Origin of the sequence: Trinickia violacea (assembly GCF_005280735.1) — a bacterium.
GTDB classification, from domain to species: Bacteria; Pseudomonadota; Gammaproteobacteria; order Burkholderiales; family Burkholderiaceae; genus Trinickia_A; species Trinickia_A violacea.
On record NZ_CP040077.1, the window covers coordinates 2002738 to 2115604 of the forward strand.

Genomic DNA, 112867 nt, shown 5'->3' on the forward strand with positions numbered 1-112867 from the left:
GCTGCGATGCTCGCAGCTTGGTAGACGGTCGACAAGGCCGCGCCGTGGTATGTCCGGTATAGCAGGAACCGCTTCAGAATCGCGGCGTCGCCCGCGACGAAGCCCGAGCGCATGCCCGGCACGTTCGAGCGCTTCGACAGGCTCGATAGCATGACGAGCCGTTCGTAGCCGCGTCCGAGCTTGTGCGCTGCTTCGAGGCCGCCGAGCGGCGGCTTCGCTTCGTCAAAATAGATCTCCGAATAGCATTCGTCGGATGCAATCACGAAGCCGTAGCGGTCCGACAAGGCGAAGAGCTCGCGCCAGTCGTCGAGCGTGAGCACGGCCCCCGTCGGGTTGCCCGGCGAGCAGACGTAGAGCAGTTGCGTGCGCGCCCAGATCTCCTCTGGAATGGCGCTGTAGTCGCACGCGAAATTGCGCGCCGGATCGCTGTTCGCGAAGTAGGGCTGCGCGCCCGCCAGGAGCGCGGCGCCTTCGTAGATTTGGTAGAACGGGTTCGGGCAGAGTACGATCGCGCTCTTGCCGTCGGTTCTCGGCGTGCCGTCGACGACCGTCTGCGCGAGCGCGAACAGCGCCTCGCGCGAGCCCGAAACCGGTAGCACTTCCGTGGCCGGATCGACAGGCGGCAGCCCGTAGCGCTTCGTGACCCACTGCGCGATCGCCTGACGCAGCGCTTCCGAGCCGATCGTCGCCGGATACGCCGACAGGCCGTTCAGCGAAGCGACCACCGCGTCGCGGATCAGCGCCGGGGTCGGATGCTTCGGCTCACCGATGCCGAAGCTGATGTGCGGCAGGCCGGCGGGCGGCGTCGCGTCCTTCAGGAGCACGCGGAGCTTTTCGAACGGATAGGGCTGGAGGCTGTCGAGTAGCGGGTTCACTTGGCTTGGCGAGAAACGCGGGTAGATACGCGGGTAGATACGTTGAGGCGCCTTTCACACGGCGCCCTGGCGCTAGGCGGATGAACGGCAGATTATAGCGTGGCCGGACAGGCTTCGCGCTTGCCGCCAAAGGCTTTTCGGCGTGGTTCGGGCGTCATTGGAGGCGGGTCGGCATGCGATGCGCCCCTCGGTACGTCGAACGTCGAGTCAGGCGCGAGCACGCGCCACGAACATAGGAAATGGATGGAATGAATGATCGGATTCGCAACGGCTGGCCGACGCTTGCGATCATGCTGGGCGCCTCGGTATGGGGCTTCGTCTGGTACCCGTTGCGCTTGCTGGCCGCGCTCGGCGTCACCGGCACCGCGGCGAGCGCGTTGACGAGCGCCGCGGCCTGCGGCTTCGTGCTGATCGTGCGGCGCCGCGCGATTGCGACGATCCGCTGGCATTGGGTGCTGCCCGCGCTGGCGTTCGCCGCCGGCGTGACGAATCTCGGCTTCGTCTGGGGCACGATCCACGGCGAGGTCATGCGGGTGCTGCTGCTCTTCTATCTGACCCCCGCCTGGACCGCGCTTTTCGCCCATTTCATTCTGCATGAAAGGCTGACTTGGACGGGCGCCGCGCTCGCGGCTCTGTCGCTGATGGGCGCGATGCTGATGCTGTGGTCGCCGCAGCTCGGTCTGCCGCTGCCGGGCAATCTCGCCGAATGGGCGGGGCTCGCCGCGGGCATGAGCTTCGCGATGAGCAATGTGCTGATCCTCAAGGCGAGCCGCGTGCTGCCCGGCATGAAGCCGGAAATGCGCACGGCGACGATCTTCGGCGGCGCGGCGATCTTCAGCTCGGTCGCGTCGCTATTCGAGGCGATGCCGGCGCCGCCCGCCGGCGCGCATTTGGGCGTCGCCGCGCTGCTCGTGCTCGGACTTGGGTTCGCGCTCGCATCGAACAACATGCTCGTTCAATACGGGCTTGCCCGGGTACCCGCCAATCGCGCGTCGATCATCATGCTGTTCGAGATTGTCGTGACGGCGCTGTCCGCGTGGCTGCTCGCGGGTGAAGTCCCGGGCGCGCGCGAATGGGCGGGCGGCGGGTGCATCGTGCTCGCATCGGTGCTCTCGAGCTGGCTTCATCGCGGCAAACCGGCGGCCGGGAGCGACGCCGAACCGGGGCTCGGCGACGATTCCAAGCGTCAGGATGGGCAACGCGCGATGGTATGATTGCCACTGCTCGCGGGCCGCGCTTCGATTTCGATTGAACGCGGCCCCAAATTTTAAGCGTCGCGGCCCGGTCCCGAGTTCTCGCCACTTTTCGCGACTACAACGGGTCAAGCGCCGCGATCTGTTTTCATTTTCCCTTTTCAATCAGCGATATCGCCGTGCGTCTGACCTCGATCAAACTCGCTGGCTTCAAGTCTTTCGTCGATCCCACGCATTTCCAGGTACCGGGCCAGCTTGTCGGCGTGGTCGGTCCCAATGGGTGCGGCAAGTCCAACATCATCGACGCGGTGCGCTGGGTGCTCGGCGAATCGCGCGCCTCCGAGCTGCGCGGCGAATCGATGCAGGACGTGATCTTCAACGGCTCGACCGCACGCAAACCGGGTAGCCGCGCGAGCGTCGAACTCGTGTTCGACAACGCCGACGGCCGCGCCGCGGGCCAGTGGGGCCAATATGCGGAAATCGCCGTCAAGCGCGTGCTGACGCGCGACGGCACGTCGAGCTACTACATCAACAACCTGCCGGCGCGCCGCCGCGACATCCAGGACATCTTCCTCGGCACCGGCTTGGGTCCTCGCGCCTACGCGATCATCGGGCAGGGCATGATCGCGCGGATCATCGAGGCGAAGCCGGAAGAGTTGCGCGTGTTTCTCGAGGAGGCTGCAGGCGTCTCGAAGTACAAGGAGCGCCGCCGCGAGACCGAGAACCGCCTGCACGATACGCGCGAGAACCTGACGCGCGTCGAGGACATCGTTCGCGAGCTCGGCACGAATCTCGAGAAGCTCGAAGCGCAGGCGATCGTCGCGACCAAGTTCAAGGAGCTGCAAGCCGACGGCGAGGAAAAGCAGCGCCTCTTGTGGCTGTTGCGCAAAAACGAAGCGGCGGGCGAGCAGGAGAAGCAGCAGCGCGCGATCAGCGCCGCGCAGATCGACCTCGAAGCGCAGACCGCCAAGCTGCGCGAAGTCGAGGCGCAACTGGAAACGCTGCGGGTGGCGCACTACTCGGCGAGCGACGCCATGCAGGGCGCGCAAGGCGCGCTTTACGAGGCGAATTCCGAAGTGAGCCGCCTCGAAGCCGAGATCAAGTTCATCGTCGAATCGCGCAACCGCGTGCAGGCGCAGATCGCCGCGCTGGCCGCGCAGCGCGAGCAATGGCAGATGCAGGCCGAGAAGGCGCGCGGCGACATCGAGGACGCCGAGGAACAGCTCGCGATCGCCGAAGAAAAGGCGGTGCAGGCCGAAGAGGAAGCGGCGGCCAAGCACGACGCGATGCCGGCGCTCGAATCGCGTTGGCGCGACGCGCAGAACCAGCTCAATGACGAGCGCGGCGGGATCGCCCAGACCGAGCAGTCGCTCAAGCTCGAAGCGGCGCATCAACGCAATGCCGACCAGCAACTGCAGCAATTGCAACAGCGTCATGAACGGCTGAAAGCGGAAGCGGGCGGGCTCGACGCGCCGGACGAAGCGCAGCTCGAAGAGCTGCGCATGCAGCTTGCCGAGCACGAAGAAATCCTGAACGACGCGCAAGCGCGCCTCGCCGATGCGCAGGAAACGCTGCCGCGGCTCGACGGCGAGCGCCGCGCGGCACAGGAGCGCGTGCAGGCCGAAAGCGCACAGATTCACCAGCTCGAAGCGCGTCTTGCCGCACTCAAGCAACTGCAGGAAAACGTGCAGACCGAAGGCAAGATCCAGCCGTGGCTCGACAAGCACGAGCTCGGTGCGTTGCCGCGTCTGTGGAAGAAATTGCACGTCGAAGCCGGCTGGGAAACGGCGCTCGAATCCGTGCTGCGCGAGCGGCTTGCCGCGCTCGAAGTCTCCAACCTCGATTGGGTGAAGGCATTCGCGAGCGATGCGCCACCCGCCAAGCTCGCCTTCTACGCGCCGCCCGCGGCCGGCGTGCCGCGCGAAGCGCCCGCGACGCTGCGTCCGTTGCTGTCGCTCGCGCGCATCGACGATGCCGGCATTCGCGCCGTTCTGAACGAATGGCTCGGTCAGGCGTTCATCGCCGACGATCTCGCGCAGGCGCTCGCGATGCGCTCGCAACTGCCCGACGGCGCCATGTTCGTCGTGAAGGCGGGGCATCTCGTGACGCGCGTCGGCGTGCAGCTTTACGCGGCCGATTCCGAGCAGGCCGGCATGCTGGCACGCCAGCAGGAAATCGAAAACTTGACGCGCCAAGTGCGCGCGCAGGGCTTGCTCGCCGATGAGGCGAGGGCCGCCGCGATCCGCGCGGAAGCGGCGCATACGCAGGCGTCGCAAGCGCTTGCCGATGTGCGTGGCGAAGCCGAGCGCGCCACGCAGCGCGTGCACGCGCTGCAGATGGACGTGCTCAAGCTCACGCAGGCGCATGAGCGTTACACGCAGCGCAGCACGCAGATTCGCGAGGAGCTCGAGGAGATCGGCGCACAGATCGAAGAGCAGCGCGCTCAGCGGGCCGAATCGGAAGCGAATTTCGAACGCTTCGACGGCCAGCTCGCCGAATTGCAAGCGCGCTTCGAAGACAATCAACTGGCGTTCGAGGCGCTGGACGAAGCGCTGACGATCGCACGCGGCCAGTCGCGCGATTTCGACCGCAACGCCACCGACGCGCGTTTCGCCGTGCGCAACATGGCGAATCGCATCGACGAATTGAAGCGCAGCATCCAGGTCGCGCACGAGCAGAGCGAGCGCGTGGCCGCCTCGCTCGAAGACGCGCGCGCGGAACTCGAAACCATCAACGAGCAAACCGCGCACACGGGTCTGCAGGACGCGCTGGAAATCCGCGCTGTGAAGGAAGAAGCGCTGCACGCAGCCCGCCTCGAACTCGACGATTTGACGGCGAAGCTGCGCCAGGCGGACGAAATGCGCCTGACCGCGGAGCGCTCGCTTCAGCCGCTGCGCGACCGGATCAACGAGCTGCAGCTGAAGGAGCAGGCCGCACGCATCAACGGCGAGCAGTTCATCGAACAGCTGACGGCAGCCGGCGTCGACGAGGCCGAATTGCAGGCGAAGCTCACGCCGGACATGAAGCCGTCATACCTGCAAGGCGAAGTCACGCGCATCAACAACGCGATCGCCGCGCTCGGGCCGGTGAACATGGCGGCGCTCGATGAGCTGGCTGCCGCGAGCGAGCGCAAGACCTTCCTCGATGCGCAATCGGCCGACCTGACGAGCGCGATCGAAACCCTCGAAGACGCGATCCGCAAGATCGACCAGGAAACGCGCACGCTCTTGCAAGGCACGTTCGACGAAGTGAACCGCCATTTCGGCGAGCTGTTCCCGCGCCTTTTCGGCGGCGGGCAGGCGAAGCTCATCATGACCGGCGACGAGATCCTCGACGCGGGCGTGCAGGTGATGGCGCAGCCGCCGGGCAAGAAGAACTCGACGATTCACCTGCTGTCGGGCGGGGAAAAGGCGCTGACCGCGACAGCGCTCGTGTTCGCGATGTTCCAGCTCAATCCGGCGCCGTTCTGCTTGCTCGACGAAGTGGACGCGCCGCTCGACGACGCCAACACCGAACGTTTCGCGAACCTTGTGCGTGCGATGTCGGACAAAACACAGTTCCTGTTCATTTCGCACAACAAGATCGCGATGGAGATGGCGCAGCAGCTGATCGGTGTGACAATGCAGGAGCAAGGTGTGTCCCGAATCGTGGCCGTCGACATGGAAACGGCCGCGGGTTTTGCACAGAATACGGTTTGAACCGCTTCACGCGACGCTCGTCGCAGCGGCCCTTTGCCGCGCGATATGTCGAGCGCTTGCGTGCCGCACATAAAGAATTGCTGATGGAGCGTGCATGGACGAGTTGACACTCGGGTTGATCGGCGCAGGGGCCGTGGTGGTGGGGGGCGTGGTCGTGTACAACGCGTGGCAGGGTGCGAAGGTGCGCCGCAGGATGCCGAGACCGATGCCGCCCGATGCCGCCGAGACGCTCGCGCGCCAGGATCACGAAGAAGAGCTGCCGTTCATCGAACCCGCGCGGGCGAGCGCACGCCGCGAGCCGTCGCTTGCGGATGCGCCGGAAGCCGAGAGCGCTGCGCGCTTAGAGCCGAGTTTCGGCGGCGTGGCGCCGCTCGATACGCCAGCCGATATCCAGGCTGAATCGACGACGCCTAACGGGTTTCCCGAAGAGGCGGCAGTCGAGCCCGCCGTCGCGGATGAGCGCGAGGAGCCGATCCTGCCCGCTGCGACGACCATCTCGGCGGCTCCGCCGCACATCGTCGATCGCCGTATCGACTGCATCGTGCCGATCCGCCTGGGTGGTCCGCTCGCGGGCGAAAAGATCATTCCGCTCGCGCAGCGTTTGCGCCGCGCGGGCAGCAAGCCGGTATATATCGAAGGCAAGCCCGAAGGCGCCAACGGTTGGGAGCTGCTGCAAAACGGCGTGCGCTACGAAGAGTTGCGCGCGGCCGCGCAGTTGGCGAATCGCAGCGGTCCCTTGAACGAACTCGAGTTCTCGGAGTTCGTTTCCGGCGTGCAGCAATTCGCGGACGCGATCGACGGCGCTCCCGAATTCCCCGACATGCTCGAGACGGTGTCGATGGCGCGCGAGCTCGACGCCTTCGCGGCCCAATGCGACGCGCAGTTGTCGATCAACGTGCTGTCCGATGGTGCGCCGTGGTCGGCGAATTACGTGCAAGCGGTCGCGTCTCAGGACGGGCTCTTGCTGTCGCGTGACGGCACGCGCTTCGTGAAGCTCGATGCGAAGCAAAGCCCGGTGTTCATGCTGCAGTTCGGCGACACCAATTTTCTGCGCGATGACCTCACTTACAAGGGCGGCCAGATGATCACGCTGATCCTCGACGTGCCGGTCGCCGACGAAGACATCCTTCCGTTCAGGCTCATGTGCGACTACGCGAAGTCGCTGTCGGAGCGCATCGGGGCGCGGGTGGTCGACGATCAGCGGCGTCCGCTGCCGGAGGCCGCGTTGCTGGCGATCGAAAAGCAACTCATGACCTTGTATGCGAAGCTCGAGGAAGCGGGGATTCCGGCCGGTTCGCCGGCTACGCGGCGGCTGTTCAGCCAGTAAGTCGAGCGGCTTTCACCCCGAGTTCGAAGAAGCGAGGCCCGTCGGAAGACGGGCTTTTCGTTGGTGCGTGCGGATATCGGGCATTGGGCGCAGTAGGCTCCCTCTCTCGCGCGGCCGCGCTCAATCCACTTCTTTCGGCCACGCGCCGCCCGCGATCCACACCTTGATGGCAGCCACAACCGCTTGATCCTGGCCATAAAAACCGTGGTGCCCCTTCGCCTGACAAGGGTTGCCGCGCGCCATGCCGCCGTGCACCGTGATGAGGTCGTGTCCCGACGCGATTTGCTGGGCGGCGTGATATGAGCAGAGAAAGCACCCATCGTCTTCGTGATGGACGAACAATTGGCGCGGGCGGATCGCTCCAAAGTCGAATCCGGCGAGCGGCAACGCTTGTCCGCGCGACGGACTGCTCAAGGTCGACGTATGGACGACGGCATCCCAAACATCGGGAAGCGCGCGCCCGACGAAGGCCGATGAAATCGTGCCGCGACTCGTGCCGATCAGCACGAGTTTGGCGGACGGGAACCGCTGGTGCAGATCCGCGGTGACTTTTTCGAGGTCCTGGGCATGGCGCGGCGACGCCCTGAACCCGTCGGAGTAGCCTCCTGGCTGGTCGGACGGCGCGTCGACGATCGCGGTGGCGAACCCGTCGACGGCGAAAAGCGTACGGGCGCGGACGAGAAAATTGCCCTGTTCCAGCATATGGATCGCGCCGTCGGCGCTTTGCGACAACTGCAGCTCGCCTTCGCCGCCGGGGAACATCACGAGTATCCACTGCGGCGCGCTCGTGTCCGGTTGCGTCAGCAAATAGGCGATCGTCGCGCCATCGGCCACCGGCACGGAGATGACTTGCTCACCCGCGAACGCGCGGCCGGCCACAACGAGCGCCGCGCAGGCCAGCAAGCAGGCCATGGCTCGAAGGCGCATGGCTTGCAAAAACAAGGGGAGTCGCCGCATCGGTTGCCTCCGAGTGTCTGACACAGCGCGGCCGCTTGCGAGCCCGCCGTGCCGCGTGAAGTGGTCGTGGTGGCCGCAACAGTCGCATTGCGCCGGACGACTGTCAATTGAGCGAGGCATGCGTTAGCCGAACGGTCTATCCAAACGCCTTGCAGCGTGTGCGCCGCCTCGCGTTGATTGGCCATTCGGCCGATGCGACGGGGCACGCTTCCTGCGATAATCTGGGGTCTGATTTTTTTCCGAGATAGCGCCACAGCATGGCACGAACGACCGTTGAACCGTCCCCCGACAAGCCGGCAGAGCGCGCCGCGTGGCTGCGCACCGAGCTCGAGCGCGCGAACCATGCGTACTACGTGCTCGATCAGCCGGATTTGCCCGACGCGGAATACGACCGGCTCTTCAAGGAGCTCGAGCAAATCGAGTCGGCGCACCCCGACCTGATCACGCCGGAGTCGCCGACGCAGCGCGTTGGCGGTCAGGCCGCGAGCGGCTTCGAGCCGGTGGTGCATGCGATGCCGATGCTATCGCTGAACAACGGCTTTGCCGACGAAGACATCGTCGCGTTCGACAAGCGTGTGTCCGACGCACTCGACAAAGCGCCGGTGGACTACGCCTGCGAACTCAAGTTCGACGGCCTCGCGATCTCGCTGCGCTACGAGGACGGCCGTTTCGTGCAAGCCGCGACGCGCGGCGATGGCGCGACGGGCGAAGACGTCACGCAAAACATCCGCACGGTCCGCTCGATTCCGCTCAAGCTCAAGGGCGGGCGCATTCCGCGCGTGCTTGAAGTGCGTGGCGAAGTGCTGATGTTCAAGCGCGATTTCGAACGCTTGAACGCGCGCCAGCGGGAAGCGGAGCAGCGCGAGTTCGCGAACCCGCGCAACGCGGCGGCCGGCAGCCTGCGCCAGCTCGATCCGAAGATCACGGCGCAGCGGCCCTTGTCCTTTTTCGCCTACGGGATCGGCGTGCTCGAAGGCACGGAGATGCCGCCGACGCACAGCGAACTGCTCGATTGGTACAGCGAACTCGGCCTGCCGGTTTGCGCGGAGCGCGCGGTCGTGCAAGGCGCTCAGGGATTGCTCGAGTTTTTCGGCCACGTCGGCGAAAAGCGCGAGTCGCTGCCGTACGACATCGATGGCGTCGTCTACAAGGTGAATCGCCGTGACGAGCAAGACGCGCTCGGCTTCGTCTCGCGCGCGCCGCGCTTTGCGCTTGCCCACAAGTTCCCGGCGCAGGAAGCGCTGACGAAGCTCCTCGCGATCGACGTGCAAGTCGGCCGTACCGGCGCGATCACGCCGGTGGCGCGCCTCGAACCGGTCTTCGTCGGTGGCGCGACGGTCACGAACGCGACGCTGCACAACGAAGACGAAGTGCGCCGCAAGGACATCAGGATCGGCGACACCGTCATCGTCCGGCGCGCAGGCGACGTGATTCCGGAAGTGGTCTCCGCCTTACTCGATCGGCGTCCGGAAGACGCGCACGAATTCGTGATGCCGACCGAATGCCCGGTGTGCGGCTCCCGCATCGAGCGGCTGCCCGACGAGGCGATCGCGCGCTGCACGGGCGGCCTATTCTGCCCGGCGCAGCGCAAGCAGGCGTTGTGGCACTTCGCGCAACGCCGCGCGCTCGATATCGACGGTCTCGGTGAGAAAATCATCGATCAGCTCGTCGAGCAGAATCTCGTGCGAACGCCTGCGGATCTCTTCAATCTCGGCTTTTCGACGCTCGCGGCGCTCGACCGCTTCGCGGACAAGTCGGCGCAGAACCTGCTCGATTCGCTCGAGGAGGCGAAGAGCACGACGCTCGCGCGCTTCATCTACGCGCTCGGAATCCGGCACGTCGGCGAATCGACGGCCAAGGATCTCGCCAAATATTTCGGCTCGCTCGATCCGATCATGAACGCGTCTGTCGAAGAGCTGCTCGAGGTCAACGATGTCGGCCCGATCGTCGCCGAAGCGATCCATCAGTTCTTCGCGGAAGAGCACAACCGCACGGTCATCGAGCAGTTGCGCGGCCCCGGCAAAGTGACGTGGACTGAAGGGCCGCCGGCGCCGAAAGCGCCGCAAGGCGTGCTCGCCGGCAAGACCATCGTGCTGACGGGCACCTTGCCCACGCTCGCGCGCGAGGAAGCCAAGGAAATGTTGGAGGCGGCGGGGGCGAGAGTCGCCGGCTCCGTTTCGAAGAAGACCGACTACGTGGTCGCGGGCGCAGAAGCCGGCAGCAAGCTCGCGAAGGCCGAGGAACTCGGCATCCCCGTGCTCGACGAAGATGGTATGCGCAAGCTCCTGGAGGGCCACACCCAATGATTCGCGAAATTCTCAGAATGGGCGATCCGCGCCTTTTGCAAATCGCTCAACCCGTCGACCATTTCGATACGCCAGAGCTGCATGTGCTCATCAAGGACATGTTCGACACGATGCACGACGCGAACGGCGCGGGTCTCGCCGCACCGCAGATCGGCGTCGATCTGCAGGTCGTCATCTTCGGCTTTGGGCATAACGCACGCTATCCCGATGCGCCGTCGGTGCCGGAAACGGTGCTCATCAATCCGACCATCACGCCGGTTTCTCAGGACATGGAGGAGGGCTGGGAGGGTTGCCTGTCGGTCCCGGGCATGCGTGGGGTGGTCAGCCGCTTTTCGATGATTCGCTATCAGGGCTTCGATCAGTACGGAGACCCGATCGATCGTGTCGCGGAAGGGTTTCATGCGCGTGTCGTGCAGCACGAGTGCGATCACCTGATCGGCAAGCTGTATCCGATGCGGATCACGGATTTCGCGAAGTTCGGCTTCACCGAAGTCCTGTTCCCCGACCTCGAACCGAATAGCGACGACTGAAGCGCGCCGGCCGTCGAGCGATAAAAGCCCGCATCGATTTTCGATGCGGGCTTTTCCGCCGCGCGGAAGGGCTCGCCCAAGCCGCGCGCGGGACGAAGATCAAAACTCCTCGTCCGGCATCAGATAGCGCCACTGTCCCTGCGGCAACTGACCCAGCGGAATCTGGCCCATCCGGATACGCTTCAAGCCGACCACTTGCAGGCCGACCAATTCGCACATGCGGCGGATCTGACGCTTCTTGCCTTCGCGCAGGACGAATCGCAGCTGCTCGCCGTTTTGCCAACTGACCTTGGCGGGCCGCAGCGGAACGTCGTCGAGCGACAGACCATGCCGCAGCTTCGCCAGCAGTTCCGCCGGGAAGTGTTGATCGATGTCCGTCGTGCGCTCGCCGTAGGCCACGCGCACCAAGTACTCCTTTTCGATCGGCGAGTGGATGCCGATCAGATTCTTCGCGACGCGGCCGTCCTGCGTCAGCACCAGAAGGCCGGTCGAATCGATGTCGAGACGTCCGGCCGGCGCAAGCTGCCGCAGATGGTTCGCGGAAAATGGGATGTTCGAGCGATCGCCGTCCCAATGGTTGGCCGGCGTGATCAGCGTGATGGCCGGCTGATAGCCGTCTTCGGCCTGGCCGGACACGTAACCGACCGGCTTGTGCAGCAAGATCGTCACCTGCTTGGCCTGAGCCGCGCGTGCATTCGCGACGATCTCAATGTGCTGTCCGGCGTGGACCTTGGTGCCGAGCGTATCGATCCGCTCGCCGTCCACGAGGACCCAGCCCTTTTCGATCCATTCGTCCGCCTCCCGGCGCGAGCACAGGCCGAGTTCGGACATGCGCTTCGAGAGGCGCATCATGCCGGCTTCCTCTGCATGGGATTCCGATTCGTTCCGTTTGGCCGCAGCGGGGCTGGGGCTGGCAGCGGGTTTGCGGGCGCGTGCGTCCGAGGCCGGTTTGCGGCCGTGCGCATCGTCCGCGCGCGCCGGGCGCCCGGCGTATTGGCGAGCGCTTGGGCGTGTGTCCTCGCGAGTGTCCGACCCGGCGCGGTTTGCGCGCTCGCGCGATGGTGTGCCGTCGCGGCGCGCGTTCCGCTCGCCAGCCGGCCGCTTGGACGACGTTTCGGACGCGCGATCGTCGCGCTCGACGAATGAGCGCTTGACCGGGCTGCCGACTTTGAGGCCGCCGCGCGGCGAATCGCCTGCCGGGCGGCCGGCGGCGCCTTGGCGGGGTTTATCGGACGGGCGGCCCTCGCCGTAACCGCCGCGCGTCCGTTCGGACGTATCGCGGCGGGCTCCGGCGGGGCGTTCGGATGCCGCATAGCCGCGTTCGCGTTCCCCGTTTGCCCGCGTCGGGCGCTTGGCAGGCGCACGCTCATCGCGTCTATCGCTGCGCGTTTCGCCGTCGCGCCTCCATTCTCCGCGCGCAGCCGGCGGTCGTTTGGCATCGGCGGGCGCGGCATCGCGGCGCGCCGGGCGCTCCGTATAGGCGCGCTTGCTGGTCTCAGCGCCAGCACGGGCAGGCTTGCCGGAGCGCACCGTGCTGCTGTCTTTCTTCGTGGCTCCGGCCGGCGCGGCTCGCTTGGCGGGCGACTGCGGCGGGCGTGCGTCGCCGGCGCTCCGGCCAGCGCCGGCAGGACCGGAAGCCGGCGCGCGGGCCGGTCCGGCCGGCCGATCGGTCTTCGCCGCCGCCGGGCGAGCGGGCCGCACGGGTTTGCGTGCCGACGCGCTGCCGGAACGGACGGGGGCGCGTTCCGGCGCTGCCGGTCGCGGATGCTTGGCTGTCAATTTGACGCGCATAAACTCTCTCAACAAAACGCTGGACCGCTCCGCATGTCCCCGACGACATCGGCGGGATAGGGCGCGAGGCGGCGAATATGGGGGCTGTTAGACCGCGATGGCGCGCAGCAGCTCGGTTTCGACCTGGATTTGCAGGCGGTTGTCCGAAAGGCCGCGTCCGTCCAGCAGGAACACGTCCTCGACGCGCTCGCCGAGCGTATTGATCCGCGCCGCATGGACGCCGACCCGGTGCTCGGCCAGCACGCGCGCAATCGAATAAAGAAGACCCGGCCGGTCGTTGGCCGACACGGACAGGATGTAGTACTGACCGCGCTCGTCGGCCCGCAGGTCGACGCGCGGCGTGACCGGGAACGTGCGCGAGAGCCGCGAGAGCCGCCCCTTCGACGGCTCGGGCAAGAGCGCCTCGACCGCGAGCCGCGCCGCGAGCTGCTGCTCGACGAGATTGGCGATGTCGCGATAGTGCACGTCGTCTTCGGTGTGCGCGACGATGAAGTTGTCGAGCGCATAGCCGTGGCGCGTCGTGCTGACGCGCGCGTCGAGCACCGAGAGCCCGTTCCGGTCGAAATAGGCGCAGATGCCCGCGAACAGGTCGGAGCGGTCCTTCACGTAGACGAGCACCTGCAGCGCCTCGCCGATCGGCGACGGGCGTGCCCGCACGATGGCCGTCTCGGTGCGCACGTGGCGGTACAGCACGCGCGTCTGCCACGCGATGTCGGCGGCGTCGTGGCGCAGGAAATAGCCGACGTCGAGCTGCTCCCACAGCGCGAGATGCGCGTTCTCAGGCACGGTTTCGAGCCGCAGCAGCGCGAGCGCTTCCTCCTGCCGCTGCTTGAGTTCGGAGTGCGCATCGGGGCGAGCGCCGCCGAGCACGGCGAGCGTCGTGCGGTACAGGTCCTCGAGCAGCTTGCCCTTCCAGTTGTTCCAGACCTTCGGGCTCGTGCCGCGGATATCCGCGACCGTCAGCAGATAGAGCGCCGTGAGGCGGCGCTCGGTGCCGACCAGCTCGGCGAATTGCTTGATGACTTCGGGGTCGCTCGTATCCTGTTTCTGCGCGACTTGGCTCATCGTCAGATGATGCTGGACCAGCCAGACGACGAGCTCGCCGTCGTCGCCCGTGATGCCGTGCTCGCGGCAGAAGCGCCGCGCGTCGGCCATGCCGAGCGTCGAGTGGTCGCCGCCCCGGCCTTTCGCGATATCGTGGAACAAGGCCGCGACGTACAGCACCCACGGGCGCTCGAAGTTCGCGATGAGCTGGCTGCAGAACGGATACTCGTGCGCGTGCTCGGCGATCGCGAAGCGGCGCAGATTGCGCAGCACCATCAGGATGTGCTGGTCGACCGTGTAGACGTGGTAGAGGTCGTGCTGCATCTGCCCGACGATGCGCCGGAAGTTGAGCAGGTAGCGCCCGAGCACGCTCGTCTGGTTCATGAGCCGCATCGCGTGCGTGATGCCGTGCGGCTGCTTGATGATCTCCATGAACAGGCGCCGGTTTTCCGGATCGCGGCGCCAGTGCTGGTTCATGATGTCGCGCGCGTTGTAGAGCGCGCGCAGCGTGCGCGCCGAGAGGCCCTTGATGCCCGGCGTCGCTTCGAATAGCAGGAAGGCTTCGAGAATCGCGTTCGGCGAGCGCTCGAACACATCGTCGCTGCCGATTTCGATCATCCCTTGCTTCTCGACGAAGCGGTCCGACAGCACGCGCGTGATGCCGCTCGTCTTCGGGAAGAGTTGCGCCTCGATGTTCTGGACCAGGATCGTCGCGAGCTGCGTGACGGCCTTGGCGGCCCAATAGTAGCGGCGCATCAGCTGTTCGCTCGCGCGCTTGGTCTGCGTCGCCTTGAGGCCGAAGCTCTCGGCGGCCGCGGTCTGCAGATCGAACAGCAGAATGTCCTGGCGGCGCCCCGCGATCACGTGCAGATGGGCGCGCAGCGCTTTGAGGAAGCCTTCGTTGCGCCGCAGCTCGCGCGCCTCGCGATCGGTGATGAGTCCGCGTGCATCGAGCTCTTTCCAACTGCTGCCGAAGCCCGCCGCGCGCGTGATCCAGAGGATCAGCTGCAAGTCGCGCAAGCCGCCCGGGCTTTCCTTGACGTTGGGTTCGAGGCTGTACGGCGAGTCCTGAAATTTCGCGTGCCGCTGGCGCATTTCAAGCATCTTCGCCTGGAAGAACGCGCGCGGATCGAGCGTCTCGTTGTAGCGCAGGGTGAAGGATTCGACGAGTGCCGTGCTGCCGACGATGCACCGCGCCTCCAGCAGCGAAGTGCGCACCGTTACGTCATTCGACGCTTCCTCGATGCACTGCGCGACCGTGCGCACGCTGCTGCCGAGTTCGAGCCCGAGGTCCCAGGCCATGCCGATGAAGCGCTCGATGCGCGCCTCGATATGCGGCGGCGCGTCTTCGGGCAGGAGGACGAGGATGTCGACGTCCGAAAACGGCGCGAGCTCGCCGCGGCCGTAGCCGCCGACCGCGAGGAGCGCGAGCGTCGCGGGCAGCTCGCAGGCTTCCCAAGCGCCGCGCAGGGCGTCGTCGGTGGTGCGGGCGAGCGAGCGCATCAGCGAATCGACGTTGGCCGAGGTCTTGAAGCGCTCCAGCAGTTCGGTTTTGACCACTTTGTAGTCCGCTTTGAGCGACAGGGCGTGGGGAAGGGCGGCAGCGGGAGCGCTCATGGGCGGCGTGTCGGCGTGATAGGGCGCAGTGGGCGTGTTGGCGTTGGACGAATAAACGGACTGGCTCGGCCGCGAGCTTACGCGGCCACCGCGATCTGCGGCTTGGCGGGCGTGCCCGCCGACACTGTCAGCACTTCATGGCCGGATTCGGTGACGAGCACGGTGTGTTCCCATTGCGCCGAAAGGCTGCGGTCGCGCGTCTTGACCGTCCATTGGTCAGGCATCGTGCGGATTTCGCGGCGCCCGGCGTTGATCATCGGCTCGATCGTGAAGATCATGCCGGGCTGCAATTCCAGGCCGGTGCCGGGGCGCCCGTAGTGCAGGATCTGCGGATCTTCGTGGAACACGGTGCCGATGCCGTGGCCGCAATACTCGCGCACGACGCTGTAGCCCTGCGCTTCCGCGTGCCGCTGGATCGCGTTGCCGATGTCGCCGAGGAACGCGCCCGGGCGCACCTGCTCGATGCCGAGCCACATGCATTCGTAGGTGGTCTGCACGAGGCGCTTGGCGAGGATCGAGCCTTCGCCCACGATGAACATCCGGCTCGTGTCGCCGAAGTAGCCGTTCTTGATGACGGTGATGTCGATATTGAGCGCGTCGCCGTTCTTGACGATCTTGTCGCCGGGGATGCCGTGGCAGATCACGTCGTTGACCGAAATGCAGGTCGCCTTCGGGTACGGCGGGTAGCCGGGCGGCTGGTAGTTGAGCGGCGCCGGCACGGTGCCCTGCACGTCGAGCATGTAGTTGTGGCACAGGCGGTCGAGCTCGCCCGTCGTGACGCCCGCCTTGACGAACGGCGTGATGTAGTCGAGCACTTCGCTGGCGAGGCGGCAAGCCACGCGCATTTGCGCGATATCGTGTTCGTTTTTGAGGGTAATAGCCATGAGTCCGGGTCTGAAATGCGTGAATTACGCGATTATCGCACCATATTAGGCCCGTCGCTGGCCTTTAGCAGCCGGGCCAATAGCCCGGCGAGTCTTGCCGGGCCCCGGTTCGGCCTCCAGTTCGACCGGTACTCGGCAGTCTCGGCCGACGCGCCAAATCAAATCGCGGCTTGAGAGGGGTAACACGCGCGTGCTATACTCTTTGGCTAAGTCGCTATCGGGTCTTGCAGTTAATTTTTCCTCATTCTCATTCCTTCGAATCTTCGAATGAGCTGGGTGGGGAATAATGGGGTAGTAGCAATGCGATCCCAGGCAAAGCTTGTAGCGACTTGATCGCGGTGCGCCTCGTGGGGTTTGATGGCCCTCCATCGCGCATCCATTCGCAAGCCGGCGCACCCAGGGTGTCGCCCGCATCAAGCGTCCGCTGATTCAAGCGGTGCGGTGCGGCCGATACGGCAGCCGGCTTAAGACCCAACCCTCGCGGAGATTCTCATGGCAGTTACCATGCGTCAAATGCTGGAAGCCGGTGTCCACTTCGGTCACCAAACGCGCTTCTGGAACCCCAAGATGGCCCCGTTCATCTTCGGTCATCGCAACAAGATTCACATCATCAACCTCGAAAAGACGCTGCCGATGTACAACGACGCGCTGAAGTACGTGCGTCAACTGGCAGCGAACCGCGGCACGATCCTGTTCGTCGGCACGAAGCGTCAATCGCGCGACACGATCGCCGAGGAAGCACAACGCGCCGGCATGCCGTACGTCAACGCGCGCTGGCTCGGCGGCATGCTGACCAACTTCAAGACGCTGAAGGTTTCGATCAAGCGCCTGAAGGACATGGAAGCGGCCGTGGAAGCCGGCGAACTCGAGCGCATGAGCAAGAAGGAAGCGCTCTTGTTCGAACGCGAAATCGCCAAGCTGCAAAAGTCGATCGGCGGCGTGAAGGACATGGGCGGCATTCCTGACGCGATCTTCGTCGTCGACGTCGGCTATCACAAGATTGCCGTTACCGAAGCGAACAAGCTCGGCGTGCCGGTCATCGCCGTGGTCGACACGAACCACTCGCCGGAAGGCATCGACTACGTGATCCCGGGCAACGACGACGCGAGCAAGGCTGTTGCGCTCTACGCGCAAGGCGTGGCCGACGCGATCCTCGAAGGTCGTGCGAACGCAGTGAACGAAGTGGTCCAGGCTGTGCGCGGCAATGACGGCGACGAGTTCGTCGAGGTCAACGGGGAAGCGTAAAGCTGCCCCGCAGCCGGCAAAAAAGGGGGCTCTCCATAGGCCCCCTTTTTTTAAGTTTCGGCCGGCCCGTCCGGGCTGGCCACAGCGGTGAGTGCGTCTTAATCGACGCATGCCGGAAACAAATTCCTGCCGTGCGCGTCGAAAGCGCGTCGGCGTGTGACAGACAAGACTCAAGGAGCTGATGATGGCGGCAATTACCGCAAGCATGGTTGCAGAACTGCGCGCGAAGACCGACGCGCCGATGATGGAATGCAAGAAGGCGCTGACGGAAGCCGAAGGCGACCTGGCGCGCGCTGAAGAGCTGCTGCGCGTGAAGCTCGGCAACAAGGCGAGCAAGGCCGCGTCGCGCGTGACGGCTGAAGGCGTCGTCGCGTCGTTCATCGGCGGCAACGCCGGCGCGCTCGTCGAGCTGAACTGCGAAACCGACTTCGTCGCGAAGAACGACGATTTCCTCGCGTTCGCGAAGACCGTGGCCGAACTCATCGCCACGCAGAACCCGGCCGACGTGGCCGCGCTGTCGGCGCTGCCGCTCGAAGGCTCGACGGTCGACGCCGTGCGCCTCGCGCTCGTCGGCAAGATCGGCGAAAACCTGTCGATCCGCCGTTTCGAGCGCTTCGAAACGACGAACAAGGTCGCCGCTTACCTGCACGGCACGCGCATCGGCGTGCTCGTCGAGTACACGGGCGCGGACGAGCAAGTCGGCAAGGACGTGGCCATGCACATCGCCGCGATGAAGCCGGTCTCGCTGTCGTCCGACGACGTGCCGGCCGAGCTGATCGCCAAGGAGCGCAGCATCGCCGAGCAGAAGGCCGCCGAATCGGGCAAGCCCGCTGAAATCATCGCGAAGATGGTCGACGGCAGCGTGCAGAAGTACCTGAAGGAAGTGTCGCTCTTGAACCAGCCGTTCGTGAAGAACGACAAGCAGACGATCGAGCAGATGCTGAAGGCCGCCGGTACGACGGTCCAGAAGTTCGTGCTCTTCGTCGTCGGCGAAGGCATCGAGAAGCGTCAAGACGACTTCGCCGCCGAAGTGGCCGCGCAAGTTGCCGCAGCGAAGCAGTCGTAAGCAAGCGCAGTACGTCGTACCCGCGGCGGGTGAAAACATCCGCCGCGGCCGGGAAGCGCCGCCGGGCCTGACGGGTCAGCCCGATTCATACCTGCCTGGCCGTCGCCGAGCCCGCCGCACAAGTGCGATTCGGTGAATTTGGCGACGCTTGCCCGAACCAGCATTTCACCCCTACAGTTCTACGTTGTTGTCATCCTCTTCGGCGCGATCGGATACCTCTATGCCCACTGCCTATAAACGCGTTCTTCTCAAACTCTCCGGCGAAGCTCTGATGGGCGACGATGCCTTTGGTATCAATCGCGCGACGATCGAAAGAATGGTGGCAGACGTTGCGGAAGTCGTCCGGCTGGGCACCCAGCTCGCGGTCGTGATCGGCGGCGGCAACATTTTCCGTGGTGTGGCGGGCGGCGCGGCCGGCATGGACCGCGCGACGGCCGACTACATGGGGATGCTCGCGACGATGATGAACGCGCTCGCATTGCAGGACGCGATGCGCCACGCCGGGATCGAGGCGCGCGTGCAGTCGGCGCTGCGCATGGACCAGGTGGTGGAGCCGTACATCCGTCCGCGCGCCATCCGCCAGCTCGAAGAGGGCAAGGTCGTGATCTTCGCGGCCGGCACGGGGAACCCGTTCTTCACGACCGATACGGCCGCCGCGCTGCGCGGGTCGGAAATCGGTGCGGAAGTCGTGCTGAAGGCCACCAAAGTCGACGGCGTATACTCCGCAGACCCGAAGAAAGATCCTACGGCCACGCGCTATTCGACGATCAGCTTCGACGAGGCGATCGGCCGCAATCTGCAGGTGATGGACGCGACGGCCTTTGCGCTGTGCCGCGACCAGAAGCTGCCGATCCGCGTGTTTTCGATCGTCAAGCCCGGCGCGCTCAAGCGTATCGTTCAAGGTGAGGACGAGGGCACGCTCGTCCACGTGTAAACTCTCGCAGGACGCGGTTTGCGCTGCGGGTTGCGGCGGGGTGCCGCTCCTCGCGGGCGGACCTGCACTGTTATGAAGGTTCGGAGGTTTAAATGAGTGTGGCAGATATCAAAAAAGGCGCCGAGCAGAAGATGCAGCGCTCGATCGACGCGTTCAAGAACGATCTGGCGAAAATCCGCACGGGCCGCGCACATACCGGCTTGCTCGACCATATCCAGGTCGACTACTACGGCTCGGCCGTGCCCATCTCGCAGGTGGCCAACCTGACCCTCGTCGACGCGCGCACGATCGGCGTGCAACCGTGGGAAAAGAAGATGGTTGCGGTCGTCGAAAAGGCGATTCGCGAATCCGACCTGGGCCTGAACCCGGCGACGCAGGGCGACCTGATCCGCGTGCCGATGCCCGCGCTGACCGAAGAGCGCCGCAAGGAGCTGACCAAGGTCGTCAAGAGCGAAGGCGAAACGGCGAAGGTGGCGGTGCGCAATTTGCGCCGCGATGCGAACGAGCAGCTCAAGAAACTCGTCAAAGATAAAGAGATCTCGGAAGACGACGAGCGCCGCGCCGGCGACGACGTGCAAAAGCTCACCGATAAGTACGTTGCCGAAATCGACAAGCTCGTCCAGAGCAAGGAAGCCGAGATCATGACGGTCTGAGGCCGTCCGGTCTCAGACTTTCAGTCTCACTTCTTTTTTGCAGTCACAGTCCCAGCGGCCATGACCTATACCAGTTCTACCGTTCGCGTGCCTGACGTCGCGGCCGTGCCGCGACACATCGCGATCATCATGGACGGCAACGGCCGTTGGGCGACGCAGCGGCGCTTGCCGCGCGTGGCGGGCCACTCGCGCGGCGTCGATGCGGTGCGCGCAGCTGTCGAAGCCTGCGCGCGCGCGGGTGTCGAATATCTGACCCTGTTCGCATTCAGCTCCGAAAACTGGCGCCGTCCGACCGAGGAAGTCTCGTTCCTGATGCGCCTTTTCGTGACGGCGCTCGAGCGCGAAGTCGGCAAGCTGCATGCGAACGGCATCCGTCTACGCGTGGTCGGCGACCTCTCGCAGTTCGATGCCCGTATTCAAGACTTGATCCGGCGCGCGGAAACGAAGACGGCGCGCAATACCCGTCTCACGCTCACGATCGCCGCGAACTACGGCGGCCGCTGGGACATCCTTCAGGCCGCGAAGCGGCTCGCCGAGCAATCGGCGCAGACGGGGCAGGTGGCGGAAGTCAACGAGGAGACGTTCGCCCAGCATCTGGCGATGGCCTATGCGCCGGAGCCCGATCTCTTCATCCGCACCGGCGGCGAGACGCGCATCAGCAACTTCCTGCTCTGGCAGCTCGCCTATACCGAGTTCTATTTCACCGAGACCTTCTGGCCTGACTTCGACGCGAACGCGCTTTCCGACGCGATTGCCTCGTATGCGCGGCGCGAGCGCCGCTTCGGCCGCACCAGCGCCCAACTCGAACCGCAATCGCAGAACGCCGATTCGCTTCCATGCTAAAAACCCGTGTTATCACGGCGATCGTCCTGCTGGCAGTCTTCTTGCCCGTGACGCTGTTCGCACCGGTCGGCGCGTTCGGCGCGCTGATCGCGTTCGTGCTCGTCTTTGCCGCTTGGGAATGGGCGCGCCTGCTCAAGCTGAACGGCGCCGGCCCGGTCGTCTATGCGCTGGTCGCCGCCGTGGCGCTGGTGGCGAGTACGAAACTCGGCGTCGGGGTCAAGCCGCCTCGGCCGCTGTTTCAGGCCGCGGCCGTATTCTGGGTGCTGGCGGGCCCGTTCGTGCTGATGCGCAAGCCCGTGCTCGCCCATGGCGCCTGGCGCCTGTTCCTGTTTCTGGCGGGAATCATCGTGTTTGTCGCGTGCTGGCACGCCCTCGTGGCGGCGCGCATCGAAGGGGTGCCGTTTGTTTTGTCCCTGTTATTAGTGGTGTGGCTCGCCGACATCGGCGCATACTTTGCGGGTAAGGCATTCGGAAAGCATAAGCTGGCGCCTGCCATCAGTCCGGGCAAAACCTGGGAAGGCGCCGCGGGCGGCTGGCTGGCGGTGATCGTCGTCGCGGGCGTGGCCGTCGCCACCCATGCGCTCGCGCCTACGCTGTATTCCGATTTGGTGACGCGCCTCGGCACCCCGCGCGCGTTTGTCGCCTTGACGCTGCTGGTCGCGTTCAGCGTGGTCGGCGATTTGTTCGAATCGATGCTGAAGCGCCAGGCCGGCGTGAAGGACTCGAGCGGTCTGCTGCCGGGCCACGGTGGCGTTCTCGACCGCATTGACGCGTTGTTGCCGGTGTTGCCGCTCGCGATGCTGCTGCTCGGCTAGAGAAAGAGATATGAAAAAACGTCTGACACTGCTCGGTTCCACGGGCTCGATTGGCGAGAGCACGCTCGACGTCGTCGCGCGCCATCCCGACCGTTTCTCGGTCTATGCGCTGACCGCGCATCGCAACGGCGACAAGCTCGTCGCGCAATGCTTGCGTTTTCAACCGGAAGTGGCGGTGGTCGGCGATGCCGAGACGGCCGCGCGCGTCGCCGCGCAGTTGCGCGATGCCGGTTGCAAAACCGAGGTCGCGTACGGCCCGCAAGCGCTCGTCGATGTGTCGAAAAGCGCGCAATGCGACACGGTGGTCGCGGCGATCGTCGGTGCTGCCGGCCTTGCGCCCACGTTGGCCGCAGCACGCGCCGGCAAGCGCATCCTGCTCGCGAACAAGGAGGCGCTCGTGATGTCCGGCGCGATCTTCATGGACGCCGTGCGCGACCATCACGCGACGCTGCTGCCCGTCGACAGCGAGCACAACGCGATCTTCCAATGTCTGCCGAGCGAAGCCTCGGCGCATGGCGGCGTCTCGAAGATCATCCTGACGGCGTCGGGTGGACCGTTCCGCACGCGCGAGCCGTCCACGCTAGTCGACGTCACGCCCGACGAAGCCTGTAAACATCCGAACTGGGTGATGGGCCGCAAGATCTCGGTCGATTCGGCGACGATGATGAACAAGGGCCTCGAAGTCATCGAAGCGCATTGGCTCTTCGGTCTGCCCGGCGAGCGCATCGAGGTGCTGATCCATCCGCAAAGCGTGATCCATTCGCTCGTGTCGTACGTCGACGGTTCGGTGCTCGCGCAGCTCGGCAATCCCGACATGCGTACGCCGATCGCACACGCGCTCGCGTTCCCCGAGCGCGTCGATTCCGGTGTCGCGCAACTCGACCTCGTGCAGGTTGCGTCGCTGAGTTTCGAGAAGCCCGACTACGCGCGCTTTCCGTGCCTCGCGCTAGCCATGAAGGCGCTGGCAGAAGGCGGCGTCGCGAGTGCGGCGCTCAATGCGGCGAACGAGGTCGCGGTCGACGCGTTCCTGTCGCGCAAGATCGGTTTCATGGCGATCGCGCAGACCGTCGATGCGGTGCTGAACGCGCTGCCGAACCGCACGCCAAGCGGCCTCGACGACGTGCTTGAAGCGGACGCCGCGGCGCGCCGCGCGGCCACGGTCTTTATCGAAAGCCATCTCGCCGGCGCGCGCCGGATGGACCGCACGGTCCAGTGAGGCGGAAATGAAGCGGCCCGGCGCACACTGACATGAACCTGCTGATCGAAATCGCGTCGTTCATCGTGGCGATCGGCGTGCTCGTCGTCGTGCACGAGTACGGGCACTATCGCATCGCGCGCCTGTGCGGCGTGAAGGTGCTGCGCTTTTCGATCGGTTTCGGCAAGCCGCTCTGGCAACGGGTCAGCAAGAAGACCGGCACCGAATGGACGATCGCCGCGTTGCCGCTGGGCGGCTACGTGAAGATGCTCGACGAGCGCGACCCCGGGCCGGGCATTGCTGCCGCCGACCTGCCGTATGCCTTTAACCGGCAGTCCGTGGGCAAGCGCATTGCGATCGTGCTGGCAGGGCCGGTCGCAAACTTCCTGCTGGCGATCGCGCTGTTTTCTGCCGTGTTCGCGACCGGCATCACCGAGCCAGCGGCCATCGTCGCGGCCCCGCCCGCGGGGAGCGTCGCGGCGAAGGCGGGCTTCGACGGCGGTGAAACCGTGCTCGCGATCCGCAACGAACGCGGCAGCGATGGCGAGGCCGTGCGCTCGTGGTCCGATTTGCGCTGGAAGCTGCTCGATGCGGCGTTCGATCATCGCCGCGTGGTGCTGCGTGCGAAGAACGCTCATGGCACTTTCGATTATCAAGTCGATCTGCGTGGCATCTCGGACAAGGAAGTCGACGACGACTTCATGTCGAAGCTCGGTTTCGAGCCCGGCGGCGGCACGTTGACGGTGGCGGGCGTCGAGCCGGGCAGCGCCGCGCAGCGCGCCGGACTGCAGCCCGGCGACACGCTGCGGGAAATGAACGGTAAGCGTGTGGACAGTGCGACCGCGTTTATCGATTTCATCAAGTCGCATGCCGGCCGGACGGTTGCGCTGGAGATCGAGCGCGGCGGTTCGTCTGCAGTCGCGGCAAAGGGCGCGGAGGGGGCGGCGAGCGGAGCGGCAAGCGATGTAGCGATTGGCGCGGCAGGCCCGCTGCAAGCGCTCACGATCGTACCCGAGACGCGGCGCGACCCCGATACGGGCGCCGACGTCGGCCGCATCGGCGCGGCGCTCGCGACGCAAGTGCCGAGCGTCGACGTCCGTTACGGCCCGATCGAAAGTCTCGAACTGGGCGTGCGCCGCACGTGGGACATCTCGCTGTATTCGCTACGAATGTTCGGCCGGATGATCACCGGCGAGGCGTCGCTCAAGAATTTGTCCGGTCCCGTCACGATTGCCGACTACGCCGGCAAGAGCGCGCGACTCGGATTGGCGCCGTTTTTGTCGTTTCTCGCGCTCGTCAGTATCAGTCTCGGTGTGCTGAACTTGTTACCGATTCCGGTATTGGACGGGGGGCATCTGTTATATTATTTGGTTGAAGCCGCGACCGGCAAAGCGGTATCGGAACGTTGGCAGCTTGTTCTGCAGAGGGCCGGCCTCGTCTGCATCGTCGCATTGTCGGCGATTGCGCTTTTCAACGATCTGGCTCGGTTAATCCATTTTTAAATTGTCGAGCGGCTCACTTAAGGGCACCTTAAGGGCACTTTAAGTAAGCCGCGGGGACTGACGCAGCTAAAAACACTGGGGAAGCACGTTGTTCAAACCTCATCGCTTTGTTCCTAAAACAATTGCAGCCGCGGCACTCGCCGCGCATGGGCTGGTGGCTCACGCGACGACACCTTTCGTGGTGCAAGACATCCGGATCGAGGGATTGCAACGCATCGAACCAGGTTCCGTGTTCGCCTATCTGCCGATCAAGAAGGGCGACACCTTCACCGACGACAAGGCTTCAGACGCCATCCGCGCGCTGTACGCCACCGGCTTCTTCAGCGACGTGCGCATCGCCACGGAAGGCAACGTCGTGGTCGTGGACGTGGTCGAGCGTCCGGCCATCGCGTCGATCGATTTCGCGGGCCTCCACGAATTCGACAAAGACAACCTCAACAAGGCGCTCAATTCGGTTGGCTTGTCGCCGGGCCGCTACTACGACAAGGCGCTCGTCGATCGCGCCGAGCAGGAACTGAAACGCCAGTACCTGACGCGCGGCTTCTACGCCGCCGAAGTGACGACGACCGTCACGCCGGTCGACCGCAACCGCGTGTCGATCCTGTTCTCGGTGGCCGAGGGCCCGAGCGCGAAGATCCGCCAGGTCAACTTCATCGGCAATAAGGTGTTCAGCACGAGCACGCTGCGCGACGAAATGCAGCTGTCCACGCCGAACTGGTTCTCGTGGTACACGAAGAACGACCTGTACTCGAAGGAAAAGCTCACGGGCGACCTCGAGAACATCCGGTCCTACTATTTGAATCGCGGCTACCTCGAGTTCAACATCGAATCGACGCAAGTGTCGATCTCGCCGGACAAGAAGGACATGTACCTCACGCTGACGTTGCATGAGGGCGAGCCGTACACGATTTCGAGCATTCAGCTCGCGGGCAATCTGCTGGACCGCCAAGCCGAGTTGCAGAAGCTCATCACCATCAAGCCCGGTCAGCGCTTCTCGGCGGAAAAGTTGAAGGCGACGACCAAGGCCATCGTCGACAAGCTCGGTGAATATGGCTACGCGTTCGCGAACGTGAACGCGGTGCCGCAGATCGACCAGGAACATCACACGGTCGCGCTGACGCTGCAAGTCGATCCGAGCCGCCGTGTCTACGTGCGCCGCATCAACGTTACCGGCAACACGCGTACGCGCGACGAAGTGGTCCGCCGCGAAATGCGCCAGCTCGAAAGCTCGTGGTTCGATTCGAGCCGCCTCGCGCTGTCGAAGGACCGTATCAACCGTCTCGGCTACTTCACCGACGTCGACGTGACGACGGTGCCGGTCGAAGGCACGCAGGACCAGGTCGACGTCGACGTGAAGGTCACCGAAAAGCCGACCGGCGCGATCACGCTCGGTGCGGGCTTCTCGTCGACCGACAAGGTGGTGCTCTCGGCAGGCGTGTCGCAGGACAACGTGTTCGGTTCCGGCACGAGTCTCGCGGTGAACATCAACACCGCGAAGACGTACCGCACGCTGACGGTCACGCAGGTCGACCCCTATTTCACGGTGGACGGCATCAAGCGGATCACCGATGTCTACTACCGCACGACCGAGCCGCTGTACTACTCGACGTCGTCGAGCTTCCGCATCATCACCGCGGGCGCGGACCTCAAGTTCGGTATCCCGTTCTCCGAGGTCGATACTGTCTACTTCGGCACGGGCCTCGAGCAGAACCGCCTCGATGTCGATTCGAATACGCCGCAAAGCTATATCGACTACGTGAACGCATTCGGCCGCGTGTCGAACAACGTTCCGCTGACGGTGGGCTGGTCGCGCGACGCGCGCGACAGCGCGCTCGTGCCGAGCCGTGGCTACTACACGCAGGCGAATGCCGAATACGGCACGCCGGTCGGCGCAACGCAGTACTACAAGGCCGACTTGCAGGCCCAGTACTATTACTCGTTCGCGCGCGGCTTCGTGCTCGGCCTGAACTTCCAGGGCGGCTACGGCAACGGTCTCGCCGGCAAGCCGTACCCGATCTTCAAGAACTACTTCGCCGGCGGTATCGGTTCGGTGCGCGGCTATGAGCCGAGCTCGCTGGGTCCGCGCGACGCGACGACGAACGACCCGATCGGCGGCTCGAAGATGGTGGTCGGCAACATCGAACTCACGTTCCCGCTGCCGGGCACGGGCTACGACCGTACGCTGCGCGTGTTCACGTTCCTCGACGGCGGTAACGTCTGGGGCAACTTGGGCAACAGTATCGGCGCGAACGGCTTGCGTTACGGCTATGGTCTTGGTCTTGCGTGGATTTCGCCGATCGGCCCGCTCAAGATCAGCTTGGGCTTCCCGGTCACGAAGCACACGGGCGACCAGTATCAGAAGTTCCAATTCCAGATCGGGACGGCATTCTGACGAAACACCGAGACCTTTACAGTATCGAGAGGAAGACTTTGCGAAACGGTATGTTTTCGAAACGTGTGATGTGCGCGGCCGCGCTCGCGATGGCGCTCGGCGTCAGCGCTGCTCATGCCCAGGAGGCCCGCATCGCGGCGGTCAATTCGGATCGTATCCTGCGTGAATCGGCGGCGGCGAAGAACGCCCAAACGAAGCTCGAGGCCGAGTTCGCAAAGCGCGACAAGGATCTGCAGGATATGGCGCAGCGTCTGAAGTCGATGTCCGACGCGCTCGACAAGAACGGCACGGCGATGTCCGCCACCGATCGCGCGCAAAAGCAGCGCGATCTGTCGCAGCTCGACAGCGACTTCCAGCGCAAGCAGCGCGAATTTCGCGAGGACCTGAACCAGCGCCGCAACGAAGAGCTGGCAGCGGTGCTCGACAGGGCGAACAAGGTGATCAAGCAGATCGCCGAGCAGCAGCACTACGACCTGATCGTGCAAGAGGCGGTCTATGTGAGCCCGCGCATCGACATCACCGATCAAGTGCTGAAAGCGCTCGCCGCATCGGGCACGAGCGCCTCATCGAGCCCTGGCGCCACGAACTGAACCACAGGAGTCGTACCCGCATGGCATTGACGCTCGAAGAACTCGTCCGGCGCTTCGGCGGCGAAGTGGTCGGCGACCGGGCACACCAAGTCGGCAGCCTCGCGCCGCTCGATCAGGCAGGACCGCAGCAGCTCGCGTTCCTCGCCAACCCCAAATACCTGTCGCAAGTCGAATCGACGAACGCCGGCGCCGTGCTGATCGCGCCGGCCGATCTGGACAAGCTCGGCTCCCGCGAAGGGCGTAACTTCATCGTCACGCCGAATCCTTACGCTTATTTCGCGCGGGTCGCGCAAATGTTCATCGATCTCGCCTCGCCGAAAGCGCCGGCGGGGGTCCATCCGAGCGCAGTGGTCGATCCGGCCGCGAAGGTCGCGCCTAGTGCCGTGATCGGTCCCCATGTCGTGGTGGAGGCGGGCGCCGTGATCGGCGAAAACGTGCGGCTCGATGCAAACGTGATGATCGGCCGCGGCACGCAGATCGGCGAAGGCTCGCATCTGTACCCGAACGTTTCCGTGTACTACGGCTGCAAGATCGGCCCGCGCGTGATCATCCACTCGGGCGCCGTGATCGGCTCGGATGGTTTCGGTTTTGCCCCCGATTTCGTCGGCGAGGGCGATGCGCGTACCGGAAGCTGGGTCAAGATTCCGCAGGTGGGCGGCGTGTCGATCGGGCCGGACGTGGAAATCGGGGCGAATACGACTATCGACCGAGGGGCAATGGCCGATACGATCATCGAGGAATGCGTGAAGATCGACAACCTCGTGCAGATCGGCCATAACTGCAAGATCGGTGCGTTTACCGTCATCGCCGGCTGCGCCGGGATTGCGGGTAGCACCACGATCGGGCGGCATTGCATGATCGGCGGGGCGGTCGGTATCGCGGGTCACGTGACGCTTGCCGATTACGTCATCGTCACGGCGAAGTCAGGCGTGTCGAAGTCGTTGTTGAAACCCGGCATGTACACGAGCGCATTCCCGGCCGTCGAGCATGCCGACTGGAACAAGAGCGCCGCGTTGATGCGCAATCTCGACAAGTTGCGAGACCGCATCAAGGCGCTCGAAGCCGCTGCCGCGGAACGCGGCAAAGCGTAACAGCGGCGGACGCCGGCATGCCGCGGGCAGGGTGCCGCCAGCCAGGCGGCGCCCGGCACCGCGGCATGTTGGCGTCGGGCAATCACGAAGCTGCCGGCACTCGCATCCGCAGTTATCATCCGCGCAGTCAATGCGTGAGCAGAAACACCATGAGCACTGAAAAAATCAATCTCGACATCCATAAGATCCTCACGCTTTTGCCGCATCGCTATCCGATCCTGCTGGTGGATCGCGTGCTCGAACTCGAACCGCACAAGAGCATCAAGGCGCTGAAGAATGTGTCGATCAACGAACCGTACTTCATGGGGCACTTTCCGCAGCGCCCGGTGATGCCGGGCGTGCTGATCCTCGAAGCGCTCGCCCAGACAGCGGCGCTTCTGACGTTCGCGGAAGAGCCGCATGATCCCGAGAAGACGCTTTACTACTTCGTCGGCATCGATGGCGCGCGCTTCAAGCGGGTCGTGGAGCCGGGCGATCAGCTGATACTGCACGTGACGTTCGAACGCTATATGCGCGGCATCTGGAAGTTCAAGGCGCGCGCCGAAGTGGAAGGCGTCGTGGCGGCCGAAGCGGACCTGATGTGCACGGTCAAGAACACTGACGCGAAATGAAGGGCGAACGCGCATGAGCAGGATTCATCCCACCGCGATCATCGAACCAGGCGCCGAGATCGGCGAAGACGTCGAAATCGGGCCGTACGCGGTCATCGGCGCACACGTTACGATCGGTGCGCGGACGACGATCGGTTCGCACAGCGTGATCGAAGGTCACACGACGCTCGGCGTCGACAATCGGATCGGTCACTACGCGTCGGTCGGCGGCCGTCCGCAGGACATGAAGTATCAAGACGAGCCGACGCGTCTCGTAGTCGGCGATCGCAACACGATTCGCGAATTCACGACGATACACACGGGCACGGTCCAGGACGCCGGTGTGACGACGCTCGGCGACGACAACTGGATCATGGCGTACGTGCATGTCGGTCACGATTGCCGGATCGGCAGCCACGTGATCCTGTCGAGCAACGCGCAGATGGCCGGGCACGTGACGATCGGAGATTGGGCGATCGTCGGCGGCATGTCGGGTGTGCATCAGTTCGTGCGCATCGGCGAGCATTCGATGTTGGGCGGCGCTTCGGCGCTCGTTCAGGACATTCCGCCGTTCGTCATCGCGGCGGGCAACAAGGCGGAGCCGCATGGCGTGAACGTCGAGGGCTTGCGTCGACGCGGCTTCTCGCCCGATGCCATCTCGGCGCTGCGAAGCGCTTATCGGTTGCTGTACAAGAACAGTCTGTCGCTCGAAGAGGCGAAGGTGCAATTGCGCGAGCTGGCCTCGGCCGGCGGCGACGGCGATGCCCCTGTCAAGGCGCTGGTCGATTTCGTCGAAGCGTCGCAGCGCGGGATCATTCGCTAAACGATGGCGCTGCAATCCAGTCCGCTGCGGCTTGCGCTGGTTGCCGGCGAGCCGTCGGGCGACTTGCTCGCGGCGTCGCTGCTCGGCGGGCTCGCCGAGCGTTTGCCCGCGTCCACGCAGTATTTCGGCATCGGCGGCCCGCGCATGAGCGCGCAAGGGTTCGATGCGCACTGGCCGATGGATACGCTGACCGTGCGCGGCCTCGTCGAGCCGCTCACGCGTCTTCCCGAGATTCTCCGCGTCCGCAGCGAACTCAAGCATCAGCTTCTCGCGGATCCGCCGCACGCGTTCGTCGGCATCGATTCTTCGGGATTCAACTTCAGCGTCGAGCCCGCGTTGCGCGAAGCGGGGATTCCGACGATCCACTTCAACTGTCCGACGATCTGGGCATGGCGTGGCTGGCGGATCAAGAAGATCGCCAAGGCTGTCGATCACATGCTGTGCCTGTATCCGTTCGAGAAGGCGATTCTCGAAAAGGCGGGGGTATCCGCGTCGTATGTCGGGCACCCGCTTGCCGACGAGATTCCGCTCGAGCCGGATGTGCCCGGCGCACGCGCCACGCTCGGCTTGCCGGCGGGCGGTCCGATCATCGCCGTGCTGCCGGGCAGCCGCCGCTCCGAAATCAAGCTGATCGGCCCGACCTTCTTCAAGGCGATGGAATTGATGCAGGCACGCGAACCGGGTGTCCGCTTCGTGGTGCCGGCCGCCACGCCGGCAATCCGCGAGATGCTGCAGCCGCTCGTCGAGGCCCATCCGAATCTTGCGCTGACGATCGTCGACGGTCAGGCGCAGCTCGCCATGACCGCTGCCGATGCGCTGCTCGTCAAGAGCGGCACGGTGACGCTCGAAGCGGCGCTCCTGAAGAAGCCGATGGTGATCTCGTACAAGGTGCCCTGGCTTGAAGGTCAGATCATGCGGCACATGGGCTATTTGCCCTACGTCGGCCTGCCGAACATCCTCGCGGGGCGCTTTGTGGTGCCGGAGATCCTGCAGCACTTCGCGACGCCCGAGGCGCTTGCCGATGCCACGCTGACCCAGTTGCGCGACGAGGCCAATCGGCGCACGCTCACGGAAATTTTCACCGAGATGCACCACGCGTTGCGGCAGAACACGGCGCAGCGCGCGGCCGAAGCCGTCGTACGCGTCATCGAATCGAGGAAGCTGCGTCCATGACGGCAACCAAGACAGCGCGCCGCAAACCGGCTGCCGCCGTGGCAGCGGGGGAGCCCGCGCAGCCCGGTTTCGATTTCGGCTCGCCGCAGGATATCGTCTGCGGCGTCGACGAAGCCGGTCGCGGGCCGCTCGCCGGACCCGTGGTCGCGGCGGCCGTGATTCTCGATCCGAAGCGCCGGATTCGCGGTCTCGACGATTCGAAAGCGCTCTCCGCAAAGAAACGCGAAGCGCTGTACGAGAAGATTATCGAGCGCTCGCTCGCGTATTGCGTGGCTTCGGCGAGCGTCGAGGAGATCGATACGCTCAATATCCTGCACGCGACGATGCTGGCGATGCGGCGCGCGGTCGAGGGCCTGGCGATTGCGCCGACGCTCGCCAAGATCGACGGCAACCGGTGTCCCGTTTTGCCGATGCGCAGCGAGGCGATCGTCGGCGGCGACGCTTTGGTGTCGTGCATTTCGGCGGCGTCGATTCTCGCGAAAGTCACGCGCGACCGCATGCTGCTCGACTTGCACCAGGATTTCCCGATGTATGGTTTCAACGCGCACGCGGGCTACGGCACGCCGCAGCATCTTGCGGCGTTGTTCGAACACGGCCCATGCGAGCATCATCGGCGCTCGTTTGCGCCGGTGCGCGAAGCGCAGGCCAAGCGCGGGCTGCGTGTGACGCTGCCGGGCGACCGGCCGGTACGTGCCCAGCGCGCGCTGGATGACGCTTTTTCCGATCCCGCTTTTTCCGACCCATTCGGCGATAAGCTAGCTGACTGAGGCGAACGCGCTTCTCGTTGGCGTTTCCTCCGATAGTTGCCGTCCGTCTCGTTATTTTCTTCCTTTGCCCGTGAAAGCCATCACTTCGCGCGACAACCCGCTCTATAAGCGCTTGAAAGCGCTGGCGGGCTCGACTCATCAGCAGCGCAAGAGCGGCCATGCGCTGCTCGAAGGCTTGCATCTGGCGAGCGCCTATCTCGATGTCGCGGGGCAGCCCGAAACCTGCATCGTGACGGATGGCGCACTGCGTCACGCGGAAACCCAGGCGATCGTCGGCCGGATCGACGAGCATCGCATCGTCACGCTGCCCGATATGTTGTTTGGACAACTATCGAACGTGGTCAACGGGGTCGGCGTGCTTCTGCTCGTACCGAAACTCGATGCGCCGTTGCCCGAGCGCGTGACGACTTCGTGCGTCGTGCTTGACGGCGTGCAGGATGCGGGCAATGTCGGGTCGATTCTGCGCAGCGCCGGCGCTGCTGGTATCGCGCACGTGTTTTGCGCACCTGGGACGGCGTATGCGTGGTCGTCGAAGGTCCTGCGCTCGGGGATGGGCGCACACTTTCTGCTGCAAATCTACGAGGATGTCGACGCAAATGCCCTGATCGAGCGGCTCGCGATGCCGGTCGCGATCACCGACTCGCACGCGGCAGAGGCGCTCTACGATTGTGACCTGACGGGGCCGTTGGCGTGGGTGTTCGGCAATGAAGGCGCCGGGGTATCGCAGGTTTGGCGCGACACGGTCACGCATCGCCTGACGATTCCGCAGCCCGGCGGCATGGAGTCGTTGAACGTGGCGGCCGCAGCCGCCATTTGCCTCTTCGAGCAATGCCGCCAGCAGCGCGTGCGGGGTTGAGCGCCGCAGGGCGCTCGTAGATGGAATGGCCGTCCCCGGATGCCCGTCGCCGGGTGGCCGTCCCCTCAATACGACGGTCGATCGAGCTTGATTTCCTGCAGGATCGTCGTCGCGATTTCTTCGATCGACTTGTGCGTCGACGACAGCCACTTGATCCCTTCGCGCCGCATCATCGCCTCGGCCTCGTTGATCTCGTAGCGGCAGTTCTCGGGCGCGGCGTACTTGCTGCCCGGCCGCCGTTCGTTGCGGATCTCGGAAAGCCGTTGCGGATCGATCGACAAACCGAACATCTTGCTGCGATGCGCGTATAGCGCGCTCGGCAGCTTGGCGCGCTCGAAGTCTTCCGGAATCAGCGGATAGTTGGCCGCTTTCACGCCGTACTGCATCGCGAGGTAGAGGCTCGTCGGCGTCTTGCCGCTGCGCGACACGCCGATCAGGATCACATCGGCTTCGGCGAGGTTGCGGTTCGATTGCCCGTCGTCGTGTGCGAGCGAGAAGTTGATGGCTTCGATGCGCGTCTTGTACTCGTCGGTATCGGCGTTTTGATGGCCCCGGCCGATCGCGTGCGTCGACTTCATCTCCAGTTCCTGCTCGAGCGGCTCGACGAACTGCTGGAAGATGTCGAGCACGAGCGCGTTCGAATTCTTGACGATGGCGTTCGAGGCGCTGTCGACGAGCGTAGTGAACACGATCGGCCGGCGGCCGTCGAGCTGGGCGGCTTCGGCGATCTTTTCGACCGTGGCGTAAGCCTTATCGGCGGAGTCGACGAACGGCACGCGCACGAGGCGGAATTTCTGGTCGAACTGGGACAGGATCGAGTGCGCGAAGGTCTCGGCAGTGATCCCGGTACCGTCGGAGACGATGAATACGGTAGGCGGCATCAATAGGGCACGGAACGTGCGAAAAAATCACAGCGGGGGCAGCAGCGGGAACAACCGCGGGGCGGCGCGCCTTTCGAGGCGCAATTCTCATCAGACCGTCACACTTCAACGGTCGGCACGGTAGAATAGCGGCAACCTGTTGGATAAGCAATTGCGGGCGGATCGCATCGAAATCCGCGTCGTTGTGGGAGAGATTGCTGGAAATTTCGCCAATCTCAAGGAATTCTCCGCTTCGTCGGGCTTTTCCGCCGTAATTTTGACGGCATCCCGAAACGCGAATGCGCCGGCGATTGCTTCTCCAACAGGTTGTACAAGGCGCGGTGCGTCGCTTCCTATGAGCGGCCCGCGCCCAAGCCCACTTGTACAGCCGAGAATTTCTTTCACACTTAGGGGCTTGTATGACTAACGCAGTTAACGTCGCAAAGGATCAGGCGTATGTAGTTCCGTTCGAGCAGTTGCGGATGACCGATGTGGAGATTGTGGGCGGCAAGAACGCGTCGCTCGGCGAGATGATCAGCCAGCTCGCCGAAGCCGGAGTTCGGGTGCCCACGGGCTTCGCCACCACGGCACTCGCATTCCGCGATTTCCTCCACCACAACACTCTCACCGAACGCATTGCCAAGCGTCTCGAGTCGCTCGACGTCGATGACGTGAAGGCGCTCGCCGAGGCGGGCAAGGAAATTCGTCAATGGATCGTCGACGCGCCGATGCAGCCGCGCCTCGAGGCGGAAATTCGCGCGGGCTTCGACACGCTCCAGAACAGCTCGCCGGAAGAGCTGTCGTTTGCGGTGCGCTCGTCGGCGACGGCGGAAGACTTGCCTGACGCGTCGTTCGCGGGCCAGCAGGAAAGCTATCTGAACGTGGTCGGCATCGAAGACGTGCTCGATCGGATGAAGCACGTGTTCGCGTCGCTCTATAACGACCGCGCGATCTCCTATCGTGTCCACAAGGGCTTCACGCACGCGGAAGTGGCGTTGTCGGCCGGCGTGCAGCGCATGGTCCGCTCGGATGTCGGCGCGGCCGGCGTGATGTTCACGCTCGATACGGAATCGGGCTTCAAGGACGCCGTCTTCATCACGTCGAGCTATGGTCTCGGCGAAACCGTCGTGCAAGGCGCGGTGAATCCGGACGAGTTCTACGTCTTCAAGACCACGCTCGCGCAAGACAAGTACCCGATCATTCGCCGCTCGATCGGCTCGAAGCTCATCAAGATGGAATTCACGAAGCCGGGCGAGCCGGGCCGCGTGAAGACGGTCGACGTCGCGCACGAGCAGCGCAATCGCTTCTCGATCACCGACGAAGACGTGATCGAGCTCGCCAAGTACGCGGTCATCATCGAGAAGCACTACCAGCGTCCGATGGACATCGAGTGGGGCAAGGACGGCCGCGACGGCAAGATCTTCATTTTGCAGGCGCGTCCTGAGACCGTGAAGAGCCAGGCGGCGGGCAAGGCCGAGCAGCGCTTCAAGCTCAAGGGCCAGTCGCAGGTGATCGCCACGGGCCGTGCAATCGGGCAGAAGATCGGCGCGGGTCCCGTGCGCGTGATTCACGATCCTTCGGAAATGGAACGTGTGCAGCCGGGCGACGTGCTCGTCGCCGACATGACCGACCCGAACTGGGAGCCGGTGATGAAGCGCGCCTCGGCGATCGTCACGAACCGCGGCGGACGGACCTGCCACGCGGCGATCATCGCGCGTGAGCTCGGCGTGCCGGCGGTGGTCGGTTGCGGCGATGCCACCGACGTGCTGAAAGACGGCTCGCTCGTCACCGTGTCGTGCGCGGAAGGCGACGAAGGCAAGATCTACGACGGCCTGCTCGAAACGGAAGTCACCGAAGTGCAGCGCGGCGAGCTGCCGCCGGTGCCGGTGAAGATCATGATGAACGTCGGCAACCCGCAGCTTGCCTTCGATTTCTCACAGCTGCCGAACGCCGGCGTCGGTCTCGCGCGTCTCGAGTTCATCATCAACAACAACATCGGCGTGCACCCGAAGGCGATTCTCGAGTACCCGAACGTCGATGCGGACTTGAAGAAGGCAGTGGAAAGCGTGGCGCGCGGGCATGCGTCGCCGCGTGCGTTCTACGTCGACAAGCTGACCGAAGGCATCGCGACGATCGCGGCGGCGTTCTATCCGCGTCCGGTGATCGTGCGTCTGTCGGACTTCAAGTCGAACGAGTACAAGAAGCTGATCGGCGGTTCGCGCTACGAGCCGGACGAAGAGAATCCGATGCTCGGCTTCCGCGGCGCATCGCGCTATATCGCGGAGGACTTCGCGCAGGCGTTCGAGATGGAATGCCTGGCGCTCAAGCGCGTGCGTGAAGAGATGGGCCTCGACAACGTCGAGATCATGGTGCCGTTCGTGCGTACCGTGAAGCAGGCGGAGCGCGTCGTGGGCCTGCTGGCGAAGTTCGGCTTGAAGCGCGGCGAGAAGGGCCTGCGTCTGATCATGATGTGCGAGATTCCGTCGAACGCGATTCTCGCCGAGCAGTTCCTGCAGCACTTCGATGGCTTCTCGATCGGTTCGAACGACCTCACGCAATTGACCCTCGGCCTCGACCGCGACTCGGGCATGGAGCTGCTCGCCGTCGATTTCGACGAGCGCGACGAAGCGGTCAAGTTCCTGCTCAGGCGCGCGATCGAAACGTGCCGGCGCATGAACAAGTATGTCGGCATCTGCGGTCAAGGCCCGTCGGATCATCCGGATTTCGCGCAATGGCTGACTGACGAAGGCATCGCGTCGATCTCGCTGAACCCGGACACGATCATCGATACGTGGCAGGCGCTCGCGCAATCGCACAAGCAGTAAGCGCAGCGGACGACGGACTGCGGCTCGTGCAGGCGAACCGCAGTTCGAATCGGTTCGTAAGGTAACGAAAGGTCTGATGAGTTCGTGCTATAACACCCCGGTACACCCGGGGTGTTTTGCTTTGGGCTTTGGATGAGACCGGAGAACGACAATGAGATCGGGCGAACTGTTCTGGTGGATCGCAGTGGGGGTGTTGATCGTCGCCGAGTTGCTGACCGGCACGTTCTATTTGCTGATGATCGCGTTTGGGTTCATCGCGGGCGCGCTGGCGCATCTGCTCGGCGCGAGCCCCGAGGTGCAACTGGGATTGGCGGCCTTGGTGGCGCTCGCCGCGGTCATTCTGCTGCGCCGCTCGCGTTTCGGCCGTCGTGCGCAGCGCCGCGACGCGTCGGTCAATCCCGATGTGAATCTCGACATCGGCGCGACGCTGACCGTCGAGACGTGGCAGGACCGGCACGCTCGCGCCCAATATCGCGGCGCAGAATGGGATGTCGAGCTTGCGCCCGGCGAACGCGAAGACGCGCGTGTCTATGAAATCGCCGCCGTGCGCGGCAGCAGCCTGATCGTTGCTGAAAAAAAGCAGGCGGCACACGCTTGACCACGAAGTACCAGTCGTTAAAAAAGGAGTGAATAGATGGACATGACTATTGTCGGGGTGGTGTTTCTGGTGATCGTCGTCGTGATTGCGGCGCAGACCGTCAAGATCGTGCCGCAGCAGCACGCTTGGGTGCTCGAACGCCTTGGCCGGTATCACGCGACGCTGACACCGGGGCTGAACATCGTGCTGCCGTTCATCGATCGCGTCGCGTACAAGCATCTGCTCAAGGAAATCCCGCTCGACGTGCCGGGGCAGATCTGTATCACGCGCGACAACACGCAGTTGCAAGTGGATGGCGTGCTGTACTTCCAGGTGACCGACGCGATGAAGGCGTCGTATGGGTCGAGCAACTTCGTGCAGGCGATCACCCAGCTCTCGCAAACGACGTTGCGTTCGGTGATCGGCAAGCTCGAGCTCGACAAGACCTTCGAAGAGCGCGACCTGATCAATCACAGCGTCGTCTCGGCACTCGACCAGGCCGCGACGAACTGGGGCGTCAAGGTGCTGCGCTACGAGATCAAGGACCTCACGCCGCCCAAGGAAATCCTGCACGCGATGCAGGCGCAGATCACGGCCGAGCGGGAGAAGCGCGCGTTGATCGCGGCGTCGGAAGGGCGCAAGCAGGAGCAGATCAATATCGCGGCCGGCGGGCGCGAGGCGGCGATCCAGAAGTCCGAGGGTGAGCGGCAGGCGGCGATCAATCAGGCACAAGGTCAAGCCGCCGCGATTCTCGCCGTGGCCGAAGCCAATGCGCAGGCGATCCAGAAGATCGCTGCGGCGATTCAGTCGCAAGGCGGATGGGATGCGGTGAACTTGAAGGTCGCCGAGCAGTATGTGAACGCGTTCGGCAATTTGGCGAAGACCGGCAACACGCTGATCGTGCCGGGCAACATGTCGGATATGAGTTCGATGATCGCGTCGGCGCTGACGATCGTGAAAAGCGGTAAGGGCGCTTCGATGAACGAGGTGCGCTGATCCGGCGCGTGCCGATTGGGGCGGATTGGGGCGCGCGGCGTCGCCCTTGGGCGCTACGCCGAGGCGCGCCTCTGACGTTGCCTAAGTCGCCGAGCGCATGATCCGCGCTTTCTCGCGCTCCCAATCGCGCTTCTTCTCGGTCTCGCGTTTGTCGTGCATCTTCTTGCCTTTCGCGAGGCCGATTTCGCATTTCACGCGGCCGTCCTTGTAGTGAAAGTTCAGCGGCACGAGCGTATAGCCGCGCTGCTCGACCTTGCCGATCAGCTTCTTGATCTCTTCCGCGTGCAGCAGCAGCTTGCGCGTGCGGACCGGATCCGGATGGATGTGCGTCGACGCTTCGGGCAGCGGGCTGATGTGCGTGCCGATCAGGAAGATCTCGGCGTCGCGCACGATCACGTAGCCTTCCTTGATCTGGCCGCGTCCGGCGCGCAGCGCCTTGACCTCCCATCCTTCGAGCACGAGCCCTGCCTCGTAGCGCTCTTCGATGAAGTAATCGAAGAATGCCTTTCTGTTGTCGATGATGCTCATGAATGGAAAGTGCCCAACTCGTTTAAAATCACGATTTTAGCAAAGCGGCGCAATGAAAGCGAAAGCCGCCGTGCTCCTCCATACCCTCGCCGCGCGTTGTGCATTCTATGGCAGATGTCCAGAAAACCGTGTTGATTCGCCATTCGGCGGAACAGATGTTCGATCTCGTCACCGACGTCGCCGATTACCCCAATTTTCTGCCGTGGTGCGGCGGCGTCGAGATTCGCCGCCAGGATGAAAACGGCATGGAAGCGAAGATCGACATCAATTTCAAGGGCATCAAGCAGCACTTCGCGACTCACAACACCCAGGAGCGGCCGACACGCATCGACATGGATTTCGCCGACGGTCCGTTTCGCAAGTTCACCGGCTACTGGCGCTTCACGGCGCTGCGCGCGGACGCCTGCAAGATCGAGTTCGCGCTGCACTACGAGTTTGCGAGCGTGATTCTCGAGAAGATCATCGGGCCGGTGTTCAACCATATCGCGAACACGTTCGTCGAATCGTTCGTGAAGCGCGCGGACCAGCGGTACGGCAAGCCATGAGCGCGACGTTTTCGGTTGAAGTCTGCTACGCGCTGCCCGATGCGCAGACGTTGATCGCTATCGATGTGCCCGCCGGCGCCACCGTGCAGCAGGCGATCGACGCCAGCGGCATCCTGCGCAAGCACCCCGAGATCGATCTGTCGAAGCAGAAAGTCGGCATCTACGGCAAGGTCAAGCCGCTCGATGCACCGCTTGCCGATCATGACCGTGTCGAGATTTATCGTCCGCTGATCGTCGATCCGAAGATGGCGCGCCAGCGGCGAGTCGACAAGACGCGCCGCGAAGGGTCGATTGAAGGGCGCAAGTGGCTGTCGAAGGATTCGCGCTGACGCGAACTCAATGCACGGACGCCTGCGCGCGCTCTTCGAGCGGCGGCTCCGTCGGTCGGTCGCTGCCGTGCTGGCGCACTGACCACAGCACGCCCGCGAGCAGCAGCGCGATGGCTGCGATTTCCAGCGGGCGCGGCGTGCGGTGGTCGTACAGAAAGCCGTAGAGCAGAGCAAAGAGCGTCTCGAATACGATCATCTGCCCCGAGAGCGTGAGCGGCAAGCGTTTGGACGCCGCGTTCCAGAGCCCGTTGCCGAGCCACGAAGCGCCGATTGCGAGCGCGAGATTCAGCCCCCAGAAGAGCTGCCAGCGCTCGCCGGTGACCGGCGTCTGCACGACGCCAGCCGGAAATACCGCTGTTCCGAGCCAAAGCGCGGCGCCGAGGAGCCCCGTGACGACGCCCCACAGGACCGACCACTCGTTGCCGTCGAAATGGTGATTGCGCTGAAGATAGCGGGCGTTCTCGACGGCAAACCAGGTCCAGCTCGCAAGCGCGCCGAGCGCGCAGAGCACGCCCAGCAGGCGGTTCAGCATGCTGACGGGGTGCGCGGGGTCGCCGGCGAATACGTCGACGTTGATGCAGGCGATCCCGCCGACGACCAACGCGAGCGGCCACGCCAGCTTCGAGAGCGGTACGGCGCCGTGATCGCGCCGGCCGACCAGCGTGACGGTGACCGGCAGCACGCCGACGATCAGCGACGCCGGCGCAATGCCGACGAGGTGCACGGCGGTCGTGAGCAGGATGTAGTAGCCGACGTTGCCGACGATCGCGAGCTTCACGAGCGCGCCGAGATCCTCGCGCGTGAGCTTGGCGGCGAGGCGCCGCGCCATCGGCAGCGCCGCGGCGAGCGACACGATGCCGTACATCATGTAGCGGCCCGCGCTCAGCAGGAACGGCGAAAAATCGGGCAGCAGCCTGGGCACGAGAAACACCATGCCCCATAACGCCCCCGCCATCATCCCGTATGCCACACCGCGCTGCATGCTTTGCCACTCCAACGATTGTCCGAACAGGCGCGCAGATTACGCGGCATTTGCAAGAGTGTCTTGTTCGATCCTGCAATCGAGCGGCAGCCGGCGACGTGTGCGCCGCGGATTTTCTAGAGTTTTTATTCTTGCCCGGAAGCGCCGGAAACGCGTTCACGGACGGCTCTCGTGCGCTTTCGGGGCGCTATCCGGTCAAACGAAATCCGTTCGAACATCAGTCGAAAGCGAATCCGAAATTCTTGCGGTTCGACCGTGCGCGAAACGGCAAGAAATTCGCTAACTCGCTGTTCGCTCAGTGAAAACCAGGGTGGTATCGCGTATAATTCGATTTTGCGCCTATAGGATTTGCCATGCGTCTGATCCAAAAAGCACTCACGTTCGATGACGTGCTCCTCGTCCCGGCCTTCTCCGATGTTCTGCCGCGCGACACCAGCCTCAAGACCCAGCTGACCCGCAATATCTCCCTGAACATGCCGCTCGTGTCCGCCGCCATGGACACCGTCACCGAAGGCCGTCTCGCGATCGCGATGGCGCAGCAAGGTGGGGTCGGCATCGTCCACAAGAACCTCACGCCGGCCGAGCAGGCTCGCGAAGTCGCGAAGGTGAAGCGCTTCGAATCGGGCGTGGTGCGCGATCCGATCACGGTGCCGCCGCAGATGAAGGTGCGCGACGTGATCGCGCTGTCGCAGCAGCATGGCATTTCGGGCTTCCCGGTCGTGGAAGGCGCGCAGCTGATCGGTATCGTCACGAACCGCGACCTGCGCTTCGAAACGCGTCTCGACGAACCGGTGCGAACGATCATGACGCCGCGCGAGCGGCTCGTCACGGTCAAGGAAGGCACGCCGCTCGCCGAAGCGAAGGCCCTCATGCATAGCCACCGCCTCGAGCGCGTGCTCGTCATCAACGACGCGTTCGAGCTGCGCGGCCTGATGACCGTGAAGGACATCTTCAAGCAGACCGAATACCCGGACGCCTGCAAGGACGCAGACGGCAAGCTGCGCGTGGGCGCGGCGGTCGGCGTCGGCGAGGATAACGAAGAGCGCGTGTCGCTGCTCGTGCAGGCGGGCGTCGACGTGATCGTCGTCGATACCGCGCACGGTCACAGCAAGGGCGTGCTCGAGCGCGTGCGCTGGGTCAAGAAGAACTTCCCGCAAGTCGAAGTGATCGGCGGCAACATCGCGACCGCCGATGCGGCCCGCGCGCTCGTCGAGTACGGCGCGGACGCCGTGAAGGTCGGCATCGGCCCGGGCTCGATCTGCACGACGCGGATCGTCGCGGGCGTGGGCGTGCCGCAGATCAGCGCGATCGCGAATGTGGCCGAAGCGCTGCGCGGCACGGGCGTGCCGGCGATCGCCGACGGCGGCGTGCGCTTCTCGGGCGACGTCAGCAAGGCGCTCGCTGCAGGCGCGAATGCCGTGATGATGGGCAGCATGTTCGCGGGCACCGAAGAATCGCCGGGTGACGTGTTCCTCTACCAAGGCCGGCAGTACAAGTCGTACCGCGGCATGGGCTCGGTCGGCGCGATGAAGGACGGCGCGGCGGACCGCTACTTCCAGGACAACTCGGCAAACATCGACAAGCTCGTGCCGGAAGGCATCGAAGGCCGCGTCGCTTACAAGGGCTCGGTCAACGCGATCCTGTTCCAGCTGATCGGCGGCGTGCGCGCGAGCATGGGCTACTGCGGCTGCCGCACGATCGCCGAGCTGCACGACAAGGCGCAGTTCGTCGAAATCACCGCGGCAGGCATGCGCGAGTCGCACGTGCACGACGTGCAGATCACGAAGGAAGCCCCGAACTACCACCAGGACTAATCGCCGATGAAACCATTGCTGCGCGCTGTGCTCGTCGTCTACACGCTGCTGTACCTGCTCGTCGGTTTGCTGTATCTGGCGACTCCGTGGACATCGCTGCACCGTGCGCTGCAACTGGCCGTCATCGAGCCGGCCATGGCTGGGCAATTGCTGGGTCTCGCGCTGTTCGGGCTCGCGTCGCTGGCGTTTCAGGGCGTGATCAATGGGGCGATGACGACGGCGGTCGCTCGCGTCATCGGGCATATCACCTGGCTTGCGGGCGTACTGATCCTCGTTTGGCTGATCGCATTCGGCATGTCGCTGTCGCCGGGATATGGCGCGCTCTTCAACGCGCTGGGCGGCGTCGCCTTGCTGATCATCGGGATGGGTGGCGTGCGTCTGGCTCGCTCGGTGCGGCGTGGCGAAAGGACGGCGAAGGTGGCTGCGAAAGCGTACGCGGAACAGGGGGCTGCGCCTTCGCGCGCCGAGGCGGCGCGCGCGGCCGAGCCGTCGCTGAGTCCCACGCCCCAACAGACTGCCGCGCCGGAAGCCGTGCCTGCCGCGCGCGCCGCTGAACCGGCGGTGCGCTACCGGTTCGGCACGCCGGCGGAGGGCACGCCCGCGACGGGCAACGCCGCGCCGCCGCCGCCGCTGAGTGCGAGCGAGAAGGCCGCGCGCGACGCGGCGCGCGATGACGCTGCCGATTTGCCGGGCAGTCCGCGGCCGCCGTTTCATGGCTGACGCGCGGGCGGCCTCATCGCCGGCTCGTATCGACGATAACGCCTGCCTGTTCGGCACTTCGTACCCGTCCGCCGCCGCCGACAGGGCGCCGCACAAGGCTCGTATCAACGTTGCCGCGCCCTTGGAAACCGGCTTCTTTGCAGCGCGCGAGGCGCTGCTTTTTGTATCCGTTCACTACCACTATCGTCCGCTGCCATGCATGACAAGATCCTGATCCTCGACTTCGGTTCGCAAGTCACCCAACTGATCGCGCGCCGCATTCGCGAAGCGCACGTCTATTCCGAAATCCATCCGTACGACGTCGACGATGCGTTCATCCGGGAGTTCGCGCCGAAGGGCGTGATCCTGTCGGGCGGCCCGAACTCCGTCACCGAAACCGATACGCCGCGCGCGCCGCAGGCGGTGTTCGAACTTGGCGTGCCGGTGCTCGGCATTTGCTACGGCATGCAGACGATGGCGGAGCAGCTCGGCGGCAAGGTCGACGGCGGCCACCTGCGCGAGTTCGGCTACGCGGAAGTGCGCGCGCGCAGCCATACGAGCTTCCTCGAAGGCATCGAGGATTTCCGCACGTCGGAAGGCCACGGCATGCTCAAGGTCTGGATGAGCCACGGCGACAAGGTCACGGAAATGCCCCCGGGCTTCTCGCTGATGGCGTCGACCGATTCGTGCCCGATCGCCGCAATGGCCGACGAGTCGCGCCATTTGTACGGCATCCAATGGCACCCGGAAGTCACGCATACGGTGCAGGGCCGCGCGATGCTCGAGCGCTTCGTGCTGAAGATCTGCGGCGCGAAGGCTGACTGGGAGATGGGCCACTACATCGACGAAGCCGTCGCGAATATTCGTGAGCAAGTCGGCAACGAGCATGTGATTCTCGGGCTGTCGGGCGGCGTCGATTCGTCGGTGGCGGCGGCGCTCTTGCATCGCGCGATCGGCGATCAGCTCACTTGCGTGTTTGTCGATCATGGCCTGCTCCGCCTGAACGAGGCCGAGCAGGTGATGGCGACGTTCGCCGATCACCTCGGCGTGAAGGTGATTCACGTCGATGCGAGCGAAGCGTTTCTATCGAAGCTCGCGGGCGTCACGGATCCGGAGGCGAAGCGCAAGATCATCGGCGCGGAATTCGTCGAAGTGTTCCAGACCGAGGCCGGCAAGCTGACCGACGCAAAGTGGCTCGCGCAAGGCACGATCTATCCGGACGTGATCGAATCCGCCGGCAAGGGCAAGAAGGCGGCGCACACGATCAAGAGCCACCACAACGTGGGCGGCCTGCCAGAGACACTCAATCTGAAGCTGCTCGAGCCGCTGCGCGAGCTTTTCAAGGACGAGGTGCGCGAGCTGGGCGTGAAGCTCGGTTTGCCGCACGAGATGGTCTATCGTCACCCGTTCCCGGGCCCGGGCCTCGGCGTGCGGATTCTCGGCGAAGTGCGCCGCGATTTCGCGGACCTGCTGCGCCGCGCGGATGCCATCTTCATCGAGACGCTGCGCAATACGGTCGACAAGGAAACCGGCAAGACGTGGTACGACCTGACGAGCCAGGCGTTCGCGGTGTTTCTGCCGGTGAAGAGCGTCGGGGTGATGGGCGACGGGCGCACGTATGAGTATGTGGTCGCGCTGCGTGCGGTGCAGACGCTCGACTTCATGACCGCACATTGGGCTCATCTGCCGCATGAGCTGCTGGGGCAGGTGTCCAATCGGATCATCAATGAAGTGCGCGGGATCAACCGGGTTGTCTATGACATCTCGGGCAAGCCGCCGGCGACAATCGAGTGGGAATAGGGATTTTAAAAAGTCTCTTTTAAATCAATGGGTTGGGCGGTCGATAGATCATGCCCGCCCACTTCTAAATTGCCGGCCGCAGGCCCATGAGCCTTTGATTGATATGGGAATCCCTAACCTGCGTCCGCACCCGCGCGGAGCCCCAACAACCGCGATTTGACGGTATTTCTGACGGTATACGCGAGCAGTATGGACGGATGCTCGCTTAATACCGTCAGCGGTGTTGATGGCATCCGGGCGGTGCCGCAAGCGTTTGGCTTGCCTCACCCGGATTGCGGCGGCGCTCGGCGGCCGATCAGGGCTGTCGAGCGGTTACCGCGACCGGCACATAGCACACAGCCATCACGTCACTCGAACGACAAGTTCACTCCGAAACCTGCCCGATGCCCAATGCGAGCATCTCGGCCAGTGCCGTCATTCGGGTATCGTCGTTGGTCAGGCCAGGAGACAACGGACGACCCCTGATCAACGCGTTTCTCCAGGTGCAACGATCGGCGGATGAACACCGTCTTTTTTCGACTTCGGTGCCACACGCAGGGCCGAAACGCACGGTGAAAGCTTGCTATTACAGCGAGTAGCGGGAATAGGTTTCGATTGGAATGATCGCCTGGGCGGGAACGCTGCTCCCTTCGAGTACTGCTCTCAAATATTCGACAGCGGTGCGCAGCAGGAGCCGGAGATCCTGTGTGAGCAAATAGTCGATCGTGTCGGAACGCAAAAGCGGCTCCGTTATCCGGTTCACTTCGTGCGTGATATAGACCGTCCGACCCACCAGGTCGTGTTCGCGCAGCGCCGCAGCCAATCCTTCGTTGCCGCCCGCCACGTTATAAACGGCGTCGAGCTTGCTGTGCTCTTTCAGAAAGCGCGTGGTTGCCTCATAGGTTGCAGCGCCGGAATCAGCGCCCTTGATGACCTCGACGAGATTCACGTTCGGGAACCGCTGTCGTACCAATGAACGGAAGCCAATCTCGCGATCCTCGTGACAGGTGTACGAAAACGTTGCAACGACCACCGCGACGTCGGGCGAGGTGTGCGCCTGCAAATGCCGCCCGATGAGAAATGCCGCAGATTGCCCGGCGGCGCGGTTATTGACACCGATGTAGGTGTGACGGGCGTCGGCGTCGACATCGGTGATCAGTGTCACGACCGACTTTCCCGCTGCCATGCATTTGCGCAGCGCCGCGGTCGTTGCCGCAGTGTTCGTGCAGATGATCGCGATACCGTCCGCCTCATCGGCCGCCTTGCTCACCCTTATGGCGACCTCGTCATCCGATGCGCCCACGCAACTCTCGACCTCGAGGCGCGTGCCTGACATGGCAAATTCCGCTTCGAGTTCGGCCACCCTGTGTGTCAATTCCTCGGTAAACGCGTCCCCCGCCTGGGCCAGCAACCTGAACGCGTAATTGCGCTGCCCCGAAGGCATCGATGATCGCGGCGACACAGCCGAGCCCAATTGTCTCAACGCCGCATCGACAGCGCTGCGCGTCCGCGGATGCACCCCGGGCCGGTTGTTCAGCGCACGGTCGATCGTCGCCCTGCTGAGCTGCGTCATTTCCATCAGTTGCTTGAGTGTCGGCTTGCCCTGCATCGTGCTTTCCCGGTCGTCATAGCGCGGACCCATCCGCGTACGCATCATTTTGCCTCAAAAAATGAGCCAATTGAGGCTTTCCGAAAACTGACCGGCAAAGGCTGGCAGGAATCAGCCTGTGACATCGTGGAATACCCTTGTTGCCTCAAAATGATGCATTTTATGGTTTGACGATGGCTCATTACGAGTCTTAAATGAGCTCATGATGATCAATGCATCATGCAGCTCATCTCATCATGACGTTCAACATCAGGCACAGGGTGCGATTCATGTCCAACCAGCAAGACAGCAGAAAAGCGATCACGATGGACGACTGGTATAAATGCCGGCTCGACAGGAAGGTGCTCAAGGCGGTCACGCGGCGTAACGACACGGCTGCGTTGTTGCACTTTGGCGGTTTTATCTCGTTGGTAGCGGTAAGCGGCGCGCTCGCGTGGCTGTCGCTCGATACGCTCTGGTGCGTACCGGCGTTCTTTCTTTACGGAACGCTCTATGCCTTCGCCGAAGCGATGGAACACGAGTTGCGTCATCGCACGCCATTCAAAAGCGAATGGCTGAACGAGTCTGTGCACTGGCTGATCTGCTTCATGACGTGGCGCGAACAGATATATAGCCGCTGGTCACATGCACAACATCATACGTACACGCACCTGACAGCAACCGTCCCGTCCGACGTTGAACTCGCCGTCAAGCGGCCGCCGAACTACCTGAAGCTCGTCACGGATTTTCTGCGTGTTTCGCACGGCATTCATCACCTTGGCAATATCGTTCTGCACACCTTCGGTATCGTGTCGAAGAGCGCGAAAGCCGTCGTGCCGCCCACCGAATATCGCGCAATGTGCCGCAATTCACGCGTGATTCTGCTGCTCTACATTGGCGTGGCGGGGTGGGCAATCGCAGTCCATAGCTGGTTGCCGGTGGTTTTCCTTCTGCTGCCACGCTCGTATGGCGCATGGCTGCATGAGTTGCTGGCGATTACCCAGCACACGGGGTTGCGTGAAAACGAGCTAGACCACCGCTTCTCGACACGAACGATCAGGCTCAACCGGCTGCTTCAGTTCCTGTACTGGAACATGAACTACCACATCGAGCATCACATGTTTCCCAACGTGCCGTTCCATGCGTTGCCGAAGCTGCGTGAGGCAATCCAGGCTGATCTGCCGCCTGCCTACGACGGTCTCCTTAGCGCGTGGAGCGAAATTCTCAACGTGTTCAGAATGCAGTGGCGCGATCCTGACTATATGGTGACGCCCCCCGTTCCTGGCAAGCTGGCCGCCACGGCTGCAGGCCAAACCATCGACACGCAGCTTGGCGCGGCCCAGGCTCGCTGAGCCCCGGAGATACGCCAATGAACATCCTGCAATGGCATCACGTCTGCGCCCGCGATGATATCGAGGAAGAGGACGTCATCGAGTTTTGTCATGACGACAAGCTGTACGCGATCTATCGCACGCCGACGGGCTTTTATGCGTCGGCGGGTCTTTGCACCCATGAAGCCGCGCGCCTGACCGAAGGGCTCGTGTTTGGCGACATCATCGAATGTCCGATGCACATGGGGCGTTTCCACATTCCGACAGGAGCTGCGAAAGGTGCACCCGTTTGCGTCAATCTCGCCACTCATCCCGTGAAGGTCGAGGACAACAAGGTGTTCATCGGTTTGCCCACTGATTGACCACGGCGCTTCGCAGTTGAGGCAAAGCAGGAATGGCCGATTTCGTCACATCGGCAAACAGACCATAAACAAGGAGACAGCTATGAAACATGCAATTGGAAAAGTGCTTAGCCTAAGCGCCGCCGTGTTGAGTCTGGGAGTGTGCACGGGCGCTTACGCGGACCCGGTTGCTCACTTCGATTTCATCACGCACGCGCCGGATTCAGATGCGTGGTGGAACACCGTCAAGAACGGGATCACGCAGGCCGATGAAGATTTCAACGTGCAGACTGACTACCGCAATCCGCCGAACGGGGATATCGCCGACATGGTGCAGTTGATTAACCAGGCGGCAGCGCATAACTACGACGGTGTGGTCACCACGATCGCCGACTTCGATCTTCTCAAGGGCTCAGTCGCGAAGCTGAAGGCGAAAAACATCCCGCTGATCACCGCCAATACGGGCACCGAGCAGCAAAGTGCTGAACTCGGGGCAATCATGCACGTGGGCCAGCCGGAGTATCTTGCAGGCAAGGAAGCAGGACTGCGCGCGAAGGCCGATGGTGTCAAGACGTTTCTCTGTGTGAATCACTACGCGACCAATCCGCTTTCCTTCGAACGCTGCCGCGGGTTTGCTGAAGCCATCGGCGCTGATACGAAGACATCGACGCTCGATGTCGGCACCGATCCGACTGGCATTGAGTCGAAAGTCAGCGCCTATTTGCGCGCGCATCCGGATACGCAGGCTGTGTTGACGCTGGGACCGACTTCTGCCGACCCCACGATTCGCGCGGTGACCAAGCTGGGTCTCGCCGGCAAGATCTGGTTTGCGACATTCGACATCGATCCTGACGTGGCGAAGGCGATCAAGGACGGCACCATCAAGTTCTGCACCGACCAGCAGCCGTATTTGCAAGGGTACATTCCCGTCGCGATGCTGGCGATCATGCACAAGAATCACAACACGGACGTCGCTGCGGCTCGCTCGGAGCTCGAGAAAGATCCGAATTTCATCAAGCGTCTTCAGGCATATGGGCTGAAGCCAGTCTACGAGGCGCGCAACATCAGCTCGGGACCGGGCTTCATTACGCCGCAGAACATCGAACAGGTCTCGGCACTGGCCGGCCGTTACCGCTAGGCTGAACCGGGAGCCGCAGATGAGCACGACGGACGCGATGTTGATCGTCGGCGCGGGCCAGTGCGGCGCGCGCGCGGCGCACGCGCTGCGCGAACACGGCTGGGACGGCGCCATTACGCTGCTCGGTGACGAAGGTTTGGCACCCTATGAGCGGCCGCCTTTATCGAAGTCGGTGCTGCTTGGGCAAAAGACGACCGCCCAGTGCACGATCTACGACGAAGCGTTCTATCGTGACCAGCGCATCGATCTCCGTATCGAAGCACCTGTGTCCACCATCGATCGTGCCGGACGCAGGGTGGTGCTCGCCAACGGCGATGTGCTCGCGTATCACCGCTTGCTGATTGCGACGGGTGCACGGCCGCGCCGGCTGGAATTGCCAGGCGCGACGCTGCGTGGCGTGCACGTGCTGCGAGGCGTGCGTGACGCACAGGTGATTGCCGATGAGCTGATGCCGGGGCGCCGGATCGCAGTGATCGGGGCAGGCTTCATCGGCCTCGAAATTGCAGCGACGGCTGTGGCGCGCGGTTGCGAAGTGTTCGTGCTCGAAGCTGCGCCTCGAGCATTGATGCGTGCAGTCCCGGAAGCAGCGGCGGGCCGCATCGTGGAGCAGCATCGACAGAAGGGCGTCGATGTGCGTTTCGCCGTGCGGGTGGGGCGCATGGTCGGGACAGCGTGTGTGAGCGGCGTGCAACTTGTCGACGGCACGACGCTGCCATGCGATGCCGTAATTGCCGGGATCGGCGTGACGCCACGCACCGAACTTGCACAGGCCGCAGGGCTCGACATCGAAAATGGCATCGCGGTTGACGCGACGTTGCGCACAAACGACCCGCAGATTTTCGCAGCCGGCGACGTCTGCTCGTTTCCCCACCTGCTGCTTGGCCGTCGCATTCGTCTAGAGTGCTGGAAAAACGCCGAGGATCAGGCCCGCGTTGCCGCGCGCAATATGCTCGGCCATGGTGAAACCTGTTCTTCGGTGCCATGGTTCTGGTCCGATCAATACGACATGACGATCCAGGTCGCCGGCATGCCCGCGCTCGGAACGACGACGGTGGTGCGCGAGACAGGCCCGGCATCGTGTGTGTTCTTCGCGCTAGATGGCGACGGGGTGCTCGTCGGCGCGAGCGGGGTCGGACACGTCAGCGAGATTGCACGGGATGTGCGCTTCGCACAAGAGCTGATGGCGCGGCGCGCGTGCGTGGAGCCCCGGTTGCTCGCTGATCGCGGGACGAAGCTCAGGTCGCTGCTCACCGCGGAGGTGTAATGAGTCAACAACTGCTGGTGTTTCAGTCGTCGTGGGCGATGGAGCGTCGCCACACGGACTGCTACGAACGCACGCTCGAAGAGAATGTTCGGATGATTGCCGATGCGGGCTTTGACGGTGTGAGCGCGCATTACACGACGCGTGCAGACGTTCAGCGGCTGACTCAGTTGCGTGCTGCGCACGGACTGCACGCAGAGGGCCAGTGCTTTCCACGCACGGTGGACGACCTGCAGCCAGTACTCGAAAACGCCGTCGAATTTGGCGTGCATCACATCGATCTGCAACCAGACGTGCGTCCTCGCACCGTCGCAGAATGCATGGCGCTGCTCGATGGCTGGCAGAGGCTGGCCGAACAGGTCGATTTCCCCGTCTACATCGAGACGCACCGCGATCGCATGACCACGGATCTCTATTTCACGCTTGACCTGCTCGACGCGCGGCCCGATATGAAGCTGCTTGGAGACATCTCGCATTTTCTCGTTGGACGCGAATTCTCGTGGCCGGTATCCGACGAGAATCATGCGTTGATACACCGTATCCTCGATCATTCGTGGGCCTTTCACGGGCGCGTCGCGAGTCGCGAGCAGGTTCAGATAGAGCTATCGTTCGAGCCGCACCGGATGTGGGTCGATCTGTTTCTCGGCTGGTGGGGCTATGGCTTCGCGTCCTGGTGTCGACGAGCGGGCGCGGACGACAGCCTCGCCTTCACCTGCGAACTTGGACCCAAACCGTACGCGATCATTGATCGCGACGGCAACGACACGACCGACCGCTGGGCGGAATCGCTGCTGCTGCAGGACATGATCCGCAAGGTGTGGGCAGACGTTCAGCGCGACGATCGACCAACGGACCGCGCAAACCACGAAAAACAAACGCTTCAGCTGAGGAATGCAGTATGAAGACGAAAGCAGCCATCGCATGGAAGGCCGGTGCACTGCTGACGATGGAAGAAGTCGATCTCGAGGGGCCGCGGGCCGGTGAAGTGCTGATTGAAGTGAAGGCAACGGGCATTTGCCACACCGACTACTACACGTTGTCGGGCGCAGACCCGGAGGGGATCTTCCCGGCGATTCTCGGTCATGAAGGGGCCGGCGTGATCGTCGATGTCGGTCCTGGTGTCGGCACGCTCAGGAAACCGGCCGCCAATGGAAGGGCTCGGCCTTCGGCGGCGCACGGGGCCGCGCCGACGTGCCGAAGATCGTCGATTGGTATATGGAAGGCAAGATCAACATCGACGATCTGATCACGCACCGCCTGCCGCTCGACCGCATCAACGAAGGCTTCGATCTGATGAAGAAGGGCGGTTCGATCCGCTCGGTCGTGCTGTACTAGGCGGCGCGCTGATTGTATGGCTTTGCGTCAGTAGCCAAATGTCAGTTCGTTGGTGGCTCCACCCGCCTGCGACTTTTCCCGCGGAAACTTGAGTGGGCGATATGAGTCTAGTGCTCATATCGTTTTTTCTACGCGCACTGCCGCGACTAACCGCAATACACCTGACTGCTGTCCTTCGATCACGGCTTTTCAGAGGCGGGAATGGGTCGATAGGACTCGTTCGTCGCACGCTGATGAAGTCGCAGGTCGATCGGCAGAAGCGTGATGACTGTGCCGCGATTACACATATAAAGCGATAGAATTTGCGAATGAGTAGGAATGCTTAAATGACCAGCGAATAGAATTGCTCCGCTGCGGTTTTTGTACCGCCGTCATTCTGCATCGGCCCTTTGCGTTGCCGGCGCGGCAACCGCCAACGCTACGTTTATCAGTGGCGGCAAACGTCGATCTTTTTGACCATTGATTTGCGCGGCGCAATCAGGCGGCAACCGCTAGAATTGCGGCTTTAGCCCGGAATTCGCCAATGTCTTTTGCCTCGCTTGGCCTGATCGATCCCTTGCTGCGTAATGTGCAGAACCTCAATTACCAGACACCTACGCCGGTGCAGGCCAAGGCGATTCCCGCTGTGCTCAGTGGCAAGGACGTCATGGCTGCGGCACAGACCGGCACTGGCAAAACGGCGGGTTTTGCGCTGCCGCTGTTGCAGCGGCTAGTGCAACACGGCCCGGCGGTGTCCAGCAACCGCGCGCGCGTCCTGGTCCTGGTGCCCACGCGTGAACTGGCCGAGCAAGTGCTGCAAAGCTTTATCGATTACGGCAAAGGCCTCGACTTACGATTTCTGGCCGCCTACGGCGGTGTGAGTATCAACCCGCAGATGATGACGTTGCGCAAAGGCGTAGATGTGCTCGTTGCCACGCCGGGCCGTTTGCTAGATCTCAATCGCCAGAACGCAGTGCAGTTTGATCAAGTACAAACGCTGGTGCTGGATGAAGCCGACCGCATGCTGGACCTGGGCTTTGCGCGCGAACTCAACGCCGTCTTTGCTGCCTTGCCTGCTCAGCGCCAGACGCTGCTGTTCTCTGCCACGTTTACCGACGATATCCGCGCCATGGCGGCGGGCATTCTGCGCGGCCCGGTCAATATCAGCGTCAGCCCGCCCAATGCCACGGCTAGCAAGATCAAGCAGTGGGTGGTGACGGTGGATAAAAAGAACAAGCCTGACCTCTTCATGCATCTTGTTGCTGAGAACAACTGGGAACACGCGCTGGTGTTCGTCAAAACCCGCAATGGCGTGGATTACCTGGCGGCCATGCTGGATGAAGCGGGCTATGCGGTCGACACCATCCACGGCGACAAACCGCAACCCGCACGCCTGCGTGCACTGGAGCGCTTCAAGACGGGCGAAGTACAGATGCTGGTAGCCACCGATGTGGCTGCGCGAGGGCTGGATATCGACGACCTGCCGCTGGTGATCAACGTTGATCTACCGATCGTGGCGCAAGACTATGTGCACCGTATTGGCCGTACCGGCCGCGCGGGCGCCAGCGGCGTGGCTGTGTCCCTTGTGTGTGCCGATGAAGCGCCGCAACTGGCCGCGATTGAAGCGCTGATCCGGCAAACGCTGCCCCGTGAAGAAGAGCCGGGTTTTGAAGCCGAACACCGCGTGCCGCAAACTAGCGCGACGGGCCAGATCATCAAGAAACCCAAAAAGCCTAAGAAGCCCAAAGTGCCGCAAGCTGCGCCGGGCGCCATGCAGGTGCTCAGCAAAAAGCCGCGCCCGCAAAGTGGCGAAAACAAACGCAAGCCTGCGGCGCAACACGCTGTGACCGCGGGTAAAGGCACCAGCTTGTCCAGCGGTAACCCATTCAGCGTTCAAAAGCCACGCAGCAAACCCGCCAGCAAGCCAACTGCGGGTTCACGTAAGCCGGCTGGCAAATCAGCGGGTGGCCGCGGCAAACGCCAACCCTGATCCATGGGGACGAGTAACGCCAGCCTTGGTCGTGTCCGTCTACACCATGATGAATCCGTGCCGCATACCGAGCATCACCGCTTCGGTGCGATTGGTCGCGCCGAGTTTGCCGAAGATGGATGAGAGGTGGAATTTCACCGTGTTGTCCGAAATGTCGAGTTGCCGCGCAATCTCCTTGTTGCCGAGTCCGTCGGCGAGCATCGCCAGCACTTCGATCTCACGCAAGGTCAAGGCTTCGAACGGTTCGCCGGATGCCATGTGGTGCGATGGTTTTCGTCCGGGGAGCAGTCTTGCGAGGATGTCAGGTGACAGCACGCAAAGGCCCGCGGCGACGGCTTCGATGGACACGACGATTTCGGCTGGCATTGCGTTGCGCGGCAGGATCGCCGTCGCATCGGCGGGCAGCGCGTCAAGGATCCAGTCGCTATCCGGGTCGTCGATCAACAGGACAAGCGCCGGTGGCGCGTGCCCGAGTTCGAATAGCGTCTTGAGCGCGTCGCTCACATCCGGTTCGATGTCGGTCACGAGCACATCCGGCACCGAACCTGCGAGGCAATCGGCGAGCGTTTCGGCGTCGGCTGCGCTACCCAGGAAACCGAGTGCCGGGTTCCCCTCGACCAGCGTTTGCAGGCTTGCGCGCAGCTGCGACGATACCGCAATGACCGCGACCCGCACCGGCCCCATGTGTGCCCTCTGTCCATCCGACATTTCGCCGCTTCCCGGACCTCACCTGCACGAATTCCGTTGGGGGCGTTCGCCCACTGCTACCGAACACGCGTGGCGTTCGCCACCTCGGATCGACGTGATTTGCAACGGCTGTCCAATGCTTGAGGAACCCAGCGCTGCGTGCACGTCGTCCATGCCGCGGCAAGGCCTGCCGTCCAGTTCGATCAGGACATCACCTATGAGCACGCCCGCCTGTTCCGCAGGACCGCCCGGCGCAAGCGAATTGATCAGCAATCCGCTTTTGAACGGCAGGTTCAGTTTGTTCACCCACGCGTCCGGCAGGTTGACCTGTTGCGTGCCGACGCCAAGGTAGCCCCGTGAGACGCGCCCCTTGGCCAACAGTTCATCGGTGACGCGCTCCACGGTCATCCCGGGAATCACCATGCCGGCACCGCGCATCAGAGCCGACGTGCAGATGCCCATGACCTGCCCGCGCATATCTGCGAGGGCCGCCCCGGAGAAACCTGGGCGCAGACCGCCGTCCAGTCGCACGAACGCATCGAGCTGTCCACCTCTCCACGTGCGCCAGAGACCGCCTGTGCTGCCGATCACGCCAAAATCGGCGCTGATGCCGAGTTCGTCCACACGTGCGACGGCGAGCGCCAGATGACCCGGCTTCAGTGAGCGGGCATCGCCAGACTCGATTGGGTCCAGGTCTACGCCGTCCAGTTTCAGTACGGCTAGGTCGGTGCCCAAATCCAGGCCCGCGAGGACTGCGGCAACCGTACGGCCGTCGGTCAATGTGACTTCGATCCCGTCCTCGCGCCTGATCGTGTGTGCAGCCGTCACGACGACGCCAATGCGCCAGATTACCCCACTCGACGGCATGCGATGCCGGCCGTGTACTGCCACGACGCTCCGTCCGACTCGTCCGACAATATCTGCCAGACTGTCCGATAGATCCATCAAAGGATTTCCGCTCGAGGATGTGGTTTCCATTTCAAGTCTCCTGCCAATTGCGAAACGACCTGCTTGTGCCTCACGTCGTCGATGACTCACCTATCGTTTGCGGGTAGCGTTGTGACGACGGGCTCACAATGACAGAAGGACAAGGGGCGCACACCACCCAAATGGGTAGCCGGGTAGATGCAGTGCGGATTTCACGACGCAGCGTGAGGCAATGACTCGGTCAGAATGCGTCATTCGCTGCAACCGCGACTTGGCCATTCAAGCGTCTGCTTCATTCCGGAAACGGCTGTTCCACGCCTATAGTGATGGATGAGCGTCCCGACTAGCGCGTTGCGCAACCGGCAATGGAAGCCTCCGCTCCTGATATCGTCCGACTTTTCCCGACTTTCGTTTGGCGGCGTCTCCTCGAGCGGGAGTGCTACGAGCCGCTTGATCGGGAGCTGATGGCGTACGTCGACACCTTAATCTGCAGCGGCAGCGGCATCCGTACCGGCGCCGCGTGGCAATCTGGTCACCAGCAACATAAAAGGCCGGAGTTTTCTGAGTTGATCGCGCACATCGGACGGGCTGCGCGCGACGTACTCACGTTTCTCAAAGTCGCAGATGCCCCGTTTCACGTTACCGGATGCTGGGTCAATGTGCTGGATCCAGGCGGGACACACGCGATGCACAGCCATCCCAACAATTTCCTTAGCGGCGTGTATTACGTGCGCTCGCAAGCCGGTGCCGACACGATCAATTTTCATGATCCGCGCCCACAGACGACCGTCATTCGTCCGCCCGTGACTGAGTTGACGGCTTACAACACCGATCAGGTGGTATTGCCAGTCAGCGAAGGCACGTTGTTGCTGTTTCCAGCCTGGCTACCGCATTCGGTGTCGGCGAACACAAGTGCGCAAGCACGCGTGAGCGTCAGCTTCAACATCATGTTTGCTGACTATGACACCACCATGAGTCCACCGCTCTGGTGAAATTGGAACGCGATGTCGGCAACCGTGAGCCTTCGCTGCCGTTGCGCAACTGACCACTGTTGGGTCAACTGCATCGGTTGCGATTCGCCGTGTTCGGATCAGTCACGGGAGCTACGGATCCGGACGCTCGATGAGGCGCTGGAGCAGCATGAGCGCACCCTACAGAAAATCCTCCAGATGCTGACCAGACCGTGATCGCCACAACGCGGCGATACCCAGCGACCGTAGCTGGAAGGAAGCAGGACTGCCCGTTGTTCAATTAACTTCATGACCACGTCCGGGCACTCGCGTCAGGACGCTCCCGCTCCCTGATGTATTTCGCCGCCCCGCATCAGGCGCTGCGCGATATCGGCCGTCTGCAGCGTGCCGCGTTCAGTCGGTGAATGAGCCGCGAGATAACGCACGACCGCAATGAGAATATGCCGGCCCTCGCCCGTGTTCCCCCACACAGTAAACTGACGGACCCCAGCCTCCAGCATCTGATAGGCATGGAAGCCTGCGTCTTCGCGCAGCACCGCAAGTGCAAGCGTAGCGATCAGCGCCTGTGGCGGATGGCCGAGCGTGAGATGGCGCGCCACCAGCCTTGCGGCAAGATCGACCTGTCGCTGCCGGTCGAACGCATCAAGCAACGCGATGCGGATCGTCTCCTCATCGGCAGGGAGGTCGTCGAGCTGATCGTTACCTTCGCCCGGGATGCCGGCCGGTGGCATGTTCAGATAGCGGGCAAGGTAGAGCGCCATGGCTCCGTGCATGATGGCGCGCAGGGCCGCGACGTAGCCGTCGATGCCCGCGTTCCCGATCCGCCTGAGCATCTGATGGACCGCGTTGGCGTGGGTGAAAACGTGGTGCGCCGTCTCCCAGTCGACGTGCTCGTTGGCATTGCCGAAGCGGGCGACGCGCAGCGCCGCGCCATAAGCGAGTGATTGTCCCAGGTCAGCAGGAGCGGCGCCAGCACGGATGGCCGCCTTCAGCGCATCGATGATTTTCGCTGGATCGTCTCCGAGCAGTTCCCGGGCGAGCGCCGCGTGGTCCGACCAGCCTTGCGAGATGCACCCGGCCGCGAAAAGTTGCGACATCTGGCTGGCCGATTCGTCACACAGCGCGACAAGATCAATGGGCTGGCGCCAGGCGGTCGATTCCTCGGCACCACGGGCGGCCACCATCTGGGCGACGATAGTCGGCAGCAAAGCTGAAGCGTGCTCCCAGCCGACCAGGTCGAGACATTCAAACGCCTTGTTGGTGAAGTCGAGCAAATGACCGGTGTCCGCGAATGCCCGCTCGGTACCGGCAGAAAGCAGGGCATCCGCGAGGACAGCGGGTGAGAGACCAGCGGCAATCGACGTCAACAGGGTGCGCTCAGCTGCCTCGCGGTGGCGCACGTTTGTCCAAAGGCGCAACCAACGCTTGAGCGTAGCTGGCTCCGGCCGGCTGCCGAGCGGCGCACGTTCCCGCCGCGGCGCCTCGCCCTCGCAGTCCGCCGCCACACGGCGCGCGCCGTGGAACAGGGCGAGATAGGTGTCGTTCTCTGGCAGGACGGGCAACAGATTGGCGAGCGCCGTGAGTATTGTGAGGCCGACGCCCCAGCCATCACGATTCTGCGCTCCGAATAACGCGACCTGTCGCACGATATCGGCCACTGGTACACCGGCCGCGAGTTCACCATGCACGGCTTTGGCGATGACGAGTCCGAGGTCGTGTGCGAGACCGTCCGCAAGCCGCTGACGCCAATGCCCCGCGGGATCGGAGTGTCCAAACGTGGTCGCCACCCAGACGTCGCCATTGCGCACTTCGACCGCGCAGCCCGGGACATCGTCGGCCCAGAGGTCGAAGGTGCACCCGCTTTCAAGATCGAAACGGGCGTGGTGCCAATGACAGGTCAGGATGCCATCCTCGACTGTGCCCCGCTCGAGCGGGAAGCCCATGTGCGGGCAACGATTGTCGAGGGCGAAGACGCGCCCGCGGTCGTAGATGACGAGGATTGGACCATGGCCACCTTGCACAACGAGCCGCTCCTTCGCTCTCAGCTCTTCAAGGCTTCCCACGAGGATGAATTCGTTAATCGGTGCGTCCAAGCGTATACCTCCCGTATTCGTCCCTCCGCGGACGTCGCAGGGACATCGTAGGTACGCCCGGTCCCTGTCTACGGACAGCATACCTCTACGAAAGGCGCGGCGCAGATTTCATGACCAACACTTACGCCGGGACAAAATTGCGCAAAATACGTATTGCCTTAACCGGAGGTCCCCATGGCTACTGTCGCTGCCACCGATCTCGCTTGGCGCACGAATCAGGTGCTCGACGCCTTGGCTCGGGGTGAGTCTGTCACGATCACGCGCAATAACACCGTGCTCGGCACAATCAATCCTCCCGTGCGCGCTGTCACGCTTCGTGAAGCCTTCGAGCGGCTCCCATTCTCACCGGATGCCTTTTCCTCGATCGCTCACCATCACGCCTTTTGAACGCAGCAGCATCGGGCGGTTTGAAGTCTGCTCCTGAAAGCCGACTTTGGGAGGCCATCTCCATCTTCTGTACAGCACCGCAGGCTTCCGCCTGCGTTCGTGACACACCCCGGCCGACCCTCTAGAATGACCCCGTCGGCTATCGTTAGTGGCTGCGGCCCATGAACCGTTTCCTGATCGTTGTTGGGATACTGTGCATTCTTGCCGGACTCGGATGGCACTGGCTCGTGCGCATTCCGTTTGGCCGGCTGCCTGGCGACATCCATGTCGTACACGACGGATTCAGCTTTCACTTCCCGATCGTGACGTGCATTGTGATTTCGATCGTGGTATCGGCGCTGTTATGGGTCTTGCGGCGTTGAGCACCGTTACACGACGACGCACATCAGGATGCCGATTGTGCATGTTACGCAGCGCTTGCGCCTATGCCGCACCCGCCCCGGGCCCCGCGTGAGCCAACGCTATTGCCAGTCTTGCGCCTACTTCGGCATTGTGTTTCACCAGTGCGATGTTTGTCGCCAAGCTACGTCCACCTGTCAGCGCCTTGATGCGGGCCAATACGAAAGGGGTAACGGCCTTACCGGTGATGCCTTGCGCCGCGGCGTCGGCTAGCGCCTGCCGAGTCAGCTCGTCGATTTCCTCGGATGGCATCGCTGCCGCTTCCGGCACCGGAGTGCTCAACACCACGCCGCCCTCGAGACCCAAGTCCCACTTCGTGCGGATGAAGCGTGCCTGCTCCGACGCGTCGTCCATCCTGAAGTCCGCTCGATAGCCGCTGTCGCGCGTGTAAAACGCGGCGAAATTGTCCTGCTCACAGCTGAGCACCGGCACGCCGTACGTTTCCAGGTATTCCAATGTGAGCCCTATATCGAGGATGGACTTCGCGCCGGCGCAGACCACCGCGACCGAGGTCTTTGCCAGTTCCTGAAGGTCCGCCGAGATGTCAAAGGTTTCCGGCGCGCCACGATGCACGCCGCCAATGCCTCCCGTGACGAAGACCTCAATGCCGGCCAAGGCGGCGCATATCATCGTGCCAGCCACTGTCGTGGCGCCGAGACCACCGCCGGCGAGCACCGCCGGCAGGTCGCGGCGGCTAACCTTATGTACCTGGTCCGATCTGCCGAGCATTTCCAACTCGTCGTCGGAAAGGCCAATGCGGATTCGCCCACCGATCAGCGCGATCGTCGCGGGTTCGGCGCCCAGGTCACGGATCAAGGCCTCCACTTCGCGCGCGGTGCGAACGTTCTCCGGGTATGGCATGCCGTGAGCGATGATGGTTGATTCGAGCGCTACGAGGGGGCGGGCGGCGGCCCGTGCAGCGGCTACAGGCGCGCTGAATGTCAACCAGGCGTGGGCGAGATCTGCAACCATGTGAGTGCTTTTTGGGGGGTAATGAGCTTGAGTATGCATCACAAGATCCATCCATGGTGCCCAGTTAAGAGGGGCTCCAGAGAGCCCCGCGCTCGATCTACCCGAAACGCTGGCACGGCACCAAATACGATAGTGGCGACTGCCGGCGACGGAGGCAGACATGACAAACCTCACTAGGCTCGAGTTGTTTCGTCGGTTATTCCTTGGTCTCTGTGTGGGGTTCTTTTGCGTAACAACTGCCCTTTTCCTACGTTACAGGTCGGCGAACGAGCTTCCGCGAGTAATCGCTGTGTCGTCAGAGGGCGCATCACGAGCCTCGCCGGGAAGTGCGCCGAAAGCTGCACCGACACCCCTTCAGCTAGATGCTGCGGAAAAGACACTCATTGCGTCGTCGACGTCCACGCTCGTTACGGTCATTGCGGTTGTAGTGACTAACTTCCTAAGCTGGCGGAGGCGCAAGCGGGAGGCGGTCAAAGGGACACGCTGCGCAAGGAACTGAAGGCCGAAAATCCCAACGAAGACCTGCCCACGGGGGGAGGCATCCGCACGCCATCAGCCGTGCGACTTGGTGCGGATGCCGCCCACGCCGACCTTGCCACGCCCGGTTTTTTTGCTATGCGTCCCAACACTAGGGCGCAGTTTCTTTCTGGAGTCAGCCGTGAACGTCACCTGATCTGCTGGGTAGTGAGCCACCCTGTGCAGCGCTGCTTGATATGCAAGGTGGTCCGGGTTGAGGGCAAGCTTGACGGCTTTCACAGCGTAGAATTTTTCACTGCCCTTGAATACGTCTCCCAGCGGAGCCGGCAACGTTTTGCGGCCCGGCACAGGGGCATTTCCGGATCCGAATTTCTTATCAACGTAGGCGAGGCTTCCGCGAAGGGCCTCGGTATTTGGCTCGTTGGAAAACAGGTGGGCGGTTTCGATCATGCTCTCGTCGTCGGCACGGGGAATCGCATAGCTCACGCCGTCGACCACGACATACGTGACCCTGCTGCCGCCTAGCTTGCGGTCATGATCTTTCAGTTCAACGGTCATGGCAGACACTCCCGAAAGAATACCGGACGCACGAATTCCTGCCGAAACTTAGCAAGAGCGTTTCCGCTAACAACGGAACGCGACACTGGGTGCCCGTAATCAGCGGGCGACGCGGTGTTGTTCGAACGCCGTCTGGCATGAAACGCAGCGGCCCGAGTAAGGCGCGGCGACAAGCCTCTCATAACCAATCGGGTCGCCGCAATCGACGCATGCCCCGTAGCGGCCGGCAACCATACGCGCCAGCGCCGCGTCGATCTGCTGCAGTTCGTCGAAATCGTGCCGTGCGAGCGCAGCACGCAACTCGTCGCGCGCCTTGCGCGATGCGGTCTCGTCGGGATGTGACTCGGGGCCGAGCACTTCGGGCGGCCGGGTACCGGCGACATCCCCATATTCGCCGTGCAGCGCAGCCAACAGCTCGCGCCGGCGCTCGCCGAGCCTTTGCTGCAGCAGCCCGAGTTCAGAACAGGTGAGGGTCGTCATGGACAGGTCCGATGTGTGCCGCCACGCCGCGGACAACGGGGGCATCGCGAAGGCGTTCCGTCACGTGCATATCCCGATGCGGCCAAAGCAAGCATGCACTCAGAGAACGGTTAGCGCAACGCGTCAGCGCCCGGTCAGCATCCTGAGGATTTTCTGCACGATGTGCTCATGCTGCTCCAGCGCCTCATCGAGCCTTCGCATCGAGGACGCAAAAGCGCTCACACTTGGACGGGACGGAGGGGGCTTTCATATTTCAGTGGGAAGGCGCGAGTAAGAAGCCGATCGCATCCCGCCACCAGGGATCGTCGACGCGGCCAATCCAGTCGTTATGTCCGGCCGTCTCTACGACCATCAGTTTTCTGGGATCGCCCAGCGCCATATAGAGCGCCTCGCCGAAGCGCGCGGGAACGATGCTGTCGCGTTGCGCCACCACGACGAGAACCGGCCGGCCGAACGAGGCCAAATGGGCCTCGCTGTCGTATCGGTCGCGCAGCAGCCACCTTACGGGTAGCCACGGGTAGTGGTAAGCGGCGACGTGCTCGAGTCGATCCCACGGCGTGATGAGCAGCAAGCCAGTAGCCTTGTCGCGTTCGCGCGAGCTTGCCGCGGCCGCTACGCCGGCCCCGAGCGATTCACCGATGAGTAGCAGCGGCGTGGCGTAGAGGCGATGCGCAAGTGCGATGGTCTGTTGGGCATCGGCGACTAGACTTTTCTCGCTCGGCGTGCCGTCGCGTGGCCCGTAGCCCGGATATTCGGCGAGGATCACGCGCAGTCCCAGCCGGGTAAGCACTGCGGCATAGAACGAACGGTGTCCGACGTGCCCTGCATTGCCATGGAAGACGATGACCGTGCCCCGCGCGGTTCCGGCCGGCTCAGCCACGAGGCCGCGGAACGCTTCGCGTATCGGCCAGGGGTGGAGTCCCTCGGAAACGACGCCCTCGATTGCAGCCTTCTCAGGAAAGTAGATAAGACGATCCAGCAAGACGGCGCCCCCTGTGAACAGGATCAGACACGCGCCGGTGAGCCGCAGCACTATCCTCGTGAATTTCCGCGCTTCGAGCCCGATCCATCCATTGTTTCCGCTGCGCACCAACTTAGCGTGCATTCGCCCCGTAGCAAGCCTAGCGCTGCTCGACGCGACCGACAACACCGACAGTGGTCAGACCTCGACTGATAGCGAGGCGATCATCTGCCTCGCCCTAGATCTGAAGCCGCACACGCGCTGGCGCGAGGCGCTTGGGCCCGCCGACTGGCTTCAACTGGAAGAGGGCGATCTCGTCCTGGTCGGCGATAACTCCATGCGAATCGATCTTCGTAGGGAGCAATTGATTGTCGCGCCTCGGTAGGAAGCAGGGCTCGTCTTCCAGATCGAAAAATTGTGCCGCATCAGTGAGGGGGTTGCGGCGTGCACATCACCGCTGCCGGCGGCCCGATCGTCACGACCGGCGACAGCGACGCGGACCGCATCGGATAGTCGGCACCGAACGCGGGCATCCGTTGCAAAGGTCCGGTGGATGATGGGCAGCTTGTGTTCGCTGTCGGCTACCACGGACCATGTCGCGCGCCTGGGGAGCAATCTCGCCGCAGGCAAGACGGCCCCATGTTCGCGGTGACGGCAACATCTACGCGGTCAGCGTTGGTCTCTGAGTCGCGGGCCGTGCGGCAAGCGGCGCGTGCTGCGCAACGTGGCGGCGGACCTATAATCGTTTTGCTGGCCAAGCGTCCGTAGGGCCCTGACGCAATGAGTCGAGGCCGGTGCACGAGCAGTGGAGGGGAGGCGGTATGCACTTCGATGCATTTTCCTTTGGTTACGTGCGTATAGATGGCGTGACCTATCGGCATGACGTAGTGATCGACGGCGGACAGGTTCGCAAGCGCAAGAAAAAACCATCCAAGGCGTTCCGCGAAACGTTCGGACATACACCGGTCTCGATCGCCGAGGCCATTCCCTGGAATTGCCAGCGCCTTGTGATTGGCACGGGCACCGGAGCATTGCCGGTGATGGAGGAGGTGGAAGAGGAGGCGGAGCGCCGGAAGGTCAAACTGGTTATCGTGCCGACCGAGGAGGCCATCGCCAGACTCAAGAAAGATGCAAAAGGCACCAACGCGATTCTGCACGTCACTTGCTAGGAGTGAGTGCGCCGGCATGTCGGTCGCCCGACTACGATGCGCCAGTTAGCAGCAGATAGCCTCGGAAACTCCATTTGAAGGGGGCACTCCCTGATCGTGCTCGCCGATAAACAGCTCGGCTCGCTCGCACAAGTGCGAGATGTGCCACGGTTTGCACCTGTCTTCCCCCGCCCAATTGGCGAGCCATCAGACCCGTGAGCCTTTGCAGGGGCAGGTATTTCGTGGCTGGAACCATGGACCGCTCAAGGCACGTGCTGCTTGAATATCACGAACGCAGCAAGCACCGCCTCGACTTCTACGCGCCCGGCCCCAGCCGGCTCGACTGGGCAGCACAGCCGGATCCGTTCCGCGTGTTTGATGGCACACCGCGAGTTGCGCTGCCGGTAGCCGCCGATATCCTGGTGACACGCTACAACGCACTGCGCCGCGGCGCTCTGCCGCCCGCGCACAATCTCGATCTTCACACGCTGGCCATCCTGTTCGAACTCTCGCTCGGCCTGTCGGCTTGGAAAGCCTATGGCGCACAGCGGTGGGCACTGCGCTGCAACCCTTCGAGCGGGAATCTGCATCCGACCGAGGGCTACCTTCTATGTCCGGCGCTGCCCGGCGTGCCCGCCGGCGTCTACCACTACTTGAGCCGAGACCATTCACTTGAACATCGCGCTGCAGTGGACGATCCGCGTTGGACCGAGGCGTTCCCGGAAGGTGGCGTCCTGGTCGGCTTCAGCTCTATCTATTGGCGCGAGGCGTGGAAATACGGCATGCGTGCCTGGCGCTACTGCCAGCACGACTGCGGCCATGCCATCGCCGCGGTGAGTTACGCAGCGGCCGCCCTCGGCTGGCAGACGCGGCTGGTGGAGGCCACTGCGGACGATATGGTGGCCCACTTGCTTGGATTGGACCGCAGCGAGGAATTCGGCGCGGCGGAATTGGAGGCGCCTGATGTCTTGCTTTGGATCGGCGATCCTGAAAGACGGCCGGATCTCGAGCGCATGCGGGCGGCTTTGGATCATGCACAGTGGTACGGTCGCGCGAATCAACTAAGCTCTGGACATGCGACGTGGTCGGATATTGATATGGTCCATCGCGCCACGCGCAAGCCCCATACCGCCGAACCGGCCTCGCGGAATCCGAAGCGGCACCCGTTGCCCGCGGCGCCCGCCCTCGATCTCACCTTTGCGCGGATCGCTCGGCAGCGCCGCAGCGCTGTGAACTTCGATGGTACGACGCATATTACCGACGTAGCGTTTTTCAGCATGCTGGCATGCTTGTCGGCATATCGTGATACGCCGCCGTGGAATGCGCTGATGTCACGTGCTCAAGTGCATCCTGTGCTAATGGTGCACCGCGTGAACGGCCTGGAGCCGGGCATGTACGTGCTCGTGCGGAACGGGGGCGCTCTCAGCGACCTCAAGCGGTCGATGCGTCCCGAATGGCTGTGGCTAAAGCGTGGACCAGATATTCTGCCGCTCTACTTTTTGCTGCCTTACGATTTGCGCGCCGCGGCAAAGTTGATCTGCTGCCACCAGGATATCGGCGCAGACTCCTGCTTTGCGTTGGGGATGCTCGCGAGATTCGAGATCGCCTTGAAGCAACCCTGGCGTTATCGCCATCTATTCTGGGAATGCGGAATGCTCGGCCAAGCGCTCTATCTCGAAGCCGAAGCCGCCGGCGTGCGCGCGACGGGGATTGGCTGTTACTTCGATGATGAAATGCACGCGCTGCTCGGCGTCAGGGATCACGTCTGGCAAAGCTTGTATCACTTCACCGTTGGTGGCCCGGTGGACGATCCGCGCCTGTCCACGTTTCCGCCATATGCGGTTCAGCGCTGAGACGAGAGGGCCACCGTCTCGCGAGCTATGCCGAATTCGACCCCCGTAAGCAGTGCCGTCGATCGAACGACGACGCTTCTCACATGAAGTTGGCATGAGTCTTCTTCGTGGCAGAGAAAAATACAGAACGCGGTTCGGGGTCTTAGTCCCGGCTCGTAAAGACGGTCAATATCCCCGTATAGCCGTAAAGGTGATTTCTTGCGATTTCGCCGCCGGCGAAGAATCCCACCAGCGGCACGTCGCCTAGCGCATTTCGCACCGTCTGCAACTCCGCATGCGGCGCTCCGAAGTGCGGGCCGCCCCGTCCCGAACAGCTGACATACAGGGCTCCCGACAGGTGTCCCGCCGTACCGGATTTCAGTTCGGCGCGGATTTCCGTCGCAATGCGCACCAGATCGGCGCGGGCGGCTTCGGCGTTGCGCGTGCAAAAGCTCAGATGCATACCGGGCTCGACCCTGTCCGCCACCGCCAAGACGCGGTGCTGGGGATCCACGCCAACCACGTGCCGCACGAGTGTGTCCGCGCCGAATCTTCCGGGCCCCTTTGGCACGTCCTCGGCGCCGACGCTCAAGCCCACCAGAGTGGTGGACAGCGCCTGCGACAAAGCATCGAATGGCAGATCCCGGTCGAGTCCAAGATCTTTCAACACGCAATCGAGCGCGGGCTCGCCATCCAGCGTGACCACCAGATTGCGTTCGGCCCGGGTAATCGTGCGCGCCGGCCCGATGGGCTGGCAGCCCTGCGTCATGCGTGAGATCAGGCCGACCTCCGGGCCGAAGAGCACGCCCGACAGGCCTCCGGTGAACACGCCGTCCGCGATGTGTAGCGGACGGTTCCGCGCCGAGGATAGTCCGCCGAATAGATAACCGCTGGTCGTGCGTGCGCTCAGCTCGTGTAGCAATTCCTGCAGGTCCGGCGTGCTGCCCTCAGCATGCACCAACGCGGTATAAGCCGCGAACCCAATGGATGTCGCCGGCAGCGGCTGTCGGCCAGAAAATAGCCGGAACGAGTCCCGGGGCAGCGGCGCCAGCATCAGCACCAGGGCCGGTTCGTCGATGTACTCGATACCGCTAGCCGCCACGCCGACACCGACCGTGCCGACCCAGGCGACGCCCGGCAGGGCCCGATGCAGTGCATCGAGGATCGCTTCGGACTCGGGTGCGTAATAGTCGCTCAGGTAGCACCAACCGAGCGTGAAGGGGGATTTCTCTGGCTGTGCCGCACGCGCCGCCATTTGGGCTTGAACTTGCCGCTGGCACTCGTCCAAGGCTACCCGCCAATCGGGGTGGGCCGCGTGAGCGTGGACAAACGAAGTGTGGGGCATGGCCGAGAAATGTGGATGGATCTCAGAGGTCACCCTCGTCAATCTCGAGGACGAAGGGCTCGGCTACGTCGACCGGACCAGAAGGGTCATAGTGAGCGCCTCGATGCTGCACGATTTCGCGAATTCGCGACGCAATCCTCGTTTGCTCTGGTGGGTTGCTGCGCTCGTAGCGGTCGATCGCGTTTGTATCGATGACGATGACGAAGGGCGCGTTGCGTCTCGGCGCGTCATCCGGTCCGACCACCTGCCATTCAACGACGACGTGGTTCGGCGCGCTCCCTTCAAGAAATTCGACGTCAGAGGGGAGTGCCTCGTGGAGCACAGTCTTGACCCATTCGGACTCGCGAGACATGGCGATCTCCTCAAGAATCATTCGGAAATCCTGGAGCCGCGGCAAGCTTGGGGGCACGATCAAGCCCGCAACACCATCGCGCGCGGGCTCATAGGGTTCGACGTGTCAGTGAATGCGCGCGAAGGTACGTAAGAGGGAATCTCCGTCCTGCGTAACACAAGGGAGTAGGGCACCGCTCGCGAGTTGCTCCATGGCGACCAGTTGGCGTTCGAGCAACGCGTCAAGCTCTTCCCGGTCGGCTATCTGGTCGGGGGCGTCCTTGACCAGCATTAATGTCGCGAATTCGTGGGGGCTGAGCATACCTGTCTCCTGGTAGTTCGAGTAGGTGCCGCGCCGGACACTGGCCTGTGGACCGTGCCCGCCCGGCTCCAGCACTCGCTTTCGGCGACGCATGACCGGCGGCGCATTGGGCTGCGATAGGCAGCGGGGAGTTGATGGTGGCGGAGGTTCGGGCGCCCGGCAATTCGGGTCGTCCCGTATATTGGGACCTGTTTGCCGCGGCGCACTCATCTGTGATGCAGAGCGGATCGGCTCCGTGTACGTCGACAATTCACGTGCACCGATTGACGACTCTGGAAGGAGCGACCCGGCACAGCGGCGCGAACCAATGGCTGATCCGATTGCACGGATGGCTGGCGATGAATCATAAGTCAGCGCTTGATGAAAACGCTCATGACCTGCAGGTTGTCGAAACGGAAAAACCGGCTCACGCTGACGTTGTACGCAGCGCACTGACAAGCGCCGATGAGTGAAGCTGACGAAGGGACAGAGACATGAGCCTGGTCGACTATCAGCTAATGGAAGTGACAGGTGGCAAGGTCGTGAAGATGTGGACACAGGGCGTCGCGATCGAGGAAGCGGCTCGCCGGCAACTGAGAAACACCGCCCGCATGCCGTTTGTGTTCAGGCACGTTGCCGTCATGCCGGACGCGCACGTGGGCAAAGGCTCGACGATCGGCAGCGTGATTCCGACACAAGGGGCGATCATCCCGGCGGCGGTGGGCGTCGATATTGGTTGCGGAATGATCGCGGTTCGCACGACGCTGACTGCCGCAGACCTGCCCGATTCGCTTTCCGGCGTGCGCGGCGCGATCGAGCGCGCTGTGCCGCACGGCGGTGCGCCGGGGCGACGAGACCCGGGTGCATGGTCGCGTCCGCCGCCGGCCGCCGACGACGCCTGGAAGCTGCTGGCGCCCGGGTTCCAGCGCATCGTCGACAAGTATCCCTCCCTCGCGTGCACGAACAACCGCGCACACGTGGGCACGCTCGGCTCCGGCAATCACTTCATCGAGGTATGTCTCGACGAAGATAACGGCGTCTGGTTCATGCTGCACAGCGGATCGCGTGGCGTGGGCAACGCGATCGGGAGCCTCTTCATCACGCTGGCCCAGGCCGACATGCGTCAACACCTCGCGAATCTGCCGGACAAAGACCTCGCGTACTTCAAGGAAGGCAGTCGGCACTTCGATGACTACGTGGAGGCTGTCGGCTGGGCACAGAGGTACGCGCGCTGCAACCGTGAGGTCATGATGAATGCCGTGATCGGCGCGGTGCGCGCGACTGTCGGCAAACCCTTCACCATCGACGAGCACGCGGTGAACTGCCACCACAATTACGTGCAGAAGGAACGGCACTTCGGCGCCGACATGTACGTAACGCGTAAAGGGGCGCTGTCGGCGCGAGCCGGCGAGCTTGGCATCATTCCCGGTTCGATGGGCGCGAAGAGCTTTATCGTTCGTGGGCTCGGCAATGAAGAGAGCTTCTGCTCGTGCAGTCACGGCGCCGGGCGCGCGATGAGCCGGACCGAGGCCAAACGTCGCTTCACCGTCCAGGATCAAATCAGCGCGACGTTGCATGTCGAATGCCGAAAGGATGCAGGTGTCGTTGATGAAATTCCGATGGCCTACAAGGACATCGACGCGGTGATGGCCGCGCAGCGGAGCTTGGTCGAGGTGGTATATACGCTGCGGCAGGTGGTTTGTGTGAAGGGTTAGGTCGTGATCGGTTTGAGACTACCGTATAAATCTGCACGGCGTACGTCACGATGCCACCGACATACTGGCGTGCTTTGGTCGCGATGTTGGGGGCGTGGGAGGCGATCGCTTCGAGTACGGGTTTGACTTCTGGTGTGGCAAGCGTCGAAATGGGTTTGTTGCGGAGTGCGGGAGTCAGGTATTCGCGCACGACAAACTCCGCTTTCCGGTAGGTTTCGTCCGCCCATTCCTTGCGCTTGAAGTCGAGCCAGCGCTGGGCCACGAGATGGAAGGAGGCGCTTTCGGCCACGCGTTTGCGGGCGATGGACTCGGCCCGGCGGTATGCGACCGGATCGATGCCTTCGCGTACAAGATTGCGTGCGGTAGTGGCCGACCGTCTCGCATCAACGAGCGTGACATCGGGGTAAGGGCCGAGACTGAGGAAGTTTTCCTTGCCGGTGCCCGGTCGTCGATGTCTGCGGATCGCAAGGGAATTGCGAAGAACAAAAAACCCCGTAAGACTTTGATCTTCGGGGTTTCTCGGACTTCTGCGGCTTACGCCAGAACTGCTTGTGGTGCCCAGGAGAGGACTCGAACCTCCACGGAGTTACCCGCTAGTACCTGAAACTAGTGCGTCTACCAATTCCGCCACCTGGGCTTGCTTCAAGCTAGACCGCTATTGTAACGAGATGGCGGATAGTGTCAATTGGAAAGTGAATCATTGACGAAGAGGGGGTGAGGCTCGCACAAAGTGCGCAGGCACTTGCTTTTCTCGACCGGAAATGAATAAGGCCGACTTGCGTCGGCCTTATTTTGAATCTTGGTGCCCAAGAGAGGACTCGGTCACACGGGCGCGACCCCGGCTGCGCTTGCAAGCGCAGCCTTTCGAGTCCCCACGCAAAGTGCGCAGGCACTTTGCTTCTTGGGCTAGAAATGAAAAAGGCCAGCTTACGCTGACCTTTTTAAATTTGGTGCCCAAGAGAGGACTCGAACCTCCACGGAGTTACCCGCTAGTACCTGAAACTAGTGCGTCTACCAATTCCGCCACCTGGGCAGGTGCGTGTGCTGCAAAGACCGTAATTATAGCGAGCCTTGGGAGGCTGTCAAGCATTTTGATCGGCTTCGATGGGCCGCCGCCGCAGTGCCTTGCGGCGCTCGCGGCGGGGCTGGTCGGCCGCACGGCGGGTGTTAGAATGGCCCGCACCGCCCGCCAGCCCGCTCAAGTCAACGACCAGCGATCCGCGATCCGACCGAGACGAGTACAAATCATCGACAAGCCCTTGAGCAAATATCCTTATCCGATCCCAAGCCGGGAAGAAATTCTCGGCGTGCTGCGCACCAGCGAATCGCCGCTAGCCGCAAACGACATTGCCGAAACGCTGTCGATCAAACGCCAGGAACGCGAAGGATTTTTCAAGCGTCTGGCCGCCATGGAACGCGACGGCCAGATCCGCCTCGACAAGCGCGGCTACTATCAGTTGACCCATCCGTCGAACTTTGTCGCAGGCCGCGTGCAAGGCCACCGCGACGGCTTCGGCTTCGTCATTCGCGACGACGGCCAGGACGACTTGTTCCTGCCCAACACCGAGATGCAGAAGGTCATGCACAACGACCGCGTGCTCGCGCGCATCGTCGGCTATGACCGGCGCGGGCGGCCGGAAGGGCACGTCGTGGAGGTCACCGATCGCGCGAACAAGCGGGTCATCGGCCGGCTCTTGAACGAGAACGGCGCGCTGATCGTCGCGCCCGAGGACAAGCGCATCGGTCACGACATCCTGATCACGCAGAACACGAAGAAGGCGAAGGTCGGGCAGGTGGTCGTCGTCGATCTGACGGATTTCCCGAGCCGCCATTCGCAGCCGCTCGGACGTGTGGCCGAAGTGCTCGGCGACATCGACGACCCCGGCATGGAAATCGAAATCGCCGTGCGCAAGTACGGCGTGCCGCACGAGTTCAGCGATGCCGCGCTCCAACAGGCGGCGAAGCTGCCCAGCGAGGTGCGCCCGGCTGACGTTCGTCATCGCGTCGATTTGCGCGACGTGCCGCTCGTCACGATCGACGGCGAGGACGCCCGCGATTTCGACGATGCCGTCTATTGCGAGCCGATCAAGGTCGGCCGCGGCGATGGCTTCCGCCTGATCGTCGCGATCGCCGACGTCTCCTACTACGTCCAGCCGGACGACGGCCTCGACGTCGACGCGCTCGAGCGCAGCACGTCGGTCTATTTCCCGCGCCGCGTGATTCCGATGCTGCCGGAGAAGCTGTCGAACGGGCTGTGCTCGCTCAATCCGCAGGTCGACCGTTGCGTGCTCGTGTGCGACATGGTCATCACCGCGCGCGGCGAGATCAAGGCTTACCAGTTCTACCCGGGCGTGATGCATTCGGCGGCGCGTCTCACGTACACCGAAGTCGCGGCGGTGCTGGCGAACACGAAGGGTCCGGAGGCGGTGCGCCGCGCGGCGCTGCTGCCGCAGCTGCAAGACCTCTACGGCGTCTACAAGTCGCTGTTCGCCGCGCGTCAGAAGCGCGGCGCGATCGACTTCGACACGACCGAGACCTACATCGTCTGCAACGCGCAGGGCAAGATCGAGCAGATCGTGCCGCGCCAGCGCAACGACGCGCACAAGCTGATCGAGGAGTGCATGTTGGCGGCGAACGTCTGCGCGGCCGACTTCATGAAGCGCAACAAGCACCCGGGCCTGTACCGCGTGCACGCCGGACCGACGGCGGAGAAGCTCGAAAACCTGCGCACGTTCCTGCGCGGCATGGGCCTGACGCTCGGCGGCGGCGACACGCCGCACGCGAGCGACTACGCCGCCTTGATGGCGCAGATCCGCGACCGGCCCGACGCGCAGATGCTGCAGACGATGCTGCTGCGCTCGATGCAGCAGGCGGTCTACAGCCCGGACAACATCGGCCACTTCGGTCTCGCGTACGACGCCTACGCGCACTTCACGAGTCCGATCCGCCGCTATCCCGACCTGCTCACGCACCGCGCGATCTACGCGATCCTGTCGGGCCGCAAGTACCAGCCGGAAACGCCGCACGGCGTCGCGCTCAACACGTCGATTTCGCCGCGCGCCCGCGCGATGCAGCAGGCCGACGACGAATCGCGCGGCCGCTCGCGCTCGAACACGGCGATCTGGGAAGAGCTCGGGCTCCATTGCTCGGCGAACGAGCGGCGCGCCGATGAAGCGTCGCGCGACGTCGAAGCGTGGCTCAAGTGCTACTTCATGCGCGACAAGCTCGGCGAAGAGTACGGCGGGATGGTGAGCGGCGTGACGTCGTTCGGCATCTTCGTGCAGCTCGACGCGCTCTTTATCGAGGGCCTCGTGCACGTCACGGAGCTCGGCTCCGATTACTTCCAGTACGACGAGGTCAAGAACGAATTGCGCGGCGAGCGCACCGGAATCCGCTATCGGCTGTCGGACCGCGTGCGCGTGCAGGTGAGCCGCGTCGATCTCGACGCGCGCAAGATCGACTTCCGTCTCGTGCGCGATACGCCGGTCAAGGCGCCTGCGGGCCGTCCGGCGCTCGCCGACAAATCGATGCTCGATGGCGAAGCAGGGCCGCGCGTTCGTCCGCTGGCCGCCGTGGACGGCACGCACCGCAAGAAGGCCGCGCCCGCAAAGCCGGCGGCCGTGAAGGAAGCGCGGGCTTCGCGCAGCGGAGCGCCGAAGAAACGCGCGGCGTCGAAGTCGGCGTCGAAAACCCGCTCGCGCAAGAAGTATTGATACAACGCGTGCCGCGCGCCGCTCGATGGCACGCGGCGCCCCATCGCGCCGCATGGCGGGCCGTCCGGCCTCGCTGTGCGGCGCCTTTCATTGTGTTACGCGCGATGCTCGTGCGGCCGCTGCGGCCCGTTCTTCATCGTCGCGCTCGTTCAAGCAAAGGTTGTTTCAGTCATGGCACGTCACAAGGTTCTATACGGTTTTCACGCAGTGACCGCGCGTATGCGGCACGACGCGTCGACGGTCGAGGAAGTGTTTTACGACGCGACGCGGCGCGATCGCCGCATGCAGGACTTCCTGCAGGCCGCCAAGGAGGCGGGCGTGCGACTGATCGCAGCCGACGAGACGCGCCTGTGGGGACTCGCGCGGACCGAGCGCCACCAAGGCGTCGTCGCGCTCGCGGGCGACCTGCCGCTCGCGCAGAACCTCGCGGAACTGCTCGACGGAATCAACGGCCCCGCGCTCCTGCTCGTGCTCGATGGCGTCACCGATCCGCACAACCTGGGCGCCTGCCTGCGGGTTGCCGATGCGGCGGGCGCGCATGCGGTGATCGCGCCGCGCGACCGCTCCGCCGGCTTGAACGCGACGGCTGCGAAAGTGGCGAGCGGCGCGGCCGACACGGTGCCGTACATCACTGTGACGAACCTGGCGCGCGCGCTGCGCGAGTTGAAGGACGCGGGCGTGTGGGTCGTGGGGACAGCGGGCGAGGCGACGGCGAGCCTCTACGAGACCAAGCTCGACGGCTCGGTGGCGCTCGTGATGGGCGCGGAAGGCGAGGGCATGCGCCGTCTCACGCGCGATACGTGCGACGAAGTCATGCACATTCCGATGGCGGGGACGGTGGAGAGCCTCAACGTATCGGTGGCGAGCGGGGTGTGTTTGTTCGAAGCGGTGAGGCAGCGCAACGCGCTCAAGGCCGGCGCCAAGGCTTAGTCATTTCCGTCGGCCCGACTCCGGTAAACTTCCCCTTTTTGCAAGCCTTTCCTCCTCAAGTCATGACTCAAGACGAACTCAAGCAACTGGTCGGCCAAGCTGCCGCCGACTACGTGAACGCCCATGTCGCCGAAGGCGCCGTAATCGGCGTCGGCACGGGATCGACGGCGAACTGTTTCATCGACGCGCTCGCCGCCGCCAAAGGCCGCTACCGCGGCGCGGTGTCGAGCTCGGTCGCGACGACCGCGCGCCTCGAGAAGCACGGCATCAAGGTGTTCGATCTGAACGACATCGAATCGCTGCCCGTGTACGTCGACGGCGCCGACGAAATCGATCATGGCGGCGCGATGATCAAGGGCGGCGGCGGCGCGCTCACGCGCGAGAAGATCGTGGCGTCGGTGTCGGATGTGTTCGTCTGCATCGCGGACGCGACGAAGCGCGTCGACGTGCTCGGCAAGTTCCCGCTGCCGATCGAAGTGGTGCCGATGGCGCGCACCGCGATCGGCCGGCGCGTGACGGCCGCGGGCGGCGTGCCGGTGCTGCGCGTGAAGCTGGACGGCTCGCCCTACATCACCGACAACGGCAACGAGATCATCGACGTCAAAGGCATGCAAATCACCGATCCGCGCGCGCTCGAAGCGGCCGTGAACGCGTGGCCCGGCGTGGTGACGGTGGGCCTCTTCGCCGCCCGCGGCGCGGACCTCTGCCTGCTCGGCACCGACACGGGTGTCGAAACGATCGAATACCCGAAGCGCTGAGCCGGACCGAGGACACAACACGATGCAAGCCGAACTGCGCCACGCGCTCGACACCGCGTATGAAGGGATGAAGCGCAGCGATCCTTCCCCCACGGCATTTGCGAGCCACTACGCGCTTTGCCTCGGCATCATCATCGGCGGTCAGGCGTGCGACGGCATGAGCGATGAGGAAGCCGCGAGCGAGCGCGCTCACCTTGCGATGCTCGCCGCGCTCTACGAAATCGGCGAGCGCGTGCGCAGCGATATCAGCGAACCATAAACAGCGAACACCAGGTAGCGAACCATAACTAGCAAGCAACGGAGCGCGAGCCGCGGGCGCGCGCTTCGTGACGATCAGCTCACGGTATCCGTTTGATGCAAGGCCGGCAGCAGGCGGTCGAATTCGCGCTTGACGAGGCTATAGCATTCGCACGCGCGCGTTTCCAGGCCCTTGCGATCGAGCACCTTGATGTGGCCGCGGCTGTGATGAATCAAGCCCAGATCATGCAGCTTGCCGGCCGCTTCGGTGATGCCTTCGCGGCGCACGCCGAGCATGTCGGCGATGAGCTGCTGCGTCACGGCCAGCTCGTTGGTGGCCGCGCGATCGATCTCGATCAGGAGCCAGCGGCAGAGCTGCTTGGACAGCGAGTGATGGCGGTTGCACGCGGCGGTCTGGGCGACCTGCGTGAGCAGCGCTTGCATGTAAAGCAGCATCAGGCGGCGCAGGAAGTCCGAGCGCGCGAATTCCTGCCGCAAGCGTTGTGCGCTCATCCGGTAGGCGAAGCCCGCGCATTGCACCTGCACGCGGCTCGGCATCGTTTCTCCCCCCGTAAGCACCTGGACGCCGGTCATGCCTTCGCGTCCCACGGCTGCGAGTTCGACGGAGCCCCCGTCTTCCATCATCGCCAGGATCGAGATGATGGCGGTCGTCGGAAAGTAGACGTGGTGAATCTTGTGGCCGCAGTCGCACAACAATTGCTCGGTGCGCAAGTGAACCAGTTCGAGATGGGGCGTCAAGGCTTGCCATTCGTTCGATGGCAACGCCCCAAGCAAATGGTTGCCATGCAGGTCGGATTGTAGGGTCAACATAATCGGTCCTCGGTGGAAGCTGTGCTGTACACGCCTCGTGTTCTGGTCCCTTCACGGCCTCTGTCGATCATCGGACTTGCAAGCCTTTCGACAGGATTGCCGCGCTTTCTTGTGGCCTCGCGCTCTCTCGCGGTGGCGACCGTCTGTGCGGTTGCGCTCTGTGCGCCATCCTTCAGCGAGGATCGTGCCAAGCCCCTGAAAAGCCCGTTTTGATGGGGGGTTGCCGTTGTTGCGACGCGGCTCGGGCACCAGTCGGTCCGTTTTTGTTTCAAAACTGCAAAATGCGGCGGTGCGCTGGCGCGCGCAGCCGGGTGGTCGCGTTTGAATGTGCTGCGTCCAGGCGGGACGGGGCTTTAGGCGGTACGCGCCAAGCATCCGGCCAGCGGCGCCAGCCCGACGATTCGGCCGCGTCGGCGGCGGATGGCGCCCCGGCCTGATCTGCCGAAATTGATTCAGATGTGTTGCATTGAGGGCGGACTTTGCTGCGCTGCAACCAATGGTCTGCGCATTCGCCGTGCCTGACGGGACAAGGGCGCGCGCCGAAATGGTTGCAAATTCGAACGATGAATAGGTGCGCCGACAACTCTGCAACAGAGGACACCGAGGGGTCCGAAAACGTCACGGCCTTTGTAATAAGTTAAGCGTGCCGCGAATGACTCATTGTTGAGACAGGACCGATTTGCGCGTAAGGCGGCTGTTATCGTCATATCAGTGCCGCAATCCTATGATCGATCGTGAGCGGTGTCGTGGCCGTGCCAACATTCGAAAACCCTCGTGTCGGTTTGGGCCGAACATCGCGGGCGTCGCCTCCGTTCAAGCACCCGGCGTGAATTGATAAGTACTGGAAAATAATCGGCTAAAGGAAGATTGCGTAGGATAGCCCTGGATTCGTAGGCTGAAATCGGTAAATTGGGTGCGATTGCGCACGGTGAGCGCTGGTTTCACGACGTACCGTGCAACCATGAAAATTCGTCTTACTTTCGTGGTGGACGCCGGCGATGAACTGGGCAACGCTGACCTTCGATCAACTGAGCGCGCGCGAACTGTATCTGATCCTGCGCGCACGCAGTGCCGTTTTCGTCGTCGAGGCGTCGTGCGTGCATCTCGATGCGGACGGTTTCGACGAAGCGGCGTTGCACGTTTTCGCGCATGAAGACATGACGCGTCCGATGCCGATTCTCGCGTATGCGCGCATTCGTCCGGGCGAGATCGAACATCAGGAAGTGTGGATCGACAAGATTCTGACGTGCCCATCGCTTCGCGGCGACGGAACCGCCTACGCGCTCGTCGATCATGTGATGCACGTGGTCGACGCGCGTTGGCCGCGGCACAGGGTGAGGGCGTTCGCGCCGGCGGCGCAGCGTCCGCTCTATGAAAGATTCGGGTTTCGCAGGGCGCTCGAGACCGGCGCCAAGTGCGGCACGCCACTCACCGCGTTCGTGCGCGGCGGGCCGTACGGCTTCGCGGAGCCAATCGAGGTGCACGAGGTGCGCCGTGGCCGCGCGGAGTCGGGGTGTTACGCGGCGGCGGCGGGGCCATTCGGTACGCGCTGAAGCCCGCTGTCCAGCGAGCTGGCGCTATATAAAGAAGTAACGGGGGTAATTAGGGGTACGCGATCGACGCATCGACGTCATTGGCTTGGGCCGTGCGCCGATGAGCCGCGATGTGTGCGGTCGCGTACGTTTGGGCGTCGCTCATTTTCTACAATGTCCTATGGTACTCACCGGTTTGAAGATACGGGCCGACACGGTTTTTTGCAGTGCAACCATGTTCGGCTGCGCTTTTGTCAGACGGATAAACCCTGACAGGTTTTTCCCAACTGGCATATTCAATTTGGCCGCAGCACCGTATTGGATAGACAACAGGGCACGCGAGGGCGCGAAATGAATCAGGCGTCGGACGGCGCATCGGGGGGTGTCATGGAGCAGGGCAAGGACCGCTCACTGGTCAGCAAGGTGATGGACGGGCTCGTCACGGGCATTGTCGAAGAAAAATACGGGGCGATTCTTCCGCCGCAGGACGTGCTGTCGAAAGAGTTCGACGTGAGCCGCACGGTGATGCGCGAAGCGCTGTCGATGCTGCTCGCGCGCCACATGCTGGACGTGCGGCCGAAAGTCGGCACGCGCATCCGCTCGATGCGCGACTGGCGCATGATCGACGAGGATGTCGTGAACTGGCGCTTTCGCGCGAAGCCCGACCCGGTCTTCATGCGCGACGTGATCGAGTTCCGCATGCTGATCGAGCCGCGCGCGGCGGCCCAGGCGGCGGCGCGCGCGAGCGTGTCGGAAGTGGCCGGCATCCGCGAGGCGTTCGACGTGTTTAAAACGATCGCGCCCGGCGAACCCGGTTATGAAGCGGCCGACGAATTGCTGCATACCCGCATCGTGCACGCGAGCGGCAACCAGTTCTTCCAGCAGATGGCGGCGATCATTCGCGGCGCGCTGACCACGGTGAACCCGATGGTCAACCAGAAGCCGGGCGCCTGGGAGATCTCCGTGCGCACGCATGCGCGCATGGTCGAGGCAATCGAGCGGCGCGATCCGAAAGAGGCCGAAGCGGCGGCGCTGGCGTTGATCGACTTCACCGCGGACGAAATCGGCCGCGAGTTCTCGATCGAGATGCCCGGCCGCAAGTAAGCCGCGCGTGCTGTCTGGCGCCTGCCGATGCAGGGCGCCGCCCGAGCGTGTCCTGCGGTCGGGTTTTTCCCATTCCTTTCTTTACACTCGCCGCTAGCGCAAACGTTTGCGCGTGGATTGCCTTCCACTGGCCGAGCCGCTTCCCGATCTTCCTCAAGTTCGCCGCCGTCCGCGCGTCTCGATAGCGAGCCGCTTATCATTACGGCGATTGCACGCGCGGGCGCATACGCTGCGCGACTCTTGAAACCGACCTCTGTCACCCCGTTCCTCAATGAATCACGACACGAACAGCAGTGAAACCGTCCGCTGGGGCGTTTTGGGCGCGGGCAATATCGCGCGCCGCTTCGGGCTCGGCCTCGGGCACGTGCCGAATGCACAGATAACGCATGTCTGGTCGCGCCGCGCGTCGACGACCGGCGCCTACGCGCAGCAGTTCGGCGCCGGCGCGTGCGCGAGCCTCGATGCGCTGCTCGCGAGCGACGTCGACGCCATCTACATCGCCACGCTGCACGACAGTCACGCCGACTATGCGCTTGCGGCGCTCGCCGCAGGCAAGCATGTGCTGTGCGAAAAGCCGGCGACGATCAACGCGCGGCAGCTCGAACGCGTGCTCGCAGCGGCGCGCGACGCGAAGCGCCTTTTCATGGAAGCGATGAAGCCGCCGTTCTATCCGCTCTACCGCAAGCTGCGCGAGCATCTGGCGAGCGACCCGATCGGCGAGGTCGGCCTCGTGCGCGCGGGTTGCGCGATGGCGAACGTGCCCGCGGACCATCCGGCGTTTTCGTTCGAGCACACGGGCGGCGCGCTGCTCGATATCGGCATCTACGAGGCGTTTCTTGCCGTGGACTGGCTCGGCGCGCCGCTCGACGTGCAGACGATCGGCCGCCTGGGCTCAACGGGCGTCGATACGTTCGCGAGCCTCAACTGCCGGCACGAACGCGGCATCGCACAGCTCTTTTGCGGACTGGACCTGCAAGGCAAGGGCGATGCGCTGTTGGCCGGCACGCTCGGCTGCGTGACGATCCACGAGAACTGGTGGAACCCGGTGCGCGCGACGGTTCGCTACGTCGACGGCCGCGTCGTCGAACTCGAGGCGCCGTTCGAAGGCGGCGGTCTCAACTATGAGACGGCGCACTTCTGCGACCTGATCCGCGCGGGTGTGCTCGAGAGCCCGGTGATGACGCACGCGAAGTCGCTGCAGATGATCTCGATGATGGACTCGGCGCGCGCGACGCTCGGGCTCAAGTACGCCGGCGAGTGAGGACGCATCGGCACGCCCAGTCGTGGCTGCTGGCGCGACGGGCCCGGTGCTATGATGACCGCCTCTTACGCCGCGCCCGGGCCTCCGTTGCTTGCTTGGGTCTTGTGTGCGGCAAGCTTTCGAATTCCTTCAATGGAGCCGCAGCGATGCGCATGGTGGGCAAACTCTGGCGCGACAACAAGAGCCTGATCGCGTTTATCTTTTTGATGGTGCTGTTTCGCAGCGCGATCGCCGATTGGAACGTCGTGCCGAGCGGCTCGATGCTGCCGACGATACGCGAGGGCGACCGCATCCTCGTCGACAAGATGGCCTACGATCTGCGCGTGCCGTTTACGCACGTGGCGCTGGTCCATCTCGGCGATCCGCAACGCGGCGATATCGTGACGATCGATTCGTCGGCCGCGCATGAGTTGCTCGTGAAGCGCGTGATCGGCGTGCCGGGAGACCGCATCGCGCTGCGCGAGAACGTGCTCTATGTGAACGGCGTGCGGGCCGATTACCAGCCGCTTGCATCGGCGCCGATGGCCGACGAGCCGGCCGCGCCCGCCGAATATCTGACGGAGCGTTTCGACGGCGTCGCGCATACCGTGCGACTTTCGGAGATCGCGCCGAGCCCGCGCAGCACGTTCGGCCCCGTTATCGTGCCGCCCGGCGAGTATCTGATGCTCGGCGACAATCGCGACGACAGCGCCGATTCGCGCTACTTCGGCTTTTTCCCGCGCAGCGAAGTGATGGGGCGCACGCGCCGCGTCGCGTACTCGCTCGATCCGGATCGCGATTACCTGCCGCGTATGAGTCGCTTCGGCTCGCTCCTCGATATGCCGGCACCGCTGGCGGCGCGCTAAGCGTCTGATCGTCAGCGCGTAACGCTGCGGACGTCGGCTAACGTGAATTCAGCCTCCGTCCGCACGCATCGCGCTACGCGCATTCAATGCCGCGACGGCAATGCAAGCCGCCGCTCATACCGGTGCTGCACCCACTCGAGCACCTGGCACAGCACCCAATAGACGGCCGCCGCCGCGAGATAGAGCGGCAAAGGCTGATAGGTCGTCGCGATGATTTCCTGCGCGCTGCGCAGCAGCTCGGTCACGGTGATGACGGACACCAGTGACGTGTCCTTGATCAAGCTGATCAGACTGTTCGACAAGCTCGGCACGGCGATACGCAATGCTTGCGGACCGATCACGAAGCGCAGCGTCTGACGACGCGACAAGCCTAGGCTATAGGCCGCGAGCCACTGTCCGCGATGGATGCCGTTAATCGCGCCGCGCATGCTTTCCGATAGATAAGCGGCGACATTCGCCGAGAGCGCGAGGACGCCGGCCGGCGTCGGATCGAGGGAGATCCCGAGGCTCGGCAAGCCGTAATAAATGACGAAGATCTGCACGAGAAGCGGTGTGCCGCGCATCAGGCTCACGTAGACGCGCGCGATCCAATTGAGGGGTTTGCTGTGGCTGACGCCCATCAGCGCCAGCACGACAGCCGCGACGAGCCCGAAGATCATCGACAGCACCGCGAACTTGACGGTCAGGACGGCACCCTGCGCAAGCACCGGCATCGATTGGACGAGCAGGGAAGTGGTGGACATGTTTTTCGAATTTCTAACGCGCCGAAGAAACCAACGATACGAATGAAGCGAAACGAGCGCACATCATAAACCGATGACAAAAAAGAGAAGGGCGGCATCGGGAAGATGCCGCCCTTTTCATGCGTGGGGCCCACGCGGGCTGAAGACGACGCTCCGGCTTACTTGGTGATCGGCTTCGTCACGTCGATGCCGAACCACTTGTCGGAGATCTTCGAGAACGTGCCGTCCGCTTCGAGCTGGGTCATCGCATCGTCGATCGCCTTCGCGAACTTCGGGTTGCCCTTCTTGAACGGAATCGCCGACGGGTTGCCCCCTTCGAGCGTCGCGCCCGTGCGCAGCGGCAATTGCGAGTTCTTGAGCAGGTACGCGAGCATCAGGCGATCGTTGAGCGCGGCGTCGAGGCGGCCGGCCGCGAGGTCGCGCAAATACTCAGGCGCGCCCGGGTAGGTCTTGACGTCGATGCCGGGCACCGACTTCGCCATGTCCATGTAGTTCGTGCCGAGGCCGACGCCGAGCTTGAGGCCCTTCAAATCGTCGAGCGACTTGAACTGGCGCGCGTCGTCCTTGCGCTGAATCAGCTGCGCGGCCGAATACGTGTACGCGGGCGAGAAGTCCAGCGTCTGCTTGCGCGCGTCGGTGACGCCCACTTGATTCACGATCACGTCGAACTTGCCTGCCTGGAGACCCGCGATGATGCCGCTCCATTCGGTCGTGACGAACTCGGGCTTCACGCCGAGCTTCGCGGCGACGGCCTTGGCGATGTCCACGTCGTAGCCGACCAGCTCGCCGTTTGCCGCTTTCGAGTTGAACGGCGGGAACGTGCCTTCGAGGCCGATGCGCAGCGTGCCACGCTGCTTGACCTGATCGAGCAGGTCATCCGCGTGCGCGGTGACGGCGGTGAAGGTGGCGCCGATCAGGCCGGCGACGAAGAGCTTTTTCAGCAGACCGAGTTTCATCCTGTTCCTTTCCTTGCCCGCTTCGGGCGTTGTTGTGGGCGCAATGATAGCGAAAGAGCAATCGCTCTATAAATATCGTTTGTTTATTTCTATATTACGCGGAACGACTACGGGCGGCGGCTTCCGCGCATTCGGCGATCAGCGCCGGACCGCGGTAGATGAAGCCGGTATAGAGCTGCACCAGCGACGCGCCCGCCGCGAGTTTCGCACGCGCGTCGTCGCCGGAGAAGATGCCGCCAACCCCAATGATCGGCACGGTATCGCCGACTTCGGCTTTCAGCTTGCGGATCACTTCGTTCGATGCGTCGAACACGGGCTTGCCCGACAGGCCGCCGGCTTCGTCCGCGTGCGGCAGCCCGGCGACGGCGGTGCGCGAGAGCGTCGTGTTGGTCGCGATTACGCCTTCGATCTGATGGCGCAGCAGCGTGTCGGCGATTGACTTGATCTGCTCGTCGTCGAGATCGGGGGCGATCTTCAAAGCGAGGGGAACGAGCTTGCCGTGCATGTCGGCGAGACGCTGCTGCTTGTCCTTGAGCGCGGCCAGAAGCGCGTCGAGCTCGCCCGCTCCCTGCAGTTGCCGCAGGTTCTTCGTGTTCGGCGACGAGATGTTGATCGTCACGTAGCTCGCAAACGGGTACACGCGTTCGAGGCAGTACAGATAGTCTTCGGCCGCGCGCTCGATCGGCGTGTCGGCGTTCTTGCCGATGTTCAGGCCCAGCACGCCGCGATAGCGCGCGGCCTGCACGTTCTGCACGAACTGGTCGACGCCCTGGTTGTTGAACCCCATCCGGTTGATGATCGCGCCGGCCGGCGGCAGCCGGAACATGCGCGGACGCGGGTTGCCCGGCTGCGCGCGCGGCGTGACCGTGCCGACTTCGATGAAACCGAAACCGAGCTGAGCCAAGCCATCGATGCAGGCGCCGTCCTTGTCGAGTCCTGCCGCGAGGCCGACCGGATTGCGAAACGTGAGGCCCATCACGGTGCGCGGTGCGTCGGGCACGCGTGCGCCGAAAACGCGTGCAAGCCCGGTGCGGCCTGCTGCGCCGAGCGCGGCGAGCGTCAAATGGTGGGCGTTTTCCGGATCGAGGCGAAAGAGTGAGGCGCGGACAAGCGGATAGAGGGAGGTGAACACGGGGAGGGGCCGGATGCGCGGCTGAATTTTGATAACCCGCTATTTTAGCGGGTTTGAGGTGCGTTCCCGCCGCCGCATCTCAACCGATGCGGCGCTTGGCACGCAAAGCGATGCACGGACCATGATTGCCAGCGAAGCGGCGCCGGCATCGCCTCAGCGTTCGCCCGTGGACAACGCCGCGTCGACCGGCGGCAGATCGACGCCTTCCGGGTCCAGCACGCTCCAGCGGCCGTCGAACAGACCTTCGAGCGGACGGAAGTTCGCCTTGTACGCCATCTTCGTGCTTTCGCGGATCCAATAGCCGAGATAGACGTGCGGCAGCCGCAGGCTCTTCGCCTGCTCGATCTGCCAGAGGATGTTGTAGGTGCCGAAGCTCGCGTGCGGCTCGTCCGGATCGAAGAACGTGTAGACCGAAGAGAGGCCGTCGCCGAGGATGTCGATCATGCTCACCATGCGCAGCGTGCCTTGCTCGGCGGCTGTGCGGTGCGTGAGATCGTGCGCTTCCACGGGCGGTTCGCGGAATTCCACGAGACGCGAGTTGATCCGGCTTTGCAGCAGGAACTGCTCGTATTGATCGCGGCTGTCGCGGTCCATGCCGCCGCCCGCGTGGCGCGCGGCCTGGTAGCGCATATAGAGCGCGTAGTGCTCTTCGTCGTAATGCAGCGGCGCGACCGACGCGATCAACCCGCCATGCTTCTTCCACACGCGGCGCTGCGTGCGGTTCGGCTTGAACGCATCGACCGGCACGCGCACCGGCACGCACGCGCGGCAGCCGTCGCAATAGGGACGGTACGTGAAGACGCCCGAGCGGCGGAATCCGCTCTTCACGAGCTCGGTATAGACGTCGGAATTGATCAGATGGCTGGGTGTGGCGACCTGCGATCGTGCGATTCGCCCATCCAGGTAGCTGCACGGGTAGGGGGCGGTTGCATAGAACTGCAACGCGGAAAGCGGTGAAAGCGGCAGCTCATTCGGGTGAGTCATTGGCGGCTCTCAATGCGTCGTCTTTTGGTATTGCAAGCCTCTTTGACAGCCACGGCAAGGCTATCGGACGGGCTCGGTCGTCTGGGCCGGCAGCGCACGATTCATGCATTGCCCGGCGTTGATGACAAGTATATTGCGATGGCGCGGGTTTGTTTCGTCTCGTGTGCCATAGCGTCCATATCGCTCTGATATGGCGGCGCGATCGGCCGGATCGGCGAAAAAAATGCGGGCGCCGGTGAAGGGGCCCGCCAAGGAGGGGAGGTTGCTATTGCTCGGGTTGTCGTGGCCGCGTTAAACAAGGGACGGGGCGGCCACCGATGAATAGGGTCAGCCTAGGAGAAGCTCGATGGCGCTGACGATCGCGGTGTAGGCGCCGATACAGGCGCCGAGCGTGAGCGAGGATTTTGCGAAGTCGGTCAATCGGGTCTCCGTTTTGTCGAGGTCGAGGCGCTAATTGAACCGCATAAAAAATAAAAATGAAAGGTAATTTTAAGATATTTGAATGATTCGGGTGTGGCCACGCGATCGCCTCGCCGCCCGATGGCTGCGTCGAGAGACTTTCGGCGTGCGCTGAATCAGGGGGCCGAGGTGAGGGATGGAGCGACGAGATCCGCCAGGACGGTCTTGTCGAAACGCCACGGAATGGGCGAAGCGGCGACGGCGCTCTTCACGTGTGTGATGAATGCCTTGCGCGCGATCTCGCGGCCGCCGAGCGAGGCGAGGTGCGCGGTGTTCTGCTGACAATCGATCAACTCGACCTCATGCCGGCGCAAGTGCCCGACGAGTGCGGCGAGTGCGATCTTCGAAGCGTCGGTCACGTCGGCGAACATCGATTCGCCGAAGAACATCTTGCCGAACGACACGCCATAAAGGCCGCCGACGCGTTCGCCGTCGAGCCAGGTTTCGATGCTGTGCGCGTCGCCGACGCGGTGCAGAGACGAGTAAGCATCGATGATTTCCGCGGTGATCCATGTGCCGCGCTGTCCGCGTCTTGGCGCTTGCGCGCACGCGCGCATCACGGCGGCAAACTCGCAATCGACGCGCACTTCCCAGCGGTCCTCGCGCAGCACGCGCTTGAGCGTCTTCTTGAGCGACGGCGACACCTTGAATTCACCGGTCGCGAGGATCATGCGCGGGTCGGGGCTCCACCAGAGCACTGGCTGGCCGTCCGAGTACCACGGGAAGATGCCGCGCCGATACGCGTCGATGAGGCGCGAGGGCAGGAGATCGGCGCTGGCTGCGAGCAGCCCCGGCGCGCCGCTCGTTGCGCCGAGTGCGCGCTCGACAGGCGGAAACGGATCGTCGGGGCCGAGCCAGGGGACCATGCGTCGTCGTGAATGCGCAGGAGGCTCAGCCGTCGCGCAGCGAGCGGAAGATGTCGCCGGTATGCAAGCCGTAGCTGCCGGCCGCGCGGTCGGCGAAGAAGAAGCGCAAGGTCTGGCCGACAGTCGGGAATGCGATGTCGTCCCATGGAATGTCGCGCTCGTCGAAGAGCTTGACTTCGAGGCTCTCCTCGCCGGCCTCGATGTCGAGATCGAGCATGCGCGCGAGATAGAAGAGATGCACTTGATGCACGTGCGGCACATTCAAGAGCGAGAACAGATGCTGCACTTCGACGCGCGCGCCGGCTTCCTCGAGCGTTTCGCGCGCGGCGGCTTCGGAAGTCGTTTCGCCCATTTCCATGAAGCCGGCGGGGAGCGTCCAGTAGCCGTAGCGCGGTTCGATCGCGCGGCGGCACAGCAGCACCTTGTCATCCCAGACGGGCACGGTGCCGACGACATTGCGAGGATTCTGGTAATGCACGGTGCCGCAGTCTTCGCAGACGAAGCGTTCGCGGTTATCGCCGGCCGGTATGCGCAAGGTCACCGTGTGGCCACAGGCTGAACAGAATTTCATGGGAAGCGGGCGGAAAAGTGTGATGGGAGTTTATCACCGGCAGGTGCGTTTCTCGTGTCTCACGCTTGATGCCCGCCATCGCAATCGCGCGAGGCGCACGGCACGTTTTTCCGCGCTGCTTCAGCAAAGTGCGCCGCTAAAGATGACGCACGAAAGCAAAAAGCCCGATCACGAGGATCGGGCTTTTTGCTGAGAATCTTTGCGTATTCTGCTGCTTGGTTGCGGGGGTAGGATTTGAACCTACGACCTTCGGGTTATGAGCCCGACGAGCTGCCAGACTGCTCCACCCCGCGTCCGTCGAAGAATTGAATTATAGGGGAAACGAAAACCTCGCGCAACACTTTTTGAAGATTCGATTCGAGATCGATGTGACGTCAGCGGCGCATGAAGGATCGAAGACGCGATAAAGCGAGGGCGGACAGGGCGCACAAGCGTGTCGCCGATTGGCCGAACGATGGCGTCTTGCACGCCGTTACGCTCGCATGCCGTGCGCTAGAATCGTGACGAATTCAATTCGCATCGCTTCTTTTCAACACGTGACGCACGAGGCTGCACAACGCATCACGCAGCGATGCGAGCTCTCTCGCGTTTCATTTCGACTTCGGCTGAACTCATGGATATCGCTCACGACATGCAGGCGATTGCTGCACAAGAGCATGCGCTTGTCTTTCCTCGCTTCGACGCCGCCCGTGCGTGGCAGCTCGGCGCCTATTTGCATGAAGTCGCGGTGGCGCGCGGTCTCGCGATCGCGATCGACGTGCGCACGTTCGGTCAACCGCTCTTCTTCTGCGCGCTCGACGGCACCACGCCCGACAACGTCGATTGGGTCCGCCGCAAGAGCAACGTCGTCGCGCACTTCAGGCGCAGTTCATACGCGATCGGCTTGAAGATGCAGCAGGCGGGCACCACGCTCGCCGACAAAAACGGCCTGCCGCTCGCCGAATATGCGCCGTATGGCGGCGCGTTTCCGCTTGCCGTGGCGGGCGTGGGCGTGATCGGCTCGGTGACGGTGTCGGGCTTGCCCCAGCGTTCCGATCATGAGCTCGTTGTCGAGGCGCTGTGCGCGGAACTTGGGCAGGACTACAGCAAGCTCGCGCTTGCAAAGGCGTGACGCGATGCCGGGATATCTGTGGCTTGCCATCGCGATCGTCGCCGAAGTGATCGGGACTTCGGCGCTGCGCGCATCCGAGGGATTCTCGCGCCTTTGGCCGTCGCTCGTGGTCGTGGCGGGTTATGGCGTGGCCTTCTATTGCCTGTCGATGACGTTGAAGTCGATGCCGGTCGGCATCGTCTATGCGATCTGGTCCGGAGTCGGGATCGTGCTCATCACGCTCGTCGCCATCGTGCTGTATCGGCAGGTGCCGGATCTCGCGGCGGTCGCGGGGCTGGGCCTCATCGTCGCGGGCGTCGCCGTGCTCAATCTGTTTTCGAAGATGCAGGCGCATTGACGCTGCCAACAGACGGACCAAGACGCCCGCCACGCCAAGCGAGCGGGCTTACTTCTTGGTGGTGAACTCGATCCGGATACCGGCTTCGCCTACGGCGAGCCGGCTGTTGTCGCCTTCGAGCGTGGCGGCATCTTCCCAGATGTCGATCGCGCGCGAAATTTCGATTCCGCTGCTCGCCGCGTGCGCAAACCATGCCGATGCCGCATCGGTTTCCGGCACCTCACGGCCTTCCAAAAAGTACTTGCTCATTCCGTGCTCCGTCGTTTTCGAACGAGCACGCATTTTACGTGCGCGCCATGAGCGGAGTTTGAACGCCTGCGATAAAAATGGCGCATCGCCGCGTGTTCGCGCGCGGCGGATCCTTCGCTTTCGCTTCGTTGCTCAGGCCGCAATCGCCTGCGGCGCCGCGGCGCTGCGCGCGGCTTCCAGCGACAGTCGAATGCCTTCGTCGTAGGACGTCTTCTTGATCGGACCGATCAGCGCGCGCAGGGCGCTGTCGTCGAGCACGACGGGGTCGGTCAGCAGATAGTGCATTTCCACCAGCTCCCGCAGCATCGGATTGAAGAGGCCGAAGAGGCGCAGCATGGGCTTGCTCGCCACCATCAGCTTCGGTGTGCGGCCAGCCAGGCGATAGGCCGTTTCGGCAATCTCGCGCTGCGTGATCGTGCCGGCGCCGGCGAGATGCAGCACGCGGCCGTATGCCTCCGGTGTGCGCGTGAGCTTTTCGACGACCGGGCCGACATCGGGCATGAACACGAATTCGTGCGGTACGTCGATCGGGCCGATCATCTGCGCGCGCGTGCCGTGAGCGGCGCCTTCGAACGCGCTGTGCAGGAAGCTGCGATCGACGCCGGGGCCGTAGAAATCGGGCAGCCGCAGCACGAGGGTTTGCAAGCCGTTCTTGCCGTGCGCGTCGAGGACCAGGTTCTCCTGCGCAAGGCGCATGCGGCCCTTGAACGTATGCGGCTCGCGCGGATGCGTTTCGGTGACGGGATTCGTTTGCGCGCGCCCGTAAGGGTAGACGGTGCCGATCAGGATCAATCGTTCGACGCCGGCGGCGCGCATGCCGGCGAGCGCCTTTTGCATCTGCTGCGGATGCAGCGCGAACTGGTCGTAGGGCACGCCGACCAGGTAGACGGCTGTTTTCAGGCCGCGCGCCGCCGCGGCAACCGACGCCGGGTCGTCCAGATCCCAAGTTGCGATTTCTGCATGCGGATCGCCGCCGAATTGTGTTTCGAGCGGTTCGCGGTGACGGCCGATGACGCGGTAATCGCGACCCGCCGCAGCGAGCGCCGCCGCAATGCTGCGGCCCGCGGCGCCGGCCGCTCCGAACAAACCGACTTTCCCTGCTTGTGCGACGTTCTCCATGACGATTCCTTTTGCCGAGTGATTGACGAGCACAAACTAAACAGCGTTCAGTGAACGGTGTTTAGTTTAATTTGACTTTTCAGTTTGTCAACCCGAAAATGCACGACATGGGAATCGCCGAACGAAAAAACCGCCAGAAGCAGGCACTGCGGGAACGCATCCTCGAAGCGTCGCGAGCCATCGTGATGCGCGAGGGCTTCGCCGCGCTGTCCATGCGCAAGATCGCCGACGCGATCGAATACTCGCCCGCCACGCTCTATCTGCACTTCGAAAGCCGCGACGACATCGCTCGCGCGCTGTGCGCCGAGGGCTACGACCAACTGCTCGCGAGCCTTGCGCCGCACGCCCGGATCGTCGAGCCGCAAGCGCGGCTGCGGGCGATCGCGCACGCGTACGTCGCGTTCGGGCTCGCGAATCGAGAGACTTACCGGCTGATCTTCATGGAAGATCCCAGCTACACCGATTCGGCGCTGGGTGGCGCGTCGGCCGGGGGCGCTTCGAGCGAAGCGGGGCAGGCAGCCGCCGAGGGCGCGAACCCCGAAGCGGGCGACGCCGCGTTTCGTCTGCTGATCGACTCCGTCGACGAGCTGAAAGCGGCAGGACGCGTGAGCGCTTCGGCGGACAGCCACACGTGGGTCGAGGCGTTGTGGGCGACGCTGCACGGCATCGTCGCGCTGACGCTGACGTGTCCGGTCTATCCGCAGTCGCCGGTGGAGAAGCTGGTCGATGCGGCGATCGACGCCTGGTTCGGAGCGCCGGATGCGAAACGTTCACCGCGCGCAGCGGGCGGTACGCGTTCGCGCACGGCTGCAAAGAGAAAAGCGGCGGACGCGAATGCTCAGACGAACGCGCAGGCCGATTCGCCTTTGGCAGCGAGCGACACAGCACCTGCCGAGCGCGACGGCAAGGTATCGGCCTGAGCGGGTCGGCGGGCCGCTGCGACAGCGCGCCGACCTGCCGGCGCACTGCTGCGCTTTCGCTCAATAAACACGCGGTCTTTTGCTTGGCCGTGGCCGATCGCGAGCCGTGCCGGCGCGCGTAACATGTTACCGTTGCGCTCGTCCGTCACTGCTCGGTAGCCGCATTCGGCCCTATCGCTCATGTCCACACCTGAACCGCTTTCTGTCACAGAGAACGACGAGGTTCGCGCCTACGTCGCGAATCGCATCGGTTATATCGAGCTGAATCGTCCTAAAGCGTTGAATGCGCTGTCGACGTCGATGATCCGCGCGATGCACGCGGCGCTCGACGAGTGGCGCGACGACCCCGGCGTGCTCGCGGTGGTCGTGCATAGCCCGCACCCGCGGGCGTTCTGCGCGGGCGGTGACGTGCGTTTTTTCCATGAGGCGTATGCGCGCGGCGACCAAGTGGCCGTCGACACGTTCTTCATCGAGGAGTACGCGCTCGATCACGCCGTCTTCGCCTACCCGAAGCCCTACATCGCGCTGATGAACGGCATCGTGATGGGCGGGGGCATGGGCATCTCGCTGCCCGCGCATCGCACAGGCGGCCTGCGCGTCGTGATGGGCTCCACCAAGATGGCGATGCCGGAAACGCGCATCGGGCTCTTTCCCGATGTCGGCGCGGGCTGGTTCCTCGCGCGCACGCCGGGCGCGATCGGCCGCTACCTGGCGGTGACCGGCACGACCATCGAAGCCGCCGACGCGCTCTATGCGGGCCTCGCCGACGTCTACATCGACGATTCGGCGGTGCCTGCGCTCCTCGATACCTTGACGCAGGAGCCGTTCGAAAGCGGCGCGGAGGTCGTCGAGTGCGTGCGGCGCGCGGCGTCGCTTTGCAAGGTCGTGCCGACGCCCGATACGTCGCGGCTCGCCACGACGCGTGCCTGGATCGACCGGCACTTCGCGCAGCCGGACGTCGCGCGGATTCTGGCCTCGCTTGCGAGTGAAAGCGATTGCGCCGCGAGCGAATGGGCCGAAGAGACGGAAGGCGCGATGCGCGAGCGTTCGCCGCTATCGATGGCGGTGTCGCTCGAAGTCGTGGCGCGCGCAGAGAGCTCGATGGCGGAACGTTTGCGCAGTGATCTCGATCTGACGCGCTCGACGTTCGCGCGCGGGGATGTGATCGAAGGCGTGAGGGCGCGCATCGTCGACAAAGACAATCGCCCCGTATGGCGCATTCCGCGTATTGAAGACGTGACGCGGGAAGACGTGCAGCGGATGTTCGAGAGCCCGTGGCCTGCGGCGGAGCATCCGTTGCGTTATTTGGTGGGCTGAAGCAGGCTTAATCCTCTTCCTGTCCCGCCATGAACGCGCGCATGAACACGAGCGCGCCCCAGCCCCACATCGCATTGGCCGCGAACCCGACCGCGAGGCGCGGCAGCATGTTGCCGCTGGGCCAGATGCCGCGCACGGGGTCGACGACGAAGGTGCTGGCTGCCGTCAGCACGATCCCGCCGAAAACGAACGATTGAATCCACGGCGCGACGCGTTCGGGCGACACGCGCAAGAGCCACGCCATGAGCACCGCCCACACGGCGCTCCAGATCGCGTTCGCGATGAATTCGGGGATGCCGAGCGGCTGGAACGGCGTGGTCGAGAAGCCGTTTGCGTCGATGAGGCCGGCCGCGTGCAAGAGCGCGAGCGTGGCCTCGTGGAAGAACAGGGCGGCGAGAAAACCGGACACGAACGGCAGAATGATTTTTTGCATGGAGTGCACCGCGAGGGGCGCGTCCAATGCTGTTCCCGCAAGCCGCGCCGTAATTCAGAACGAGCGTCATTATAGAGGGCGGCCGCTGTCGCATGGCTTCCTGCGCAGGCAAACGCGCGAGCGAACGGCTACGCAAAACCGATCGCTAAAGCGTCGCGCTAATCACAGAAGCGGAAAACCTAAGCTCAAATAATTCGTTCAAAACGCTTGGGGTCGTCCCTAGACTGTCTCCTCCACGATCAACGACAAGCACCGTGCAGGAGCAGCAGATGAATGTGTTCTGGTTCATTCCGACCCACGGCGACAGCCGCTATCTCGGCACGTCCGAGGGCGCGCGCGCAGCGGACTACGACTACTTCCGGCAGATCGCCGTCGCCGCCGATACGCTCGGCTACGAAGGCGTGCTGCTGCCGACGGGCCGTTCGTGCGAAGACGCCTGGGTGGTCGCATCGAGCCTGATCCCGGCGACCAAGCGCTTGAAGTTCCTCGTCGCGATCCGGCCGGGCATCGCGTCGCCGGGGCTCTCCGCGCGAATGGCGTCGACGTTCGACCGGCTCTCCGACGGGCGCTTGCTGATCAACGTCGTGACCGGCGGCGATGCGGCCGAGCTCGAAGGCGACGGCCTCTTCGCCGATCACGACACGCGTTACGAGATCACCGACGAGTTTCTGCACATCTGGCGCGATCTGCTTGCCGCGTCGCACGCGAACGAGGCGATCGAATTCTCGGGCAAGCATCTGAGCTCGAAGGGCGGCAAGGTGCTGTATCCGCCGGTGCAGCATCCGCATCCGCCGCTGTGGTTCGGCGGCTCGTCGCCGGCTGCGCATTCCATCGCGGCGGATCATATCGATACCTATCTCACCTGGGGCGAGCCGCCCGCGGCGGTCGAGAAGAAGATCGCCGACATCCGCGCGCGAGCCGCGGAAAAGGGCCGCAAGATCAAATTCGGCATCCGCCTGCACGTGATTGTGCGCGAGACCGAAGAGGAGGCGTGGGCCGCCGCGGACCGTCTCATCAGCCGTCTCGACGACGATACGATCGCCCGCGCGCAAGCGTCGTTCTCGAAGATGGACTCGGAAGGGCAGCGCCGGATGGCGGCGTTGCACGGCGGCAAGCGCGGCAGCCGCCAGGAACTCGAGGTCTACCCGAACCTGTGGACGGGCGTCGGGCTCGTGCGTGGCGGCGCGGGCACGGCACTCGTCGGGAATCCTCATCAAGTCGCGACGCGCATGCGCGAGTACGCGGACCTTGGGATCGAGACGTTCATCCTCTCCGGCTATCCGCATCTCGAAGAATCGTATCGCTTCGCCGAACTCGTGTTCCCGCTCCTGCCGGGCCGCGAGCGGAAGCGGGCAAACGGGCCGCTGTCGGGACCGTTCGGCGAGATCGTCGGCAACAGCTATCTGCCGAAGGCGAGCCAGAGCTAAGCGGCTTGCCGCGTGCCATTCCATCAGCAGGGACATCCATGGCTCAAATCTCTTTCAGCGCGGGCGCCGCACGCACGCCTTCGGCGGGCGCGGCCGATGCGACCGCTTCGGCGACGACATCGCGCCTTGCCACCAACATCGCACGTCACACGCTGTCGCGCCTGATCCCGTGGCTCGTGCCGATCGCGATCCTCATCGCCTGGGAGCTGGCCGCAAAGAGCGGGACGCTGTCGGCGCGCATCCTTCCCGAGCCGCTTGCGGTCGTCAAGGCGGCGTGGGCGCTGATCCAGTCCGGCGAGATGTGGACTGACGTCAAGGTGAGCACGTGGCGCGCGGTGTCGGGTTTTGCGGTTGGCGGCGGGATCGGGCTCGCGCTCGGACTCGCGACGGGCCTCTTCAAGCCGGCCGAAACCGCGCTCGATACGACGATCCAGATGATCCGCAATATTCCGGCGCTCGCGATGATTCCGCTCGTGATCCTCTGGTTCGGCATCGACGAGAAAGCGAAGCTCTTCCTCGTCGCGCTCGGCGTGTTTTTCCCGGTCTACGTGAACACGTTCCATGGCATCCGCTCGGTCGACCCGAACCTGATCGAGATGGCGAAAAGCTATGGGCTCAAGGGCTTCGCGCTGTATCGACACGTGATTCTGCCGGGGGCGCTGCCTTCGATTCTCGTCGGCGTGCGCTTCGCGTTCGGGCTCATGTGGGTGACGCTGATCGTCGCCGAAACGATCTCGGCGCAATCGGGCATCGGCTACATGACGATGAATGCGCGCGAGTTCCTGCAAACGGACGTGGTGGTGGTCGGCATCCTGCTCTACGCGGCGCTCGGCAAGCTCGCCGACCTGCTTGCGAAGGGACTCGAGCGCGTGACCCTGCGTTGGCATCCCGCTTATCAACGAGGAGCGAAAGCATGACGGCGACGACACTCGCGACCACTTTCGGCGGCATCGCCGGAACCGACCTCGAGGCCGAGCTGGCTCAGGCGCGCATGCGCGATCACGACCGCGACGAGGCGTCGGCGGCTGAGCGCGATGACGCCGCAGTCGAACTGCGCGGCGTCGGCAAGCGCTACGGCGAACGCGCGGTGCTGTCCGAATTCGACTTGTCGATCGAGCGCGGCAGTTTCGTCGCGATCGTCGGGCGCAGCGGCTGCGGGAAGTCGACGCTGCTGCGCCTCGTCGCGGGACTCGAAAGCGCGGATGCGGGCGTTCTCGCCAAGACCGGCGTCGCGGGTGCGGCGTTGGAGACGCGCATCATGTTTCAGGACTCGCGTCTCCTGCCGTGGAAGACGGTCTTGCAGAACGTGACGCTCGGGTTGGGCCGTGGCGCACGCGACGATGCCCGCTCGGTGCTCGACGAAGTCGGCTTGCTCGAACGCGCGAACGACTGGCCTTCGCAGCTTTCGGGCGGTCAGCGGCAGCGCGTGGCGCTCGCTCGGGCTCTCGTGCATCGCCCGCAACTGCTGCTGCTCGACGAGCCGCTTGGCGCGCTCGACGCGCTCACCCGCATCGAGATGCACACGCTGATCGAGCGGCTGTGGCGCGAGCACGGCTTCACCGCGCTGCTCGTCACGCACGACGTGCAGGAAGCCGTCGCGCTCGCTGACCGGATTCTGCTGATCGAAGACGGACGCATCGCGCTCGACCAACCCGTGCCGCTGGCGAGGCCGCGTGCGCGAGCCTCGGCCGCGTTCGCCGCGCTCGAAGACGACGTGCTGCAGCGCGTGCTCGCGAGCACGCCGCGCGGTCATGCGCCGGCGCCTCACGAAACCCCGGAACGCGAACGCTTCGTGCGCCCGAGCGACGTGCGCTGGGCCGTCTGAACCCGTCTGATCCGCTTGATTTCATCGACCTCGACCGATCCACACTGGAGCTGACACACATGGGCATTTCCGCAATCAACGTACGCAATCAATTCAAAGGCAAGGTCAAGGAGATCATCCGCGGGCCGGTGGTTTCCGAAGTCGATGTCGACACGCCGTTCGGCATCGTCACGTCGGTGATCACGACGCGCTCGGTCGACGAGCTCGACTTGAAGGTCGGCTCGGAAGTGGTCGCGCTCGTGAAGTCGACTGAAGTTTCGATCGCACGTCTCTGACCGCTTGGGTCTTCTCGCTAGTGGCTGCTCCCCGCGCGCGCTTTTCGGTGTGCGCGGGCGCTCGCTCGCCTCCCGGCGAAACGCATGGAAAGTGCTACGATGAATCGGGAACCTTGCGCGAGGAGCGGGCCATGTCCAAATCCCTGAGTCCTGATGCGGTCGAAGCGCTGCGACGCCTGAACGACGTCGGCGTCGGGCAGATGCCGCCGCAGCTGCCGAGCACCGTCGCCGCCGAGCTGCTGCACGCCGGCCTCGCCGGCGAAACCGGCGAAGGCACCTTCGAAATCACCTGTGACGGCCGGAAGTACTTGTCCGGCGACTGCGATTGAATCGATCAGCGGGGAGGCCGAGGTGGAAGCGAAGGGCGTCGACATGGGCGACTATCAGGAAGCCTACAAGGGCTATGACCTGGAAGTCTGCGTAGAACAAGTGATGACCGGCGTGAAGTCCCACTTTCGCGTGCTGAAAGGCGACGAGGTGGCGGTCGACTGGCGCCTCGTCCATATCGACGGCTACTGGCCGACCGAGCACAAGGCGGCGGAGGCAGCGCTCAAAGCGGCGCGCGAAGCGGTCGATCGCGAGCTGCAGTCTTGAGACATTGCCTGCAGCCGCTGCCGGGTGCGGCTCGACCTGACTGACCGATATTGAAGGATCGATGCGCGGCCGGCGCACGTTGAGTCGTGCGCCGGCCGTTTCCTATTGCCCGGTTGCGGAAGACGGCTGGCTGTCGCCGGCCGGCTCTGCCTCGGGCGCCGGTACCGGATCGCGCGTTTCGGGCAGCGCGGCCCATACGAGCAGCACCGCCAGGGCGCCCGCGGCGGCCAGCACCATGAAGCTGACCGCGTTGCCGAAGTGATCGGAGATAAAGCCGGCGACGAGCGTGCTGAGCGTCGCGCCTATCCCCGCCGTCAGGCCGAAGAGGCCGATACACAAGTTGTAGTGCCCCTTGTCGCCCGCGACGTCGGCGGCGATCAGCGGCAGCATCACGCCGAATACCGCGGCGCTGATGCCGTCGAACGCCTGCACCGGCACGAGCAGATACGGGCTGCTGACGCCCGCGAACAGCAGCGCCCGCACCGGCAGCGCCGAAAAGCCGAACAGCAGGATCGGCCGCCGGCCCCAGCGCTCCGCCGAGCGCCCGACCCACGGCGACAAGGCGGCCACGACCATCTGCGGCACGATGATGCACGCCGCGATCACGAGCTGGACGTTATCGCTCATGCGTGTCGTGACTTCGCCGGCGGCGAGGTTGAGCATCGCCGCGTTCGACAAGTGAAAGAGTGCGATGCACGCCGCGAAGATCAGCATGCGCTTGTCGCGCAGCAGCACCGACATGCTCTCTCGCTCTTCGGGCGGAGGCGGGGCGCCGTAGGGCGTGGCCCCGGTGTTTTCGATCATCGACAGCGCGACGAGCGCGGGCACCGTAAGCGCCGCGGTGAGCCAGAACACCGCGCGCGCCGAATAGTACTCGCCGAAGAGCCCCATCAGCCCGGCGGCGACCGCGCTGCCGATCGACGCCCAGCGCGCGTTGCGCCCGAGCCGGTCGCCGAGCGCGTGGCGCCCGACGAGCGCGATCGAAATCGCGGCGATCGCGGGCGTCAGCATGCAGCTCGCGAAGCCATGGAAGACTTCGGCGGCGAGCACGGGCAAGAGCGTCGGGCTTGCCGCGAGCAGGAGCGCGCACGCGGCGATCGCGATGATCGCCGCGGCGCCTGCGAGGCGCTTGTTGCGCATCGCGTCGATGAGGGCGCCGGCCGGAACCTGGCTGATCATCGCGGTCGCCGTGCCGACCGAGAGCGCCACGCCGATCTCGCCCTGGGTCCATTTGTTCGACGTCAGATAGGAGGCGATGAACGGACCGAAGCCGGTCTGCACATTCGCGAGGAAGAAGTTGAGCCAGTCGAGCGCGCGAAGGCTACGGACGAGTGCCATGTGCGGTTTCGTCACCGTTGGGGGCGCGTCGCCGACGCGAGACCGGGCGAGGCGCCGCCCGGCGCTGCCGGTGCGGCGGCGCGAGGCGCAGCGGCGGGCACGGCCGGCGCGGGCGATACCGCGCGCACGGGTTTGTCGGCATCGTAGGGCGGAGCGGCGTCGATTTGCGCGTCCGTCAGATCCATCTGCAGTTCGAGTTCGTCGTCTTTCGCGACGAAGCGCAGCGCGGACCAGTCGGCGGCGATGCTGCGCCGGTCATGGCCGATCAGGCTGCCGACGTCGAGCACCGCCGCCTGCGGCTGCGCGTTCGCGTCGATCAGCACGTCGATCACGCGGCCCACGCGGTCGCCGTTGCGGCGCTCGACCGTCGCGTCGATCACGGGCAACGTCAGCGGCTCGCGCGCGGAACCTGGCTTGCTTGCGGCGCGCGCGTCTTTGGTGCGGGACCGCGATTCCTCGGCCGCAGGCGCCTCATTCGGCCCGATATCGAGCGTAATCGGGGTTTTCTTCGGCGACGGACCGAAGCGAAACGCACTCCACGGAAAGCGCACCTTGCGGTCGCCGATGCCCATGAAGCCCGTCAGATTGACGAGGATGCTGGTCGGCTTGCCGCTCGCGTCGGTGGACATGTCGATCGCGCGGCCGATGATCTTGCCGTCGGGACGCTGCACCTTGGTGTCGAGCAGGCCGTGCGTCTGCTCCTGCGACAACAGCCGCGTCGTGATGAGCGGCGGCGGGGCCGGCGGCGCAGGCGGCGCGGGCGGTGCAACGGGCTCGCGCGGGCGTTGCGTCGGTCGGTAGATGGGCTTCTTAGGCGGCGGACGTTTCGCCTCGGCGACTTCGTGTTTCGGCTCGACAACCGGCGCGGATGCGACCTCAGGCGCCGATGCGGGCGCCTCCGGTTCGGAGGCCGCCTCGGGCGGCGCGGCCGGCTGCTCGGTTTCGGGCGCCGGCTTCGGACCGAATAGCGCGCTGCAGCCCGCGAGCGTCGACAGCAGTACGAGGACCGGAATACGCCGGGTTACGTATTGACGGGAAAGACCGCCGCTCATCAATGAAGCTCCTGATAGGTGAGTGCGTGCCGGGGGCGAGTGTGGTTGCCGAGCGCCGAATGCCGGTGCTGTCGAACCGGCCCAGTCGTGCCACCCGGACTTTGCGCGCGCTCCATTCTAACTGCGGGCTAGTCGTTGCGGCGTTTGGGGCCAGATGGCGGCAGTGTGCGGTTTGTTTGCCGGCGCGCCGGTTGTTGCGTCGCCAGACGTGGCGGAATGCTCGATGAGCGGGCACGCAGCTTGCCCGTCTTGATCCGCCAAAATACAGAGGAAACAGCAAAAACTTGCGCGCCGTGCTAGGTCTGCCGAAGAGATAGTCCTACAGTGCACATGCGCGATCCTCGCGCATGCGATCGTGTTTGGGCCGCCCGGTTGATTCGGCGGCCTTTTTGTTTTCGGTAGAGGACAGGATTGTGATTCCTGTTGTCGTCGGCTCGGGGTTCGTCGGCGACGCGCTCGAATGACTCAAGATATTTGAACAAATCGCGCGGCGGACGGGACCCCGTTGGAGTCGATAACAAAAATCATGTAGTAGCCCGGTGGCACCAATGTCCTCGACGATGGGATGCTCACATTTATTTTGTTGCTATTCCCATGAGATGAACTCAGTTTGATGAAACGCTGGTGCATGTCATTGCCATGAGTCGTGGCACCTGGAGCAACTAGCGTAACGCTGGCAATCTTGGTCGAAGATGTCGTCGTGATGGGAAACGTCTGCCCCACCGTTACCTTACTGGGCGCGCTGTTGATGCTCGGCCGAGCGCCTCCCTTGAGCAAGTACGGTGGAGTATAGATCTGCACGTAGTGTTGAGCGCCGCTCGGATAATCCTCGTCGTCTTCCGATAACAAGACGGTAGCGTCAGGAAGCAGAATGGCAGTGGAGTGGTAAGCGGCGCGCAATGTATTGGGAGCCATCGTCACCCATTGGCCCGTGGGATCATAGCCAGGCTTGTTATAAAGCTCGCTTTCGAAGATGGGATAGGGAAGCGTGCCAGTAGTCGGATTGGTGCCATAGTTCGAAGTGTCAGGACTTCCGCCGACTGTGAATAGCGTGCCGTCCGGCAAAATAACGGTATTGGCGTTATGCCTTGCTTGCAGCCATTGCGGATATCGTTTCCAGCCTGTAGGCGGATTGGTGCTATCGAGCCACTCGTTATCGGTGATTGCCGACGTAAGACTTGCGCCGCCGGCGATCATGATTATCTGCTTCAACGTAGCCCCCGAGGCGTCGGCGACGATAACGCCGTTGGCGAGGCCGTAGTGGTAGTTAAGCATGTTAGGGAAGCCGCTCCATGACCACGTGCCTGGAGTAAGCAGAAAGGTATTGCTGAGATCCGGACCAATCTGCGCCATCTGACCGGATGGCATCAAGTATTGATAGGGATATAAACCCGTCGAATCATGAATTGAAATCTCCGACATGCTGCCCACGCCATTGATGAGCGTCGACGGCGTGAACAACTCGACAACTTGAGTGATTGCCTGCGATCCACTTTGATCAAAACCGCTGGCGATCACAACTGTGTTGTCCGCCAACTGGGTGACAGTCGGGTACCATCGGCCGACCGACATGTCCGGCTGCTTGGTCCAGGTCTCATCGTTAGGATTGAACGTATAGTCGCTAAGTGCCCCTTCCCAGCCCTGTTGGCCGGTTGGTGCACTCGGGTCTGGGTAGCGCAAATTGCCACCCGCGGAATAGACTCGGCCATCTGCCAATATCGTTTGTCCGCCGCACCACAGGTTATACGGGGCTGCAACAGAGTGGCCCGTCTTGGCGACCGGATCCCAAACATAGGCGACGCCGGTATTCGACGAGGTCGGGTTCAAGTACTGCGTGGGATCATACGACCAAAACAGGACCTTTCCATTGTTTAGCAGTACCGAGGCAATGCCGGCCACGGGGATGGCAATAGGTGCACTCCATGACCCGATTGAACTGCTCGGCGTAGTGCTGGCGATTGCAAGCAGTTGCGGATCCGGCGTAACGGGCTGCTCCAGGCCCTGTGCCACTCTACATTGGTGCGCGCGCGCTTGCGCATGGGCGGCAGCATGATCCGGCCCAAGCAAAGCGGTTTCGCGCTGCATCAAGTGCGCTTCCGCTGCCGCGCTCAAGCAGGCATTGTTAGCGGAATTTCCGGCCGCCCCATTCGTTTGCTGCGAATACGCAACGGGAGTACCGAACAGAGATGCGCCAATGATCGCTGCGAACAATTTCGTTATACGAAACATAATCTGGATCTCCTGGATAGTTTGCGCAGGTTGCCCGCTCGCAAGAGCGCTGGCGAACGCGCTGAAATACAGCTTTTGGTCGCATGCTTTGAATCATCGACTCCGCTCGGCCCGGACCATGCGAACGAGCGTTTTAATGCCCGCCGCTATCTGAAAATTAACTTTGATAAGCGCGGGTGACTCGAATGGTCATTGGACGATATTGAATTACCGATAACTAGCGGCCGAATGTGCGAAACCTAACCTTGTTGCATATTTCGGGAGCGTGATCGTGATTCGGTGATGACGCTGTATGAGACGGTCGAGCATCGCGTCTGCGATGGTCTCGTCTCGGATCATTCAAACCGACGAAGCTGTTCAATATGCGATCGCCAACGCTCACCCGTGACTTCGCCAGGTTGTATGTTCGATGCTCGAAAAGCGTCTGCTTTTGCACAGACCGTGAACCAAGGCAGTCAGTACTGTTAAGCGCTGTTGACAACGGATGCCAACCTATTCCGGAGAAACAAGATGGAATCAAGATTTCGTCAGCAGGCTCTCCTTGCCGTTGTGCTCGCGAGCGTAGCCGCGACAGCCGCCGCGGCTACGCAAGACGATGAAAAGGAAAAGAAAGTGCAGTGTTTCGGCGTTGCCAAGGCGGGTCAGAACGATTGCGGGAACGGCACGCACAGCTGCTCGGGACTGGCGAAGGTCGACAACGATAAGTTTGACTTCAAGTTCGTGCCAAGAGGCACGTGCGACAAGATGGGCGGCGTCGTAGACAGCTGATTTCTTAAATGTCGCGCAGCCAACGTGACAGCTTCCCGGAACGTCATATGAATCCCTTTGCTCCGTCTGGCTTAGGAGTCGGGTTGCGCCACGCTCACTGCCTCGAATGGTCGCTGCATGTTCCGCCGGGACGAGGCTGATCGCTACTGCCGGAATGACCTCATCGCGAGAGCTGTGGTCAGAAGAAGCGCGGGCCGCCATACCACGCGAACCGGCAGTCCAGGGGCCAGCAAGCGCCCTAAGTCTAGCGGGGGCTACGTTTCGCTCGCCACTAACGAAGGTTTCGCAGTGGGGCGCCGGTCGAAAATGCCTACATGGCGCCTACACGGACACCAGAAAGCAAAAAGCCCAGCGGCTATGGCTGGGCTTTTTGCCGGATTCTTTTGGGGTGGCTGATGGGACTCGAACCCACGACGACAGGAATCACAATCCTGGACTCTACCAACTGAGCTACAGCCACCACTGACTTGCTGCTTGGCTTGCCAGAACTGGCTTGCCGATCAATCAAGAAGCGAGATTATACGAACATAGCCGAGGCTTGCCAAGCCCCTTAATCGATAAATTCGATCGGCTCGCGCAAATAATTGCGCGCCTCGTCAAAAATCGCCAGATCGCGGGCGGCGAGCTTCTTGTTGTCCGACAGCACGCGGCGCCATCCGCGCGCGCCTGCCACGCCGCGATAGAGGCCGAGCGCATGGCGCGTGATCGCGCCGAGGAACGTGCCGCCCGCAAGCTCGTCCGCGCAGTAGCGGATCAGGTCCGCTTCGATCTGCTCGCGCGTGCGCGGCGGCTCGGTCGCGCCGTAGAAGCGCGCGTCGACCTCGGCCAGCACGTACGGATTGTGGTACGCCTCGCGCCCGAGCATCACGCCGTCGACGTGCTGCAAATGCGCGTCGACTTCGTCGAGCGTCTTGATGCCGCCGTTGATGATGATCTCGAGGGCCGGGAAATCGCGCTTCAGGCGGTACGCGTATTCGTACTTGAGCGGCGGGATTTCGCGGTTTTCCTTCGGCGACAAGCCCTTCAGGATCGCGTTGCGCGCGTGCACGATGAAGACTTCGCAGCCCGCCTCGGCGATCGTGCCCACGAAATCGCGCACGAATTCGTATTCTTCGACGGCATCGACGCCGATCCGATGCTTGACCGTCACCGGGATCGACACGGCATCGCGCATCGCCTTCACGCAATCGGCGACGAGCTGCGGCTCGTTCATCAGGCAGGCGCCGAATGCGCCGCGCTGCACGCGTTCGGACGGGCAGCCGCAATTCAGGTTGATCTCGTCGTAGCCCCATTGCTCGCCGAGTTTCGCCGAGCGGGCGAGGTCGTCGGGCTCGCTGCCGCCGAGTTGCAGCGCGACCGGCGCTTCTTCGGCAGAAAACGCAAGGTGGCGCGCGACGTCGCCGTAAAGCAAAGCGCCGGTCGTCACCATCTCCGTGTACAGCCACGTATGGCGCGAGATCAGCCGGTGCAGCGAACGGCAGTGACGGTCCGTCCAATCCATCATGGGTGCTACCGATACGCGGCGAGGACTGGAACGAGGCAATGACGTCATGGGAAAAATCGGCGGTGAAAGGCGGGGAGCAAGCAGCGCGGCCGCGAATCAACGTGGCGCGGCGCGCAATTTAATTCAGACCGCAATTTTACCGCAACGGCGTCGCTTCCCGCCTATGATGAGTCGCCCCTACGCTCACTACGTTCACTGCCCCCCGAGGGGGCGGTCAGTACGCTTGGGGCGGCCCGGCGCGTACTGACGTGCCCACTCACATGAGCACCCGCGTCGCGATCGAGCCCGAACACGTCGAAGATTCCCACGAACCCGAGCGCCGCAACGAACAGGAACGCGAGCGCAAAATCAGCCGGCGTGCTCGGTTGCGCCGAATGCCCGTGCAGCCAGGTTGCGGCGCGCAGCGCGATCGCACCGAACGCGACCCCCATGCCCATCGTCATCTGGTTCAGCGTGCTCGCGAGCGTCGAGGCGCCGCTCATTTGCGGCTTGGGCACGTCGGCGAAGCTCAGCGTGTTGATTGCGGTGAACTGCAGCGAGCGCGACAGGCCGCTGACGAACAACACGGCGACGATCCAGAAATCAGGCGTCGAGGGCGTGAGCAGACTCATTGCCGCGAGCGTCGCCGCGGCGAACGCGCCGTTCGCGAGCAGCACTGAGCGAAAGCCGAAGCGCTTCATGACGGGCGTCGTGACGAGTTTCATCGACAGGTTGCCCGCGAACACCGCGAGCGTCAGCAGCCCGGAATGGAACGCGTTCATGCCGAACCCGACCTGGAACATCAGGGGCAGCAGGAACGGCACGACGCTGATCGAGATGCGAAAGATCGATCCGCCTGTCATCGAAACGGCGAAGGTGTGTACGCGGAACGCCGACAAATCGACGACGGGATTGCGCGCGCGCCGCAAATGCACGAGCGCCACGGCGCCCGATACGCCGCCCACGGCGAGGAAGGCGAGCGCTTCGCGCCACGGCGCGTCGCTCCTGCCGATCAGTTCGGTCGCGTACAGGAGCGTCGTGCACGCGAATCCGCACAGCACGAAGCCGAGTGTGTCGAACGGGCGCTTCGCGTCTTCGCGCGCGTTGTCGATGAAGCGCCACGCGAGCGCGATGCCGATCAGGCCGAGCGGCAGGTTCAAGTAGAAGATCCAGCGCCACGACGAATAGGTCGTGATGAAGCCGCCGAGCGGCGGGCCGATCACGGGCGCGACGAGCCCGGGCCAGGTGATGATCGCTATCGCGCGCATCAGGTCTTCCTTGCGCGTCGCCCGCAGCACCGCGAGCCGGCCGACCGGGACCATCATCGCGCCGCCGATGCCCTGCACGACGCGTGCCGCCGTAAATTCGGCGAGCCCCTGCGTCATGCCGCAGACCATCGATGCCGCCGTGAACACCGCAATCGCAGTCGTGAACACGGTGCGCACGCCGAAGCGGTCGGCGGCCCAGCCGCTCACTGGGATGAAGACCGCCAGCGTGAGCAGGTACGACGTGATGCCGATGCTCAAGTCGACCGGATGCACGCCAAACGAGCGGGCCATCTGCGGGAGCGCGGTGGCGATGATGGTGCCGTCGAGGTTTTCCATGAAGAACGCGGCCGCGACGAGTATGACGATCAGCGACGCTTCGTTCGCGGGCGCAGTGGCTGGCGGTGCGGAACCGGACATCGGCGAGAATCTCCTCTGGGCGGCGCGTTGGATGCGTGGCGCTTGGCCGCCGTGGTCCGTCATTCTAGCGGGCGTTCTCGCGTCGTGCCGGCGTGCCCGGAGCGTGACGACCGGGCCATCCGGCGCTATCCAGGGCGGTGCGAGCAAGACTTGCGCGAGCGCGATTGGCACTTTCCGCTCAAATCTGACGATTCCCGCGCGAAAGCGATCTACACTTTTTAGCGAGCCGGCGTTTGGTAGCGCCGACGGTCCCCCGGCGGCCGGGCTGGAAACGTTGCCTCGCCGGTGGCGAAATCGCGCTTCGATGGTAGGATTCGGCCGGCAAAAATCACCGGTCGCGAAGGCAGCCGGATAGCAACTCTTTGGACTCAGGAAATCGAATGGCGCAACAGAAAACCAATCCCAAACTCGAGCAAGCGCTGACCCGCGGCGATCTTGCGATGCGGCAGGCGAATTCCGCGCGCGCGACCGCGCTGTTGCGCGCGCTCGGCAAAATGATCGTCGAGTCGTCGGCGACGATCGGCGTCGAGGCCTTTACGTCGATTCCCGATGGCGATCGCATTTACGATCCGGCTGGCGGTCTGTGGCCGCAAAAGTTGCTGGTGTCGCTCGACGGGCCGGTCGAGGACGCCGATCCGGACGAGCTGCGCACCGTCTGGCTGCTCGCCGACACGCCGAACACTGTGTTTCGCGTCGAATGGCATCGGGCGGACGGCAAGATCGGCCGCCAGGAAGGGCGGCCGCTTGCGACCGTAGGGTTCATCACCGACGTCGAGATCCCGTGGAGCGACGACGAAGACTGAGCGTTGTGTCGAACGCAGCGGGCGCGCCGCCCGCTCGCATTCAGCGCATCATGCGGCGCCTGAACAGCGCCGCGCAGATGAAGAACGACACCAGCGCGTAGCCGGCCAGCACGTAGATGTGCAGCGCCGCATCCTGCATCGGCCGGCCGAGCATCGCGGGGCGAATCAACTCCACCGCGTTGAAGAGCGGCAACGCTTGCGCCGCGCGCTGCGCGAGTTCCGGCAACTGCGTGATCGGAAAGAACACGCCGGAGAGCAGCAGCATCGGCGTGAGCACGAGCGTCTGGTAGAACATGAAGAAGTCGTACGACGGAGCGAGGGCCGTCACGATCATCGCCAGGCTCGCGAAGGCCAGGCCCGCGAGCACGATGGCCGGCAGCGCGAGCAGCATCGACGGAAAGCTCGCATAGCCGAGCAGGCTCGCCACGAGCATGATCGCAACCCCTGACAGCACCGCCTTGCTCGCGCCCCAGACGATCTCGCCGAGCACGATATCGCCGAGCGTGAGCGGCGTGTGCATGATCGCCTCCCATGTGCGCTGCACGTGCATCCGCGAGAAGCCCGAATACATCGACTCGAAGCTCGCCGACATCATCACGCTCGAGGCCACCGTCCCCGCTGCGAGAAACGCAATGTACGAGACACCCTCGACGCGTCCCACCATGAGCCCGAGCCCCAGGCCGAGACCGAACAAGTAGATCATCGGGTCGGCGAGATTGCCGATCATCGACGCCAGCGCGAGCTTCTTCCACACCAGATAGTTGCGGCGCCACACCGCGATCCAATGCGTCGCGTTCGCGGGCAACGCGCTGCGCCAGCGCGAGGCGGTGGTCGGCGAGGTGTCGGGGGTGTTGGGCGTGTCGTAGCGGCGAGCGTCCATGTCGATGGGTCCTGGCGCGTTTTCTTGTATGGGGGATCAGTCCTGCATCTCGCGGCCGGTCAGGCGCAGGAACACGTCTTCGAGATTGGCCGGGCGATGCAGGTAGCGCAGGCCGGCGCGGCCGTCGAGGCGCGCATGCACCGGCTGCGGATCGCGCACGTAGCAAAAGAGCGTCTCGCCGCTGATTTCCATGCGCACGGCAAACGGCGCAAGCTCGTCGCGCAGCGCGGCGGGGTCGGCGCCGTAGATCTCGATCACCTCGCAGCCGATCTCCGCCTCGATCAATTCTTTCGGCGCGCCCTCGGCGATCTTTTGCCCCTCCTCGATGACGCACAGACGATGGCAGAGCCGCTCGGCTTCCTCCATGAAGTGCGTCGTGAGCAGGATCGTCTTGCCGCGCGCGAGCAGCGAACGCAGACGCTCCCAGATCAGATGCCGCGCTTGCGGATCGAGACCGGTCGTGGGCTCGTCCATGATCAGCACGTCCGGGTCGTTGATGAGCGCGCGCGCCAATGTGAGGCGCCGCTTCATGCCGCCCGACAGTTCGCCGACGCGCGCATCGGCCTTGTTTTCGAGCCTCGCGAATTCGAGCAGCGTCGGCACCATTGCGCGCGTTTGCGCCGACGAGAGACCGAAGTAGCGCCCGAACACGAGCAGGTTTTCGCGGACCGTGAAGTCGGGATCGAGATTGTCGAACTGCGGCACGACGCCGACGCGTTGACGCGCAAAACGTGCCCGCTCCGGAATCGGCTCGCCGCAGAGCCGGATCATGCCGGCGTCGGGTTCGCTCATGCCGAGCAGCATCTTGATCGACGTTGTCTTGCCGGCGCCGTTCGGTCCGAGCAGACCGAAGCATTCGCCGACGCGCACATGAAACGACAGACCGTTCACGACGGCTTTGCCGCTGAAATGCTTTTCGACTTCTTGAAACGCGATGGCAACGTCAGACATGGGCGCGTAGGTTCCGATAGGCGTGCGTGAGAGGCTTGGGCCATTCTAGTGCATCGGCCAACGCGGTTCTGTGCACGCTTTGCCCTGAACTTGTGCGGTGCAGCGGGCGTCGCGCCATGACCGGCGGTCGCACCGTCTTTTCGTTTGACCCCGGTTCGATTTGGCGCACGAATCGGCCGATCCACTAAGCGTTTTCCATCCCTTGCAAGCGGAATTGCGGCGCACCATGATTAGGGCAAAGGCGCGCACAAGCGCATATGGGAGGTCGTGATGGCAAGCTACAAAAAAATTCTGTTGTGCTATGACGGCACGCGTGAAGGCCGCAAGGCGTTGCGCTGCGGCGCCGATCTCGCACTCGACTTGAAGGCGGAGACGCACCTGCTGTCGGTCGTCGACATGCGGACGAGCATCGCCCAGAGCGCCGGGCTCTTGACCGATGTCGCGTGCGGGCGCTTCGAAGACGCCGCTCGCGAGATTCTTCAGGAAGGCGTGAACTGGCTGACCGAACGGGGCGTGCAGGCGCACGGTCATTTCGCGTTCGGCCACCCGATCGACGAGATCGCCAATCTCGCCAGTGAAATCCAGGCCGATTTGGTCGTGGTTGGTCACCGCTGCCGCAGCGGCCTGTCGCGCTGGTGGATGGGTTCGGGCAATACGCAGTTGCTCGACCGCGTATCGTGCAGCATTCTGGTGGCGTGCTCGACGCCGCAAGAGCAACGAAAAGAAGCGGAAACCGAAGCGGCTATGGCCGCCGAAGCGGGTACCGTGCGTTAAATTCAGTCTCTCGTGCGGCCGATCGGCCAGGCCGGCCGCACGTCACCGTGGTCACGCGTATGTGAAGACGCTTAATGAGCGCGTTTAGTTAGCGCGCTCAGTCGATCTAATTGCGATCTAACCGTTTAGCTCGACGGCCACCAGCTTCCACGAAAACAACCCATCGCGATGCAGAATCGCCGAATACTGCGCGTTGCCTGCACTGCGCTGGTAGGTGACAGCGAACTCGTTGACGCCCCGATAGCCCGCTGTGGTTTTCGGCGGCACCGGGGCCGATGCCGGCTGGCTCGAGGACGTGGCCGGCGCCGATGCGGGTTGCCCGGGTTGCGACGGGGCCTCGTTCGAAGCCATGTTTTCCGAGGGCTCCCCCGGTTCGGGCGGATGCTCGCCGGGCGTACCGCGCGGCGGCATGCCGTCGAGGATCGCGGCCACGCCGTCGGGTGTGGCATAGGCGTCGACGAGCGGCCCGACCAAAGCCATTCCGATCATCGCCCCAATGGCCGCGAACGGATTGTGGAGCTTTTGCTCATCGATACGCCGCGTCAGCAATTGCGTGACTTGATCCTTGAGGCTCTGGCGCAAAGCCGGATAGTCGACGTACTGATTGAGCGTTTGTGCGTCGCGCGCGTCGGCTGCGCGCTTCAGGCGATCGAGCGCAATGTATGGCGACGCGTAGGCATAGCTCAATACCGCGATCACAGCGAATGCGATAGCGACCTTGATCGCAAGCGCGACCGGACTGCGTGGCGTTGAGCGAACGGGATCGGACATGAGGGAAAGGTCTCCGCAGAAAATGACGATGATCGGTGGACCGTCAAGCCAAGAAAATGATCCCTTCAGAATTGTTAGCTATTGCAACTGGCGCGATGAATTTGGCGCCTGCGCCGACAAATGCGTGACGCAGCTTGGTGGCGCAACCGAGTGCGCCATCGAGCCCATCAATCGAAAAGACCTTGTTGCGCGCCCGAGCCTTCGGCTGCAATGCAACGATCGATCATCCGGCAGACCGCGTCGATGGTGCCGACCATGATCAGGCGCGACGCGCCGTGATAAACGCGCACCGGCCCACGCCGCGCGGGTTCCGAGTTCAAACCGCTATTCAACGACACCCGGGCGAACGCCGGCAGCGCCGACGGCAGTGCCGGCTCCCATCCCCCCGCGTGCGATTCGAACTGCAATTCGGGCTGATCGAATCGCGTCTCGGCGATTCGCGTGGTGCGAGTCAGCGCGGCGCCGGCTTCGAGCGGTGCGCAAGGCACGACGCCGCGCAGATGGCGCAGACGGCCGAATTGACGGATAGGCAAGAGGCGGGCAAGGCGGTCCATGGCATGTCTCCAGGCAGAGTCTGGGCGGCGTTCAGAATTCGGTCGGGCGAATCAGCCCCACCGCAATACCTTCGAGTGCGAATTCCGCGCTCCCGGCCTGAACAAAGATGTTGTCGTAATCGGGGTTCTCGGCGATCAGTTCGATGCCGTCCTTGCGGCGCTTGAGGCGCTTGACGGTAACGTCGTCGCCGAGCCGCGCGACGATGATCTGGCCGTCTTTCGCTTCGCTGCGCTTTTGCACCGCGAGCAGATCGCCATCGAGGATGCCGGCGTCGCGCATCGACAGCCCGCGCACTTTCAACAGGTAATCGGGCTTGCTCGAGAAGAGCGCCGGATCGCACGCGTAGTGCTGCGAGATATGTTCTTGCGCGAGGATCGGACTGCCCGCCGCGACGCGCCCGACGAGCGGCAGCGAAAGCTGCATTAGGCCCGCGTGCGGCAGCGTGAATTGATGTGGCGCGTCGTCCACGCCCATCAGCAAGCGGATGCCGCGCGAGGCGCCGGCGGCGAGTTCGATCACCCCTTTGCGCGCGAGCGCCCGCAGGTGCTCTTCGGCCGAATTGGCCGAGCTGAAGCCGAGTTCTGCGGCGATCTCGGCCCGCGTGGGCGGAAAGCCGCTTCTTTCGATCGTCTGGCGGATCAAGTCGTAAACCTGCTGCTGCCTTGCGGTGAGTTTGGTCATGGCGCACTGTATGGATAGACAGGTGACTGTATTTTTATACAGTATTCGTCACATTTCAAGCGTTACTTTAAGTGTCGCTATCCGAGCCAGCCGCCACGCTTGATCGAGGTCATCCGCGACGCCGGAGCAACCAAACGGCTGGGATAGCGCCGGTTCCGGCTGTCGCTATCCACTTTTTGTCATTAAAGAATGAAGATTTATTATTTTTGAGTATGTAGGCCCTTCGCTAGACTGGCCCGACGGAATAAAGCACCAGTCTTGAAAACGGAGAAAAAGCGCATGGCCGAAAGTACGACGGGGAATACGGGGAAGGCGGGCAAGGCTCGCCGGTGGGTTGCGATGCTGGCTTTGAGCGCGCTGTCGACGGTGGCCGGCGTGTTGGCGCTGGCCGCGAGCGCGCCAGCGCATGCCGATACGACGCTGTTGAACGTCTCCTACGACCCGACGCGGGAGCTGTACCAAGACATCAACCAGGCATTCGGCAAGGCGTGGAAAGCGAAGACCGGCGACACGGTGACCTTCAAGCAGTCGCACGGCGGCTCGGGCGCGCAGGCGCGCTCGGTGCTCGACGGCTTGCAGGCCGACGTCGTGACGCTCGCGCTCGCCTACGACATCGACGCGCTCGCGAACAAGGGGCTCATCGACAAGAACTGGCAGACGCGTTTGCCCGACAACGCGTCGCCGTACACGTCGACGATCGTGTTCCTCGTGCGCAAGGGCAATCCGAAGCACATCAAGGATTGGGACGACCTCGTGAAGCCCGGCGTGTCGATCGTCACGCCGAATCCGAAGACCTCGGGCGGCGCGCGCTGGAACTACCTCGCGGCCTGGGCGTACGCGGTGCACCAGCCGGGCGGCAACGATCAGACGGCGAAGGCGTTCATCACCAAGCTCTACAAGAACGCCGGCGTGCTCGACTCGGGTGCGCGCGGCGCGACGACGAGCTTCGTGCAGCGCGGCATCGGCGACGTGCTGATTGCCTGGGAAAACGAGGCGTTCCTGTCGCAGAAGGAGTTCGGCGCGGACAAGTTCGAGATCGTCGTGCCGTCGGTGAGCATCCTCGCCGAGCCGCCGGTGGCGGTGGTCGACAAGGTCGTCGACAAGCACGGCACCCGCAAGCTCGCCGAGGCGTATCTGAACTTCCTCTATAGCGACGAAGGGCAGGAGATTGCCGCGAAGAATTTTTATCGTCCGCGTTCGAGCAAGGTGCCGGCCGCGCTGACGGACAAGTTTCCGAAGCTGAAGCTGTACACGGTCGACGACACGTTCGGCGGCTGGACCAACGCGCAGAAGACGCATTTCGCCGACGGCGGCGTGTTCGATTCGATCTATCAGCCGCAGTAACGCAGCAAGAGAGTCACACCGCCGGCTTCAGCCGGCCATAACAACGACGACGAGCGGCCAAGCGAGTCACACGACGACGCACCGGCCGCTCGCGAACGGCTCCCTTCGGGGCCGCACCCAAGAAGAGCATCCGCATGACGACGTTCACATTCCGCAAGCCGAGCGCCTTGCCCGGTTTTGGCGTGACGCTCGGCATCACGGTGGCGTATTTGAGCCTCGTGGTGCTGATCCCGCTTGCCGCGACGTTCCTGAAGACGGCCACGCTCGAGTGGGATCAATTCGTGCGCGCGGTCGCGTCGCCGCGTGTGCTGGCGTCGTATCGGCTCACGTTTTCGGCGGCGCTCGGCGGGGCGCTCATCAACGCCGTGTTTGGTTTTCTGGTGGCGTGGGTGCTCGTGCGCTACACGTTTCCGGGCAAGCGCATCGTCGATGCGGTCGTCGATTTGCCGTTCGCGCTGCCGACTTCGGTCGCGGGCATCTCGCTTGCCGCCGTCTATTCGGGCAACGGCTGGATCGGGCAGTTTCTCGCGCCGCTCGGCATCAAGATCGCGTTCACGCCGTTGGGCGTGCTGGTCGCGCTGACCTTTATCGGCCTGCCGTTCGTCGTGCGCACCGTGCAGCCCGTGCTCGAAGACTTCGAGCGCGAGCAGGAGGAGGCCGCGGCATGCCTTGGCGCGTCGCGCTGGCTGACGTTTCGCCGCGTCGTGCTGCCTGCCGTGACGCCCGCGCTGCTCACGGGTTTCGCGCTCGCGTTCGCGCGCGCGCTCGGCGAGTACGGCTCGGTGATCTTCATCGCCGGCAATGTGCCGATGAAGTCGGAGATCACGTCGCTCTTGATCATCACGAAGCTCGAGCAGTACGACTATGCGGGTGCGACGGCGTTGGCGGTCGTGATGCTCGTCGTGTCGTTCGTGATGCTGCTGCTGATCAATACGCTGCAGTGGTATTTGCAGCGGCGCACGAGCCGCGGGGCGAGCGGTCCGGCGCGGAGTGCAGCAACGGCGTCGGAGACTGCGCCCGCGATTGAAGGAGCCGCGCGATGAGCCACGATTCCGCCATCCTCCAGCGAGCGCCGGGCGCGCGTGCTGCAAGCGAGTCGAACCCGGTCACCGAGCCGCGCTTCGTGCGCTGGGCATTGACCGGCATCGCGCTCGTGTTCCTCACGCTCTTTCTCGCCGTGCCGCTCGCGGCGGTGTTTTACGAGGCGTTCAGAAAAGGCGTCGGCTATTACTTCGACTCGCTCGCCGATCCCGACGCCTGGTCCGCGATCAAGCTCACGCTGCTCGTCGCGGCCATTGCGGTGCCGCTGAATCTCGCGTTCGGACTCGCGGCGTCGTGGGCGATCGCGAAGTTCGAATTCAAGGGCAAGGCGCTGCTCACGACGCTGATCGATCTGCCGTTCTCGGTATCGCCTGTGATTTCGGGGCTGATCTACGTGCTGATGTTCGGCGCGCAAGGCTGGTTCGGCCCGTGGCTCGCCGATCACGACGGGCAGATCATCTTCGCGGTGCCGGGCATCGTGCTCGCGACGGTCTTCGTCACGTTTCCGTTCGTCGCGCGCGAGCTGATTCCGCTGATGCAGGCGCAGGGCAACGACGAGGAAGAAGCCGCGCACGTGCTCGGCGCATCGGGCTGGCAGATCTTCCGGCGCATCACGCTGCCGAACGTCAAGTGGGGCCTGCTCTACGGCGTGATTCTCTGCAACGCGCGCGCGATGGGCGAGTTCGGGGCGGTGTCGGTGGTGTCCGGTCACATTCGCGGGCAGACCGACACGATGCCGCTCCACG

105 protein-coding genes, 4 tRNA genes and 2 pseudogenes (2 of these 111 running past the window's edge) are annotated in these 112867 nt (G+C 63.6%); 67 read left to right on the plus strand and 44 right to left on the minus strand.

Annotated elements, in window-relative coordinates:
• On the minus strand, positions 1–875 hold the 5' portion of the coding sequence (gene dapC / locus FAZ95_RS09050; RefSeq protein ID WP_137332139.1) for a succinyldiaminopimelate transaminase. The gene continues 343 nt to the left of window position 1, outside the view; 875 of the gene's 1218 nt are visible here — the first part of the coding sequence; the start codon lies at positions 873–875; its stop codon lies off the left edge, out of view.
• A gap of 248 nt (positions 876–1123) precedes the next feature.
• Here dapC and FAZ95_RS09055 point away from each other — a divergent pair, with 248 nt between their 5' ends.
• The 3 genes from FAZ95_RS09055 (at position 1124) to FAZ95_RS09065 (ending at position 7093) form a co-directional block, all read left to right on the plus strand.
• On the plus strand, positions 1124–2089 hold the full coding sequence (locus FAZ95_RS09055) for a DMT family transporter (RefSeq protein ID WP_137332140.1): 966 nt from the start codon (positions 1124–1126) through the stop codon (positions 2087–2089).
• A gap of 158 nt (positions 2090–2247) precedes the next feature.
• The gene (gene smc, locus FAZ95_RS09060) at positions 2248–5766 is read left to right on the plus strand and encodes a chromosome segregation protein SMC (protein ID WP_137332141.1); all 3519 of its coding nucleotides are present in this window, start codon (positions 2248–2250) and stop codon (positions 5764–5766) included.
• A gap of 94 nt (positions 5767–5860) precedes the next feature.
• A complete protein-coding gene (locus FAZ95_RS09065) occupies positions 5861–7093 on the plus strand; it encodes a cell division protein ZipA C-terminal FtsZ-binding domain-containing protein (protein ID WP_137332142.1) in 1233 nt (410 codons plus the stop codon).
• Positions 7094–7213: 120 nt separating this feature from the next.
• Here the strand turns inward: FAZ95_RS09065 and FAZ95_RS09070 are convergent, their stop codons facing one another.
• The gene (locus FAZ95_RS09070; protein WP_254699859.1) at positions 7214–8050 is read right to left on the minus strand and encodes an alpha/beta fold hydrolase; all 837 of its coding nucleotides are present in this window, start codon (positions 8048–8050) and stop codon (positions 7214–7216) included.
• A gap of 257 nt (positions 8051–8307) precedes the next feature.
• On the opposite strand from FAZ95_RS09070, the gene ligA reads away from it, so the two are divergent.
• Complete coding sequence (gene ligA, locus FAZ95_RS09075) at positions 8308–10356, plus strand: NAD-dependent DNA ligase LigA (RefSeq protein WP_137332143.1); 2049 nt, start codon at positions 8308–8310, stop codon at positions 10354–10356.
• Complete coding sequence (gene def / locus FAZ95_RS09080; RefSeq protein ID WP_137332144.1) at positions 10353–10886, plus strand: peptide deformylase; 534 nt, start codon at positions 10353–10355, stop codon at positions 10884–10886. The genes ligA and def overlap by 4 nt, the downstream gene beginning before the upstream one ends.
• 99 nt (positions 10887–10985) lie before the next feature.
• Here def and FAZ95_RS09085 read toward each other — a convergent pair whose 3' ends face one another.
• From FAZ95_RS09085 to map, 3 genes are all read right to left on the minus strand, one after another.
• Positions 10986–12677: a pseudouridine synthase gene (locus FAZ95_RS09085; protein ID WP_137332145.1), complete on the minus strand. Its 1692-nt coding sequence runs from the start codon at positions 12675–12677 to the stop codon at positions 10986–10988.
• Between the two features lie 87 nt (positions 12678–12764).
• Positions 12765–15338, minus strand: coding sequence for a [protein-PII] uridylyltransferase (locus tag FAZ95_RS09090; protein WP_137332146.1), 2574 nt, complete (start codon positions 15336–15338; stop codon positions 12765–12767).
• 77 nt (positions 15339–15415) lie between these two features.
• Positions 15416–16222 carry a type I methionyl aminopeptidase gene (map, locus tag FAZ95_RS09095; protein WP_137332147.1) on the minus strand — a complete coding sequence of 269 codons (807 nt, stop codon included), beginning with the start codon at positions 16220–16222 and terminating at the stop codon, positions 15416–15418.
• Between the two features lie 492 nt (positions 16223–16714).
• On the opposite strand from map, the gene rpsB reads away from it, so the two are divergent.
• From rpsB to FAZ95_RS09175, 16 genes are all read left to right on the plus strand, one after another.
• Complete coding sequence (rpsB, locus tag FAZ95_RS09100; RefSeq protein WP_137332148.1) at positions 16715–17467, plus strand: 30S ribosomal protein S2; 753 nt, start codon at positions 16715–16717, stop codon at positions 17465–17467.
• Positions 17468–17651: 184 nt separating this feature from the next.
• A complete protein-coding gene (tsf, locus tag FAZ95_RS09105) occupies positions 17652–18533 on the plus strand; it encodes a translation elongation factor Ts (RefSeq protein ID WP_137332149.1) in 882 nt (293 codons plus the stop codon).
• Between the two features lie 220 nt (positions 18534–18753).
• Positions 18754–19467 carry a UMP kinase gene (gene pyrH, locus FAZ95_RS09110; RefSeq protein WP_137332150.1) on the plus strand — a complete coding sequence of 238 codons (714 nt, stop codon included), beginning with the start codon at positions 18754–18756 and terminating at the stop codon, positions 19465–19467.
• Between the two features lie 92 nt (positions 19468–19559).
• Positions 19560–20120: a ribosome recycling factor gene (gene frr, locus FAZ95_RS09115; RefSeq protein WP_137332151.1), complete on the plus strand. Its 561-nt coding sequence runs from the start codon at positions 19560–19562 to the stop codon at positions 20118–20120.
• A gap of 60 nt (positions 20121–20180) precedes the next feature.
• A complete protein-coding gene (gene uppS, locus FAZ95_RS09120) occupies positions 20181–20963 on the plus strand; it encodes an undecaprenyl pyrophosphate synthase (RefSeq protein WP_137332152.1) in 783 nt (260 codons plus the stop codon).
• Positions 20957–21778, plus strand: a complete 822-nt coding sequence (locus tag FAZ95_RS09125) for a phosphatidate cytidylyltransferase (protein WP_137332153.1) — start codon at positions 20957–20959, stop codon at positions 21776–21778. Before uppS ends, FAZ95_RS09125 begins: the two co-directional genes overlap by 7 nt.
• Positions 21779–21788: 10 nt before the next feature.
• Positions 21789–22994, plus strand: a complete 1206-nt coding sequence (locus tag FAZ95_RS09130) for a 1-deoxy-D-xylulose-5-phosphate reductoisomerase (protein ID WP_137332154.1) — start codon at positions 21789–21791, stop codon at positions 22992–22994.
• Between the two features lie 32 nt (positions 22995–23026).
• A complete protein-coding gene (rseP, locus tag FAZ95_RS09135; protein ID WP_137332155.1) occupies positions 23027–24475 on the plus strand; it encodes an RIP metalloprotease RseP in 1449 nt (482 codons plus the stop codon).
• An 88-nt stretch (positions 24476–24563) separates the two neighbouring features.
• The gene (gene bamA / locus FAZ95_RS09140) at positions 24564–26867 is read left to right on the plus strand and encodes an outer membrane protein assembly factor BamA (protein ID WP_137332156.1); all 2304 of its coding nucleotides are present in this window, start codon (positions 24564–24566) and stop codon (positions 26865–26867) included.
• A gap of 38 nt (positions 26868–26905) precedes the next feature.
• On the plus strand, positions 26906–27457 hold the full coding sequence (locus FAZ95_RS09145) for an OmpH/Skp family outer membrane protein (RefSeq protein ID WP_137332157.1): 552 nt from the start codon (positions 26906–26908) through the stop codon (positions 27455–27457).
• A gap of 20 nt (positions 27458–27477) precedes the next feature.
• Positions 27478–28548 carry a UDP-3-O-(3-hydroxymyristoyl)glucosamine N-acyltransferase gene (gene lpxD / locus FAZ95_RS09150; protein WP_137332158.1) on the plus strand — a complete coding sequence of 357 codons (1071 nt, stop codon included), beginning with the start codon at positions 27478–27480 and terminating at the stop codon, positions 28546–28548.
• A gap of 149 nt (positions 28549–28697) precedes the next feature.
• Complete coding sequence (fabZ, locus tag FAZ95_RS09155) at positions 28698–29159, plus strand: 3-hydroxyacyl-ACP dehydratase FabZ (protein WP_137332159.1); 462 nt, start codon at positions 28698–28700, stop codon at positions 29157–29159.
• A 13-nt stretch (positions 29160–29172) separates the two neighbouring features.
• The gene (lpxA, locus tag FAZ95_RS09160) at positions 29173–29961 is read left to right on the plus strand and encodes an acyl-ACP--UDP-N-acetylglucosamine O-acyltransferase (protein ID WP_137332160.1); all 789 of its coding nucleotides are present in this window, start codon (positions 29173–29175) and stop codon (positions 29959–29961) included.
• Positions 29962–29964: 3 nt separating this feature from the next.
• On the plus strand, positions 29965–31134 hold the full coding sequence (gene lpxB / locus FAZ95_RS09165) for a lipid-A-disaccharide synthase (protein WP_137332161.1): 1170 nt from the start codon (positions 29965–29967) through the stop codon (positions 31132–31134).
• On the plus strand, positions 31131–31901 hold the full coding sequence (gene rnhB / locus FAZ95_RS09170; protein WP_137332162.1) for a ribonuclease HII: 771 nt from the start codon (positions 31131–31133) through the stop codon (positions 31899–31901). Before lpxB ends, rnhB begins: the two co-directional genes overlap by 4 nt.
• 70 nt (positions 31902–31971) lie before the next feature.
• Positions 31972–32757: a TrmH family RNA methyltransferase gene (locus FAZ95_RS09175; protein ID WP_137332163.1), complete on the plus strand. Its 786-nt coding sequence runs from the start codon at positions 31972–31974 to the stop codon at positions 32755–32757.
• Positions 32758–32822: 65 nt separating this feature from the next.
• On the opposite strand, the gene ppsR is transcribed toward FAZ95_RS09175, so the two are convergent.
• The gene (gene ppsR / locus FAZ95_RS09180) at positions 32823–33638 is read right to left on the minus strand and encodes a posphoenolpyruvate synthetase regulatory kinase/phosphorylase PpsR (protein ID WP_137332164.1); all 816 of its coding nucleotides are present in this window, start codon (positions 33636–33638) and stop codon (positions 32823–32825) included.
• Between the two features lie 398 nt (positions 33639–34036).
• Between ppsR and ppsA the strand changes: the two genes are divergently transcribed.
• From ppsA to FAZ95_RS09195, 3 genes are all read left to right on the plus strand, one after another.
• Complete coding sequence (gene ppsA, locus FAZ95_RS09185) at positions 34037–36442, plus strand: phosphoenolpyruvate synthase (protein WP_137332165.1); 2406 nt, start codon at positions 34037–34039, stop codon at positions 36440–36442.
• 151 nt (positions 36443–36593) lie between these two features.
• Positions 36594–37040, plus strand: a complete 447-nt coding sequence (locus tag FAZ95_RS09190) for an NfeD family protein (protein WP_137332166.1) — start codon at positions 36594–36596, stop codon at positions 37038–37040.
• Between the two features lie 36 nt (positions 37041–37076).
• A complete protein-coding gene (locus tag FAZ95_RS09195) occupies positions 37077–38015 on the plus strand; it encodes an SPFH domain-containing protein (RefSeq protein ID WP_137332167.1) in 939 nt (312 codons plus the stop codon).
• An 81-nt stretch (positions 38016–38096) separates the two neighbouring features.
• Here the strand turns inward: FAZ95_RS09195 and smpB are convergent, their stop codons facing one another.
• Complete coding sequence (gene smpB, locus FAZ95_RS09200) at positions 38097–38543, minus strand: SsrA-binding protein SmpB (RefSeq protein WP_137332168.1); 447 nt, start codon at positions 38541–38543, stop codon at positions 38097–38099.
• A 107-nt stretch (positions 38544–38650) separates the two neighbouring features.
• On the opposite strand from smpB, the gene FAZ95_RS09205 reads away from it, so the two are divergent.
• On the plus strand, positions 38651–39088 hold the full coding sequence (locus FAZ95_RS09205) for a type II toxin-antitoxin system RatA family toxin (RefSeq protein WP_136899176.1): 438 nt from the start codon (positions 38651–38653) through the stop codon (positions 39086–39088).
• Entirely contained in the window at positions 39085–39417 is a 333-nt protein-coding gene (locus FAZ95_RS09210) for an RnfH family protein (protein ID WP_137332169.1), read from the plus strand. Before FAZ95_RS09205 ends, FAZ95_RS09210 begins: the two co-directional genes overlap by 4 nt.
• 7 nt (positions 39418–39424) lie before the next feature.
• Here FAZ95_RS09210 and FAZ95_RS09215 read toward each other — a convergent pair whose 3' ends face one another.
• Positions 39425–40399, minus strand: coding sequence for a DMT family transporter (locus FAZ95_RS09215; protein WP_137332170.1), 975 nt, complete (start codon positions 40397–40399; stop codon positions 39425–39427).
• 353 nt (positions 40400–40752) lie between these two features.
• On the opposite strand from FAZ95_RS09215, the gene guaB reads away from it, so the two are divergent.
• From guaB to guaA, 3 genes are all read left to right on the plus strand, one after another.
• Positions 40753–42213 carry an IMP dehydrogenase gene (gene guaB, locus FAZ95_RS09220; RefSeq protein ID WP_137332171.1) on the plus strand — a complete coding sequence of 487 codons (1461 nt, stop codon included), beginning with the start codon at positions 40753–40755 and terminating at the stop codon, positions 42211–42213.
• A 6-nt stretch (positions 42214–42219) separates the two neighbouring features.
• On the plus strand, positions 42220–42933 hold the full coding sequence (locus FAZ95_RS09225; protein WP_137332172.1) for a hypothetical protein: 714 nt from the start codon (positions 42220–42222) through the stop codon (positions 42931–42933).
• 195 nt (positions 42934–43128) lie between these two features.
• On the plus strand, positions 43129–44712 hold the full coding sequence (gene guaA / locus FAZ95_RS09230) for a glutamine-hydrolyzing GMP synthase (protein WP_137332173.1): 1584 nt from the start codon (positions 43129–43131) through the stop codon (positions 44710–44712).
• 565 nt (positions 44713–45277) lie between these two features.
• Here guaA and FAZ95_RS09235 read toward each other — a convergent pair.
• On the minus strand, positions 45278–46300 hold the full coding sequence (locus FAZ95_RS09235) for a LacI family DNA-binding transcriptional regulator (protein WP_137332174.1): 1023 nt from the start codon (positions 46298–46300) through the stop codon (positions 45278–45280).
• Between the two features lie 269 nt (positions 46301–46569).
• On the opposite strand from FAZ95_RS09235, the gene FAZ95_RS09240 reads away from it, so the two are divergent.
• From FAZ95_RS09240 to FAZ95_RS09270, 7 genes and pseudogenes are all read left to right on the plus strand, one after another.
• Positions 46570–47631, plus strand: a complete 1062-nt coding sequence (locus FAZ95_RS09240) for a fatty acid desaturase (protein ID WP_137332175.1) — start codon at positions 46570–46572, stop codon at positions 47629–47631.
• 17 nt (positions 47632–47648) lie between these two features.
• The gene (locus FAZ95_RS09245) at positions 47649–47972 is read left to right on the plus strand and encodes a non-heme iron oxygenase ferredoxin subunit (RefSeq protein ID WP_137332176.1); all 324 of its coding nucleotides are present in this window, start codon (positions 47649–47651) and stop codon (positions 47970–47972) included.
• Positions 47973–48054: 82 nt separating this feature from the next.
• A complete protein-coding gene (locus FAZ95_RS09250) occupies positions 48055–49089 on the plus strand; it encodes a sugar ABC transporter substrate-binding protein (protein ID WP_137332177.1) in 1035 nt (344 codons plus the stop codon).
• 19 nt (positions 49090–49108) lie between these two features.
• Positions 49109–50353, plus strand: a complete 1245-nt coding sequence (locus FAZ95_RS09255) for an NAD(P)/FAD-dependent oxidoreductase (RefSeq protein ID WP_137332178.1) — start codon at positions 49109–49111, stop codon at positions 50351–50353.
• A complete protein-coding gene (locus FAZ95_RS09260; protein ID WP_254699860.1) occupies positions 50353–51252 on the plus strand; it encodes a sugar phosphate isomerase/epimerase family protein in 900 nt (299 codons plus the stop codon). The genes FAZ95_RS09255 and FAZ95_RS09260 overlap by 1 nt, the downstream gene beginning before the upstream one ends.
• Positions 51249–51685 (plus strand): annotated as a pseudogene (locus FAZ95_RS09265) (alcohol dehydrogenase catalytic domain-containing protein). The gene FAZ95_RS09260 and the pseudogene FAZ95_RS09265 overlap by 4 nt, the downstream one beginning before the upstream one ends.
• 523 nt (positions 51686–52208) lie before the next feature.
• The gene (locus FAZ95_RS09270) at positions 52209–53654 is read left to right on the plus strand and encodes a DEAD/DEAH box helicase (protein ID WP_137332179.1); all 1446 of its coding nucleotides are present in this window, start codon (positions 52209–52211) and stop codon (positions 53652–53654) included.
• A 39-nt stretch (positions 53655–53693) separates the two neighbouring features.
• On the opposite strand, the gene FAZ95_RS09275 is transcribed toward FAZ95_RS09270, so the two are convergent.
• Both FAZ95_RS09275 and FAZ95_RS09280 read right to left on the minus strand, forming a co-directional pair.
• The gene (locus tag FAZ95_RS09275) at positions 53694–54362 is read right to left on the minus strand and encodes a response regulator transcription factor (protein ID WP_137332180.1); all 669 of its coding nucleotides are present in this window, start codon (positions 54360–54362) and stop codon (positions 53694–53696) included.
• A gap of 18 nt (positions 54363–54380) precedes the next feature.
• On the minus strand, positions 54381–55286 hold the full coding sequence (locus tag FAZ95_RS09280) for a S1C family serine protease (RefSeq protein WP_137334484.1): 906 nt from the start codon (positions 55284–55286) through the stop codon (positions 54381–54383).
• A gap of 347 nt (positions 55287–55633) precedes the next feature.
• On the opposite strand from FAZ95_RS09280, the gene FAZ95_RS09285 reads away from it, so the two are divergent.
• Positions 55634–56260 (plus strand): 2OG-Fe(II) oxygenase family protein, encoded by a 627-nt coding sequence (locus FAZ95_RS09285; protein WP_137332181.1) that lies wholly within the window; start codon positions 55634–55636, stop codon positions 56258–56260.
• A gap of 290 nt (positions 56261–56550) precedes the next feature.
• Here the strand turns inward: FAZ95_RS09285 and FAZ95_RS09295 are convergent, their stop codons facing one another.
• Complete coding sequence (locus tag FAZ95_RS09295) at positions 56551–58332, minus strand: Rieske (2Fe-2S) protein (protein WP_217497433.1); 1782 nt, start codon at positions 58330–58332, stop codon at positions 56551–56553.
• 174 nt (positions 58333–58506) lie between these two features.
• Here FAZ95_RS09295 and FAZ95_RS09300 point away from each other — a divergent pair, with 174 nt between their 5' ends.
• On the plus strand, positions 58507–58719 hold the full coding sequence (locus FAZ95_RS09300; protein WP_137332183.1) for a type II toxin-antitoxin system Phd/YefM family antitoxin: 213 nt from the start codon (positions 58507–58509) through the stop codon (positions 58717–58719).
• A gap of 161 nt (positions 58720–58880) precedes the next feature.
• Positions 58881–59081 (plus strand): DUF2905 domain-containing protein, encoded by a 201-nt coding sequence (locus FAZ95_RS09305; protein ID WP_137332184.1) that lies wholly within the window; start codon positions 58881–58883, stop codon positions 59079–59081.
• Positions 59082–59142: 61 nt separating this feature from the next.
• On the opposite strand, the gene FAZ95_RS09310 is transcribed toward FAZ95_RS09305, so the two are convergent.
• The 4 genes from FAZ95_RS09310 to FAZ95_RS09325 form a co-directional block, all read right to left on the minus strand.
• Positions 59143–60090 (minus strand): pseudouridine-5'-phosphate glycosidase, encoded by a 948-nt coding sequence (locus FAZ95_RS09310; RefSeq protein ID WP_137334486.1) that lies wholly within the window; start codon positions 60088–60090, stop codon positions 59143–59145.
• A gap of 552 nt (positions 60091–60642) precedes the next feature.
• A complete protein-coding gene (locus tag FAZ95_RS40015; RefSeq protein WP_254699862.1) occupies positions 60643–61125 on the minus strand; it encodes a hypothetical protein in 483 nt (160 codons plus the stop codon).
• Between the two features lie 99 nt (positions 61126–61224).
• Entirely contained in the window at positions 61225–61605 is a 381-nt protein-coding gene (locus FAZ95_RS09320) for a TraR/DksA family transcriptional regulator (protein WP_137332185.1), read from the minus strand.
• A gap of 253 nt (positions 61606–61858) precedes the next feature.
• A complete protein-coding gene (locus FAZ95_RS09325) occupies positions 61859–62710 on the minus strand; it encodes an alpha/beta hydrolase (protein WP_137332186.1) in 852 nt (283 codons plus the stop codon).
• Here FAZ95_RS09325 and FAZ95_RS39255 point away from each other — a divergent pair.
• The 3 genes from FAZ95_RS39255 to FAZ95_RS09335 all read left to right on the plus strand — a co-directional run bounded on the left by FAZ95_RS39255 (position 62646) and on the right by FAZ95_RS09335 (position 65567).
• Positions 62646–62951, plus strand: coding sequence for a hypothetical protein (locus FAZ95_RS39255; protein WP_217497450.1), 306 nt, complete (start codon positions 62646–62648; stop codon positions 62949–62951). The genes FAZ95_RS09325 and FAZ95_RS39255 overlap by 65 nt on opposite strands.
• Positions 62952–63387: 436 nt before the next feature.
• Entirely contained in the window at positions 63388–63735 is a 348-nt protein-coding gene (locus tag FAZ95_RS09330; RefSeq protein WP_137332187.1) for an MTH938/NDUFAF3 family protein, read from the plus strand.
• 233 nt (positions 63736–63968) lie between these two features.
• A complete protein-coding gene (locus FAZ95_RS09335; RefSeq protein ID WP_137332188.1) occupies positions 63969–65567 on the plus strand; it encodes a SagB/ThcOx family dehydrogenase in 1599 nt (532 codons plus the stop codon).
• A gap of 142 nt (positions 65568–65709) precedes the next feature.
• Here the strand turns inward: FAZ95_RS09335 and FAZ95_RS09340 are convergent, their stop codons facing one another.
• The 3 genes from FAZ95_RS09340 to FAZ95_RS09350 form a co-directional block, all read right to left on the minus strand.
• Positions 65710–66891, minus strand: coding sequence for an FIST signal transduction protein (locus FAZ95_RS09340; RefSeq protein ID WP_137334488.1), 1182 nt, complete (start codon positions 66889–66891; stop codon positions 65710–65712).
• 22 nt (positions 66892–66913) lie between these two features.
• A complete protein-coding gene (locus tag FAZ95_RS09345) occupies positions 66914–67264 on the minus strand; it encodes a hypothetical protein (protein ID WP_254699864.1) in 351 nt (116 codons plus the stop codon).
• An 84-nt stretch (positions 67265–67348) separates the two neighbouring features.
• Complete coding sequence (locus tag FAZ95_RS09350; protein ID WP_137332189.1) at positions 67349–67543, minus strand: hypothetical protein; 195 nt, start codon at positions 67541–67543, stop codon at positions 67349–67351.
• A 473-nt stretch (positions 67544–68016) separates the two neighbouring features.
• Between FAZ95_RS09350 and FAZ95_RS09355 the strand changes: the two genes are divergently transcribed.
• On the plus strand, positions 68017–69237 hold the full coding sequence (locus FAZ95_RS09355; protein ID WP_137332190.1) for an RtcB family protein: 1221 nt from the start codon (positions 68017–68019) through the stop codon (positions 69235–69237).
• Positions 69238–69322: 85 nt separating this feature from the next.
• Here FAZ95_RS09355 and FAZ95_RS40875 read toward each other — a convergent pair.
• The 3 genes and pseudogenes from FAZ95_RS40875 to FAZ95_RS09370 form a co-directional block, all read right to left on the minus strand.
• Positions 69323–69799: pseudogene (locus tag FAZ95_RS40875) on the minus strand (integrase arm-type DNA-binding domain-containing protein); the annotation flags it as partial.
• A tRNA-Leu gene (locus FAZ95_RS09365) sits at positions 69790–69874 on the minus strand. The pseudogene FAZ95_RS40875 and the gene FAZ95_RS09365, both read right to left, overlap by 10 nt.
• 311 nt (positions 69875–70185) lie before the next feature.
• Positions 70186–70270, minus strand: a tRNA-Leu gene (locus FAZ95_RS09370).
• 226 nt (positions 70271–70496) lie between these two features.
• Here FAZ95_RS09370 and rnr point away from each other — a divergent pair.
• The 4 genes from rnr (at position 70497) to FAZ95_RS09390 (ending at position 74897) form a co-directional block, all read left to right on the plus strand.
• Positions 70497–72950: a ribonuclease R gene (gene rnr, locus FAZ95_RS09375; protein ID WP_137332191.1), complete on the plus strand. Its 2454-nt coding sequence runs from the start codon at positions 70497–70499 to the stop codon at positions 72948–72950.
• Positions 72951–73121: 171 nt separating this feature from the next.
• Positions 73122–73880 carry a 23S rRNA (guanosine(2251)-2'-O)-methyltransferase RlmB gene (rlmB, locus tag FAZ95_RS09380; protein ID WP_137332192.1) on the plus strand — a complete coding sequence of 253 codons (759 nt, stop codon included), beginning with the start codon at positions 73122–73124 and terminating at the stop codon, positions 73878–73880.
• A 62-nt stretch (positions 73881–73942) separates the two neighbouring features.
• Positions 73943–74638 (plus strand): ribose-5-phosphate isomerase RpiA, encoded by a 696-nt coding sequence (gene rpiA / locus FAZ95_RS09385; RefSeq protein ID WP_137332193.1) that lies wholly within the window; start codon positions 73943–73945, stop codon positions 74636–74638.
• A 22-nt stretch (positions 74639–74660) separates the two neighbouring features.
• The gene (locus FAZ95_RS09390) at positions 74661–74897 is read left to right on the plus strand and encodes a hypothetical protein (protein ID WP_137332194.1); all 237 of its coding nucleotides are present in this window, start codon (positions 74661–74663) and stop codon (positions 74895–74897) included.
• Positions 74898–74971: 74 nt separating this feature from the next.
• Here the strand turns inward: FAZ95_RS09390 and FAZ95_RS09395 are convergent, their stop codons facing one another.
• On the minus strand, positions 74972–75706 hold the full coding sequence (locus FAZ95_RS09395) for a Crp/Fnr family transcriptional regulator (RefSeq protein WP_137332195.1): 735 nt from the start codon (positions 75704–75706) through the stop codon (positions 74972–74974).
• A 998-nt stretch (positions 75707–76704) separates the two neighbouring features.
• Between FAZ95_RS09395 and FAZ95_RS09400 the strand changes: the two genes are divergently transcribed.
• From FAZ95_RS09400 to lepB, 4 genes are all read left to right on the plus strand, one after another.
• Positions 76705–77259, plus strand: coding sequence for a GNAT family N-acetyltransferase (locus tag FAZ95_RS09400; protein ID WP_137332196.1), 555 nt, complete (start codon positions 76705–76707; stop codon positions 77257–77259).
• Between the two features lie 366 nt (positions 77260–77625).
• Positions 77626–78342 carry a FadR/GntR family transcriptional regulator gene (locus FAZ95_RS09405; protein WP_137334490.1) on the plus strand — a complete coding sequence of 239 codons (717 nt, stop codon included), beginning with the start codon at positions 77626–77628 and terminating at the stop codon, positions 78340–78342.
• Positions 78343–78613: 271 nt separating this feature from the next.
• On the plus strand, positions 78614–79603 hold the full coding sequence (locus FAZ95_RS09410) for a Gfo/Idh/MocA family protein (RefSeq protein WP_137332197.1): 990 nt from the start codon (positions 78614–78616) through the stop codon (positions 79601–79603).
• Between the two features lie 146 nt (positions 79604–79749).
• Entirely contained in the window at positions 79750–80448 is a 699-nt protein-coding gene (gene lepB / locus FAZ95_RS09415) for a signal peptidase I (RefSeq protein WP_137332198.1), read from the plus strand.
• A gap of 83 nt (positions 80449–80531) precedes the next feature.
• On the opposite strand, the gene FAZ95_RS09420 is transcribed toward lepB, so the two are convergent.
• The 7 genes from FAZ95_RS09420 to FAZ95_RS09450 all read right to left on the minus strand — a co-directional run bounded on the left by FAZ95_RS09420 (position 80532) and on the right by FAZ95_RS09450 (position 86452).
• Positions 80532–81191 (minus strand): amino acid ABC transporter permease, encoded by a 660-nt coding sequence (locus FAZ95_RS09420; RefSeq protein ID WP_137332199.1) that lies wholly within the window; start codon positions 81189–81191, stop codon positions 80532–80534.
• Between the two features lie 158 nt (positions 81192–81349).
• Complete coding sequence (locus tag FAZ95_RS09425; protein ID WP_137332200.1) at positions 81350–82147, minus strand: transporter substrate-binding domain-containing protein; 798 nt, start codon at positions 82145–82147, stop codon at positions 81350–81352.
• A 94-nt stretch (positions 82148–82241) separates the two neighbouring features.
• On the minus strand, positions 82242–83279 hold the full coding sequence (locus FAZ95_RS09430) for a quinone-dependent dihydroorotate dehydrogenase (protein WP_137332201.1): 1038 nt from the start codon (positions 83277–83279) through the stop codon (positions 82242–82244).
• Between the two features lie 153 nt (positions 83280–83432).
• The gene (locus tag FAZ95_RS09435) at positions 83433–84263 is read right to left on the minus strand and encodes an arginyltransferase (protein ID WP_137332202.1); all 831 of its coding nucleotides are present in this window, start codon (positions 84261–84263) and stop codon (positions 83433–83435) included.
• 575 nt (positions 84264–84838) lie between these two features.
• A complete protein-coding gene (aat, locus tag FAZ95_RS09440; RefSeq protein WP_137332203.1) occupies positions 84839–85588 on the minus strand; it encodes a leucyl/phenylalanyl-tRNA--protein transferase in 750 nt (249 codons plus the stop codon).
• A 25-nt stretch (positions 85589–85613) separates the two neighbouring features.
• On the minus strand, positions 85614–86159 hold the full coding sequence (locus FAZ95_RS09445; RefSeq protein WP_137332204.1) for an NUDIX hydrolase: 546 nt from the start codon (positions 86157–86159) through the stop codon (positions 85614–85616).
• Positions 86160–86375: 216 nt separating this feature from the next.
• A tRNA-Met gene (locus FAZ95_RS09450) sits at positions 86376–86452 on the minus strand.
• 320 nt (positions 86453–86772) lie between these two features.
• On the opposite strand from FAZ95_RS09450, the gene FAZ95_RS09455 reads away from it, so the two are divergent.
• Together FAZ95_RS09455 and FAZ95_RS09460 are read left to right on the plus strand one after the other, a co-directional pair.
• Positions 86773–87270 (plus strand): heme-degrading domain-containing protein, encoded by a 498-nt coding sequence (locus FAZ95_RS09455; RefSeq protein ID WP_137332205.1) that lies wholly within the window; start codon positions 86773–86775, stop codon positions 87268–87270.
• Positions 87271–87274: 4 nt separating this feature from the next.
• Positions 87275–87607 (plus strand): DMT family transporter, encoded by a 333-nt coding sequence (locus tag FAZ95_RS09460; protein WP_137332206.1) that lies wholly within the window; start codon positions 87275–87277, stop codon positions 87605–87607.
• Between the two features lie 48 nt (positions 87608–87655).
• On the opposite strand, the gene FAZ95_RS09465 is transcribed toward FAZ95_RS09460, so the two are convergent.
• Both FAZ95_RS09465 and FAZ95_RS09470 read right to left on the minus strand, forming a co-directional pair.
• The gene (locus tag FAZ95_RS09465) at positions 87656–87856 is read right to left on the minus strand and encodes a hypothetical protein (RefSeq protein WP_137332207.1); all 201 of its coding nucleotides are present in this window, start codon (positions 87854–87856) and stop codon (positions 87656–87658) included.
• A gap of 132 nt (positions 87857–87988) precedes the next feature.
• The gene (locus FAZ95_RS09470; RefSeq protein ID WP_137332208.1) at positions 87989–88975 is read right to left on the minus strand and encodes an NAD-dependent epimerase/dehydratase family protein; all 987 of its coding nucleotides are present in this window, start codon (positions 88973–88975) and stop codon (positions 87989–87991) included.
• A 107-nt stretch (positions 88976–89082) separates the two neighbouring features.
• On the opposite strand from FAZ95_RS09470, the gene FAZ95_RS09475 reads away from it, so the two are divergent.
• Both FAZ95_RS09475 and FAZ95_RS09480 read left to right on the plus strand, forming a co-directional pair.
• Entirely contained in the window at positions 89083–89895 is an 813-nt protein-coding gene (locus tag FAZ95_RS09475) for a TetR/AcrR family transcriptional regulator (RefSeq protein ID WP_137332209.1), read from the plus strand.
• Positions 89896–90075: 180 nt separating this feature from the next.
• A complete protein-coding gene (locus FAZ95_RS09480; RefSeq protein WP_137332210.1) occupies positions 90076–91212 on the plus strand; it encodes an enoyl-CoA hydratase/isomerase family protein in 1137 nt (378 codons plus the stop codon).
• Between the two features lie 7 nt (positions 91213–91219).
• Here the strand turns inward: FAZ95_RS09480 and FAZ95_RS09485 are convergent, their stop codons facing one another.
• The gene (locus FAZ95_RS09485) at positions 91220–91645 is read right to left on the minus strand and encodes a hypothetical protein (protein ID WP_137332211.1); all 426 of its coding nucleotides are present in this window, start codon (positions 91643–91645) and stop codon (positions 91220–91222) included.
• A gap of 269 nt (positions 91646–91914) precedes the next feature.
• On the opposite strand from FAZ95_RS09485, the gene ssuD reads away from it, so the two are divergent.
• From ssuD to FAZ95_RS09515, 6 genes are all read left to right on the plus strand, one after another.
• A complete protein-coding gene (ssuD, locus tag FAZ95_RS09490; protein WP_137332212.1) occupies positions 91915–93072 on the plus strand; it encodes an FMNH2-dependent alkanesulfonate monooxygenase in 1158 nt (385 codons plus the stop codon).
• A 38-nt stretch (positions 93073–93110) separates the two neighbouring features.
• Positions 93111–93989: an aliphatic sulfonate ABC transporter permease SsuC gene (gene ssuC / locus FAZ95_RS09495; RefSeq protein ID WP_137332213.1), complete on the plus strand. Its 879-nt coding sequence runs from the start codon at positions 93111–93113 to the stop codon at positions 93987–93989.
• The gene (locus FAZ95_RS09500; RefSeq protein ID WP_137332214.1) at positions 93986–94897 is read left to right on the plus strand and encodes an ATP-binding cassette domain-containing protein; all 912 of its coding nucleotides are present in this window, start codon (positions 93986–93988) and stop codon (positions 94895–94897) included. The genes ssuC and FAZ95_RS09500 overlap by 4 nt, the downstream gene beginning before the upstream one ends.
• A gap of 59 nt (positions 94898–94956) precedes the next feature.
• Positions 94957–95172 carry a TOBE domain-containing protein gene (locus FAZ95_RS09505; RefSeq protein WP_063496361.1) on the plus strand — a complete coding sequence of 72 codons (216 nt, stop codon included), beginning with the start codon at positions 94957–94959 and terminating at the stop codon, positions 95170–95172.
• 131 nt (positions 95173–95303) lie between these two features.
• Entirely contained in the window at positions 95304–95501 is a 198-nt protein-coding gene (locus FAZ95_RS09510; protein WP_137332215.1) for a hypothetical protein, read from the plus strand.
• A gap of 22 nt (positions 95502–95523) precedes the next feature.
• Entirely contained in the window at positions 95524–95766 is a 243-nt protein-coding gene (locus tag FAZ95_RS09515; RefSeq protein WP_137332216.1) for a DUF6566 family protein, read from the plus strand.
• Positions 95767–95868: 102 nt separating this feature from the next.
• Here FAZ95_RS09515 and FAZ95_RS09520 read toward each other — a convergent pair whose 3' ends face one another.
• From FAZ95_RS09520 to FAZ95_RS09530, 3 genes are all read right to left on the minus strand, one after another.
• Positions 95869–97104 carry an MFS transporter gene (locus FAZ95_RS09520; protein ID WP_137332217.1) on the minus strand — a complete coding sequence of 412 codons (1236 nt, stop codon included), beginning with the start codon at positions 97102–97104 and terminating at the stop codon, positions 95869–95871.
• Between the two features lie 11 nt (positions 97105–97115).
• A complete protein-coding gene (locus FAZ95_RS09525; protein WP_137332218.1) occupies positions 97116–98156 on the minus strand; it encodes a PRC-barrel domain-containing protein in 1041 nt (346 codons plus the stop codon).
• Positions 98157–98621: 465 nt separating this feature from the next.
• The gene (locus FAZ95_RS09530) at positions 98622–100385 is read right to left on the minus strand and encodes a galactose oxidase early set domain-containing protein (protein ID WP_254699865.1); all 1764 of its coding nucleotides are present in this window, start codon (positions 100383–100385) and stop codon (positions 98622–98624) included.
• Positions 100386–100895: 510 nt separating this feature from the next.
• On the opposite strand from FAZ95_RS09530, the gene FAZ95_RS09535 reads away from it, so the two are divergent.
• The gene (locus FAZ95_RS09535; protein ID WP_137332219.1) at positions 100896–101153 is read left to right on the plus strand and encodes a BufA1 family periplasmic bufferin-type metallophore; all 258 of its coding nucleotides are present in this window, start codon (positions 100896–100898) and stop codon (positions 101151–101153) included.
• 384 nt (positions 101154–101537) lie between these two features.
• Here FAZ95_RS09535 and FAZ95_RS09540 read toward each other — a convergent pair.
• The 3 genes from FAZ95_RS09540 to FAZ95_RS09550 all read right to left on the minus strand — a co-directional run bounded on the left by FAZ95_RS09540 (position 101538) and on the right by FAZ95_RS09550 (position 104321).
• Positions 101538–101613, minus strand: a tRNA-His gene (locus tag FAZ95_RS09540).
• A 90-nt stretch (positions 101614–101703) separates the two neighbouring features.
• Positions 101704–102705, minus strand: coding sequence for a tRNA dihydrouridine(20/20a) synthase DusA (dusA, locus tag FAZ95_RS09545; protein WP_137332220.1), 1002 nt, complete (start codon positions 102703–102705; stop codon positions 101704–101706).
• A gap of 113 nt (positions 102706–102818) precedes the next feature.
• Positions 102819–104321 carry a DHA2 family efflux MFS transporter permease subunit gene (locus tag FAZ95_RS09550; RefSeq protein ID WP_137332221.1) on the minus strand — a complete coding sequence of 501 codons (1503 nt, stop codon included), beginning with the start codon at positions 104319–104321 and terminating at the stop codon, positions 102819–102821.
• A 380-nt stretch (positions 104322–104701) separates the two neighbouring features.
• Here FAZ95_RS09550 and FAZ95_RS09555 point away from each other — a divergent pair, with 380 nt between their 5' ends.
• Positions 104702–105124 (plus strand): hypothetical protein, encoded by a 423-nt coding sequence (locus FAZ95_RS09555; RefSeq protein WP_137332222.1) that lies wholly within the window; start codon positions 104702–104704, stop codon positions 105122–105124.
• Between the two features lie 40 nt (positions 105125–105164).
• Here FAZ95_RS09555 and FAZ95_RS09560 read toward each other — a convergent pair whose 3' ends face one another.
• On the minus strand, positions 105165–106004 hold the full coding sequence (locus FAZ95_RS09560; RefSeq protein WP_137332223.1) for an ABC transporter permease: 840 nt from the start codon (positions 106002–106004) through the stop codon (positions 105165–105167).
• A 36-nt stretch (positions 106005–106040) separates the two neighbouring features.
• Complete coding sequence (gene nodI, locus FAZ95_RS09565) at positions 106041–106955, minus strand: nodulation factor ABC transporter ATP-binding protein NodI (RefSeq protein WP_137332224.1); 915 nt, start codon at positions 106953–106955, stop codon at positions 106041–106043.
• Between the two features lie 270 nt (positions 106956–107225).
• Between nodI and FAZ95_RS09570 the strand changes: the two genes are divergently transcribed.
• Positions 107226–107729, plus strand: coding sequence for a universal stress protein (locus tag FAZ95_RS09570; RefSeq protein ID WP_137332225.1), 504 nt, complete (start codon positions 107226–107228; stop codon positions 107727–107729).
• 117 nt (positions 107730–107846) lie between these two features.
• Here FAZ95_RS09570 and FAZ95_RS09575 read toward each other — a convergent pair whose 3' ends face one another.
• The 3 genes from FAZ95_RS09575 to lexA form a co-directional block, all read right to left on the minus strand.
• Positions 107847–108500 (minus strand): DUF2939 domain-containing protein, encoded by a 654-nt coding sequence (locus FAZ95_RS09575; RefSeq protein ID WP_137332226.1) that lies wholly within the window; start codon positions 108498–108500, stop codon positions 107847–107849.
• Between the two features lie 167 nt (positions 108501–108667).
• Positions 108668–109054: a hypothetical protein gene (locus tag FAZ95_RS09580; protein ID WP_137332227.1), complete on the minus strand. Its 387-nt coding sequence runs from the start codon at positions 109052–109054 to the stop codon at positions 108668–108670.
• A 31-nt stretch (positions 109055–109085) separates the two neighbouring features.
• Positions 109086–109736 (minus strand): transcriptional repressor LexA, encoded by a 651-nt coding sequence (gene lexA / locus FAZ95_RS09585; protein ID WP_137332228.1) that lies wholly within the window; start codon positions 109734–109736, stop codon positions 109086–109088.
• A 279-nt stretch (positions 109737–110015) separates the two neighbouring features.
• Between lexA and FAZ95_RS09590 the strand changes: the two genes are divergently transcribed.
• From FAZ95_RS09590 to cysW, 3 genes are all read left to right on the plus strand, one after another.
• Positions 110016–111080 (plus strand): sulfate ABC transporter substrate-binding protein, encoded by a 1065-nt coding sequence (locus FAZ95_RS09590; RefSeq protein WP_137332229.1) that lies wholly within the window; start codon positions 110016–110018, stop codon positions 111078–111080.
• Between the two features lie 134 nt (positions 111081–111214).
• Positions 111215–112123 carry a sulfate ABC transporter permease subunit CysT gene (gene cysT / locus FAZ95_RS09595; protein WP_137332230.1) on the plus strand — a complete coding sequence of 303 codons (909 nt, stop codon included), beginning with the start codon at positions 111215–111217 and terminating at the stop codon, positions 112121–112123.
• A protein-coding gene (gene cysW, locus FAZ95_RS09600; protein WP_137332231.1) for a sulfate ABC transporter permease subunit CysW crosses the window boundary here: on the plus strand, positions 112120–112867 show its 5' portion. It continues 152 nt past the right edge of the window; 748 of the gene's 900 nt are visible here — the first part of the coding sequence; its start codon is at positions 112120–112122; its stop codon lies beyond the right edge, outside the window. The genes cysT and cysW overlap by 4 nt, the downstream gene beginning before the upstream one ends.

Coding starts and splice junctions, on each gene's coding strand:
- FAZ95_RS09055 (WP_137332140.1), top strand. CDS start 1,124: ATGAATGATCGGATTCGCAACGGCTGGCCGACGCTTGCGATCATGCTG.
- FAZ95_RS09065 (WP_137332142.1), top strand. CDS start 5,861: ATGGACGAGTTGACACTCGGGTTGATCGGCGCAGGGGCCGTGGTGGTG.
- FAZ95_RS09070 (WP_254699859.1), bottom strand. CDS start 8,050: ATGCGGCGACTCCCCTTGTTTTTGCAAGCCATGCGCCTTCGAGCCATG.
- ligA (WP_137332143.1), top strand. CDS start 8,308: ATGGCACGAACGACCGTTGAACCGTCCCCCGACAAGCCGGCAGAGCGC.
- def (WP_137332144.1), top strand. CDS start 10,353: ATGATTCGCGAAATTCTCAGAATGGGCGATCCGCGCCTTTTGCAAATC.
- FAZ95_RS09085 (WP_137332145.1), bottom strand. CDS start 12,677: ATGCGCGTCAAATTGACAGCCAAGCATCCGCGACCGGCAGCGCCGGAA.
- FAZ95_RS09090 (WP_137332146.1), bottom strand. CDS start 15,338: ATGAGCGCTCCCGCTGCCGCCCTTCCCCACGCCCTGTCGCTCAAAGCG.
- map (WP_137332147.1), bottom strand. CDS start 16,222: ATGGCTATTACCCTCAAAAACGAACACGATATCGCGCAAATGCGCGTG.
- rpsB (WP_137332148.1), top strand. CDS start 16,715: ATGGCAGTTACCATGCGTCAAATGCTGGAAGCCGGTGTCCACTTCGGT.
- tsf (WP_137332149.1), top strand. CDS start 17,652: ATGGCGGCAATTACCGCAAGCATGGTTGCAGAACTGCGCGCGAAGACC.
- pyrH (WP_137332150.1), top strand. CDS start 18,754: ATGCCCACTGCCTATAAACGCGTTCTTCTCAAACTCTCCGGCGAAGCT.
- frr (WP_137332151.1), top strand. CDS start 19,560: ATGAGTGTGGCAGATATCAAAAAAGGCGCCGAGCAGAAGATGCAGCGC.
- uppS (WP_137332152.1), top strand. CDS start 20,181: ATGACCTATACCAGTTCTACCGTTCGCGTGCCTGACGTCGCGGCCGTG.
- FAZ95_RS09125 (WP_137332153.1), top strand. CDS start 20,957: ATGCTAAAAACCCGTGTTATCACGGCGATCGTCCTGCTGGCAGTCTTC.
- FAZ95_RS09130 (WP_137332154.1), top strand. CDS start 21,789: ATGAAAAAACGTCTGACACTGCTCGGTTCCACGGGCTCGATTGGCGAG.
- rseP (WP_137332155.1), top strand. CDS start 23,027: ATGAACCTGCTGATCGAAATCGCGTCGTTCATCGTGGCGATCGGCGTG.
- lpxD (WP_137332158.1), top strand. CDS start 27,478: ATGGCATTGACGCTCGAAGAACTCGTCCGGCGCTTCGGCGGCGAAGTG.
- fabZ (WP_137332159.1), top strand. CDS start 28,698: ATGAGCACTGAAAAAATCAATCTCGACATCCATAAGATCCTCACGCTT.
- lpxA (WP_137332160.1), top strand. CDS start 29,173: ATGAGCAGGATTCATCCCACCGCGATCATCGAACCAGGCGCCGAGATC.
- lpxB (WP_137332161.1), top strand. CDS start 29,965: ATGGCGCTGCAATCCAGTCCGCTGCGGCTTGCGCTGGTTGCCGGCGAG.
- rnhB (WP_137332162.1), top strand. CDS start 31,131: ATGACGGCAACCAAGACAGCGCGCCGCAAACCGGCTGCCGCCGTGGCA.
- ppsR (WP_137332164.1), bottom strand. CDS start 33,638: ATGCCGCCTACCGTATTCATCGTCTCCGACGGTACCGGGATCACTGCC.
- ppsA (WP_137332165.1), top strand. CDS start 34,037: ATGACTAACGCAGTTAACGTCGCAAAGGATCAGGCGTATGTAGTTCCG.
- FAZ95_RS09190 (WP_137332166.1), top strand. CDS start 36,594: ATGAGATCGGGCGAACTGTTCTGGTGGATCGCAGTGGGGGTGTTGATC.
- FAZ95_RS09195 (WP_137332167.1), top strand. CDS start 37,077: ATGGACATGACTATTGTCGGGGTGGTGTTTCTGGTGATCGTCGTCGTG.
- smpB (WP_137332168.1), bottom strand. CDS start 38,543: ATGAGCATCATCGACAACAGAAAGGCATTCTTCGATTACTTCATCGAA.
- FAZ95_RS09205 (WP_136899176.1), top strand. CDS start 38,651: ATGGCAGATGTCCAGAAAACCGTGTTGATTCGCCATTCGGCGGAACAG.
- FAZ95_RS09210 (WP_137332169.1), top strand. CDS start 39,085: ATGAGCGCGACGTTTTCGGTTGAAGTCTGCTACGCGCTGCCCGATGCG.
- FAZ95_RS09215 (WP_137332170.1), bottom strand. CDS start 40,399: ATGCAGCGCGGTGTGGCATACGGGATGATGGCGGGGGCGTTATGGGGC.
- guaB (WP_137332171.1), top strand. CDS start 40,753: ATGCGTCTGATCCAAAAAGCACTCACGTTCGATGACGTGCTCCTCGTC.
- FAZ95_RS09225 (WP_137332172.1), top strand. CDS start 42,220: ATGAAACCATTGCTGCGCGCTGTGCTCGTCGTCTACACGCTGCTGTAC.
- guaA (WP_137332173.1), top strand. CDS start 43,129: ATGCATGACAAGATCCTGATCCTCGACTTCGGTTCGCAAGTCACCCAA.
- FAZ95_RS09235 (WP_137332174.1), bottom strand. CDS start 46,300: ATGCAGGGCAAGCCGACACTCAAGCAACTGATGGAAATGACGCAGCTC.
- FAZ95_RS09240 (WP_137332175.1), top strand. CDS start 46,570: ATGTCCAACCAGCAAGACAGCAGAAAAGCGATCACGATGGACGACTGG.
- FAZ95_RS09245 (WP_137332176.1), top strand. CDS start 47,649: ATGAACATCCTGCAATGGCATCACGTCTGCGCCCGCGATGATATCGAG.
- FAZ95_RS09250 (WP_137332177.1), top strand. CDS start 48,055: ATGAAACATGCAATTGGAAAAGTGCTTAGCCTAAGCGCCGCCGTGTTG.
- FAZ95_RS09255 (WP_137332178.1), top strand. CDS start 49,109: ATGAGCACGACGGACGCGATGTTGATCGTCGGCGCGGGCCAGTGCGGC.
- FAZ95_RS09260 (WP_254699860.1), top strand. CDS start 50,353: ATGAGTCAACAACTGCTGGTGTTTCAGTCGTCGTGGGCGATGGAGCGT.
- FAZ95_RS09270 (WP_137332179.1), top strand. CDS start 52,209: ATGTCTTTTGCCTCGCTTGGCCTGATCGATCCCTTGCTGCGTAATGTG.
- FAZ95_RS09275 (WP_137332180.1), bottom strand. CDS start 54,362: ATGTCGGATGGACAGAGGGCACACATGGGGCCGGTGCGGGTCGCGGTC.
- FAZ95_RS09280 (WP_137334484.1), bottom strand. CDS start 55,286: ATGGATCTATCGGACAGTCTGGCAGATATTGTCGGACGAGTCGGACGG.
- FAZ95_RS09285 (WP_137332181.1), top strand. CDS start 55,634: ATGGAAGCCTCCGCTCCTGATATCGTCCGACTTTTCCCGACTTTCGTT.
- FAZ95_RS09300 (WP_137332183.1), top strand. CDS start 58,507: ATGGCTACTGTCGCTGCCACCGATCTCGCTTGGCGCACGAATCAGGTG.
- FAZ95_RS09305 (WP_137332184.1), top strand. CDS start 58,881: ATGAACCGTTTCCTGATCGTTGTTGGGATACTGTGCATTCTTGCCGGA.
- FAZ95_RS09310 (WP_137334486.1), bottom strand. CDS start 60,090: ATGGTTGCAGATCTCGCCCACGCCTGGTTGACATTCAGCGCGCCTGTA.
- FAZ95_RS40015 (WP_254699862.1), bottom strand. CDS start 61,125: ATGACCGTTGAACTGAAAGATCATGACCGCAAGCTAGGCGGCAGCAGG.
- FAZ95_RS09320 (WP_137332185.1), bottom strand. CDS start 61,605: ATGACGACCCTCACCTGTTCTGAACTCGGGCTGCTGCAGCAAAGGCTC.
- FAZ95_RS09325 (WP_137332186.1), bottom strand. CDS start 62,710: ATGCACGCTAAGTTGGTGCGCAGCGGAAACAATGGATGGATCGGGCTC.
- FAZ95_RS09330 (WP_137332187.1), top strand. CDS start 63,388: ATGCACTTCGATGCATTTTCCTTTGGTTACGTGCGTATAGATGGCGTG.
- FAZ95_RS09335 (WP_137332188.1), top strand. CDS start 63,969: ATGGACCGCTCAAGGCACGTGCTGCTTGAATATCACGAACGCAGCAAG.
- FAZ95_RS09340 (WP_137334488.1), bottom strand. CDS start 66,891: ATGCCCCACACTTCGTTTGTCCACGCTCACGCGGCCCACCCCGATTGG.
- FAZ95_RS09345 (WP_254699864.1), bottom strand. CDS start 67,264: ATGATTCTTGAGGAGATCGCCATGTCTCGCGAGTCCGAATGGGTCAAG.
- FAZ95_RS09350 (WP_137332189.1), bottom strand. CDS start 67,543: ATGCTCAGCCCCCACGAATTCGCGACATTAATGCTGGTCAAGGACGCC.
- FAZ95_RS09355 (WP_137332190.1), top strand. CDS start 68,017: ATGAGCCTGGTCGACTATCAGCTAATGGAAGTGACAGGTGGCAAGGTC.
- rlmB (WP_137332192.1), top strand. CDS start 73,122: ATGGCACGTCACAAGGTTCTATACGGTTTTCACGCAGTGACCGCGCGT.
- rpiA (WP_137332193.1), top strand. CDS start 73,943: ATGACTCAAGACGAACTCAAGCAACTGGTCGGCCAAGCTGCCGCCGAC.
- FAZ95_RS09390 (WP_137332194.1), top strand. CDS start 74,661: ATGCAAGCCGAACTGCGCCACGCGCTCGACACCGCGTATGAAGGGATG.
- FAZ95_RS09395 (WP_137332195.1), bottom strand. CDS start 75,706: ATGTTGACCCTACAATCCGACCTGCATGGCAACCATTTGCTTGGGGCG.
- FAZ95_RS09400 (WP_137332196.1), top strand. CDS start 76,705: ATGAACTGGGCAACGCTGACCTTCGATCAACTGAGCGCGCGCGAACTG.
- FAZ95_RS09405 (WP_137334490.1), top strand. CDS start 77,626: ATGGAGCAGGGCAAGGACCGCTCACTGGTCAGCAAGGTGATGGACGGG.
- FAZ95_RS09410 (WP_137332197.1), top strand. CDS start 78,614: ATGAATCACGACACGAACAGCAGTGAAACCGTCCGCTGGGGCGTTTTG.
- lepB (WP_137332198.1), top strand. CDS start 79,750: ATGCGCATGGTGGGCAAACTCTGGCGCGACAACAAGAGCCTGATCGCG.
- FAZ95_RS09420 (WP_137332199.1), bottom strand. CDS start 81,191: ATGTCCACCACTTCCCTGCTCGTCCAATCGATGCCGGTGCTTGCGCAG.
- FAZ95_RS09425 (WP_137332200.1), bottom strand. CDS start 82,147: ATGAAACTCGGTCTGCTGAAAAAGCTCTTCGTCGCCGGCCTGATCGGC.
- FAZ95_RS09435 (WP_137332202.1), bottom strand. CDS start 84,263: ATGACTCACCCGAATGAGCTGCCGCTTTCACCGCTTTCCGCGTTGCAG.
- aat (WP_137332203.1), bottom strand. CDS start 85,588: ATGGTCCCCTGGCTCGGCCCCGACGATCCGTTTCCGCCTGTCGAGCGC.
- FAZ95_RS09445 (WP_137332204.1), bottom strand. CDS start 86,159: ATGAAATTCTGTTCAGCCTGTGGCCACACGGTGACCTTGCGCATACCG.
- FAZ95_RS09455 (WP_137332205.1), top strand. CDS start 86,773: ATGGATATCGCTCACGACATGCAGGCGATTGCTGCACAAGAGCATGCG.
- FAZ95_RS09460 (WP_137332206.1), top strand. CDS start 87,275: ATGCCGGGATATCTGTGGCTTGCCATCGCGATCGTCGCCGAAGTGATC.
- FAZ95_RS09465 (WP_137332207.1), bottom strand. CDS start 87,856: ATGAGCAAGTACTTTTTGGAAGGCCGTGAGGTGCCGGAAACCGATGCG.
- FAZ95_RS09470 (WP_137332208.1), bottom strand. CDS start 88,975: ATGGAGAACGTCGCACAAGCAGGGAAAGTCGGTTTGTTCGGAGCGGCC.
- FAZ95_RS09475 (WP_137332209.1), top strand. CDS start 89,083: ATGGGAATCGCCGAACGAAAAAACCGCCAGAAGCAGGCACTGCGGGAA.
- FAZ95_RS09480 (WP_137332210.1), top strand. CDS start 90,076: ATGTCCACACCTGAACCGCTTTCTGTCACAGAGAACGACGAGGTTCGC.
- FAZ95_RS09485 (WP_137332211.1), bottom strand. CDS start 91,645: ATGCAAAAAATCATTCTGCCGTTCGTGTCCGGTTTTCTCGCCGCCCTG.
- ssuD (WP_137332212.1), top strand. CDS start 91,915: ATGAATGTGTTCTGGTTCATTCCGACCCACGGCGACAGCCGCTATCTC.
- ssuC (WP_137332213.1), top strand. CDS start 93,111: ATGGCTCAAATCTCTTTCAGCGCGGGCGCCGCACGCACGCCTTCGGCG.
- FAZ95_RS09500 (WP_137332214.1), top strand. CDS start 93,986: ATGACGGCGACGACACTCGCGACCACTTTCGGCGGCATCGCCGGAACC.
- FAZ95_RS09505 (WP_063496361.1), top strand. CDS start 94,957: ATGGGCATTTCCGCAATCAACGTACGCAATCAATTCAAAGGCAAGGTC.
- FAZ95_RS09510 (WP_137332215.1), top strand. CDS start 95,304: ATGTCCAAATCCCTGAGTCCTGATGCGGTCGAAGCGCTGCGACGCCTG.
- FAZ95_RS09520 (WP_137332217.1), bottom strand. CDS start 97,104: ATGGCACTCGTCCGTAGCCTTCGCGCGCTCGACTGGCTCAACTTCTTC.
- FAZ95_RS09525 (WP_137332218.1), bottom strand. CDS start 98,156: ATGAGCGGCGGTCTTTCCCGTCAATACGTAACCCGGCGTATTCCGGTC.
- FAZ95_RS09530 (WP_254699865.1), bottom strand. CDS start 100,385: ATGTTTCGTATAACGAAATTGTTCGCAGCGATCATTGGCGCATCTCTG.
- FAZ95_RS09535 (WP_137332219.1), top strand. CDS start 100,896: ATGGAATCAAGATTTCGTCAGCAGGCTCTCCTTGCCGTTGTGCTCGCG.
- dusA (WP_137332220.1), bottom strand. CDS start 102,705: ATGACGTCATTGCCTCGTTCCAGTCCTCGCCGCGTATCGGTAGCACCC.
- FAZ95_RS09550 (WP_137332221.1), bottom strand. CDS start 104,321: ATGTCCGGTTCCGCACCGCCAGCCACTGCGCCCGCGAACGAAGCGTCG.
- FAZ95_RS09555 (WP_137332222.1), top strand. CDS start 104,702: ATGGCGCAACAGAAAACCAATCCCAAACTCGAGCAAGCGCTGACCCGC.
- FAZ95_RS09560 (WP_137332223.1), bottom strand. CDS start 106,004: ATGGACGCTCGCCGCTACGACACGCCCAACACCCCCGACACCTCGCCG.
- nodI (WP_137332224.1), bottom strand. CDS start 106,955: ATGTCTGACGTTGCCATCGCGTTTCAAGAAGTCGAAAAGCATTTCAGC.
- FAZ95_RS09570 (WP_137332225.1), top strand. CDS start 107,226: ATGGCAAGCTACAAAAAAATTCTGTTGTGCTATGACGGCACGCGTGAA.
- FAZ95_RS09575 (WP_137332226.1), bottom strand. CDS start 108,500: ATGTCCGATCCCGTTCGCTCAACGCCACGCAGTCCGGTCGCGCTTGCG.
- FAZ95_RS09580 (WP_137332227.1), bottom strand. CDS start 109,054: ATGGACCGCCTTGCCCGCCTCTTGCCTATCCGTCAATTCGGCCGTCTG.
- lexA (WP_137332228.1), bottom strand. CDS start 109,736: ATGACCAAACTCACCGCAAGGCAGCAGCAGGTTTACGACTTGATCCGC.
- FAZ95_RS09590 (WP_137332229.1), top strand. CDS start 110,016: ATGGCCGAAAGTACGACGGGGAATACGGGGAAGGCGGGCAAGGCTCGC.
- cysT (WP_137332230.1), top strand. CDS start 111,215: ATGACGACGTTCACATTCCGCAAGCCGAGCGCCTTGCCCGGTTTTGGC.